Genomic DNA, 114,959 nt, shown 5'->3' on the forward strand with positions numbered 1-114,959 from the left:
ATGCGTCGCCCGGACTCGGAGCCGAGCAGCACATACAGCGATTCCGGAGTGGTGACCAGGATGTGCGGCGCGCTCTTGCGCATCTGCACACGCTCCCGGTCCGGGGTATCGCCGGTGCGCACCGCGGTATCGATCCGCAAGGGCGGCAGGCCCTGGCGCTCGAGTTCGGCGGTGATCCCGGCCAGCGGCTCCTGCAGGTTGATGCGGATGTCGTTGGACAGTGCCTTGAGCGGCGAGACGTAGACCACCCGGGTGTCTGCTGGCAGCTTGCCACCCTGGGCGAGGCCCTGGCGCACCAGCTCGTCGATCACCGCGAGAAAGGCCGTGAGGGTCTTGCCGGAGCCGGTGGGCGCGGCGATCAGGGTCGACCGGCGCTGACCGATGAGCGGCCAGGCACGGGCCTGGGCGGCGGTGACGTCCGGGAAGGTGTGGCGAAACCAGGCGCTGACGGCCGGGTGAAAACCCGCCAGGGCGCCGGGGACCGATTCGGGAAGGTTCATACTGTCCTTTATGCGGCCGCCGGCTGCAGGTTGCAAGCGGGACCGGCCGACCGTGCCTCCCGGCACTTTCTCCGTGACGATTGCCTCCAAAACCCGCAAAATGCAACGATTGTGGTTATCGCCAGTGGGAAACCCCCGGTTTTCCGTACACCTTCATCGTTCTGAACTGATTCTGGGCCAGCTGACTCTATGCGAATGCGCCTTATGTTATTGGGCGGCGGGAATGCCCTCGGGCAGGCGCTGATTCGCCTGGGGGCGGAGGAAGACATCAGTTTCCTCGCCCCCCGCCCGCCGCAGGACGGCTGGGACGCCGCGAGCCTGACGCAACTGCTGGACGACACCCGTCCGGATGCGTTGATCAACCTCGCCTACTATTTCGACTGGTTCCAGGCCGAAACGGTCAGCGAAACCCGCCTGGCCGGCCAGGAGAGTGCGGTCGAGCGTCTGGCCGAACTTTGCCAGCATCACAACATCATCCTCGTCCAACCCTCCAGCTATCGGGTCTTCGACGGCTCGCGGGCGACCGCCTACAGCGAAAAGGACGAGCCGGTCCCCCTCGGCCTGCGTGGCCAGGCCCTGTGGCGCATCGAGCAGAGCGTGCGGGCGACCTGTCCGCAGCACGTGCTGTTGCGTTTCGGCTGGCTGCTGGATGACAGCACCGACGGTTCCCTGGGGCGCTTCCTGGCCCGGGCCGAGCAGCCCGAGGAACTGCTGCTCGCCGACGACCGGCGTGGCAACCCGACGCCGGTGGACGATGCCGCGCGGGTGATCATCTCGGTGCTCAAGCAACTCGATTGCGCCGCGCCGCTGTGGGGCACCTATCACTACGCCGGCCATGAGGCGACCACGCCGCTGGCGCTGGGCCAGGCGATCCTCGGCGAGGCGCGCAGCTACCGTTCGCTGGCGATCGAGGCACCGACGGCCCAGGCCCACGCGGCTCGTCCGGACGCCGCCGAAGAGCCGCAGCACGCGGTGCTGGCCTGCAAGAAAATCCTTCACACCTTCGGTATCAAGCCCCGCGCCTGGCGCGCCGGGCTGCCGGCTTTACTGGACAGGTTCTATCGTCATGGCTGATGCCCCCATTCTGATCACCGGTGGCGCCGGTTTCATTGGTTCCAACCTGGCCGAGCGGCTGCTGGCCAAGGGTTATTCGATTCGCGTGCTGGACGACCTGTCGACCGGCAAGCGCAGCAACCTGGCCCTGGACGATCCGCGGGTCGAACTGATCGTGGGCGACGTGGCCGATGCCGCGCTCGTCGCCCGGACCATGGTCGGCTGCCAGGCGGTGGTGCACCTGGCGGCGGTGGCTTCGGTGCAGGCCTCGGTGGACGATCCGGTGCGCACTCATCAGAGCAACTTCATCGGCACGTTGAATGTCTGCGAGGCCATGCGCCAGGCGGGCGTCAAGCGGGTGCTGTTCGCGTCGAGCGCGGCGGTGTACGGCAACAACGGCGAAGGCGAGTCGATCGTCGAGGACACGGCCAAGGCGCCGCTGACGCCCTACGCGTCGGACAAGCTGGCCAGCGAATACTACTTCGATTTCTACCGTCGCCAGCATGGCCTGGAACCGGTGATCTTCCGCTTCTTCAACGTTTTCGGACCACGCCAGGACCCGTCCTCGCCGTACTCCGGGGTGATCAGCATTTTCAGCGAACGGGCGGAGAAGGGCCTGCCGATCACCGTGTTCGGCGATGGCGAGCAGACCCGCGATTTCATCTACGTCGGCGACCTGGTGGATGTGCTGGTGCAGGCGCTCGAAGCGCCACGGGTGGAAGAAGGCGCGATCAATGTCGGCCTGAACCGCTCCACCACCCTCAACCAGATGCTGCAGGCGCTGGCCGAAGTGGTCGGGCCGCTGCCACCGGTGAGCTACGCGCCGGCCCGTTCCGGCGATATCCGCCATTCGCGGGCGAACAACCAGCGTCTGCTGGAGCGTTTCGCGTTCCCCGAGCCGACACCGATGAGCGTCGGGCTGGCCCGCCTGCTGGGCCGCTGAGGTCAGTCGGCAGAAACGAAAAAGGCGCCTTTCGAGGCGCCTTTTTCGTTGGGCTGGATCAGAACTTGTAGCCCAGGCCGACCATGTAGACCATCGGGTCGACATCGACGTTGACCTTGGCACGGGTGCCGCCGGCCACGGCGTTGTTGTCGACGTAGGCGGTGGTATCGATATCGATGTAGCGGACCTGGGCGTTGATCATCAGCTTGTCGGTGAGCATGTAGTCGGCACCGACCTGCCAGGCCACGCCCCAGGAGTTCTTCGCACGGAAGTTGTCGAAGCCGGCGGCGTTCGCCTCGCTGCCGACGTGCTCGTCGTAGATCCAGGTGTAGTTGATACCCGCGCCCAGGTAAGGCTGGAAGGCCGACTTGGCGTCGAGTGGGTAGTACACCAGGCTCAGGGTCGGCGGCAGGTGCTTGAGGGTACCGAGCTTGCCGTTGGCAGCGCCCAGGGCGGTGTTCTTGATCTTCACGTCATGCTCGAACGGGGTCGCCGCCAGCAGTTCGATACCGAGGTGATCGGTGACCATGTAGGCGAAGTTCAGACCCAACTGGGTGTCGCTGCTCATGGTCGCCTTGCCGCCCAGGTCGGCGCCGGCCAGCGGGCCGCGATCGACCTTGACGCTGGAACTGTCGGCTTTCGGGTTGACCGTGATCGCACCGGCGCGAACGATGATGTCGCCGGCGTCGTGGGCATGGGCAAGTGGAGAGGCGAGGGCGAGCGCAACGAGAGAGGCGCTGAGCAGGGACTTGTGCATGGGGGCTCCAGAGGACGTTTCGAATTCACTGGGGCCAATGGTAAGGAGCGGACCGAACGGGTCCTTGACTCAGCTCAATGAAAGGCCAATCGAGCCTAGGCGGAAGTCGGATGTTGTCGATCCGGGCGCTTTCGCGGGCAAGCCCGGCTCCTACAGGTCTGTAGCCGAGCACTAAACTGTAGGAGCCGGGCTTGCCCGCGAATACGTCCCCCCGGCCCCAACCAACCGTCTGCCTCAATTCGGCAGCTCGTACACGTAGATCTTCTGCGCCTCCATGCTGTACCCGGCATCCGCCAGCTCACTGGTGCTCGGTTTCACCTGCAACACCCCCTCGATCCAATACGGCTGGTACAGCTCATCGAGCTTGACCCCCAGTTCGCTGGTCACGTGCACGATCTGGTTCGATGGCGGTGGTGGCACATGGATGCAGGCGCCGAAATACGGCACCAGCAGGAACTCGGTGGTGCGTCCTTCCTCGCTCACTTCCAACGGCACGATGTAACCCGGCAGGCGCACGTGCTGGCCATCGAGGGCCTTGACCACCGGCGCATTGGGCAGGGCCTGCCTGGCCGCCGGCGCGGCCTCGGGGTCCATGTTGCCCAGTTGCGACAGGTCGTGCAGCGGGCGCATGTCGGGTTTTTCCTCGGGCGCATCCGGCGGGATCATCTCCTGCCAGACCAGCTCGCGGATGGCGTCCTTGGCCCAGGTGGGCAGAGCCACCAGCAACAGCAGCGCCAGCAGGGCGCGGGGCAATACGGCTTTCTTCATTGCACAGGGGCTCACAAACGAATGGACAGGCCATCGGCCAGGGACTGTCGATAGGCGCGCCAGGCCGGCACGCTGCCCATCAACAGGGCGGCGACGAGGATACCGCCGAGCAGCGTCCATTCATATTCGCTTGGCCAGGACAGCGGCAGGTAAAGCCCATAGTTGGACTGCACGTAACCCTGGGCCAGGGCGATGCCCAGGTACAACAGACCAAGCCCGGCCGTCACCCCGGCCAGCGCCAGGGCGAAGGCTTCCAGTACCAGCAGGCTGGCGATATGCCAGGGCCGCGCGCCCACCGAGCGCAGGATCGCCATTTCCCGCCGGCGTTCGTTGAGGCTGGTGAGGATCGCCGTGAGCATGCCGATCAGGCCGGTCAGCACCACGAACAGCGAGACCACGAACAGGGCCTTTTCCGCCGTGCCCATCAGGCTCCAGAGCTCCTGCAGGGCCACGCCCGGCAGGATCGCCAGCATCGGCTCGCCACGGAACTCGTTGATCTCCCGTTGCAGGGCGAAGGTCGCGATTTTGCTCTTGAGGCCGAGCATGAAGGCGGTGATCGCCTGGGGCGTGAGGTCCATGTTGCGCGCCTGGTCGGCGCTGATCCGCCCGGCGCCGTGGGCCGGGACACCGTTGTGCCAGTCGATGTGGATCGCCTCCATGCCGCCGAGGCTGATGTGCAGCGTGCGGTCCACCGGCGTGCCGGTGCGCTTGAGGATGCCGACCACGGTGAACGGCTTGTCATCGTGCTTGACCAGGCTGATCGCGGCGACCCCATGGGCCAGCACCAGCTTGTCGCCGAGCTTGTAGTGCAGGGCCTCGGCGACTTCGGCACCGAGCACCACCTCGAACGGATCGGTGGCGAAGGCGCGGCCGCTGGCCAGTTCGAGGTTCTGCTGGTGGCCGTACTGGTAGTGCTCGAAGTACGCCTCGCTGGTGCCCAGCACCCGGTAGCCGCGGTGCGAGTCGCCGAGGGACATCGGGATCGCCCACTTCACCCGCGGGTCGTTGGCGAAGTGCTCGAAGCTGTCCCAGCGGATGTTGTTGGTGGCGTTGCCGATGCGGAACACCGAGTACAGCAGCAGGTTCACCGAGCCGGAGCGGGCACCGACGATCAGGTCGGTGCCGCTGATGGTGCTGGCGAAGCTGGCGCGGGCTTCGGTGCGCACCCGTTCCACCGCCAGCAGCAGGCAGACCGAGAGAGCGATGGCGAAGGCCGTGAGCAGGGCGGTGAAACGGCGGTTGGCCAGGCTGGCCAGGGCCAGTCGTAACAGGTACATCTCAAACCTCCGCGGGCGCGGCCGCGCGATTGAGTTCGGCCAGGGACAGGTGGCGGTCGAACAGCGCTGCCAGGCTCTGGTCATGGCTGACGAACAGCAGGCTGGAGCCGGCCTCGCGGCATTCGGCGAACAGCAGTTGGAGGAAGGCTTCGCGGGCATCGTAGTCGAGGGCCGAGGTCGGCTCGTCGGCGATCACCAGTTCCGGTTGGCCGATCAGTGCGCGGGCGGCGGCGACCCGTTGCTGCTGGCCGATCGACAGCGAGTCGGCACGGCGTTCCAGCAGCGCCGGATCCTTGAGGCCCAGGTGGGCGAGCAGGGCCGCGGCGGCCTGGTCGACACTGCCGTGGCGCTGCGCGGCGCGGCTGGCGCGCAACCTGGAGAAGTGACAGGGCAGCTCGACGTTCTCGCGCACCGAGAGAAACGGCAGCAGGTTGAACTGCTGGAAGATGTAGCCGGTGTGATCGACGCGAAAACGGTCGCGGGCACCGGCGCCCAGTTCGGTCAGTTCCTGGCCGAGCAGGCGGATGCTGCCGCGGCTGGGTTTCTGCACACCGCCGAGCAGGCCGAGCAGGGTGGTCTTGCCACTGCCGCTGGGGCCCTTGAGAAACAGGGTTTCGCCGCGTTCCAGGCGGAACGTCGGGATATCCAGCAACTGCGGATGCCCGGGCCAGTTGAAGCCCAGGTCGGACAGTTCGATAAGTGCTTGGGTCATGGAAACCGCTTCACAGGTGATAGGCCTTGTAGGAGCCGGCGTGCTGCCGGCGGCTTTCCGACGATCCACCCCAGGCGGCCATCCGAGAGTGAGTCGGTGGCGCCAGTGGCATCGCTATGGCCAGCAAGCCGGCTCCTACCGTGGGCATTGGATCAGAATTTCAGGGTAGCGGCCTTCGGCGTCGCATCGACACCCTGCTGGCCGCTTGGCGAGATCAGTTGTACCTGGATTTTCTGGGTGGCGGGGAAGGTCTTGAAGACCTGGCTCAGGTCGAGCTGCTTGAGCGCCGTCGGCGTGCTGCAGGTGAACTGGTAGTGCGCGTGGATTTCGCTGTGGTCGTGATGGTGCTCGTGCTCGCCGCCCGCCTGGGCGTGGTCGTCATCATCGTCGTCGTGGTCGGCATCTTCCGGCGCCGGGTCACCGAACAGCGGGCTCTCCAGCTCCTGGTTGGCGACCACGCAACCGGCGCCCTTGGGCAGGTTGAACAGTTCCAGCGGCTTGTCCAGCAGCGCACGCACGGCCGCGACCTTGGCCTTGTCGGCATCGCTGGTGGCGGCATGTTCGAAGCCCACCAGGTTCATCGCCGGGCTTTGCAGTTCCAGTTCCAGGGTCTGCGCATCCAGCACCGCATTCAGGCGGCCCACACCGTGTTCATGGGCACCGAGGCTGCCATGTTCTTTTTCATGGGCCTGGGCGGCGACCAGGGGCAACAGGGCGAAAGGCAGGGCGAGGAGCAGGCGGCGCATGGCGTTTCTCCGGAAACGGCGAAGGGGATTATGTTATGTGATCTTATAACGTTTCTGGCTGTTTCAGCCACCCGCTTGGCTATCCTGCTGACGCATGGGAGCATGCAGCCCTGCCTGTGGCACAAAGATGAACGAGGACTGATGCATGGTGAGGATTCGTGGGACCGTCGGCCAGTGGCCGGTGGACTTGACGCTGGAGCTGGACGACAACGAGTGGGCCCGTCTGGGCGCGCAGTTGCAGGGCGTGACGCCGCAGCAGGCGACCGCCGCCGCAGTGGTGAGCAAACCGGCGAGCCAGGACGACACCCAATGGCAACTGGCCCGGGAGCTGTTGCGCCAGGCCGGGCAACTGAGCGGGCCGGAACTGCTGGAGCAGTTGGAGGCGCTGACCGGCAGCACGGCAGCGGGCAAGCGCCTGCTGGTGCGGTTGCGCCATAGCAGCGAGGTCCGGGTCGAGAGTGGCGCGGATTCGCCGCTCTTCAGTTGGATCGGTGGTTGATTGCCAACGTCCGGCTGCCGGACACGCGACTTCGGCAAATCTTCCTCATTACCCCGCGTCAACTGTCGGCGTCTTGACCCATGTCATCGCACGTTCAGGAATCTTGGCTAGAGTTACCTATTGGCAGGCAGTATTTGCCTCCACCGTGATTGCCAAGAGGCGCCGGCCATGTCCCGTGCGCCCCCACCTGATCAGGAGTGCACGATGGACCTCAACCGTCGGCAGTTCTTCAAGGTCGCCGCTGTCGGCCTTGGAGGCTCGAGCCTTGCAGCGTTGGGCATGGCCCCGACGCCGGCGTTCGCCGAGCAGGTGCGCCATTTCAAGCTGGCGCATACCAAGGAAACCCGCAACACCTGTCCCTACTGCTCGGTCGGCTGCGGCCTGATCCTGTACAGCCAGGGCGACGCGGGCAAGAACGTCAAGCAGAACATCATCCATATCGAGGGCGATGCGGACCATCCGGTCAATCGCGGCACCCTCTGCCCGAAAGGCGCCGGCCTGCTGGACTTCATCCACAGCCCGAGCCGGCTGCTGTACCCCGAGGTACGCAAGCCCGGCAGCAAGGAGTGGACCCGCATCAGTTGGGACGAGGCGCTCGATCGCGTCGCCGAACTGATGAAGCAGGACCGCGACGCCAACTTCATCGAAAAGAATGCCCAGGGCCAGACGGTCAACCGCTGGCTCACCACGGGGTTCCTTGCCGCGTCCGCCGCTTCCAGCGAAGCCGGCTACCTGACGCACAAGGTGATCCGTTCGCTCGGCATGCTGGGGTTCGATAACCAGGCGCGTGTCTGACACGGTCCGACGGTGGCAAGTCTTGCCCCGACGTACGGCCGTGGCGCCATGACCAATCACTGGTCTGACATCGCCAACGCGAACCTGGTCCTGGTGATGGGCGGCAACGCCGCTGAAGCGCATCCGTGCGGCTTCAAGTGGGTGACCGAAGCCAAAGCGCACAACCAGGCGCGGCTGATCGTGGTCGACCCGCGGTTCACCCGTACCGCCTCGGTGGCGGACTACTATGCGCCGATCCGCACCGGTAGCGACATCGCCTTCATGGGCGGGCTGATCAACTATCTGCTGAGCAACGACAGGATCCAGCACGAATACGTGCGCAACTACACCGACGTGTCGTTCATCGTCAAGGCCGGCTATGGCTTCGAGGATGGCCTGTTCAGCGGCTATGACGCGGCCAAGCGCACCTATGTCGACAAGTCCGGCTGGGGCTACGAGCTCGGCGAGGACGGTTTCGCCAAGGTCGACCCGACCCTGCAGCACCCGCGTTGCGTCTACCAGTTGATGAAGCAGCACTACAGCCGCTACACGCCGGAAGTGGCGAGCATGACCTGTGGCATGCCCCAGGACCGGATGATGACGATCTGGGAAGAGATCGCCACCTGCTCGGCACCGGGCAAAACCATGACCATCCTCTATGCCCTGGGCTGGACCCAGCACTCGATCGGCGCGCAGATCATCCGCAGCGCGGCGATGGTGCAACTGCTGCTGGGCAACGTCGGCATGCCGGGTGGCGGGGTCAACGCCCTGCGCGGTCACTCCAACATCCAGGGCCTGACCGACCTGGGCCTTTTGTCCAACTCGCTGCCGGGCTACCTGACCCTGGCCGGCGATGCCGAGCAGGACTACGCCGCCTTCATCGACAAGCGTGCGCCCAAGCCGCTGCGGCCGGGGCAGTTGTCCTACTGGCAGAACTACGGCAAGTTCCACGTCAGCCTGATGAAGGCCTGGTATGGCGCCAACGCCACCGCAGCCAACAACTGGGGCTACGACTGGTTGCCCAAGCTCGATGTGCCGGCCTACGACGTGCTGCGCATGTTCGAGATGATGGGCCAGGGCAAGGTCAACGGCTACATGTGCCAGGGCTTCAACCCGATCGCCGCGCTGCCGGACAAGAACCGCGTCACCGCCGCGCTCGGCAAGCTCAAGTGGCTGGTGATCATGGACCCGCTGGCCACCGAGACCTCGGAGTTCTGGCGCAACGCCGGGCCGTTCAACGACGTCGACACGGCCAACATCCAGACCGAGGTGATCCGCCTGCCCACCACCTGCTTCGCCGAGGAGGATGGCTCGCTGGTCAACAGCAGCCGCTGGCTGCAGTGGCACTGGAAGGGCGCCGACGGCCCGGGCGAAACCCGTACCGACGTGCAGATCATGAGCGAGCTGTTCCTGCGCCTGCGCCATCGCTACCAGGCCGAGGGCGGTGCCTACCCGGCCCCGATGCTCAATATCAGTTGGCCGTACAAGATCCCCGAGGAGCCTTCGCCCGAAGAGCTGGCCAAGGAGATGAACGGCTGGGCGGTCAGCGACCTGAGCGACCCGAGCGGAGTCACGCTCAAGGCCGGCCAGCAGCTCTCGGCCTTCGCCCAGTTGAAGGACGACGGCAGCACCGCGTCCGGCTGCTGGATCTTCGCCGGTTGCTGGACCGAACAGGGCAACCAGATGGCCCGGCGCGACAACAGCGACCCGTACGGTATGCACCAGGTGCAGAACTGGGCCTGGGCCTGGCCGGCCAACCGCCGCATCCTCTACAACCGCGCCTCCAGCGACCCGCAGGGCAAGCCCTGGGATCCAGAGAAGAAACGCCTGGTGTGGTGGAACGGCAAGGCCTGGGGCGGTACCGACGTGCCGGACTTCAAGGCCGACTCGCCGCCGGAAGCGGGGATGAATCCGTTCATCATGAACCCCGAAGGCGTGGCGCGCTTCTTTGCCGTCGACAAGATGGCCGAGGGGCCGTTCCCCGAGCACTACGAGCCGTTCGAGACACCGATCGGCATCAACCCGCTGCACCCGCAGAACAAGAAGGCCATCAGTAACCCGGCCGGGCGGATCTTCGATTCGGTGTGGGACACCCTCGGCAAGCACGAGGAGTATCCCTACGCGGCGACCACCTACCGGCTGACCGAGCACTTCCACTTCTGGAGCAAGCATTGCCGCCTCAACGCGATTGCCCAGCCCGAGCAGTTCGTCGAGATCGGCGAGGTGCTGGCCAACGAGAAGGGCATCAAGGCCGGCGATCGGGTGCGGGTGTCGAGCAAGCGCGGACACATCGACGCGGTGGCGGTGGTGACCAAGCGGATCCGTCCGCTGCAGGTCAACAACCAGACCGTGCACCAGATCGGCATCCCGTTGCACTGGGGCTTCACCGGTACCACCCGGCATGGCTACCTGACCAACACCCTGGTGCCGTTCCTCGGTGATGGCAACACCCAGACGCCGGAGTCCAAGTCGTTCCTCGTCAAAGTGGAGAAACTCTGATGGCCAGCCAAGACATCATCGCCCGCTCGGCCACGACCACCGTGCCGCCTTCGGTACGCCAGCAGCAGGAAGTCGCCAAGCTGATCGACACCACCAAGTGCATCGGCTGCAAGGCCTGCCAGGTGGCGTGCTCGGAGTGGAACGAACTGCGTGACGAGGTCGGCCATAACCACGGCACCTACGACAACCCCCAGGACCTCTCCGCCGAGACCTGGACCCTGATGCGCTTCACCGAGCACGAGCGCGACGACGGCAACCTGGAGTGGCTGATCCGCAAGGACGGCTGCATGCACTGCGCCGAGCCCGGTTGCCTGAAGGCCTGCCCGAGCCCGGGAGCGATCATCAAGCACGCCAACGGCATTGTCGACTTCAACCAGGACCACTGCATCGGTTGCGGCTACTGCATCACCGGCTGCCCGTTCAATATCCCGCGGATCTCGCAGAAGGACCACAAGGCCTACAAGTGCACCCTGTGCTCCGACCGCGTGACCGTCGGCCTGGAGCCGGCCTGCGTGAAGACCTGCCCGACCGGGGCGATCGTCTTCGGCAGCAAGGACGAGATGAAGGAGCATGCCGCCGAGCGCATCGTCGACCTCAAGTCCCGCGGCTACGACAAGGCCGGGCTGTACGACCCGGATGGCGTTGGCGGCACCCACGTGATGTACGTGCTGCACCATGCCGACACGCCGAAGCTGTACGCCGGCTTGCCGGAGCAGCCGGTGATCAGCCCGCTGGTGGGGTTGTGGAAGGGCGTGACCAAGCCGCTGGCGCTGCTGGCGATGGGCGCGGCGGTGCTGGCCGGGTTCTTCCACTATGTGCGGGTCGGGCCGCAGCGGGTCGAGGAAGAGGAGCATCCGACGCCACCCGACGGCAGCGTTCATCAGGTGGACCCTTCGGTGCATGTCTATGATCCGAACCGTCCCGGTGGGCAAGGGGAGCAGCGGCCATGAAGGACAACAAGCCTATCCTGCGCTACAACGCCAACGAGCGCAGCAATCACTGGATCGTTGCGATCTTGTTCGTGCTGGCCGGGTTGTCGGGGCTGGCGCTGTTCCATCCGGCGCTGTTCTGGCTGAGCAACCTGTTCGGTGGCGGCCCGTGGACGCGGATCCTGCACCCGTTCATCGGCGTGGCGATGTTCGTGTTCTTCCTCAGCCTGGTGCTGCGTTTCTGGCGCGCCAACTTCATCACCGCCAACGACCGCCTGTGGTTGCGCCGGGTCGACCGGGTGATGCGCAACCAGGAAGAGGGCGTACCGCCGATCGGCAAGTACAACGCCGGGCAGAAGCTGTTGTTCTGGACCCTGCTGGCGTGCATGCTGGTGCTGCTGGTCAGCGGCGTGGTGATCTGGCGGGCGTACTTCAGTCACTACTTCGACATCGGCGCGATCCGCTTGAGCGCCTTGCTCCATGCCCTGGCGGCGTTCGTGCTGATCCTCAGCATCATCGTGCACATCTACGCCGGCATCTGGATCAAGGGCTCCATCGGCGCCATGCTGCATGGCTGGGTCAGCCGGGCCTGGGCACGCAAGCACCATGAACTGTGGTACCGCGAGGTGACCGGCGACAAGAACCCTCACGACCACGGCGGAAAACAAGGATGAACGTTTGAGCACCCTTCTCGAACCCGGGCAGATCGAAGCGTCGGCGGTGGCGCCGCCGTTCCTGCATCTGCCGCCGGCCAACCTATTTGAACTGCGTGCCGCGCGCCTGGAACAACTCGCCGAGGGGCATGCCCTGGGTGACTACCTGCACCTGGTCGCCCAGTTGTGCCGGGTCCAGCAGCAACTGATCGACAATCCACCTGGCGGTTTGCCAGTGGCCGAGGAACGCCAGCGGCTGTGCATCAGCCATGGTCTCCCCCCTCTGGCGGCGGACAGTCTGGTGCGTGAAGGCCCCTGGCTGGCCTGGTTGCAGGCGTTGCTCGATGGCCTCGATGCACCGGTGACAGGGGCCTTGGCCGAGGCATTGGACAGTTTGCGTGGCAGTGACGACAACCAGCGCAAGGGCTGGGGCATCGCCCTGCTCGGCGGTCAGTACGACGCGGTGCCGGCGGCCCTGGTGCCATTCCTCGGCGCCGCGTTGCAGGCGGCCTGGGCCAGTTGGTTGCTGGTCTTGCCCAGCCAGGAACTCAAGCCCGCCGGCAGCCTGGCCCAGTGCCCGGCCTGCGGTTCGCCGGCCATGGCCGGGGTGGTGCGCAACCGTGGCAAGCACAATGGCCTGCGTTACCTGGCCTGCTCGCTGTGCGCCTGCGAATGGCATGTGGTGCGGGTCAAGTGCGTGTACTGCGAGTCGAGCAAGGACCTGCGCTACACCAACCTCGAAGACGATCGGCATGCGCCTGGCAAGGCGCCGTTGCGGGCGGAATGTTGTCCGGGCTGTCAAAGCTATCTCAAGCAGAACTACCTGGAGAACGACGCCGCCGCCGAGCCGCTGGCGGATGACCTGGCAAGCCTGGCCCTGGACATTCGGCTGGACGAGGAGGGTTTCCACCGATTGGCCCCGAACCTGATGCTGGCGCCTGGAGGAGGGTGAGTGGCTACACTGGAAAATCGAGTCGTCTTCATTCGCGGGCAAGCCGCGCTCCTACAGAAGCCTGCACTGCGCCGAATATGTGAACGACTCAACCCTTGTAGGAGCGCGGCTTGCCCGCGAATGGTCCCGCCCCGACACCGAATGAACTGAAGGTTGCCCGAATGCCCGCGAGCCTCGCCAACGAAACCCCACGCCTGCCTTCTATCGACACCCTGTTGCGCCACCCCGCCTGCCAGCCGCTGCTCGACCGTCATGGTCGCGACGCGGTCCTGGCCACCCTGCGCCAATTGCTCGACGATCTGCGCGAGCCGACCCGCCAGGGCCAGTTGAGTGCAGCGGAACTGGCCGCCGAAGTCCTGCTCGGCCGCGCCGGCGAGCGCCTGGCGATCCAGCAGCGCAGCCAGGTCCGCCGGGTGTTCAACCTCACCGGCACGGTGCTGCACACCAACCTCGGCCGGGCGCTGCTGCCCGAAGAAGCCGTCGAGGCCATGCAGACCGCCGCCCGCTACCCGCTCAACCTCGAGTTCGACCTGAGTACCGGCAAGCGTGGCGACCGCGACGACCTGATCGAAGGGCTGATCCGCGAGCTGACCGGCGCCGAGGCGGTCACCGTGGTCAACAATAACGCCGCCGCAGTACTGCTGGCGCTCAACAGCCTGGGGGCGCGCAAGGAAGGGATCATTTCCCGCGGCGAACTGATCGAGATCGGTGGTGCGTTCCGCATCCCCGACATCATGGCCCGCGCCGGCGTACGCCTGCACGAGATCGGCACCACCAACCGTACCCACGCCCGCGACTACGAAGGCGCGATCAACCCGCGCACCGGCCTGTTGATGCGTGTGCATTGCAGCAACTACAGCATCCAGGGGTTCACCACCCAGGTGCCCACCGCCGAGCTGGCCCGCATCGCCCATCAGCATGAGTTGCCGTTGCTCGAGGACCTCGGCAGCGGCAGCCTGCTCGACCTGACCCGTTGGGGGCTGCCCGCCGAGCCGACCGTGCGCCAGGCGTTGGCCGACGGCGCCGATATTGTCACCTTCAGTGGCGACAAGCTGCTCGGCGGCCCCCAGGCCGGTATCATCGTCGGCCGCAAGGACTTGATCGCGAAGATCAAGAAGAACCCGCTCAAGCGCGCCCTGCGGGTGGACAAGATCACCCTGGCGGCGCTGGAGGCGGTGCTGGCGCTGTACCGTAATCCCGACCGTCTGGCCGAGCGCCTGCCCAGCCTGCGCCTGCTGACCCGGCCTCAGGCCGAGATCGCCGCCCAGGCCGGGCGGCTGGCGCCGGAACTGGCGGCCCGTCTTGGCGCGCAGTGGACGGTCAGCGTCGAAGCCGCCCTGGGCATGATCGGCAGTGGCAGCCAACCGGTGGCACGCCTGCCCAGTGCCGCACTGTGCCTGCGTCCGCAGGTGTCGAAGAAGTTGCGCGGGCGCAGCCTGCATGTGCTGGAGCGGGCCCTGCGCGACCTGCCGGTTCCGGTGCTCGGTCGTATCGATGACGACGCGCTGTGGCTCGACCTGCGCCAACTGGACGATGAAGCCCAGTGGCTGGCGCAACTGCCGGCGCTGCAACTGGGGCCGGTGCAGTGATCGTCGGCACCGCCGGGCATATCGATCACGGCAAGACCGCGTTGCTCCAGGCCCTGACCGGCCAGGCCGGCGACCAGCGCCAGGAAGAGCGTGCCCGTGGCATGACCATCGACCTCGGCTACCGCTACGCCACCCTCGCTGAGGGGGAAGGGCTGACCGGTTTTATCGACGTGCCGGGGCACGAACGGTTTATCCACAACATGCTCGCCGGCGCCCACGGTATCGACCTGGTGTTGCTGGTGGTGGCCGCCGACGATGGGGTCATGCCGCAGACCCGCGAGCACCTGGCGATCATCGAGTTGCTGGGCATTCCCCAGGCGCTGGTGGCGATCAGCAAGTGCGACCGGGTCGAGCCGGCGCGGTTGGCTGAAGTCGACACGCAAGTGGCCGAGCTGCTGGCGCCGGGGCCTTATGCCGGGGCGTTGCGCTTTGCGCTGTCGAGTGTCACCGGCGAAGGTATCGAGGCGTTGCGCCTGGCCTTGCGCGAAGCCCAGTCGCGTGTGCGCCGGCGCAGTGTCGCGGGCGGTTTTCGCCTGGCGGTCGACCGGGCGTTCTCGGTGTCTGGCGCCGGTATCGTCGTGACCGGCACGGCCTTGTCCGGGCAGGTCACTGTCGCAGACAACCTGCTGTTGGGCGCGGCCGGCAAGGCGGTGCGGGTGCGCGGCCTGCACGCGCAGAACCAGGCGGCGCCGCGGGCCGTGGCCGGGCAACGGGTGGCGCTGAACATCAGTGCCGAGCGCCTGGCGGTGGAGCAGGTGCATCGCGGCGACTGGCTGCTGCCGGCCTGGCTGCATGCGCCGAGTTCGCGAGTCGACATCGAGCTGCAGCTGTTGCCCGGTGAAACCCGTACTTTCGAACACTTCAGTGCCGTGCACGTGCACCTCGGGACCCAGGATGTCACCGCCCGGGTGGCCTTGCTCGAAGGCGAGAAGCTGCTGGGCGGCCAGCGCATGTTCGCCCAGTTGCTGCTCAACGCGCCGTTGCAGGCGGTGCATGGCGATCGTCTGGTCGTGCGCGACCAGCGTGCCCAGCGCACGCTGGGAGGTGGCCGGGTGCTCGATCCTTTTGCGCCGAGCCGGCAGCGTCGCAGCGAGGTGCGTCTGCGCCAGTTGCAGGTGCTGCGCGATGCCGGCGATCTGGAGCAGGCCCTGCCCGCGTTGCTCGAAACCGCTCCGGGCGGGCTCGACCCGCAGCGGCTGGAGCGGCAGTTCAATCGCCTGCGCGAGACCTGGCAACTGCCGGAGGGGGTACAGGTGATCGCCACTCGCCAGGGCCCGTTGCTGTTTGCCCGAACGCAGTGGCAGGCACTCCGGGAGCAGTTGCTGGAGCGGCTGACAGCCTTCCATCAACAGGAGCCCGACCAGTTGGGGCCGGACCGCGATCGACTGCGCCGTTTCAGCGCCTTGCCCCTGGAGCGGCCGGCGTTTGTCAGCCTGCTGGAGGAACTGCTGGGCGAGGGCGGCATCAGCAGCAGTGGTCCGTGGTTGCACAGGCCGGATCACACGGTGCAGTTGAGCGAGGCCGATGAGCTGCTGTGGCAGCGCCTGCAACCGCGCCTGCTGGCGGGCGAGTTCGATCCGCCCTGGGTCAGGACCCTGGCCGGCGAAGAGCAACGGGAGGAAGGCGAAGTGCGCCTGCTGCTGCGCAAGCTGGCGCGGCTGGGGATGTTGCACCAGGTGGTGCGGGACCTGTTCTATCCACAGGCGACGTTGCAACGCATGGCCGAGCTGCTGTTGCGGCAGGCTGCGGCATCGCCGATAGTGCAGGTGGCGGCGTTTCGCGATATGTTGGGCATCGGTCGCAAACGCAGTGTGCAGATACTGGAATACTTCGACCGTATCGGCCTGACCCGCAGGGTCGCCGACCAGCGTCATATCCGTGTTGACAGTGCCCTGGCCCGGCAGCAGGCCAGGGACTGAAGCTTCAGGGAAGGCAATCGCGCCCGGTGGCGCGGCCGGGCTTCAAACCCGGTTGGGGACGGCAACCGTTCCCGGGCAGGTTCGACTCCCGCTGCCTTCCGCCAATTTCACCAGAGCCTTGTGCAGGGCTTACCGGTTGGTTGCCCGCGAATAGGCCCGCAAGAGCGGCGCTTACGCGCGCTCCCCGCACAGGTCCAGAGCAAACCACTGCTGCGCCGCCTGCACATCCAGCCCCGCACCGAGCAATGCGAACAACTTGCCCAGCGCGGCTTCGCGGGTCATGCCGCCGCCGCTGACCAGGCCGGTATCGCGCAGGCGGCTGCCAGCGGCGTAGGTGTCGAACACCACCGAACCTTCCGGGCATTGGCTGATGGCAACGATCATCACGCCACGCTGGCGGGCCTCATGCAGCACGTCGAGCAGTGCCTGGTCATCGGACGGGCCGGTACCGCTGCCGTAGCATTCCAGCACCAGGCCCTGGATGCCGCTGTCGAACAGACCGCGCAGATGGGCGGCCTGCAGGCCGGGGTACACCGGCAGCACGGCCAGGTTGACCGGGACTCGTGGCTGGCGGTAGTCCAGCCGATCCGGGACTGCCGCCGCCCGCTCGCCTTCGCGATGACGGGATGGCGCGGTGAAAGCGTCGAACGCCTCGCTGCGCAGTTTCGAGGCACGGCAGCCGTGCAGCAACTGGCCGTGGAAGAACAGTTGCACACCGTTTGCCAGGCCGTGCTCGAAGTGCTTCAGGGCATTGAGCAGGTTGTCCCAGGCATCGCTGTCCGGCGCACCGGCCGGCAGCATGGAGCCGGTCAGCACTACCGGTGCCGGCAGGCCGAGCAGCAGGAACGACAGGGCCGCGGCGCTGTAGGCCAGGGTGTCGGTGCCGTGCAGCACCAGCACGCCGTCATGGCCACGCTGTTCGACGGCGTCGACGATGGCATCGCGCATCGCCAGCCAGTTGGCCTGTTGCATGTTGGCGCTGTCGATCAGCGGGTTGAGCTCATGCAGCGACCAGTGCACCTGCGGCGCGTCGGCGCAGCCGGCGAGGTATTCGCGCATGCGCGCCTCGAAGCCGCCAGCCGGAGCCAGGCCTTCGGCGGTCTGCAGCATGCCGATGGTGCCCCCGGTATAGAGGACGAGGAGATTCTTGACTGCACCCATGGGAGCATTCCGTAGAGATTTGGCGAGAGAAAGACACAGCCGCCCACGAACGGGGCGGCTGAGGCAAGGAGAATATCAGCGTTGCGGCTGCGCTTGGGCGGCTGCTTTGTCAGTGGCTGTTTCTACTTGCGGGTTGGCTGGCCAGGCGGCGCGGTCCAGGTCCAGGTCGTTGAACTTGCTGGAATCGAACACGGGCTGGTCGACGCCGGCACGACGTTGCTCGTCGTAGTCGCGCATCACCCGCAGACCGACCTTGAACAGCAGGGCCAGGGCGATCAGGTTGACGAAGGCCAGGCAGGTCATGGTGATGTCGGCGAAGGCGAACACGGTCGACAGGTTCTGCATCGAGCCCCAGACGATCAGGGCCAGTACCAGGGCGCGGTAGGTCATCAGCACGGCGCGGTTGCGGCTGAGGAACTGCAGGCTGTTCTCGCCCAGGTAGTAGTTGTAGAGGATGCAGGTGAAGACGAACAGCGACAGCGCGACGCTGACGAAGATCCGGCCCCAGTCACCGACCACGGCGGCCAGGGAGTTCTGGGTCAGGACGATGCCGTCCCCTTCGAAGCCCGGGGTGTAGAAGCCCGACAGCAGGATCAGCAGCGCGGTGCAGGTGCAGATCACGAAGGTGTCGAGGAACACGCTGAACGCCTGGACCACGCCCTGGGCGCCCGGGTGTTTCACGGCCGCCACCGCGGCCACGTTCGGGGCACTGCCCAGGCCGGCTTCGTTGGCGAACACGCCACGCTTCACGCCCATGACGATGGCGCTGCCGAGCAGGCCGGCGAAGGCCGGGTCGAGGCCGAAGGCGCTCTTGAAGATGGTTTCCAGCATGGCCGGCACGTGTTCGATCTGGGTGCCGATCACGTACAGGGTCACGCCGATGTAGGCCAGGGTCTTGACCGGCACCAGCAGGTCGGAAACCGCGGCGATACGCTTGATGCCACCGAGGAACACGATCGCCAGCAGGACGGCGAGGACGATACCGGTGTGGTTGGGCGAGAAGCCGAAGGCGTTCTGCAGCGAATGGGTCACGGTGTACGACTGCAGGCCGTTGAAGGCGAAGCCGTAGGTGACCAGCAGCAGTACGGAGAACACCACCGCCATGCCTTTCAGCTTCAGGCCGTGCTGGATGTAGTAGGCCGGACCGCCACGGTACAGGCCATCGCCATCGGCGCGCTTGTAGACCTGGGCCAGGGTACATTCGAAGAAGCTGCTGGACATGCCGACCAGTGCGGTGACCCACATCCAGAACACGGCGCCCGGACCACCGAGGGTCACGGCGATACCGACACCGGCGATGTTACCGGCACCGACGCGGCCGGCCAGGCTCAGCATCAGGGCCTGGAACGAGCTCAGTTGGCCTGCCTGGCCGCGGAGGGACTCCTTGAAAACACCGAACATGTGGCCGAAGTGGCGGAATTGGACGAACCGCGAGCGGATCGTGAAGTAGCTGCCGAGTCCGACGATCAGCACGATGAGCAGTTTCCCCGAGAGGAAATCATTGAGTGCTTCTAGCATTGGAGAATGACCTCGATTCTTATTCTTTGCGTGAAAAGAGCAACAGGCGGCAGGCGCGCTGCTATCCGTTGGGGCGCATGGTTGGTCATGACAGGGGTGGTGACAATTTCGCGGGTTGCTCTGCTTTGGTGCGAGTTGATGCTAGAATGGCGCCACTCGCACCATCCGGGTTCATCGTCATGAGCGACAATTTCGCCGTCAATCTCAAGCTGGCCTGCAGCCATTACCGCTCTATTTCAGAGGTTTGCCGCCAGCTGTCGATCAATCGTGCACAGTTCAACAAGTACTTGAGCGGGCAAAGCCATCCGACGAACTACAACCTCAAGCGCATCGGTGACTTCTTCGGGGTGGAGGATTACGAGCTGGGCCTGCCGCCGGAGCAATTCGCCCGTCTGATCGGTGCGCGCAATCCGGCGCAGCGCACCGAGCAGCGCAACGATCCGATCAGCGAGCTGTTCAAGCCGTTGCATCAGGAGGCGGGCAACCTGTCGCGTTATTGCGGTTACTACTTCGAGTATTCCAACTGCATGTCGGTTCCCGGCTCGATCCTGGTGTCGCTGGTGCACCTGCGCGAGGAACGAGGGCATTTCCTCTTCGAGCGCCAGGAGCGCCAGGAGCGCAGCACCGCCAACGACGGGCATGCCGAGGTGCGTTGCCGTTATCTCGGTGCGGCCTTCCAGTTGCAGGATCGGCTGTTTCTGATCGATTACGAATCGCTGACCCTCAACGAGATGAGCCAGACGATCCTCATCCCCAGTTTCAAGAGCCGCATTACCCGGCTCAATGGCCTGAAGACCGGGGTTTCCAGCGGCGACCGGCGTAACCCGGCGTGCACCCGCGTGGTCTGGGAGTTCCTGGGGGAAGAAATCAACCGCATCAACGCCTACCGCCAGGTCAAGCTGTACCGCCCGGATGACCCGCGGATCGATGATGACGTGCGCGAACGGCTGAGTGCCGGCTCGGTCGGCAACGGCCTGTTCGAGATCGAGTGATGCGTTGCAATGCCTGTGAGCCACTCAATCCTGTAGGAGCAGGGCTTGCCCGCGAAGAGGCCAGCAAACCCTGTCCAACGCCTCAGTAGAGCGCCGCGAACAGCTTGCGCCGGTAGGTGGTCACCAGCGGATGGTCGTTGCCCAGCAGGTCGAACACCTGCAGCAGGGTCTTGTGTGGCAACCCCTCGCTGTAGCCGCGATTGCGGGTGAACAGCTTGAGCAAGGCATCCAGTGCGGCTTCGTACTGCTGGCGGGCCAGTTGCTGGATCGCCAGTTGGAAGGTCGCCTCGTCATCCTGCGGGTTCTGGGCCAGGCGGGCCTTCAGGTCGGCAGCATCGGGCAGGTCGGCGGCCTGGCGCAGGAAGGTCAGTTGCGCCTTGGCGCCGGCCAGCGCCGCCTTGTGCTCGTCGCCCTTGACCGCATCGAGTACGGTCTGGGCCTCACCCAGCTCACCGCGTTCGGCGAGGCAGCGGGCGTACAGGATCAACGCCTTGGCATTGCTGTTGTCTTCATTCAGCAGGGCGACGAGGGTGGCCTCGGCTTCGGCGACGCGGCCTTCGTCGAACAGCGCCTGAGCCTGTTCGAGCGGGTCGGCGGCGGCCGGCGGCGGCATCTGCACATGGGGTTCGAGCATGGCCCGTACCGCCGATTCCGGCTGGGCACCGGCGAAACCGTCGACCGGCTGGCCGTCCTTGAACAGCACCACGGTCGGCAGGCTGCGGATACCGAAACGGGCGACGATGTCCTGCTCGGCATCGCAGTCGACCTTGGCCAGCAGCAGCTCGCCCTGATAGCTCTCGGCGATCTGTTGCAGCATCGGCATCAGCGCCTTGCAGGGCGCACACCACTCCGCCCAGAAGTCCACCAGCACCGGCTTGTGGAAAGAGTTCTGGATCACCGACTGGTCGAAGTTCAGGGCGGTGGCGTCGAAGATGTAGGGCGTGTCCTGGGTCATCGGGAGTCTCGAAGAACGGGGTATCGCGCAACTATAAGGCCTGGGCCGGTTGGCCGAAAGCGGGTGTTCACAGGAGTTTGCCAATCAGGCCACTGTGGGAGCGGGCTTGCCCGCGAATGGACCTGCATGTCCACGGCAAGAGCGTGTCAGGCCAGATGCCCTCGTGGCCGGCTGGCGTGATAGAGGCTGACCTGGCGAAATTCCTCCGGTTCCATCAGGTCCGGCAGGGTCAGGGCCTGGAGGATCTCCAGGCGCCGGTACAACGGATGACGGAAATCCCGCACCCGCGAGTCGGCCACCAGCGCCTCCCGGCCGCGGCTGAGGAACTGGTCCAGCAGCGGCAGGTTTTCCCGGTCGTACAGCACATCGGCGACCAGAATCAGGTCGAAGCGATCGCTCTCGGCGAAGAAATCTTCGCTGTAGTGGAGCGTCACCTTATTGAGTGCGGCATTCGCCCGGCAGGCGGCCAGTGCCAGTGGGTCGAGGTCGCAGGCCACCACTTCCCGCGCCCCGGCGCGGGCCGCGGCAATGGCCGCGATGCCGGAGCCGGCGCCGAAATCCAGCACGCGCTTGCCGGCCACCCACTCCGGCCGTTCGGCCAGGTAGCGGGCCATGGCCAGGCCGCTGGCCCAGCAGAAGCACCAGTAGGGTGGTTCGTGCAGGATGCGCCGGGTCTCTTGCGGGGTGAACTCGCGATCCATGTTCCCGGCGTCGATCAGCCACAGTTTGAGGTCGGTCCCAGGCAGCGCGCTGGCGGTCAGCCGCGCATCGCCGAGCAGCGCGGCCAGCGCCCGCTGCAGGTCGAGCGGGGCGTTCATGGGGCGCTGACGAATTGCAACGGGCCCATGGCCTGAGTGGTCGGCTGGGTCACGGCCACGGAGGGCAGGTGCAGGATCAACTGCCCGGATTGGCTGGCCCGCCCGCGCAGTTCGACGCGCGCACCGACCGGGAACACGTCCGGGTTGAAGCGCAGACGGAACGGCAGTACCTGGCCGGTGCCATTGATCCTGCTGCTGGCGAGCAGTTGCTGCGGCCGGCCGCGCTCGTCGATCACCAGCAGCGCCAGTTCGACCTCGGCATTGGCCGGCACCCCCAGCAGGGTGCCGCTCAACTCGCGCTGGTACGCGGGCAACGGGCCGAGTGCTTCATATTCATTCACCGGCTTCTTCACCTGCTGCTGGGGCGGTGGCGTCGGCACGGGCTTGGGTGCACTGCTGCAGGCGAGCAGCAGGCCGGTGAGGCTGAGCAAAACAAGCGGTCGTACTGACATCTACAGCTCCAACTGAGGCGAAAATCGACGGTTCTGATGGGATAACGTTAGCCCGCCGACTGTATACCGCAAACCCTATGGCTTGTCTTGCCACGGAGATGCGCTACCATGGCCCTCCCATTTTTTGTTGCCTGCCACCATGCACTGTCCCTTCTGCGGTGCCAACGACACCAAAGTCATCGACTCGCGTCTGGTCGCCGAGGGCGAACAGGTGCGCCGCCGGCGCGAATGCGTGGCCTGCGGTGAGCGTTTCACCACCTTCGAAACCGCCGAACTGGTTCTGCCACGCCTGATCAAGCAGGACGGCAGCCGCCAGCCCTTCGACGAAGAAAAACTGCGTGCCGGCATGCAGCGGGCCCTGGAAAAGCGCCCGGTGAGTGTCGAGCGCCTGGAAGCCGCACTGGCCCATATCAAGCACAAGCTGCGCGCCACCGGCGAGCGCGAGGTCAAGTCGCTGGTCGTCGGCGAAATGGTGATGACCGAGCTGCAGAAACTCGATGAGGTCGCCTACATCCGTTTCGCCTCGGTCTATCGCCGCTTCCAGGACCTCGACGAGTTCCGCGAGGAAATCGATCGTCTTGCCCGGGAGCCCGCCAAGGAATGAGCCTTGCAGCCGAACAGGCGGTTCTCGACGCCCACTACATGGCCCGTGCCCTGGAGTTGGCGCGCAAGGGGCGCTATTCCACCCATCCGAACCCTCGGGTCGGCTGCGTCATCGTGCGTGATGGCGTGGTGGTCGGCGAAGGTTGGCACGTGCGCGCCGGCGAGCCCCATGCCGAGGTCCATGCCTTGCGCGAGGCGGGCGAGTTGGCCCGTGGCGCGACCGCCTACGTGACCCTGGAGCCGTGCAGTCACTTCGGGCGTACGCCGCCCTGTGCCGAAGCGCTGGTCAAGGCCGGCGTGGGGCGGGTGGTCGCGGCCATGCAGGACCCCAATCCGCAGGTTGCCGGCAATGGCCTCAAGCGTCTGGCCGATGCCGGGATCGCCGTACACAGCGGCGTGCTCGAAGGCGAGGCGCGGGCGATCAACCGCGGCTTCCTCAAACGCATGGAGCACGGCCTGCCGTTCGTGCGAGTCAAGTTGGCGATGAGTCTCGACGGGCGCACCGCGATGGCCAGCGGCGAGAGCCAGTGGATCACCGGTCCTGCCGCGCGTTCCGCCGTGCAGCGTCTGCGCGCCGAGTCCAGCGTGGTGCTTACCGGCGCCGATACGGTGCTGGCCGACAGCGCCCGGCTGACCGTGCGCCCTGCCGAGCTGGGCCTGGACCCCGAGCTGACGGCCCTGGCCGAGAGCCGGCCGCCGCTGCGGGTGCTGATCGACGGGCGCCTGCGGGTGCCCCTGGAGGCGGCATTCTTCCAGGCCGGCCCGGCACTGGTGGTGACCTGCGCGACCGCGGTTGGCGCCGCCTACCAGGCCGCCGGCCACGAAGTCCTGAGCCTGCCCGGCCATGACGGCCAGGTCGACCTGGCGAAATTGCTCGGGCAACTGGCTGCCCGTGGCGTCAACGATCTGCTGGTCGAGGCCGGTCCGCGCCTGGCCGGCGCCTTTGCCCGCCAGGGACTGGTGGACGAGTACCAGATCTTCGTCGCCGGCAGGTTTCTCGGCTCCAGCGCACGGCCCCTGCTGGACTGGCCGCTGGAACGGATGAGCGAGGCGCCACGGCTGAAAATCACTGAAATGCGTGCGGTCGGCGATGACTGGCGAGTCACCGCAATACCTGACCCGGCACCCGGCGTATAATTCGCGGCCAGCGCCAGGCGCTGGCTCGTTTTCGAGGAGTACTTCATGTTTACCGGCATCATCGAATCCATCGGCAGCATCCGCGCGCTGAGCCCGAAAGGCGGCGACGTGCGTGTCTATGTAGAAACCGGCAAGCTCGACCTGGGTGACGTCAAGCTCGGCGACAGCATTGCGGTCAACGGCGTCTGCCTGACCGCCGTCGAGCTCCCGGGCGACGGGTTCTGGGCCGACGTCAGCCGCGAAACCCTGGACTGCACCGCCTTCAACGACCTCAAGGCCGGCAGCCGGGTCAACCTGGAAAAGGCCCTGACGCCGACCACCCGCCTGGGCGGTCACCTGGTCAGCGGCCACGTCGACGGCGTCGGCGAGATCGTCGCCCGCGAGGAAAACGCCCGGGCCATCCAGTTCCGCGTGCGTGCACCCAAGGAGCTGGCCAAGTACATCGCCCACAAGGGCTCGATCACCGTCGACGGCACCAGCCTGACGGTCAACGCGGTGCACGGCGCCGAGTTCGAACTGACCATCGTCCCGCATACCCTGGTCGAGACCATCATGGCCGACTACCGCCCCGGTCGTCGGGTCAACCTCGAGGTCGACCTGCTGGCCCGCTACCTGGAGCGCCTGCTGTTGGGCGAGAAGGCCGCGGAGCCGACCAGCGGCGGCATCACCGAAAGTTTCCTGGCCGCCAACGGCTACCTCAAATCCTGACGCAAGGGGGTGCCGCGTGGCGCTCAACACGATTGAAGAACTGGTCGAAGACATTCGCCAGGGCAAGATGGTCATCCTCATGGATGACGAAGACCGCGAGAACGAAGGCGACCTGATCATGGCCGCCGAGTGCTGCAAGGCCGAGCACATCAACTTCATGGCCAAGTACGCCCGTGGCCTGATCTGCATGCCGATGAGCCGCGAGCGCTGCGAACTGCTCAAGCTGCCGCTGATGGCGCCGCGCAACGGTTCCGGTTTCGGCACCAAGTTCACCGTGTCCATCGAGGCCACTGAAGGGGTGACCACCGGCATCTCCGCCGCCGACCGAGCGCGCACCGTGCAGGCGGCAGCGGCCAGGGACGCCAAGGCCGAAGACATCGTCAGCCCCGGTCACATCTTCCCGCTGATGGCCCAGCCCGGCGGTACCCTGGCCCGCGCCGGCCACACCGAGGCCGCCTGTGACCTGGCGCGCATGGCCGGTTTCGAGCCGAGCGGGGTGATCTGCGAGGTGATGAACGATGACGGCACCATGTCCCGGCGCGCCGAGCTGGAAGCCTTCGCCGCCGAGCACAACATCAAGATCGGCACCATCGCCGACCTGATCCACTACCGGATGATCCACGAGAGTACCGTTCAGCGGATTGCCGAGCAGCCGCTGGACAGCGAGCTGGGCCAGTTCACCCTGGTGACCTATCGTGATTCGGTGGAAGGCGACGTGCACATGGCCCTGACCCTGGGCAAGGTCTGCGCCGAAGAGCCGACCCTGGTGCGGGTGCACAACATGGACCCGCTGCGCGACCTGCTGATGGTCAAGCAACCCGGTCGCTGGAGCCTGCGCGCGGCGATGGCGGCGGTGGCCGAGGCCGGTAGCGGCGTGGTGCTGCTGCTCGGCCATCCGCTGGATGGCGACGTGCTGCTGGCGCATATCCGCGAGACGGTCGAACATACGCCAGTGAAAAAGCCGACCACCTACAGCATCGTCGGTGCCGGTTCGCAGATCCTGCGCGACCTGGGCGTACGCAAGATGCGCCTGATGAGTGCGCCGATGAAGTTCAACGCGATATCCGGTTTCGACCTGGAAGTAGTAGAATACGTGCCCTCCGAATAAAAGGCCGGCTGGTTTCGACCTTGATTCGCGGTACACATATCCCTGAGGGGCGCGTATCAGACGCGTCCCGGCTCTTTAAGAGAATTGTCGAATGACCCTGAAGACCATCGAAGGTACCTTCATCGCCCCCAAAGGCCGCTATGCCCTGGTGGTCGGCCGTTTCAACAGCTTCGTCGTCGAAAGCCTGGTCAGCGGCGCGGTTGACGCCCTGGTTCGTCACGGCGTGAGCGAAAGCGATATCACCATCATCCGTGCACCTGGCGCGTTCGAGATCCCGCTGGTGGTGCAGAAAGTCGCCCAGCGTAGCGAGTACGCGGCGATCATCGCCCTGGGCGCGGTCATTCGTGGCGGTACTCCGCACTTCGAATACGTGGCGGGTGAGTGCACCAAGGGCCTGGCCCAGGTGTCCATGGAGTTCGGCGTACCGGTCGCCTTTGGCGTGCTGACCGTCGATTCCATCGAACAGGCCATCGAGCGTTCCGGCACCAAGGCCGGCAACAAAGGTGCCGAAGCCGCCCTGTCCGCCCTGGAAATGGTCAGCCTGCTGGCGCAGTTGGAGGCCAAGTGATTAACGACGACAGCGATCGTTTCAACCCGCGCGAGCCTCGCCCCGAAGGCGCCGGCAAGCCGTCCAAGAGCGCCAAGCGTCGCGAAGCCCGTCAGCTCGCGACCCAGGCCCTCTATCAATGGCACATGGCCAAGCAATCGCTGAATGAAATCGAAGCGCAGTTCCGTGTCGACAACGATTTCAGCGATGTCGACGGTGCGTACTTCCGTGAAATCCTTCACGGGGTTCCGCAGTTCAAGAACGAGATCGACAACGCGCTCAAGCCCTGCCTGGATATCGAGATCGAAGAGCTCGACCCGGTCGAGCTGTCGGTGCTGCGCCTGTCCACCTGGGAACTGCTCAAGCGTGTCGACGTGCCGTACCGCGTGGTGATCAACGAAGGCATCGAACTGGCGAAGATCTACGGTTCCACCGACGGTCACAAGTTCGTCAACGGTGTGCTCGACAAGCTGGCACCGAATCTGCGCGAAGCCGAAGTGAAGGCGTTCAAGCGCTGACCGGCGCTTGCTTCTCCCATGGGTGAGTTCGAGCTGATCCGCAATTTCTTTGCCGCCGCGCCCTGTGCGCAGGCCGGCGAAGGTGTTGCGCTGGGCATCGGCGACGACTGCGCCCTGCTCGATGTCCCTGTCGGGGAGCAATGGGCGATTTCCACCGACACCCTGGTGGCCGGTGTGCACTTCGCCGATCCCTGCGATGCTTTCCTGCTCGGGCAGCGTGCCCTGGCCGTGGCCGCCAGCGACCTGGCCGCCATGGGCGCGACGCCGGTGGCCTTCACCCTGGCCCTGACCCTGCCGCACAACGATGTCGACTGGCTGCAGGCGTTCGCCCGCGGGCTGGACCGGATGGCCCGCCAGTGCGGGTTGCGCCTGGTCGGCGGCGATACCACCCGTGGTCCCCTGAGCCTGACGCTGACGGTGTTCGGCCGGGTGCCCGTCGGCCAGGCGCTGACCCGTAGCGGCGCGCAGGTCGGCGACCTGCTCTGCGTGGGGGGCGACCTGGGCAATGCTGCCGGCGCCTTGCCGCTGGTGCTAGGCCAGCGGAGTGCCGAGCCGGCGTTGGCCGAGCCATTGCTGGCCCACTACTGGTCGCCCCGGCCGCAGTTCGAACTGGGGCTGGCCTTGCGCGGCAAGGCCAGCGCGGCGTTGGATATTTCCGACGGCCTTTTGGCCGATTGCGGACATATCGCGGCGGCATCCGGCGTGCGTTTGCTGGTCGAACGTGAAAAGCTGCCGTTGTCCCCGTCACTGCTGGGCTTTCTCGGCCAGGCGGCGGCCTGGGAGGCGGCGCTCAGTGGCGGTGACGACTATGTCCTGGCATTCACCCTGCCTCCCGCCGAGCTGCCCGCGCTGTTGCTCGGCCATGACTCGGTCCGGGTGGTCGGGCGCGTGGTCGCCGGGCAGGGCGTTGCCCTGCTGGCGGCCGATGGCCAGGACATCACCCCGCGAGTCCGCGGTTATCAACATTTTCCGGAGACGCCGTGACAGATCATCCCAAACAGGTTCCCGCCGAGTTCGTGCCACCGTCGGTGTGGCGCAACCCCTGGCATTTCCTGGCGTTCGGCTTCGGCTCCGGAACCTTGCCCAAGGCCCCGGGTACCTGGGGTTCGCTGGTTGCGCTACCCTTTATACCGTTGTGGCAGATGCTGCCGGACTGGGGCTACTGGCTGATGCTCGGCATCACCATGCTGTTCGGCTTCTGGCTGTGCGGCAAGGTCGCCGACGACCTGCGGGTGCATGACCACGAAGGCATCGTCTGGGACGAGATGGTCGGCATGTGGATCACCCTGTGGCTGGTGCCGCAGGGCTGGTACTGGTTGCTGGCGGGCTTCCTGATGTTCCGCTTCTTCGACATCCTCAAGCCCTGGCCGATCCGCTGGATCGACCGGCATGTGCACGGTGGGGTCGGGATCATGCTCGATGACGTTCTGGCCGGGGTGTTCGCCTGGCTGGCCATGCAGGGACTGGTGCATCTCTTCACCTGAGGAATTGACTATGTCCGGCTTGCGTTTGTGGGGCCTGCTTGCGCTGGTGCTGCTCAGCCCGTTGCTCAGGGCGCAGGAGGTCGCTGGCTTGCCGGCGCAGGTCCGCCTGGTCAGCGAGGAGTGGGCCGACTACACCAATGCCGATGGCAGCGGGCTGGCCTGGGACGTGCTGCGCGAGGTGTTCGAGCCGCAAGGGATCAAGGTCGAGATTCGCAGTGAGCCGTACGTGCGTTCGGTGGGGCTGGTGGAGCGCGGCGAGGCGGATGCCTGGGTGGGCTCCTACAGCCAGGAAATCAGTGGAGCCCTGTACCCGCGCTGGAACTACGATACCGATCACATCTATGCCGTGGGCCTGGCCAGCAAGCCGGTGCCCACCCTGGAGAACCTCGGCAGCTATCGCCTGGCCTGGGTGCGTGGCTACAAGTACCAGAAGTACCTGCCCAACGTGCGCGACTTCAACGAGATCCAGCGGCGTGACGGGATCCTGTCGATGCTGCAGCACGATCGGGTCGATTTCTATATCGATGCGTTGACCGAGGTCGAAGATGTCCTCGAGCAGGCAGAGGACCCCAAACTGTTCCGTAATACCCACCTGGCGGAACTGCCGCTCTACCTCGGCTTCGCCGACAACGAGCGGGGGCGGGCGCTGCTGGCATTGTATGATCAGCGCATGACCGAGCTGGTCAAGGCGGGTGGCCTGCGCAGGATATTCGAGCACTGGAAGCAACCCTACCCGTTCGAAAGCGGAAAGTTTCCGGCTGTGACCGATCAAACTTATTGATAGTTATCATGGACAAATCGGCCTAAGCGTCTGTAGGAACCTCCTGTTACAATGTCGCAACCGCGAATTTCCAGCCTTCATACTGATCAGGAGCACAGGGTGCCTGTCGTTTTTGTCGCTGCCTCCAAACTGCCTACCCCCTTCGCGACTTTCACCATGAACGGTTTTCTCGAGGAAGCCACCGGTCGTGAACATGTCGTGCTGACGCTCGGGGATGTGGCCGATGGCGCACCGGTGCTTGGCCGCGTGCATTCCGAATGCCTGACCGGCGATGCCTTGTTCAGCCAGCGTTGCGACTGTGGTTCGCAACTGGAAGCCGCCCTGCAGGCGATTGCCCGTGAAGGCCGTGGCGTGTTGCTCTACCTGCGCCAGGAAGGTCGGGGTATCGGCCTGATGAACAAGATCCGCGCCTACGAGTTGCAGGACGGTGGCGCCGACACGGTCGAGGCCAACGAGCGCCTGGGTTTTGCCGCTGACCAGCGTGACTATGCGATCTGCCGGCCGATGCTCGAACACCTGGGCATCCAGTCTCTGCGGCTGATGACCAACAACCCGCGCAAGGTCAAGGCGTTGACCGACATGGGCATCACCGTGGCCGAGCGGGTGCCGCTGCACACCGGGCACAACCCGCACAACCGGCTCTACCTGGCCACCAAGGCCGGCAAGCTCGGCCACATGATGGGCAACGAGCACCAGAGCGAGGCCGACCCGGCGTGACTCGCGGGCAGGTGAAGCGGCGGCTCGCCTTCGGCTGGTACAAGCAACTGCTGCTGACGGTCCTGCCGCTGTTCGTCGCCAACTGGGCCTTTGGCCAGACGGAACCGGTACTGCCGGTGCTGGCGATGCCGTTGTTCATTGCCGGTATCGCTTCGATGTTCATCAGCCTGCGGTTTTTCGGCGGCTACAAGCATGCGTTGATCGCCACCGAGAAGGCGCTGGATACCCCTGAGGAACCGGCGGCCTGGATCACGCTGGCCAACGTCCGGCGCAAGGCACTGGTGATCGCGGCCCTGCCGACCTGGATCGGCACCCTGGCGGTGTTCGTCGGCCTGGAGGCGGTGCCGCTGATTCTGCTGGTGCTGTCCACCGTGCTGCTGTTCTACCTCTACCGCATTCCGCGCCAACTAGGCTGATGGGACGCTGGCTGGCGGTGTTGCTGGCCGTGGCGCTGCGCCGCAGGTCAGCGTTGAGGCGGTCTTGCAGCGTGATCCGCAGGTGATCCTGGCGGGCAACCGGGCTCAGCTCGATGCCTGGAAGGCTTGGCCGCAGTTGGCGGCGGTGCGGTAAGGGCGGTTGGTGCAGGTGCCGGACAAGGGGCTGGAGCGGCCCAGTGGGCGGATGGTCGAGGCGGTGGCTCGCTTGTGTGCGGTGATGGTACCGGGGCGGTAGCGCGCGGTGGCTGCATTCGCGGGCAAGCCCACTCCCGCAAGGGCGGGGCTTTCGATGGCGTGAGGGCTTTTCCGTGGGAGCGGGCTTGCCCGCGAAGGGGCCGCCCACCATTCCACTTGGCTTACAGGCCGAGCAGCTTCATCCGCTCGGTGACCGAAGCCTCGATCCCCGCCACATCCAGCCCGCACTCGGCCAGCATCTGCGCCGGCTTCGCATGCTCGACGTAGGCGTCCGGCAAGCCCAGGTGCAGGATCGGCTTGAGCAGGTTGTCCTGTGCCAGGAACTCGCTGACCGCCGCACCGGCGCCACCCATGATGGCGTTTTCCTCGATGGTCACCAGCAACTCGTGGCTGCTGGCGACCTCGCGGACCAGCGCCTCGTCCAGCGGTTTGACGAAACGCATGTCGACCACGGTCGCATCCAGCTTCTCGGCCACCACCAGCGCTTGCGCCAGTTGCACGCCGAACACCAGCAGGGCGACCTTGCTGCCGCGGCGGCGCACCACGCCCTTGCCGATCTCGATCGGTTCGAGGTTCTTCTCGATGGTCGCGTTCGGACCGCTGCCACGCGGGTAGCGCACGGCCGCCGGGCCGTTGTACAGGTGGCCGGTGCTGAGCATCTTGCGCAGTTCGTTCTCGTCGCTCGGCGTCATCACCAGCATGCCGGGGATGCAGCGCAGGTACGACAGGTCGAAACTGCCGGCGTGGGTCGGCCCGTCTTCGCCGACCAGGCCGGCGCGGTCGATGGCGAACAGCACGTCGAGGTTCTGCACCGCCACGTCATGCACCAGTTGGTCATAACCGCGCTGCAGGAAGGTCGAATAGATCGCCACCACCGGCTTGGCGCCTTCGCAGGCCATGCCGGCGGCGAAGGTCACCGCATGCTGTTCGGCGATCGCCACGTCGAAGTAGCGCAGCGGGAAACGTTCGCTGAAGGCCACCAGGTCGGAGCCTTCCTTCATCGCCGGCGTAATGCCGACCAGGCGGGGGTCGGCGGCGGCCATGTCGCACAGCCATTCGCCGAACACCGCGGAGTACTTCGGCCCGCTGGGCTTCTTCGGCGCGGCGGCGGGGGCGTCGAGCGGCTCGAGCTTGGTGATCGCGTGGTAGCCGATCGGGTCGATTTCGGCCGGGGCGAAGCCCTTGCCCTTCTTGGTCACCACGTGCAGGAACTGCGGGCCCTTGAGGTCGCGCATGTTGCGCAGGGTGGCGATCAGGGTCGGCAGGTCGTGGCCGTCGATCGGGCCGATGTAGTTCCAGCCCAGCTCTTCGAACAGGGTGCCGGGTACCAGCATGCCCTTGGCGTATTCTTCGGTGCGGCGGGCGATTTCCCAGGCGCCGGGCAGGCGCGACAGCACTTTCTTGCTGCCTTCGCGCATGCTGGCGTAGGTGCGGCTGGAGAGAATCTTGGCCAGGTAGTTCGACAGCCCGCCGACGTTGCGCGAGATCGACATGTCGTTGTCGTTGAGGATCACCAGCATGTTGGCGTCGACTTCCGGCGCGTGGTTCAACGCCTCGAAGGCCATGCCCGCGGTCAACGCACCGTCGCCGATCACCGCGATGGCCTTGCGCTCGCTGTTCTGCAGGCGGGCGGCGATGGCCATGCCCAGCGCGGCGCTGATGGAGGTGCTGGAGTGGCCGACGCCGAAGGTGTCGTACTCGCTCTCCGAGCGGCGCGGGAAGGCGGCCAGGCCGTCCTTCTGGCGCAGGGTGTGCATCTGCGCGCGGCGACCGGTGAGGATCTTGTGGGGATACGCCTGGTGACCCACGTCCCATACCAGCCGGTCGTCCGGGGTATCGAAGACGTAGTGCAACGCGATGGTCAGCTCGATGACGCCAAGCCCGGCACCGAAGTGCCCGCCGGTCTGGCCGACCGAATAGAGCAGCTCCTGGCGCAGTTCATCGGCCAGGGTTTCCAGCTCGGCTTCACCTAACCGGCGCAGGCCGGCCGGCGTGTCGGCACGGTCCAGCAGGGGCGTGGTCGGGCGCTGGCGGGGAATCTCATGGAACGTCGTGGGCATCAGGCGAATCGTTATAGGTATGAAGACGCGGCAGTTTACCTTATGGAGCGCACGCTGCCCACGCGATGTCGCATCAGCGGGTCGGATGCTGGCGTTTCGATTGTGCGAAAGGCCAGCATGACCGTCCGGTCAGCTGCGCCGTTCGACGATGTAGCGGGCCAGCTCGCGCAGTGGCTCGGCGGCCGCGTCAAACGGTCGCAGGGCGTGCAGCGCCTGGTCGCGCAGCTCCAGGGCGTAGGCCTTGGCCGCCTCCAGTCCGAGCAGGGCCGGATAGGTCGGCTTGTCGCGGGCGATGTCGGCACCCTGGCGTTTGCCGAGGGTGGCGGTATCGCTTTCGACGTCGAGGATGTCGTCCTGCACCTGGAAGGCCAGGCCGATGGCCTGGGCGTAGGTCTGCAGCGACTTGAGTTCGTCCTTCTGCACGTTGACGCTGGCCAGGGCGCCGAGGGTGACGCTGGCCTCGATCAGCGCACCGGTCTTGTGCCGGTGCATGGTTTCCAGGGCCTTCTGGTCGAGCTTGAGGCCCACCGAGCCGAGGTCGATGGCCTGGCCGCCGACCATCCCGGCCGGGCCTGCGGCGTGGGCCAGGGTGTTGACCATCGACAGACGGATCTCGGCGTTCAGGTCGCTCAGGCGCGGGTCGAGCAGGGCGCTGAAGGCCAGGCTCTGCAGGCCGTCGCCGGCGAGGATCGCACAGGCCTCGTCGAAGGCCTTGTGGGTGGTCGGCTGGCCGCGACGCAGATCGTCGTCGTCCATGGCCGGCAGGTCGTCGTGGACCAGCGAATAGGCGTGGATCAGTTCAACGGCGCAGGCGGCGCCGTTGGCCTGTTCCGGCTTGCCGCCGAGGGCTTCGCAGGCGGCATAGACCAGCAGCGGGCGTACCCGCTTGCCGCCGTTCATCACGCTGTAGCGCATGGCCTCGTAGAGACGGGCGAGCCCGGCGCCGGGCGGCACGAACAGGGTTTCCAGGGCGGCGTTGACCCGTTCCTGGCAGGCGGCCTGATAGCTTTTGATCATTCTGGCTGTTCCGCATCGAAGGGCTCTTCGGCCAGTTCGCCGTCGCGCTCCAGCAGGATCTGTACCTTCTGCTCGGCCTGGGCCAGGGCATTCTGGCAGTCACGGGTCAGGCGGATGCCCTGTTCGAAAGCGGTCAACGAATCTTCCAACGACAGCTCGCCGTTCTCCAGGCGCTCGACCAGTGTCTGCAGATCGGCGAGGGATTGTTCGAAATCCAGGGAAACTTTTTTGCGGGCCATGGCGGCGATCTCGGTAGGCGTTCAACGGGCGCGACACTAGCAGACAGCGGGTTGCGGGGCAAATGCGAGGGGTTGCCAATCATGAGGGCATCAGGCGTGTCCGCAGCCTTTTGGCGGGCACCATTATACATCCTGAATCATGGGGTGATTTTGGGCGCGCATGACAGTCTGCGATAGTGGCCTTTTGCCTTGTTCTGCGGGGCTTCCAGGCCACTGAGTGTGCACGATCTCTCATTTGCCGATTGCCCCTGTAAATACCGGTTTACCGCCATTGTGTAACAAGATCTGAATCGCTAACCTCTGCGACTTCCCGACCTGCCTCGCCAGGTTCTTTCTGATTTTTCGTGTTTCAGGGGTGCGCCGGTCTGGATCGGGCGCAGGGTTTCGTGATGCATGGCAAGGAGGCTGTTGATGCGCCGGTTATTTCCAATGCTGATAGCTCTCTGGGCCGCGACCGCCTGGGCCGAGCCCTCGGCCGAGCTGCAGGAGCCGACCGGCGGCTGGCGTTACTCGGGCCTGCTCGATCGCAGCGATGCGCCGCAGGTGGCCTATCCGACACCGCCCATCGACCGTGGCATCCAGCGCAGTCGCACGCCGATCGAAGGGCGGATCAACCCGCCCTCCGGCCCGCGTGAACCGCATACCCTGGCGGTCAACGGCAACCCCCTGAATCTCTACACCGATGAAAACGGCCGGTTCGTTCGCCCCTATGCCTTCGGTTCCGGCTCCAACAGCGTCGAGGTGCGCAGCGCCCAGGGCAAGTCCCTCAAGCGCGTGCAGTTCTACGAAGCCAACCAGCAGATCACCCCGGCGCGCATCCGCGTGGTGCTCGGCTGGGATGACCCCAAGGCCGAGCTGGACCTGCACATCATCACCCCCGACGGCCAGCACGCCTTCTACGCCAACCCGCGCCTGACCAACGGCGGCGGCCTCGACCCCGACGGCGTCGACGGCCCCGGCCCGGAGATGTTCACCATGACCGCGCCGATGCACGGCACCTACCTGGTCTACGTGAACTACTGGGGCAACTACAGCGCCAGCGACGGCTATAACTTTACCGAGCGAGCCAACCAGAACGAGGTCATCACCTCGCAGATCAACCTGGTGCTCAACGAGAACACCGTCGATGAAAAGCGCGAGAGCTTCACCGTACCGCTGCGCGCCATCGGCGACCTGCTGCTGGTCAAGACCTTCAACTATTGAACATCCCGCTCCACGGATGAATGGGCTTTGCGAACATGAGCGATAACACTGCTTCCCCGGCCGCCGCCGCGCCGGCCACTCCTCCAACTGCCGGTTCGCGCCGCTGGCTGGGCCTGGTGCTCGGGCTGTGCGTGACCGGTGCGGTGGTCGGCGGCCTGGGCTGGTTTTTCCAGCACAAGTCGGTTGCCCCGGTGCCGGAACTGGCCCTGGAAAAACTCGGCGTCAGCCGCCCGGACGCGCTGCTGGAAACCGCGTCGCTGAGCCAGTTGCCCAAGGACCTGCTCAGCGTGCCGTTCCTGCGCGACACCCTCACCGAGGACTTCGTCTTCTACTACGAGAGCCATGGCGATCGCCTGGGCCTGATCGGCAGCCTGCGGCGGATCATCTACGAGCACGACCTCAAGCTGCAGGACAACCTGATCGAGCAACTGTTCGACCAGCCGGCCGACATCGCCCTTTGGCGTGGCGCCGATGGCCGTCTCAAGGACTTCCTGCTGGTGATGGACCGTGGTGGCCTGGCCAAGCTGCTCGAACCGCTGGCCCATGTCGCCCTCGACGACACCCAGTTGAGCAAGGTCGGCGAGTTGAAGGTCGCCGGCGACAACGTGGCGCTCTACCGCCTGGCCTACAACGCCAGCAAGGCGCTGCTGTTCGCCTCCCGTGGCGACAAGCTGGTGGTGCTGTCCAACCCGGATCGCCTCTACGAGCAGACCAGCGATGACAGCGAAGTGGCGCCCGGCGAGGTGTCGAGCCAGGCCCTGGCCGCGCTGCTGGGGGGCGACAAGCTGTTCCCCGAGGCGTTCGGCCTCAAACCCCGTGAAGCGACCGTCAAGCAGCGTATCTCGGTGGCCTCCAGCGTCCTGGCCATGGGTTATCAGCGCTTTATCCCCAGCTTCGCCGGCCTGCGCCTGGACATGGACGACAAGGGCTGGCACAGCTTCCTCGCGCTCGACGAACAGGACAAGTCCGCCGACTTCGACTTCAAACCGATCTGGCAGGCCATGCCGGTCGGTGCCAGCGCCTGCGTCGCCCTGCCGCTGGCGGCCGAGCAGCAACAGCCGCTGCTGGTCAAGCTCGGCGCCGACGCGGCCACCGCGCAGAAACTCACCGAACACATGAGCGGTGCCGCCGGCCTGTGCTGGTATGCCGATTCACGCCTGTACACGCCGCTGCTGGTGGCGAACCTGAACAAGGACAACGACAGCCTCGATGCCGACCTCGGCAAGCTGTTCGGCTCCATGGTCGGCACCCGGGAAAGCAACGTCGAAGGGGGACTGTTCCCGGTCGACGAACAGAACAAGGACCGCCTGCACCAGTGGAAGCGCGTGGTCAGCTCGACCTTTGGCCAGTACGCCGCCCAGGAAGCCGAGAACCCCGACGCCATCACCGGCCGCGCCTTCTTCCGCGTGAGCCTGGCACGGCACGGCTCGACCCTGTTGTTCTCCCTGGACGACAAGCTGGTGGACAAGGCCCTCGGCACCCTCGACAAGCACTTCCCGCCATTGGCGGACGTGGTGCCCAAGGATGCGCTGACGCCGGTCTACCTGGGCCCGGACTCCCTGGCGCAACTGATGAAGCAGGAGACCCTCGACAGCCTGCCCCAGGACATGGAACCGGTATTTCGCAACGCCGCGCAGACTCACCTGCTGCCCAAGCTGCAGAAGCTCGCCGGCTTCGGCAAATACGCCCTGACCCTGCCCGAAGGCACCGAGCCTGACGGTCACTGGCAGTGGCTGCCGCTGCAATGGCGGGCGATGTGATTCGTCTGTCCAAGGCCCTGGGCGTGCTGGCGCTGCTGAACCTGGTGTTCGGCACGTCGGCGTTCGCCGTCGAAACGCCGGCCCTGGATGTCGAGCAGTCCCAGGTGTTCCGCGCCTGGTTCGTGCGCATCGCCCAGGAGCAACTGACCCAGGGGCCGAGCCCGCGCTGGTACCAGCAGGACTGCGCCGGCCTGGTGCGCTTCGCCGCCAACGAAGCGTTGAAGAAACACGATGACAAGTGGCTGCGGGCCAATGGCCTGTCCAACCGCTACCTGCCGCCCGAGCTGAGCCTCAGTGACAGCCAGCGCAAGCTGGCCCAGCAGTGGCAGCAGGGCGGCGGCAAGGTCGGTCCGTACGTCAATGCGATCAAGCTGATCCAGTTCAACAGCCAGCTGGTCAGCCGCGACCTCAACCAGGCGCGGCCCGGCGACCTGCTGTTCTTCGACCAGGGCGACGATCAGCATCTGATGATCTGGATGGGCCGCAACATCGCCTATCACACCGGCACCACCACCCCACCGACAACGGCATGCGCTCCGCCAGCGTGCAGCAACTCATGACATGGAAGGACACCCGATGGATACCCGATGCAACGAACCCCAACTTCATCGGCGTCTACCGGCTGAACTTCCTCTCTCGATGAACGGGTCTTCCATGATGCGTCTGTTATCCCGAATGGTTTTCGCCCTGGCCGTGCTGTTGCCGGTCACCGCTGGTGCCGCCGATGACTCGGTGCCGCCGAGCAACTACACGCCGATTGCCGGCGAAAGCTTCTTCCTGCTCGCCGACAGCAGCTTCGCCAGCGACGAGCAGGCGCTGGTCCGCCTGGAAGCACCGGGCCGCGACTACCGGCGTTTCCGCATGGAACCGTACGGTGGAGCGGACATCCGCGTGTACCGCATCGACCAGCCGCTGGAGTTTCTCAAGCGCCAGAAAAACCTGCACCGGGTGGTCAGCGATGGCCAGTTCAAGGGCGAGGGGTTGTCCAATACCCTGGCCTACCTGTGGGACAACTGGTACCGCAAGTCCCGTCGGGTGATGCAGCGGGCGTTCTCCTACGAGTCGCGCAAGCAGGTGACCGAGGAGGTGCCGGAGCTGAAGATGGGCGACGTCATCAACCGGCCGACCCAATATGACAACCCGCCGCAATACGCGCCGTTGCCGGGCCTGCCACTGGTCAGCCAGTTCCGCTACCCGCTGTGGGACGCCAAGCCGATCCAGCCACCCAAGGGCGTCGACCTGGCCGGGTCCTCCAGCCAGTTCATCAGCGTCGCACCGGGTAACGTCTATATCCCGCTGGGCAAGCTCAAGCCGGGCCTGTACCTGGTCGAGGCGCTGGTCGGCAAATACCGCGCGACCACCGTGGTGTTCGTCTCCAACACCGTGGCGGTGAGCAAGATCGCCGGCGACGAACTGCTGGTGTGGGCCGCACGCAAGCACGAAGGCAGCTCGGTGCCCAAGGTCAAGGTGCTGTGGACCGATGGCCTGGGCGTGATGAGCAGCGGCGAGACCGATGCCGAGGGCCTGTTGCGCCTCAAGCACGTCAGCCCCGAGCGCTCGTTCATGATCGGCGAGGATGACGAGGGCGGGGTGTTCGTCTCCGAGAACTTCTACTACGACAGCGAAATCTACGACACCAAGCTCTACGCCTTCACTGACCGGCCGCTGTACCGGCCGGGGGACTGGGTGTCGCTGAAGATCGTCGGTCGCGAATTCAAGAACGCCCGCGACTCGGTCAACCCGACCGGTGCGCCGGTGCGGGTCAGCGTGCTCGACGCCACCGGCACCACGCTGCAGACCCTGGACCTGACCCTGGACGGCAAGGCCGGCACCCAGGGCCGCTTCCAACTGCCCGACAACGCCGTGGCCGGCGGCTACGAGCTGCGTTTCACCTATCGTGACCAGACCTACAGCAGCGCCTTCCGCGTTGCCGAGTACATCAAGCCGCACTTCGAAATCTCCCTGGACCTGGCCAAGCAGGACTTCCGCACCGGCGAGCCGGTCAAGGGCAAGCTGCAACTGCTCTACCCGGACGGCAAGCCGGTGGCCGATGCCCGTGTGCAACTGACCCTGCGCGCCCAGCAACTGTCGATGGTCGACAACGAGCTGCAATACCTCGGGCAATTCCCGGTGGAACTGACCAGCGCCGAGCTGACCACTGACGACAAGGGCCAGGCCGTGCTCGACCTGCCGGCGGCGGAGAAGCCCAGCCGCTACATGCTCACCGTGTTCGCCAGCGATGGCGCGGCGTATCGGGTCAAGACCACCAAGGAAATCCTCATCGAGCGTGGCGCGTCGCGCTACAGCCTGTCGGCCCCGCAGCGCTTCAGTGCCAGCGGCGAGAAGGTCGCGTTCAGCTACGCCAACGAGTCCGCCGTGGAGCCGGCCAACGCCAGCAAGCCGAGCAGCTACAGCTGGGTACGCCTGGAAGACCAGTCCACCGGTGGCGGCAAGCTCGCGGCCGGCGACAAGGGTTTCAGCCTCACGTTCGACCGTCCCGGCACCTACAACCTGTCGCTCAAGGACGAACACGAACGCATCCTCGGTGCCACCGGCCACTCGGTGACCGGCGATGGCGTCAAGGCCGTGCCCGGCACCGTGGAGATCCTGCTCGACAAGCCCGAGTACCAGGCCGGTGACGAAGCCCTGGCGCTGATCACCTTCCCGGAGCCGGTCAACGACGCGCTGCTGTCTCTTGAGCGCGACAAGGTCGAGGCCACCGCGCTGCTGTCCAAGGGGGCCGACTGGCTGCGCCTGGAGAAGATCAGCGCCAACCAGTACCGCGCGCGGATTCCGGTGAAGGACAACTTCGCCCCCAACCTGACCTTCTCGGTGCTCTACACCAAGGGCGGCGAGTACAGCTTCCAGAACGCCGGCCTCAAGGTCGCCACGCCGCAGATCGACGTGGCCATCGCCACCGACAAGGACAGCTACCAGCCGGGCGACACCGTCTCGGTGGACCTGACCACCCAGTTCGCCGGCAAGCCGATCCCGGCGCACCTGACCGTCAGCGTGGTGGATGAAATGATCTATGCCCTGCAGCCGGAAGTGGCGCCGAGCATCGACCAGTTCTTCTACCACCCACGGCGTAACAACGTGCGCACCAGCGCCAGCCTGTCGTTCATCAGCTACGACGTGGCCCTGCCGGGCAGCCCCGGTGCGCCGGGCAAGGCCAACCGCAGCGAACGCGGCGTGAAGGTGCTGGAGCGGCCGCGTCGTGAAGACGTCGACACCGCCGCCTGGCAGCCGGAACTGGTCACCGACGCCAACGGCAAGGTGCGCTTCACCTTCCGCATGCCGGACTCCCTGACCCGCTGGCGCATCACCGCCCGGGCCATTTCCGATGCCGGGCAGGTAGGCCAGCGCAACCAGTTCATCCGTTCCGACAAGCCGCTGTACCTGAAATGGAGCGGTCCGACCCACTTCCGCAACGGCGACCAGCCCAAGCTCGGCCTGTTCGCCTTCAGCCAGGACGACAAGCCGGCCAAAGCCGAACTGCTGATCCGCTACGCCGGCCAGGAACAACGCCTGCCGCTGTCGCTGAACAAGGGCATCAACTACATCCCGCTGCCGGCGATTGCCCTGAGCAGTGGCGACTGGACCGCCGAACTGCAACAGAACGGCAAGGCCCAGGACACCCTGGCCGTACGTCTCACCGCGGTCGCCGACGGCTGGCAGGTGACCCAGAGCCAGAGCCTCAGCGTGGCCAGCGGCGACACCCCGCTGAGCCTGCCGGCCGATGCCAGCGACATTCGCCTGCGCCTCGACGACAGCCCGCAGGCGCTGTTCCGCGCCAGCCTCGACGACCTGCTCAGCTACCCCTACGGTGGTGTCGAGCAGACCGCCAGCCAGTTGCTGCCGCTGAGCATCGCCTACCCGGCGCTATCGGGTAACGCGCAGATCCGCGATCGCCTGCGCCTGATCCTGCAGAACAGCCGCCTGCGCCTGGTCTCGATGGCCGGTCCCGATGCCTGGTTCACCTGGTGGGGCGAGGACGTCACGCCGGATGCCTTCCTCACCGGCTACGCCTATTACGCCGACTGGTACGCCAGCAAGGCCCTGGGCGTGAGCCTGCCGCCGGAGCATTGGCAGCGGGTGCTGGACGTCTACGGCAAGCAGGCTTCCGCTACGCCGTTGCTGCAACGGGCGCTGGTGCTGTCGTTTGCCAGGGACATGCAACTGCCGGTCAACACCCTGCTCAGCGGCCTGATGGACGAACTGGCGAAAGCCGGCGAGGGCGCCGACGCCAACCTGTTGGATGATGGTGAAGACAGCGTGGTGATGGGCGCACCGGACTCGGCCCTGGGCCTGGCCAGCGCGCGGGTACTGACCGCGGCACTGGCGCGCCAGAGCAAGGTCGCCTTGCCGGACGCGTTCAGCCGGCAACTGCCGGCCGCCGAACAGCGCCTGGGCGCCAGCGCACAGCCGTTCGCCACCGCGCTGAACCTGTCGCTCAAGCCGTTCAATGCCGAGCAGGCCCAGGATCTGCTGCAGCGTCTGCTGCCGCAGCAATCCACCCTGGAGCGTGCGCTGGCCCTGACCTGGCTGCAACGCAGCGTCGAGCAGACCCCGAAAATGGTCAGCCTGACTCCGGGCGAAGGCTGGCAGGTCCGCCAGGGCAGCACCGGCGAGGCCTACTGGCAGTGGCAAGGCCAGGGCGTGCCGAGCGTGCTGACCCTGAGCGGTGCCCAGGAGCGTCCGTTGCGCGCCAGCCTGAGCTACCTCAGCCAGGGCAAGGCCGCTGCCGACCTGCCGGTGCAGATCAGGCGCCGCCTGCTGGAACTGGTGCCGGACGATGAGCCCAATACCTTCAGCCTCAAGGCCGTGGGCGACAAGCCGCTGTCCAGCGACAGCCTGTACCTGGACGAAGTGATCCTCACCAGCAAGGCGGCCAAGCCGTTGCGTTACGGCATGCTCGAACTGCCGCTGCCACCGGGGGCGGATGTCGAGCGCACCACCTGGGGCGTCAATCTGGCCGGGCTGGCCGGCGAGGAAGCCACGCCGCTGGAGAAGGCGCATTTCGAACCGGGGCAGATGGCCTACGGGGTGCCGGTCAACAGCCTCAACGGCGAGGTGCGCGTGCGTCATCTGCTGCGCTTCTCGCAGAAGGGCCAGTTCAAGCTGCCACCGGCGCGCTTCAGTCAGATCTATGCACCGGAGCACCAGGCCCAGGAGCAGAAGGCGGCCCTCGGACAAGTCACGGTTCAATGACATGAGCCGTCCGCTGACCTGGCTGGTGCTGTGCTTTCTTCCTCTGCTGGCGACGGCAGAGGAGGCGCCGTTGCGCCTGGCCTGGCAAACCGCTGGCGGTTATGAGCTGGTGCAGTTGAACACCACGCAGGTGCTCAGCCGCGAACCGTTGCCGGCGGACCTGCAAACCCCGCTGGGCAGCCTGTGGAAGCTGTTCGTATACGCCTGGCTGGTCGACACCGACCAGCAGGAGCCGGCCTACGATTGCCACGGCCAGGATCACGAGGAAGTCTATTGCTGCACGCCGGGCGGCAACATCGCCCGCGATGCGGCGCTGCTCCGTTCCTGTGGGCTGTACTTCGACCCCAGGCGGCTGAACCTCGATGCCGGCCGGTGGCGCGACTACTGGCAGGCCCGCCAGGCTCCCGCCTGGCTGCAGAGCCTCGACCACCTGCAGCCGCAGACCCGCGTCCCCGTGGCACAACTGCTGGAGGCGCTGCGTACGCTGCCGGCCCAGGACGCGGCGCGTCGGCTGCTGCTCGACGTGGTGCTCAACGCCGCCGACGGCCAGGCCGTGGCGGTGTTGGGTGGACGGCTGCGGGTCAAGACCTGGAGCTGGCTCGGCGACCAGGACCCGCAGTCGCGTCAGGGCGGTTTCGCCGGCTGGCTGGCGGACGGCACGCCGCTCTGGGCCGGTGGCCGCGGCACCAGCCAGATGGTGTTGCGACACTACTCGGACGTGCTCGGCGGTTTCCTGCCGGCACCGCAGGCGGAAGACGCCGGGCGTTGCGTGCAGGTCGAGCTGTTCTCGCGCTACCCGCTCAAGGGCGTCAGCCGTGTGGATGGGCAGGCGGCCGCGGAGGGGGCCTGCAAGGCCGCTACCGGGTCGACTTCGCCAACGGCAACCAGCTGGACATCGAAAGCACGGGCGAACTGTTCCTGTTGAAGAACGCCGGCCAGCCACAACTGGTGGCCCGGCTCGATCGTGAGGAGTACGTCGCCCGGGTGTTGCAGCGCGAGGCCAGGAGCGAACCGGCCGAGGCGGCCAAGGCCCTGGCCGTGGCGATCCGCAGTTACCTGTTGCAGAACGCCGGGCGCAGCGGCGACTGCCTGAGCATCGACGACAGCAGCAGCCGCCAGCGCGTGGCGCCGCGACCGGCCACGGCCGAAACACGTGCCATCGCCGCCTGGACCAGCGACCTGGTGCTGGCCGGCAGCCCGGTGACCTACCACTCCGACCAACCCGGCCCGGACAAGCTGTCCTGGCAGCAGGCGGTGGAGCAGGCCAACAACGGCGCGCGCTACGACCAGATCCTCCAGCACGCCTATCCACGGGCGAGCCTGAGCCGCTGGGACAACCCGGTGGCGTCCTGCGACCCCTTGCCGGCGGCCCAGGAGTGGCTGCTCAAGCAGCGTCGCGTCTGGCGCCAGCGGCTGGACCGGGAGGTCGGCTATAACGAACTGAGCCGCTTCGCCGTCTGCCGCGTGGCGTTCGGCCGGCCCTATGTCGATCGCGAGCGCCAGCGCATCTACGTGCGCGGCGTGCTGACCCAACAGGACCGCCTCGACCTGACCCATGAATACCTGCACCTGGCGTTCGAGGCCCACCCGAACGGCCAGGACGAAGACTACATCGAAGGGCTTGCCCGCCACCTGTTACTGGAATAGGCCATGACATTGCGTATCCCCACCCTAGCCCTGTTCCTCGCCACTTTGGCGGTGCTGGGCACGGCCCATGCCGATATCAAGCTCGACACCCCGCGGGGTGGCTGGCGCCAGGGTTCGTCGGACGGCGAAAACTACAGCCAGACCGTCAACTACCCGGCCTCGTCGGTCAACACGCCACTGGGCCAGGCCGACACGGCGCGAATCATGGGCCAGATCAAGGGCACGCCGAAGAATGCCCGCGAGCCGGGCAACCTGATCGTCAATGGCGTGAGCATGCCGCTCAAGCTCGATGCCTCGGGCAACTTCGACCGGCCGTTCGCGTTCCCCAACGGCACCAACAGCGTTGAAGTGCGCAGCCCTGACGGCCAGCAGCGCAAGCGCGTGCAGTTTCTCAACGCCGGTGGCGCGACCAAGGCCAAGCTGCGCATCCTGCTGTCCTGGGACAGCGACCACACCGACCTCGACCTGCACGTGGTCACGCCAGACGGCGCGCACATCTGGTACGGCGACCGCACGGCGCCCAACGGCGGCTCGCTGGACGTCGACGTCACCACCGGCTACGGCCCGGAAATCTTCTCCATGCCGGCGCCGATCAAGGGCCAGTACCTGATCTACGTGAACTACTACGGCGGCGGCTATCGCAGCGATGACGACGGGGACGGTGGCCAGGAAAACGCCGTACAGGCCCTGACCACGGCGAAGATCACGCTGATCACGGAAGAGGGTACGGTGAACGAGAAGATGGAGTCGTTCATCGTCCCGATGCGTGCGCCGGGCGAGCTGACGCTGGTGCGCAAGTTCAGCTATCCCTGAGAGCGTGGCGTTTCCAGGCTGGCGAACAAGTCTTGAGGGCCCATTCGCGGGCAAGTCGGATCGCCGCACCGCCGGCTCCTACAGAGACCGCGCCAGACACCTGTCCGATGTGCGCTCCGGGGGCGCAGCATTTATCCGCGAAAGAGCCCGAGAGGGCAGACCAGAACTGATCCGTTATCAGCTAACTCGCGTCATTCCCTGCCAGCTCACGCTCGATCTGTTCGATACTGGGTAGGCTGGTTTGCAGCTCGGCGGGCAAGGACTCCACCAACTGATACTCGGCCACTCCGATGGGAGGGCACTATCTCGCAGAGCGTATTCAGCCACGACCTTATTCTTGCTTTTGCATAACAGTAGGCCGATGGTTGGTGCGTCCTGGGGATGTTTGAGTTGGGCATCTACTGCTGTCAGGTAAAAGCTCAATTGACCCAAATGCTCAGGTTTGAATTTGCCAGCCTTGAGCTCGATCACCACGTAGCAACGCAGCTTCAGGTGATAGAACAGCAGATCAATGAAGAACTCGTCTCCGCCGACATCCAGCAACACTTGTTTGCCGACGAAGGCGAATCCCGCACCCAGTTCCAGCAGGAATTCGGTGACGTGTTTGATGAGGGCACTTTCAATCTCGCGCTCTTGGGCATCGGCGGTCAGGCCGAGGAAGTCGAAGCGGTAAGGATCTTTCAGCGATTCGCGGGCCAGATCGGAGTGGGGCTTGGGTCGATGGTTTTCGAAATTGCTGGCAGCGTTGCCGCTACGCTCCAGCAGGCGGGATTCGATCTGCATCACCAGAATGTTGCGCGACCAGTTGTGCTCGATGGCTTTGGCTGCGTACCAGCGACGAGTCTCTGGGCCGGGCAACTTGTCCAGCAGCGCTAACTGGTGATACCAGGGTAATTGTGCAAGCACCTCTTGCACAAATTCCGTGTCCGGCCACGCTTCGGCAAATGCGCGCATGTATTTGAGGTTGCGGGGTGAAAAACCCTTCATGTCGGGAAAGGCAGTGCGCAGATCCTGCGCCAGGCGCTCTATGACCTTGGCCCCCCAACCCTCCTGGACCTGCCGGGTCAGGATCTCGTGGCCGATCTGCCAGTAGAGCAGCACCAGCTCTTGATTGACCGCCAGCGTGGCGCGCTGTTGAGCGGTATGGATGCGACCTTTGAGATCAGCCAGCCAGTCGCCATATCCTTCGGGAGGTGAGCTCAGACCAGCAGGTTGGTTGCTCATGCCTTTTCCTCGTGACGTTCCTTGTGCTGCATTTGCGGGTATCCGGGAGCGCAGGTCAAACGGTTTCCTGAACGATCAGATTTCGAAATCTTACGCAGGCCGTTGGCCTTGGGGTTCAGGAGGATGTGTTTGAAGAGGGGAGCACCTTGCTCACCCGAAGTCGAAATCGAAGATAGTTACCCGAATGGTCAGGCACAAGCGCACTGGAATTTCTAGAAAACTTCAGGCGAAGGAAAGGGAGTCGTCCTGCCAGCGTCGGCAAATCATGCTCAAAAACGCTCAATCCGGTCACTGAACCGATCAGTCTGCGGCGCTGCTCATGGCGACTTCCACGCGGTTACGCCCCTTGCCCTTGGCGCCATACAGCGCCTCGTCCGCCAGCGACAGCAACCGTGACAGTTCGTAGCCGTTTTCCCGTGTCGTCACCACCCCGATGCTCACGCTGAGCAGGCCCGGCTCCAGCAAGGTCAACGCGGCAAACTCGCGACGGATGCGTTCCGCCACGTCGACGGCCGCCGCCTCGTCGCTTTCCAGCAGACAGGCGAATTCTTCCCCGCCAATGCGTCCGAACACGTCCTTCTCATGCAACGCGCGGCCCATGACCCGGCTGAAGGCGATCAGCGCCTGGTCTCCCACGGCATGGCCGAAGGTGTCGTTCAGTCGCTTGAAATGGTCGAGGTCGCAAAGCAGCAGCGCCATTACCGTACCGCGCCGCTGGCAGGCCTCCAGCCGGCGTGCTCCACGGTCCATGAACGCCCGGCGGTTGCCGACACCGGTCAGGGCATCACTGTAGGCGGCCGCCTTGAAGCGCAGTTCGGCGCGTTCCTTGACCATCGCCAGGGTCATGTAGGCGATGCCGATCACGTAGACCATGGCCTCGAACAGCAGGAACGAGAAAAACGAGGTGCCCTTGCCGACACCGGTCAGCGCCTGTTCGAGCCCCATGCCGGTGTCGTAGAAGGCCCGGATGTAATAGAACACCGTGTGCAGCAGGGTCAGGAAAAAGGCTGGCAGGTAGGAGACTTCGAGACTTTTCTGGCTGCGCCAGAACTCCAGCACCGTAACCGATCCGTAGACGGCGGTCAGCAGCGAGTAGGCGGTGACCCGCATGCTCAGCGACTCCATGAAGGCGGGCACCAGGCACAGGGCCAGCCAGGCCCCCGCACCGGCCAGCATGCCTGGCAGCGACGGCGCCCGTCCGGCCAGTATCCGCATCGCCGTCCAGTTCATCGCGGCGCTCAGCAACAGCACGACATTGCCCAGCACCAGGGGCACGAAGTCGATGCCCATGCCCCGCAGGCTCACCAGCACCATGCCCAGCGACGCCAGCAGCATCGTGCCGGCCAGGTAGGCGAGCGGTCGTTCGCGGGTTTCACGGCTCCAGGCGTGCAGGGTCAACAGGCCCATCACGCAGAAAATGAGCACCGACACGATGAGCAGGGTCGGGATGTGAAGCGTCATGCGCTGAAGCTCCTTTACCTGGCGCGCAGAGGGTCTCACGGCAGGCGCAAGGGTATGGCTGAAGGACGGCAACTGTACCTCAGTTGCTGCGTGGTTGACCGCACTCCCTTGCGGCACCTGCTGGAGACTGGCGCAGCTTCAGATGCCAGGTCCGATGACGCGTGCCGGCAACCTGGCCAGACGATCCCAGCCGTCGGCATCGATCCCGGAGCAGTTCTGCAACGACAATTCTTGCAGCGGCAATTGCTCCAGCGCAGGTATCACGGCCGAGGTGATCCGCGATTCCCCCGGGCTCGCCGTGAGCGTCAGGCTGAGTAACGGCAGGTGGGCAAGATGGGCGACACCGGCATCCGTGAGCCAGGGGCTGTCATACAGGCCGAGGTGCTTCAGGGGCAGGTCGCGCAGGCAGGCGAGGTCGGCGTCGCGCAGGTCCAGACCGCCGATCTCCAGTGCTTCCAGCGGCAGGCCCAGTTCGGCCAGCGTCCGCAGCGCCTTGCCGTCCACGCCATTGCAGAAGTTGAGCTTCAGCCTTTTCAGCGGCAGGCCCGCCAGTTGTTTCAGTTCCTTGTGGGTGACTTCGTTCAGGGAAAGGTCCAGCGACTCCAACGCCAGGCCACGCAAGTCGCCCAGGGCGTCCGCACCGATGCCCTGCACATCGCAGAGCCCCAGCCGCTTGAGCGGGAAGGCGTGCAGTGTGTCCAGCCGCTCGATCATCACTTGGGACGCCTTCAGATCCAGATCGGCGAGCGGCATGCCTTCCAGTTCGGCCAGGTCCTCATCGCTGATATAAGCGCACTGCAGTGACAGCCGCTCGATCGGCAGATCGCGAATCGCCTGCAGGGTGGCCTCGTTCGCATAGCAGTAGTCGAGGCTCAACGAGCGCAAGGCCGTCAGGCTGCGCAGCCAACTGGCGTCCTCGAGTATGGCGAGACGGCCCCAGCCGAGGGACAGATGTTCGAGTGGGTGTCTGGACAGATGGGCCATGCCGCGGGAAGTGAGTTGTTCGATGCGCTCCAGTTCCAGGGAGCGCAACGGCAAGCGCGATAGCGCGAGCAGACCGTCGTCGGTGATCTCATCGCAACGGTTCAGCGACAGTTCCTGCAGCGCACTGTCGCCGAGTTGCCGCAGGAACGCGTCGTCGAAGTCATCACCGTAGGTTTGCAGTTTCAGCCGGCGCAACCGCTCGACTGACGGTAGGCAGGTCTCGTTGTCCGAACGGGAAAAGCCGCTGATCTCCAGCGTCTCCAGGGCCAGGGCGGGCAGGCGGCGCCAGAGCTCCTGGTCGCAGTTGAAGTTCGGGCCGTCGAGCACCAGCGTGCGCAGTGGCAGTCCGGCCAGTGCATCCAGCCAGTCCGGTTCGGCATCGCTCAGTTCCAGGCGGTCGACCGGCAGCCCGCGCAGCTGCGACAGCCAGGCCCTGGGCCGGTTGGCATGTGGTTTGGCGTGCAACCCGGCAATCACCGTCAGGGCGGCCGGATCGCCCAGGCCGGCGGCGAGCCGCAAGCCATCCAGGGCCACATCGGCGGTGTCGAGCAGGTCGCGATAGAGCGCGGCGCGTACCGCAACATCGTCGGGGGCGGCGGCAAGCCGGTCGATCAGGGCCCTGCGGTCGGGATTCAGCACTGTGCACGTTCCGTCGTATTTTCCTGGTCGAGCCAGGCCTCGACCGATGCCGGCGACATCGGTCTGGAATAGTAGTAACCCTGTACCAGCGAGCAGCCCAGGCTGGCCAGGGCATCCAGTTCAGGCTGGGTTTCCACGCCTTCGACAATGCAATCGAGCTGCATGTCCAGGCTCAGCGCCACCAGCGATTTGACGATCTTGTAGCTGGCCGGCTTTTCATGCAAGCCGGTGACGAAGCTGCGATCGATCTTGATCTTGGTAAAGGCCAGCGAGTGCAACTGGCTGAGGCTGGAGTAGCCGGTGCCGAAGTCGTCGAGGGAAATGCCGCAACCCAGCCGGCGGAAGCCGTCGATGGTGCGCTGCACCTGGACGATGTCCTGCATGGTCGCCGTCTCGGTGATTTCCAGGTCCAGTCGCCGGGGATCGAAACCGCTCGCCACGATCACTTCGACGATCTGCTGCGCCACTTCGTCCGACGCGCAGTCGTGGGTCGAGAGGTTGAACGACAGGCGGATGTCGGCCGGCCAGCCGTTGGCGGTTGCCAGCGCCTTGCGCAGCAGGGGCGGGGTCAGGCGGTTGATCAGGCCGATCCGCTCGGCCACCGGGATGAACCGGTAGGGCGAGACATCGCCCAGCTTGGGGTTCTGCCAGCGCGCCAGGGCCTCGAAGGACACGGTGCGTTGAGTGCGCAGGTCGATCACCGGCTGGAACACCAGGTGGAATTCCTGCTCGATGTCCGCCCGGCGCAGGGCCTGCTCCGTCACGCCTTCGTGCAGCAGTTGCTGGTGGTGGCAGGCGGTAAACATCGACAGCGCACCGCGGTTGGTGCGTTTGCTGTGATAGAGCGCATAGTCGGCGTACTCGAACGCCTCGATGGCATTGGTCGCCATGTCCGGGAAAGTCGCCATGCCCAGGGAGCCGCCGATCTGCACCGGCAGGTCGGTGAGCAGGAACGGCGTGGCCAGGGCCTCGCAGACCCGCTGGCCGAAGGCGGCCAGGGCCTGGTCATTGGCGTCGTTGGCCAGGATCAGCGCGAACTCGTCACCGCCCAGGCGCGCCAGGTGCATGCCGTCTTCCAGCAGGCCGTTCAGGCGCTGGCCGACCTGGGCCAGCAGGCGGTCGCCGACGCTGTGGCCGAACTGGTCGTTGACCGGCTTGAAGCCGTCGAGGTCGATGATACCCACCGCCAGCCGTGAACCATTGGCCTCGGCGTTGGCCATCTCACGGTCCAGGGTGCTGAAGAACTGCCGGCGGTTGGGCAGCCCGGTCAGGCTGTCCTCGTTCGCCAGCTTGAGGTTTTCGTCACTCAACTGCTCGGCCTTGGCCTGGGCGTCGACCAGCCGGGTGAAGGCGCGGTAGTGGTTGTTGAGGATCACCAGCATGGTCATGGACACCAGCAGCACGTTCAGCGCGGTGGCCGTGAAGGCGGTGTTGCCCATGCTGGAGAAGAACACCACGAACACCACGTTGACGATCAGCGCCGTGCTCTGTGCGGCCGGGCGCAGGTGCATCATGCTGAAGATCACGCCGATGACGGTGATCGCCATGTAGAAGGCGACGTGGGATTGCGCATAGATATCGCCATAGGGGAACAGGGCCAGTGACCAGAAGGTAAAGGCCGTGGCAATCGGTGGCGCCAGCAGGTTGGTCCGTACCAGCGCGCGGGCGATCAGCTCCGGTGCCGGCGGATGATGGCGCATGCGCCACCAGCTGGCGCCGCGGATGCCGCAGATCAGGGTCATGGCCACCGGGATGTAGAAGGCCAGCCAGTCTGGCGCATTGTCCAGGTGGGTCATGACCAGCGCCCAGGTGTTCACGATCAGGATGAAATACATCAGCGGCAACTGACGAGCCAGCGCGATGTACTGGGCCTTGAGCAGCCTTGGGTTATCCAGGGGTGGTGTGACGAGTTTTCGAAGCTTCTTGAATAGGCCAGTCATTATCACGAGAGCCTCTGTGGCCGTGGTCGATACAGCTCCCTCTGCTTGAAGGCGGCCTCGCGCATGCATTATCGCGAGGTTCAGGCGCCCGCAGGCCGATCTTTGCCGGCTGTAGCCTTTATTTCGGCTGGGTGGGCGAGTTCTGGAGGGGGCGGCGGGGCTTTTGGCTGGTTTAGCGAATGAGAGGCGATCAACGGCGCAGCCGGGCCTCGCACGTCGAGTATGGCGGATAAATGCCGGGCATTAAAAAGCCGGCTTGTGGTTATTTTTTAATCAATCTATGTTTTTGAAAAACAACAAGTTAGGGTTTTTAAAGATAGTCGGATCCCCATTTGTTCCCCCACTTTTTGGTGGTTTTTGCACGGCATTTGACCGGCTTTTTTTGGTTCAGCCTACGGTTTTTTCGTGAGGCTGAACTCCGAATAATGACCTACGGTCTGCTGGGCCGTCAGTCGTTACTGTACTCGGCAAGCCTGCTAGGGAATCTCCGAACAAGTCTCCAAGTGTGTCTAGTCCTGAAATAGGTTTACACCTGTTCAGGTAGGCCCACAGGCCTCAAAACGCCCTATGCACCGCATCGGGCGTTTTGTTTTTCAGGGCCATGTGAGGCCGTTCTGTGTTGTAGATCTGCACTGCCTCATCGACCATCTTCCTCGCCTGCTCCAGATTTTCTGGGTTGCTCAACAGCAACTCTGTTTTGAGGATTCCGTTGATGCGCTCAGCAAGTGCGTTTTGGTAGCAGTCATATCCGTCAGTCATCGAGCACTGAACTCCGTGCCGTTGATGAAGTGACTGGTACAGCGCCGAGCAGTACTGGATGCCTCGGTCAGAGTGATGAACTAAGGGCTGACGACGACGCCGCTTGCGTAGGGCCTGTCTAAAGGCCTGGGCAACAGACTCCGCATGCAAACCTTCATGCACATGGTGCCCGACAATCTTTCTGGAATACGCATCCGTCACCAGACTTAGGTACAGTGGACCGCTACTGGCGGGCAGGTAAGTAATGTCCGCCACCCAGACGTGCTCCGGCCCTCCAGGGACCACCTGATTCGGGCCTGGCTTGAGTAGATTGGGATGCCGGTAGAAGCGGTGAAAGCTTTGCGTTGTCTTGTGGTACGCCCGCTTGGGCAACACCAGCAAGCGGTGCTCTCCCAAGACCTGAAATAGTCGGTCTCGGCCAATTCGGACCCGCCTATCCGGCTGGCAATGCAGCAGATAGTGCAGCTTCCTTGTACCCAGTCGTGGCTGACGCATCCGGACCTTTTGAACAAACTCAACGATCCGATCTGCCTGGTGTGCTTTGCTGTCAGCCGCTCGATTTCGCTTGTAGTAAGCCTGCCGGCTAATCCCCAGAAACCGACAAGTCCTGGCAATGCTCAGTCCTGCGACCTGACCTTGCGAGAGGACTTGCCGGATCGCTTTTTTACGACCGACACACCGTAGTCATTCTTCAGGACATCAACGACTTTCTCAAAGAACTGAGCCTTCTGGCTCATCAGCTCAAGCTGCTGCTCAAGCTCTTTGATCCGCTGCTCTGGAGTAAGCGTCTTGGGATCGGACATCACGCAGCTCCTCTCGGCTCGGATTGAGGCCCCCTGGCTCCAATCCTGCCGACCATGCTTACGCAACCATACCAGAACCGTCGACCGCCCCTGGATGCCATACCGCGCTTGGGCCTGCTTGTAGGTCAGCTCGCCTTTTTCGATCTGATCGACAACCGCCAATTTAAAAGACAGCGAGTAATCTCGCTGTGTGCGCTTTACACCTTGCTCCATCTGATTCTCCGGGATTTCGGGATGGAAGGTGTAAACCTTATTCAGGACGGGACAGTGTGATGAAATACGCCTGACCACCTGACCCGAGCCCACCAGGAGCCAGGCGAGCTTTTCCGATTTCGAATATGCCGGCAAGCGCAAGCAGACACGCCGCGAACGCTTCCTTGCCGAGATGGATCAGGTCGTGCCCTGGATAGGTCTGCTGGGCCTGATCGAGCCGTTCTACCCCAAGGCCGGCGGTGGCAGAAAACCTTATCCTCTGGAAACCATGCTGCAAAACTGGTTCTCCCTGAGCGATCCGGCCATTGAAGAAGCGCTTTAGGAAATCACGCCCATGCGCCAGTTCGCACGCCTGACCTTGAGTGCCCCATACCTGTTGGGGGAAGATGGCTCTGCAGCTTGATAATTTCCTGTGGTATAGGTTTTCTGGGTTTTTTATATGTGCCAGGATCTATAAAAGTGTTTTCTGGCGTGGAGAGCATCCATAGATCTCGGAAACTTGTGCAATAAATATGTTCTGCCCGCCATAGCTTGGGTGTCTTACGCACAATACTGGTATGGTGTTTGTAATTCGGCTTGCAGAAGAGGCGGCATCGTTTCCTATAGCTACAATGCGTGACGGGTTCAGGAGGCGAATTAGCTCTTTTAGTAACTCCTCACCGATTTTTCTTTCTAGAGTATTGTGCTGCCGATTTGTAAACTGTTTGCCCGCTGCGTGCGGATGAAGAGGAAAAACATTCCAGAGGAATATTTGTGCATCTAATTGGTCTAACATGTTCCAAATAACTGCAGCTGTCCGTTCCGTGACAGCGTTCCCAATGGTAGGTCTTTCGGCGAATAGATTGAACCGTTTGGCATGGTTTTCAATATGCGCGTCATCAGTCAATGCTAGACCTGTACGGCGGCCGCCGCGATAACCAAGATCCCGTCCGATCCATATGGCGTCGATAGGGCGGCTTGTTGCGCTGTATATTATGTTGGATAGCATTTGGGCACGAAGGCTGGGTGCTTCTATACTGTCATGTATCTCGCAGCGATCTGAATACGGGTTGAAGCAATTTTCTAGGTGCAATTTAACAATTGTTTCAACAAAAGGGTGTAGCTTCATATGTTCTGCTCTAGTGGTTCATATCGTATGGTACGCAGTGAGCGATCACCAATGATCCAGCCTCCTTGAGCCGCTTTAACTTGGCGGAAGACACTGTATCCTTCTAATATCGCCTTTTCCCAAAGTTTTAAAGGGCAGCGTTCTACTTCGTAACCGCTTACAAATTCCCCAATGATTTTCAATGTTCCAAGTGAGATTTTATCTTGGTTTTCAAAAAAGTTTAGTTCTTTGGCTCTTGAAAATATCCAGGCAGTCAAACCTTCTTCAACAACGATTGCTCGTCCGCTATCTTGCTCTTCGTCGTACTCAGGGTTGCTTTTTCGCTTGTGTTTTATCAATGAACGGACTACTGGCGACCAATGGAGAATGGCTGCGTATGCAAGATGAAATACATCATGAAAGCGGTATCCATCGTGGTCGGATATATTGTCTGTCAAAGGATCTCCGATGAAAACTCCATTCCATTGGAGATAGCTTCTGCTGTTTTTACGTTGATTAATACGGATTTTAAAGTCGCGCGGAAGTTGCTCGTCAAACGAAAAGTTTGAATCGAAGTCGATTAAATCTGCAGGATTTGGATCTAGAAATGCTCCGCGAGCTTTGCGTAGGTTTGCCCTAGCAACCTCTGAAAATACTAACTTGGCAGCGTGAAGGGCATTAAGATAGTCTTTTGCGAAATTTACAACATTCTCTCGCGAGGGCACACTTCCCAATAGTAATGCCGCAGAGCGACCCAGGCGGACCAGTGAAGCATCTGCAGAATCTCTTGAAGCAATTGGCATTGCTACATACGCGAAAGCACCATCAATAACATCACTTGCTATGCCCACGGTTTGAAAGTTTTCAGACTTGACTGCGTCGGAAAATATATCACTAAGTGGAAGCTCCAAGCGTTTGCAAAGCGCTGCTAAATACCAAAGCGTATCTCCAAATTCTTCTTCTGCTACTTTTTTAAAGCCGGGGTAGGCGGACTGCTCTCGAATGTGTTTTTTTGCAGTGGACATGATTCCACCGACTTCACCATATAGGCCTTGTAGTATTGGGTTGACATCTTTTGGGTCGAGCACGTCAGTAAGGGCGATTTCCGTAGCATATTCGGAAAGTAAGAGAGAACCTTCTTTTTGCATGAGGCGTCACTTCCTAAGTGAGATCCATTCAAAAGGTGCCCCTTGATACCCTGTTAAATCAAGGCTGCGCACCCATGTTTCCAAGCTTTCGAAAAGTTGTGGGTCATTGAACGTAGTCGATCCAATCCCACTTTTGCACAAATGGCGTCCTCGTCGATCCACAAGGTGTTCGGGGAACTCCGGTCCCTCTCCTCCAAAATAAATAAAATCGCTGCTAATTAGTACGCGATTTGTACCAGTGTCCCGTTTAACATGTTCAGGTTTAAGTGCGCCATCTTCTTTTGAGTGGAAAGAGTCTCGTTGATTCCAGTCCGATTCAGGGGTATCTCGAAAGTAAATATTATCGCCGCAACTCTGCTTTCTGCTTCCATTACGGAATGGCTTTTTATTTTCAAAGCGGAGGTCTGTCGCGTATTCATCGAAAGAAAGCGCTTCAGTGATTTTCATGGCGTAAACCAGATGTCCACCTCTTCTGACTTTTCTGTCGTTACTCCCACTACCAATAATCCAGTCGCCAATGTGTGCACTTTTACGAATGGTTGGCTTGCAGGTAGCTAAAGTGCAAAATCCATAGTAGGGATTGGGCGCAAATCCGCTATCATAACGAACAACATATGAGTGGATACGTGCCATTAGCAGGGGTGCCTATTAAGCTCAACTGGCTCGCAGTCACCACCGTCTGGTTTTTCCCACGTATCCTTTCCGTTAATGGCATCTATTATTGAGTCGCCGTTCCAACCTACTAACGCATCGGCGTATTCTTTGAGAGCTGAGGGAAGATCGCACTCTTTTTCTCCGTGTTTCCACACGCCAATAACTCTTTTCCCTTGTTTGGCAGCATATTCAATTTCCCAGTTTACCCAGTCACTATCTTTTGTTTGTGGGGAAACATAACAAATAAATATACCTGCCCAATTTATTGCAGGGGCAAGTATTTGGGTTTTGATGTAATGCGGATCGGTCGCATTGTTGAATTTTCCGGTATGAATAGATGAGTCCCGGATGTCTAGACCTTTTGGAGCCAAAAGATCCTTCAGTTTCTGCAATCCATGATCATCTTTGTGTACGTGACTGATGAATACGTTTTTTTGTTTGGCCATGCCTCTACTCCCTGATGCAGTGCGGTCATTTTGCCAGCATAGACCGTTTTCAGATCAGTGAGTAGGTCCGACGTAGCACCAGGTAGCTATGTCGCTATTGTTCAATTCCCCGTCTCTTCGGGATCAAGCCGACCCTGTGTGCTCGATAGGATCCGTTTTCATGCTCATGTAGGCTCCAGCAGTAGCTGTGGTCACGTACTGATGCCCATTCCTCACGTCGTCCCGCCAAAAATGTTGAGTATTATCAAGGATCAAGGCCCCTGCGACCTGTGAGGGTTGTCCATTAACGCGGGACTTACGACCGGGAGCTTGGGTATCTCATGATCTGACCTCCTGAACACTTCCGAAGACGTGGGCGGGTGGAGGCTGCGCTGGTTGACGAGACCAGCGCCGCGAGATCCGAGTTAGGTGAAGGCAGTGAAGCGATGACCGGGGCATGCCTGACTGTCAGTCAGGTGCAGTACATTCCGTGGGCTGCGGCACCATCATCGGCATCGCTGTTGCTGGTGACTTCGGTGTTTGTCACGCCAATTGTCACGAGGGGAAATGCTGCAAAGCCTTGTACGAGTTGGGCTGCAGCATCGGTAGGAGCGCCCGTCTCTTTCCGGAAGAAAGAGACGGGCGCAGGTTGGCGCAAGGAAATGGCCAAGCGGATAGGTTGCTGCAGGGCAGTTATGAAAGGGGATAAGTTGCCGCAGTGGGCGCACTGGTAAAAGTAGGCATCCATCACATCGCTGTGACCGTGCGAGCTACCGGACGCTAATAGCACTTTAGGAGAACCACCACGGTGTTGCGTAGCCTTAAAGGTTCTGGCTACTTGGGAGCTGCTAACGGCAGCGCTTTGAGGCTTCTTTCTATCGCCCGCGTATGGCTGGGTCAACCGAATTGCGCGCAGTCCATTGCACCAATCAGCGGTGCTGGAAGGCGTTGGTCGTTAGTGATCCTGGGTGGACATTTAGCCGTTTGTCGTCTTTTTAATGTGAACCCCTGCGCGTGGGAATGTAAAGTCATCCCATGCGCAGGGGCTCGGTCGGAAAACCTAGTGTGGTGTTTCAGAAATACCACTAAAAATTTGAGCTAGACTCTATAGATTCTCACTCATCACGAGTTGTGTATCGACATGGGCCGACCAGCAACTGTTATTACCCTTTCTGAGGCTGAAAAAGCGGAGCTGTTACGCCGGGTCAAGCTCCGGAAGGGTGCCCAAGATGCCCGCTTGCGCGCCGAGATAATTCTTGCCTGTGCGGCTGGCGAGTCAGGCAACGACATTGCGCAGCGCTTGGGCACCAGCAAGGATGTCGTGTCACGCTGGCGCCAACGCTTCTCAAAGTTGGGATTGCTGGGTTTGAACGATGAGCCGCGCTCTGGCCGGCCTCGTACCATTTCGGATGAGTTAGTCCAGCAAGTGGTGAATCAGGTATTGCAGGGTAAGCCTGACGATTCCAGCCACTGGAGTACGCGGCGCATGAGCCGTGAGACAGGCCTATCGCCTGCCAGCATCATGCGTATCTGGCATGCCTTTGGGATCAAGCCGCATCTAGAAAAAACCTTCAAGCTCTCCACTGATCCACTGTTTGTCGACAAGGTTCACGACATCGTTGGCTTGTACCTGAACCCACCCGAGAGAGCGCTTGTGCTATGTGTTGACGAGAAAAGTCAGATCCAGGCTTTGAACCGCACACAGCCTGGATTACCCCTGTCACCAGGCAATCCCGCAACCCGCACGCATGATTACAAGCGGCATGGAACGACCTCGCTATTCGCTGCCCTGGATGTGGCAACCGGTGAAGTCATCGGTCGGCTGAAACGCCAGCATCGAAGCACTGAATTCCTTGCGTTCCTGAGGGAAATCGACGCTTCAGTCCCCGCTGAGATGCCGATTCATCTGATCATGGATAACTACGCAACACACAAAACCGACAAGGTCAGGGCATGGCTTGCGGCGCGGCCGCGCTACAACATCCACTTCACGCCGACTTCGGCGTCATGGCTGAATCTGGTTGAGCGTTTTTTTTCAACGTTGAGCGAGAAGTGGATCAAGCGTCAGGCACATGTCAGCGTCAAGGATCTGGAAGCGTCGATCGAGCACTACCTGGAAACCTACAACCAAAACCCGAAGCCATTTCGCTGGCATAAAAAGGCCGAGGACATCCTTGCCTCGGTCGCCCGCGCGGCACGAGCACTGGGCAGTTAATTTTCAGTGGTACTTCTGAAACACAACACTAGAGCGAGGCTGATAATGGTCCGAAGAAGCGTGAGTGTCATGCTACAGCGTGGGGGGCCAAGCATGTCGAGACAAGGGGGGAGAGGGTTATCAATAGCTGTTCCACGTGGGTACGCCACGGGCAAAGCTACCGAGATGGCTCCACTTATTGCCGCGGTCTTCGACGTAGTGGTTCGTGACTTGGTTCTTTAAGTACTTGGTGACCACCGGATAAAGCCCCAGATATTCTTGTCCCTGGAAACTCTGGTTTTCAGAGTCCAACAGCGGAAGTATGGCGACCCGGCCAGGCTTGTGGCCATCGAAGAACCCTAGCTCCCAGGGCATCCATTTCGAGTTGGAAGAGTTTTCAGTGGCGATATAAATCATGGAGCTTGAGTACTTCATGCGGTCTCGGAGGATGGCAGCTGTCTCCTTGTCCACCGAGCTGCGGTCAAGTTGCCGGTCGACAACCCAGTCCACATAGACGCGCATTCCCTGCTTTTGCAGGAGGATCATCACCCCCAGAACAAGGTCCGAATCGTCGGTGGAGTGTGACAGGAAGACGTCGAACTTCTCGTATGATTTGTAGTTTTCCATTGTTGCGGTCAGAACAGCTTTTGCAGTGCGATATCCACGAGCGCCGGCCGCAGCGGCACGCGCCTCGCTTTTGGTAAAAAAAGCCATATTAAGTACTTCTGGTATGGGTTACTGATTGATGGCGTTTTCGATCCAGGTCGCCAAGTTGTCCTTAATATCGCCATAGGCATCGCTATAGTTGGGCTCATACACAAGGGGCTTAACGATCTGGCCGCTTTTGTTCTTGAAGCTGAACTGATTAAAAGGGTTGGTCCCCATTGTCCCGAAGCCATTGCGGGGGCAATTCAGGCGGTGGATATGAACGCCCACCACTGCCTTGCCCAGCTCCCAGGCTCGCTTGATTTCGTACTGGACCCATGGACGGTTGGCGGTCTGGCTGCCGATCAGCACCACTAAGCAAGATTTTCCGTCCAGGTTCTGGTCGATCCAGTTTTTCACGCCTTGCTCAGTGCGTTTGATCTGTTCCCACGTGTTAGGGCTGACGGGCTCATCGCCTTCCAGCGCACCCATTCGGCGGATCTGCTGCACTCGCATCACATCGTTGTCGAAGTGAAAGCTATAGAAAACCTTGCGTTTCATCCCTAACCCCCAAGTCTCTTAATGATGGACAGAATTTGCCATTCGATTTTGGCCAGGTTAGCTGCGGGGTCCGCGAGTTGCGCCACCTCCGCTTCAAGCCAGGGATAATCGGAGAAGTGGTTAGCTGGATCCGCAAGCATTTCGTCTGCCAGAGACTTCGCCATGTAACCGGTAGTTCCAATGGGCAGTGCTACGACGCCTTTCTCCTGAGCAATTTCGAATTCCTTATGTACGCCGTCGGCGTTAACGACGCTGCCGTCCTTAACCTTGTTGCCAAAAATGAAGAGGGCTATGCCGGAAAGCCCAATCATGCGGTGCCTGTATTCATGCCACAGATCGGGCAGGTCTTTGCCATTCGAGGCCACCTGCGGGAACGGTCGCATGATGAGTTGATCCTCCGAGTACTTTTCCGGTTTGGAATAAATGGCATCGAGAGCGCCGTTGATGACCGCGCTCCCGATTCCCCAGCCAAATCCATTGACGACTCTGTAACCCCCTTTCACCAAGGATGCAGAAAGGGAGTGCACGAAATTCAGGGCATCCTGCTTGTCCCAGGCACCGTACTCTTCGGCGCTACCGGAAATGAAGATGGTCTTCTTGAGGAAGCGGCTCTCGATCTCCTTCAAAATCACCGGTATTTCATTGTAATCGTCGATCAGAAGTGCCTGAATGCCAAACCGCAGCAGGTCGCGAACATGGTGCTCCTGTCGGCGCCGCCGATACTTCGCGGACTCTTCGTCTTCCTTCCCTTGCAGCTCAGCAGGCTCCTTGCGAAGGAAGCAGTAGTGGGTTCGCCGATAATCGTCCGGCACGTGCAGTCTACTGAGCACGTAATCCAGGTTGGGGTCCGTGAAACTGAAGCCTATGAACAGGAATGTCTTAGAAATCAGATCCCCACTCAGGGTTGTTACAAAGGCTTCGTGACTCTTGTGGTATTTCTCGTATTGAGACTTATAGAGAATGGCTGCACCAGGCGACGACACGTCACCGTGCATTTTGTAAACGACGGCGTCACGCTTGGGGCGAGTGGTAACTAGGTCGTCTGTTTTGCGTTTGATATCCGCGACGCGGTAGTTCTGCTTGAGGCTATCTTCTATTAGAGTGTCGTAGTTGGTCGTCCAATACGTTCTGATCGGAAGTCGGGAGATAATGTCGTGAGCTTCGGAGGGTTCTGCCTGCTCCGAGAATTCTTCAAGGATTTTTCGGGCCAGGCCATTCGAGCTGTTTTTCTGGTTGACATGGTATTGCGCAACCGAAATCAGGTCGTGCTCCAGCTCAACCTTAAGACCCAGTTCTTCGGCGATTTCACTGAGCAGCTCGCTCCAGTTGACGAAACCGCAGCTTTTAGAAAGGCCTGCGCCGGCAAACACAGCGGCCCCCCCATTCTCAATGTCCTTCACATACGTTCTGATGAACGCTTCAATTTCGGCTGAAAACTTACCGGTCATACCCGGATACTTCCCTGTAATTGGCCAGTAGCCATCATACGGGGAGAGGGGGGAGTGTCAATGCAGCCAGGGGGTTATTAGGCTCTGTCTGAAAAAAGCCGTCGCATACACCGCAAGACACAAGCCAGCGAGACCATCGCTGCATAACTTTTTGCGAGCTTGTCGAAGCGCGTGACGATTCGGCGGTTCTCTTTCAGCCAGCCAAACATGCGTTCGATGATGTTGCGCTGTCGGTATTTGGGCCGGTCGAACAGTCTGGGTAAGCCAGGCTTGGGCTTGCGCTTCATCGAACGCAGTGGGATGACGGGTTGCATTCGATATTGGTCGCAGTAGCGGCGTAGCGCTTCGGCGTCGTAGCCCTTATCGGCAAGCAGCCATTTACAGCGCTTGCGCGGGCGCCCACGTTGGCTCGATGGAATGCTGACTCCGTCCAACAGTGGTTGTGCGTAGCTGGTGTCACTGGCTTGACCGCCAGAGAGGAGAAAGCGCAACGGTATCCCGTTGGCGTCGCAGAGCATGTGGATTTTGGTTGTCAGGCCGCCACGACTGCGGCCTAGAGCGTGATCGGTAGGCTCGTCAGCCCCCCTTTTTTCCGCGCTCCAGATGAAGCACGGGTTGCTCTAACAGCGGTCGAATCGATCATCCAGGTGCGGGGGTCGATCAAGCCTTTGTCATTAAGTCTGAGGTGCAATCGTCTGAGCATCTGATCGAATGTTCCGCGGTTTCGCCAGACTCGGAAGCGGTGATAGACCGTCGCCCAAGACCCGAAACGCTCGGGCATATCTCGCCAGGCTGCTCCTGAACAAAGTACCCAGAGCACACCATCGAGCATCAAGCGATCACTGCTGCGGGGCCGGCCCCTGACGTGAGCTGCCGTAAAGAGATCGGCGACCACCGCCCACGCTTCATCCGAGAGCTCATAACGCTTTGCCATCACAGAATTCCTTTCCGTAGATGGTCGGCGACTGTACAGAGCCCAGGCTGTTCTGAGGCCACATTTCAGTTTCTTGGGATTTCAGACAGAGCCTAAGCGTCCACCGATCTGGCAAGTAGCTATGCGAGTTTCCGGGCGCTAATCTCACTTGGGTGAATCACACACGGTGTGGCGTAGCCTTAAAGGTTCTGGTTACCTGGGTTGCTGTCAACGACAGCGCTTTGCCCGATCTTTTTTACGTCGGTGAATAACTTGGGTCAAGGCCCGAATTTTCGGTAGTTCTGCGGTTGTGGATGTAATTATCCACCGGTGGAAATCAGTGGCTTTTTCACAGACAGATGCATGGGGTTTAGATTTTTTAAGTGAGGTCCCTTTAAGCAGGGAGGCATAGCCTCCCTGCTTAAAGGGACCCGGCTTTAAAATCGGTAACCAGAGGTCTCGTGGTCCTACATCGATCTTGGTTGCGCCGCGCTTGCGGGATTGTAGCGTTGATGCATCCGCTTCAAGGTCCGAGGCATTCAGCGGTCGCCGTCTCATCATTCTCCTGATGTTTCGCGTTGGACCTCATCCGCGTGTTCAGGTGTGGATGTGGCATAGATGGCCCATGCGTGCATGAGCTCCCGTCGCTTACCAAAAAAGTCTGATCGAGAGTATGCGCTTTCCGTTTCCCCGCGTTCGTCATGGGCCAGCGCGAGCTCGCAGATATCTCCTGGGAAAGGAGTCTTTTCACCTGCCCAATCCCGGAAGGTTGAGCGAAAACCATGACGAGTAATGTGCTCATAACCCAATGCATGAAGCAAATTGCGAATGCCATTAGCGTGCATCACGCCGCTTCGGCCGTGGTCGGGGAAAACGTAGGGACTTTTGGGGTTGACTTTCGGAAGGCCCCTTCAGAAGTGAAACCACCTCTGGGACGAGGGGGATCGCGAACGCTTGCCGGGTTTTCATGCGCTCATCAGGCAGAGACCATCGACCCGATTTCAAGTCAAACTCATCCTAGCGTGCGAATCGGACCATGTGCTAGCGAGCGCCGGTTAGAATCAGTAACTGAGCCGCAACAGAAGCGTGGCAGGGATACTTGCGTAAGGCTTCCATGAGCTTCGGCAGATCCTGCCATTTCAGCGCAGGATGATGCTGGCGTTTACGAGCTTTCTTCTTCTCATGCCGGCTCAGCAGGTTTTCCAGATGGCCGCGCCAGCGTGCCGGATTCTCTCCAGTCCTGAGACCTCGGGCTCTGGCGGCATCCAGGATTTGTTCGATTTGCCCACGTACTTCGTCAGCCGTCCGCGTTTTGGTCACCCGAAGTGGTTGCAGTGCCTTGATCAGGTGTTTGGTCTCGACCTTGTCGGCTGATAACTTCCCTATCGTAGGGAAAGCATAGAGTTCTAGTTTCCTCAGCCAGCCCTTGCGCCATTTCTCCGAGCAGCTCGAACCGTGGGTATCTCGATAGTCGGTGGCCAATTTCTCAAAGGTAATCAGCTGTGCCAGTTCACGGCGTTCAGCTTCCCGTTGAGCGGCTTGTTCAGCCTGTCGTTTTGCGAGTGGATCAGTGCCTTTCAAAATCTGGACTTTGTTTTCATAGGCGGTCGCGCGGACCTTTTTTAGATCGAGTTGGGGGTAGCCACCCAATCCTATCTCTCGTCGTTTGCCGTGTAGCTGAAACCGCAACACCCAGTTTTTTCGCCCCGTAGCTTTGACGATAAGGCGTAGCCCTTCACCGTCTTCGTAGGTGCCTGTCAACGCCAACCCAAAACTGACCCCTCTACCTCATTTTTCGCCAACTGAAATTTGACCCCCTTGGCCTGTTTCTAAACGGTTTTCTCTGCCCTGGTCGGGCTGGTACCCGCCTTGCGTTTGTCCTTGAGGCGATAGCTGTCGCCCGAGATCTGCACGATGTGTGCGTGGTGTAGCAACCGATCCAGCATCGCGGCCGTCAGCGTCTGGTCATCCGCAAAGGTGCCAGCCCACTGGGTAAACGGCAGGTTGCTGGTCAGAATCATGCTGCCGCGCTCGTAGCGCCTGGCGACCACGTTGAAGAACAGGTTGGCTTCGTCGCGACCGAAAGGCAGGTAGCCAATTTCGTCGATGACCAACAACCGAGGCCCCATCACCGCACGGTTGAAATACTCTTTCAGGCGATCCTGTCGATGGGCCGCTGCCAGTTGCAGCATCAGGTCAGCGGCGGTGATGAAACGGGTTTTGATACCCGCCTGGGTCGCGCGATAGGCCAGGGCGCAAGCCAGGTGCGTTTTGCCTACGCCACTGGGGCCGAGCAGGACGATGTTCTCGGCACGTTCGACGAAGCTCAGCCCGGCCAACTCCTGCAGTTGCGCTCGCGGCGCACCGCTGGCAAACGCGAAATCGTACTGCTCCAACGTCTTGAGCGCAGGCAGTGTCGCCATCTTCAGCAATGTCTGGCGCGAGCGCTCAAGGCGTGCCTCAGCTTCAGCGCGCAGCAACTGCTCCAGGAAATCGGCGAAGCTCTGTTCCTGAGTCGCGGCTTGTTGTGCCAGGCCCGCCCAGTCCACCGCCATCCGTTCAAGCTTGAGCTGTTGGCACAGTTCGATGATGCGGGCATGCTGCAGGTTCATCGGCTCAACTCCAGTAACTCATCATAGACCGAAAGCGGGTGCTGCAAGCTCTCATGCGGTAGAACCCGTCCCAGGCGCAACGAGGTGATCGTCGGTGCGCTCGTCACCCGGCAGGCTGGTAGGGGCAGCAAGACATCACGTTCTTCAGCCAGGCGAGTTGCCGGTTTTACACCGGTGGTGCCATGTATCCGCTGGTGCGCGATTTCGTCGAGCCAACGACCAATATGCGCATTGGCGGTGGCCACATCCAACGGTAATCCCGCGCTCTTGAGCGTGGCCGCCAATGGTGTAATGAAACTGCCCTTGAGGTAGCCGTTGAAGCGCTCGACCTTGCCTTTGGTCTTGGCCCGATAGGGCCTACAAACACGAGGACGAAAGCCATATTCGTCGGCCAGCGCCAATAACCGGGGATGCCAGCGATGCAGACCTTTGCCATAGGCATCGCGCTCCAGGATGGTCGCTCCGGCGTTGTCGAACAGCGCCTCCTCGGGTACCCCGCCGAAATAAACAAAAGCCTCACGCAAGCCGTCCAGCCATGCATCACTGTCTTCGCGGGCACCGAAGCGGACGAAAGTGACGCGGCTGTAGCCCAGCGTGGCGACGAATGCCTTGAGCGGGTTACTGCCCCTGCGGATGGTGGTGAAATCGACTTGCACCTGCTGACCGGGCGCCGTCTCGAAGCGCACCACAGGGTCATGACGCGGACATTTGAACGGTGCCAGGTAGGATTTGAGCCGGCTGATGCCGCCTGTGTAGCCTTGTGCCTGGACTTCACGCAATAGCACCGTCGCAGGAATCCAATGTGGCCGGGCCGCTTCCACGCGTTCTTGCAGATAAGCCTTGAACGGGTCGAGCTTCTCTGGACGCGCTGCTCGGCCTGTATAGCGCGGCGACTCGGCTTCGCCACGTAGGTACTTGCGCACGGTGTTGCGCGACAAGCCCAGCGTGCGCGCGATGGTTTTGATGCCCATGCCCTGACGGGCCAATACCCTGATTTCCACTGACTGCTCCTGGGTCAACATCTCGGCAGCTCAAAGCCGCCATGATGGCCCAGGGGGTCAAATTTGCGTTGGCGTTAGGGGGTCAGTTTTACATTGGCGGTGACAGGTGCCTGGCTCGGTCACATTTTCGACATACTTTGCGGTCAGCTTGCCCATCTTTTCGGCCCTCTGGTCCCCCACTTGGCTGTGGAAGAGGATGGATGAAAACGGAAGTCACAGGAACAAAAGTAGGCTGAAAGCCTTGATCTAGTAAGGCTCTCGCGGTTTTCAGGAGATGAGAGTGGCTTTCAAAAAGGCATTAAAAAGCCGGCTTGTGGCCGGCTTCTCGGGGACGGGTTTGGCTTATTTTTGGTAAGCCTCGCCCGCCTTCAAAAGGTACATGCGCAAAGGCAATGTCTGGTCGGGAGACCCTGCGCGGTAGTCTCGCACAGGGTAGGTGGCAGGCTGACCCGCTTTCGGGGGACGCTGCCAGAATGTGCGGCGCAGGATACCCACATTTGCGACATATGCCCAGCGAAAACCGCCATGCAGAGCGATCGTTTTCAGATAAATCCACAGTTCGACGCTATTTGCTGGGTACTGGCGGGCGGCGCTTGTTCAAGGTCGACCACCAGAACACCCAACCGAGGATCCGAATGCCCTGGCGCTCGATCTCTTCGGCGCTGAAGATCTCGTCGGGATATTCGTCGCTGTTGTGGCTGCGCAGCCGCAACGCGCCTGCCGGCAGGCGGTAGACGTATTTCACCCGGAGCATGCCGTCGTGTTCCAGGGCATAGATTTCGCCGTCCACCACCTGGGTCAGGCTGCGGTCGATGGCGATGGTGGAGCCGTCCTCGATCTTCTCGGCCATGGCATTACCGATCATCGGTGCGCAGATGGCCTTGTCCGGGTCGACGCCCATGGCCTGCAGGATCCGGTACGGCAGGCGTACCTTGCGCCCGGGGATGGCGCTGACCTGAGTCTGCTTGGAGCCGGGGGCCGTAGGCGTTTCCTTGTAGAGCGGAACCTGTACGTCGTTGCGCTCGCTGGCGGCCAGGTCGTCACGGGCCGAGTAGGGCTCCTGTTCGCCGGCCCGTGGCCGCAGGGCGTCGGCCTCTGCCTCGGCGGCAGAAGCACCCGGATGCTTCGGACCCTCGCCCGTTCGTAGCCAACGGCTGTTGACGCACAACAACTCCGCTATCTCATCCATGCGGGCCATGGGGATGCCACGCTTGAACCAGTTATTGACGTGCTGCGGCGTCACCTGCCGGTTGGCAGCGAAGTCCGAAGCGGAAAGATGGCACTCCCGCAGGAGCGCTCTTAAGCGATCGCCTGATGTATTCATGAACACAGAGTTTACTGGCGTGCTACACCCGTTTAAATAAACGAGATGTTCAAAAATAGCCGGCAAAAGCACACAACGTGATTGATTTCGTTGACTATTCCTACTCTTGCGTGTGGACGCCCGTTTCGCGCTGTTTATTCATTAAACGCCTTGTTTGTCCCGGGGTAAACGGGCATAAAAAAACCCCGGCGGGCCGGGGTTCTTCATCAGCGTGCGCTGTCGGTGCGAATCAGCCCTTGTAGGCGGCAACCGACTTGCTGATTTCGGCGCGGGCGGCGTCAGCGTTGCCCCAGCCTTCGATCTTGACCCACTTGCCTTTCTCGAGATCCTTGTAGTTCTCGAAGAAGTGCTTGATCTGCTCCAGCAGCAGGGCTGGCAGGTCGGTGTATTCCTTCACGTCGACGTACAGCTGGGACAGCTTGTCGTGAGGAACCGCGATCACCTTGGCATCGCCACCGCCGTCGTCGGTCATGTGCAGGATGCCGACCGGACGGGCACGGATCACCGAGCCTGGAGCGACCGGGTAAGGGGTCACGACCAGCACGTCGAGCGGATCACCGTCGTCGGCCAGGGTGTTGGGGATGAAACCGTAGTTGGCCGGGTAGAACATCGGGGTGGCCATGAAACGGTCAACGAACAGGCAGTCGCTGTCTTTGTCGATTTCGTATTTGATCGGCGCGTGGTTGGCCGGGATTTCGATCGCGACGTAGATGTCGTTCGGCAGGTCTTTGCCAGCCGGGATCTTGCTGTAGCTCATTGGGCGATGCCCCCGTTAGTTGACCAGAAACCTGGTTGGATTGACCAAAAAGTGGCGGCGATTATAGGCACATTCCGGGGTGGATGCCACGTGTTGCAGGACGTGTGGACGCAGCCGGTGCATGAGTTGTCCGGGACTTCTGGGGCTGTTGGCGAACCCCATCGCCCCCGGATCAGGGGGCAGGCTGGTAGCGCGGGTCGTGCGCCTGCAGGTGCCGCAGCCGCGCCAGCGGGTCCTGGCGGTAGAACGCGCGCAGTTGCTCGTAGACCCGTGGGTAGGCCGCGTCCAGCAGATCCGGAGCGCTGAAGAAGTATTCGCTGGTCACCGCGAAGAATTCCGCCGGGTTCTCGGCGGCATAGGGGTCGATGGCGGTCTCGGCGTCGGGGTCGCGGTCCAGCTGGCGGTTGAGGTCGTCGTAGGCGTGTTGCATGGCCTGGGCCCAGTCGCCGACCCGCATGTCGCTGTGCAACGGCGGCAGGCCGTTGGCATCGCCGTTGAGCATGTCGAGCTTGTGCGCCAGTTCGTGGATCACCAGGTTGTAGCCTTCCCAGGCGCCACTGGCGAGCACGCCGGGCCAGGCCAGGATGACCGGGCCACGGTGCCAGGCCTCGCCGCTGTGTTCGGCATCCCATTCATGTTCGACCCCGCTCGCATCGCGATGACGTTGCGGGCTCAGGAAATCGTCCGGGTACAACACGATTTCATGGAAACCCGAATACCACGCCAGATCGCCCAGATGCAGCAGCGGCAACTGGGCCTGGGCCGCCAGCAGCAGCCGACTGTACTGATCCAGCTCGACCCCCGGCAGGGCGCTCAGGTGCTTGTCGGCGAGGAACAGCACGCTGTGCTCCAGCAGCCAGCGGTCCTCGGCTTCGCTCAGACCGTCGAGAAAACTCAGGTGCTCACGGACCCGCTGCCAGGTTTCACTGGCAACGGGATGACGGGCGAGGGTTCGGCGGCGGCGCCAGGCACTCAGCGACCACACGGTTTCAGTGGGTCTCGGCCTTGGAAGCACCGCCAAAACGGCTGCGCAGCACGCCGATGATCATCGGCACCAGCGACAGCAGGATGATGAAGACCACCAGCAGCGACAGGTTCTTCTTGATGAACGGCACGTTGCCGAAGAAGTAGCCGAGGGTCACCAGGCCGCCGACCCAGAGCACGGTGCCCAGCACGCTGAAGGCGAAGAACCGCGCATAGGGCATCTTGCCAACGCCGGCGACGAAGGGGGCGAAGGTCCGCAGGATCGGCAGGAAGCGCGCCAGGGTCACGGTCTTGCCGCCATGGCGATCGTAGAAGTCGTGGGTCTTGTGCAGGTAGTCGCGGCGGAAGATCTTCGAGTTCGGGTTGCTGAAAAGCTTTTCGCCCGCCGTGCGGCCGATGATGTAGTTGGTACTGTCACCGAGGATCGCCGCCAGCATCAGCAGCCCGGCCAGCAACACCGGGTCCATGCCGCCGCCGGCCGCGACGGCGCCGGCGATGAACAGCAGCGAGTCGCCCGGCAGGAAGGGCATCACCACCAGGCCGGTTTCGCAGAAGATCACCAGAAACAGGATGGCGTAGATCCATGGCCCGTAATTGTTCACCAGCATGTCGAGATACACATCGAGATGCAGGATTAGGTCCAGCGGGTTGAAATCCATGGGTGGCACCTGTGTTGACGGTCTGAATCGGCAGACCTGCGCAAAAAATGGACACGTAGTTAACTACATCGAATGTAGTTTTTTCGTACATTGATTTGAAATCGGGATTATAAGAGTTGGAGAGGATTCTGCTTGCAGAGTTTGTAGCGAGGGATGTCTTGCGCCGGCCCTGCGAATGAGCCGGTGCTGGGCTTGGTGCCCTCTTCGCGGATAAACCGGGACGCCGGCGTTCCGGTTTATCCGCGAAGAGGGCGCCGCAGGATTTTGAGAGGACGGCCGGTCAGTCGTCGCTGATCGGCAGCACGTAGTTCTTGAACTCGGTGTCTTCGCGAAAACCGATGGACTCGTAGGTCTTCTGCGCCACCTTGTTGTCGCTGCTGGTGGACACCCGCAACCGCACGGCATGGGTCTCGCGGGCCATCTTCTTCGCCGTGCGCATCAGGTTGTCGGCCACCAGCTGGCGCCGGGCGTCCTCGGCCACGTAAATGTCGTTGAGAATCCACACGCGCTTGAGCGACAGCGAGGAAAAGCTCGGGTAGAGCTGGCAGAAACCCAGCAGCTTCTTGTCGTCATCATCCGCCAACGCCAGGTAGATCACCGACTCCTTGCGGCGCAGGCGCTTTTCCAGAAAGCTGCGCGATGAATCGGGAAGGGGCAGTGAACCGTAGAATTCACGGTATTTGACGAACAGGGGCGTCAACAGGTCCAGATGTTCCAGGGTCGCTTGAGTAATCCGCATAGATCAGGCCTCAACTTCGTGGATATGACGGCAAACGGTTCACTCTCTCGGGCAGCCGCTAAGCCGATGCTGCCCAAAGCCTGGGAAAAGAGCAATCCGGATGACCTTCAATCCCGGGGGGAGCCCAGTAGGAAGTTGCCGCTTGAGTGGACATCCGATTCGCTTTCCAGTGTTTGCACTTGGGCCTCGTCCTTGAGATTGACCCCCGACAGCTGTCGGCGGCAGGCTTCTTTCATCAGGTACAGCAGTTTATGGGCGGCCAGGCCGTAACTCATGCCCTCCAGCCGGACATTGGAGATGCAGTTGCGGTAGGCGTCAGTCAGGCCGACCTTTGGATTATAGGTGAAATACAGCCCCAGGCTGTCCGGAGAGCTCAAGCCCGGGCGTTCGCCGATCAGGATCACCACCATTTTCGCGCCCAGCAGCTCGCCGATCTCGTCGGCGACGGCGACGCGGCCCTGTTCCACCAGGATCACCGGTGACTGCGACCAGCCTTCGGCTGCCAGCTGTTCTTCCAGGCGGGTGAGGAACGGCACGGTATGCCGATGCACGGCCAGCGCCGACAGCCCGTCGGCGACGACGATCGCCAGGTCGACCCCGCCCGGATGGGCCTGGGCATAGTCGCGCAACTGCCGGGCCGAGGCGTCGTTGAGCCTGCGGCCCAGGTCCGGGCGTTGCAGGTAGCTGTGGCGGTCATCGGCGGCGCTGTGCAGCAGCAGGGTTTCCCGCCCGCGCTCGGCCAGTTGGCTGGCGAGCCCGGCGTGGTCGAAGGGCAGGTGCACGGCATCGCGGGCCTGCGCGTGGGCGAACTGAAAGTCCAGTTGCGCGCGGGTCGGCAGGCTGGTGCCGGTGCGGCCCAGGGCGATCCGCGCCGGGGTCAGGCGGCGCAGTTGCAGCCAGGGGTTGTCGCTGTCGATCTCGTTGCCCATGTCGTTCATCCTAGCTGCTCCAGGGCCTGGCGGAAGGCCGGGGGCAGGTTGCTGCCGAAGCGTACCTTGCCGTCGGCCTGGGTGAAGATACCCATCTTCGCCAGCCACTGCTCGAACTCTGGCGCCGGCTTGAGGCCCAGGGTCTGCCGGGCGTAGAGGGCGTCGTGGAACGAGGTGGTCTGGTAGTTGAGCATGATGTCGTCGGAGCCGGGAATGCCCATGATGAAGTTGATCCCGGCCACGCCGAGCAGGGTCAGCAGGGTGTCCATGTCGTCCTGGTCGGCTTCGGCATGGTTGGTGTAGCAGATATCGCAGCCCATCGGTACGCCCAGCAGCTTGCCGCAGAAGTGGTCCTCGAGGCCGGCGCGGATGATCTGCTTGCCGTTGTACAGGTATTCCGGGCCGATGAAGCCGACCACGGTGTTGACCAGAAACGGCTTGAAGTGCCGGGCCACGGCGTAGGCGCGGGTCTCGCAGGTCTGCTGGTCGACGCCGAAGTGGGCGTTGGCCGACAGCGCGCTGCCCTGGCCGGTCTCGAAATACATCAGGTTCTGCCCGAGGGTGCCGCGATTGAGGCTCAGCCCGGCGTCGTAGCCTTCCTGGAGGATTTTCAGGCTGATGCCGAAGCTGGCGTTGGCCGCCTCGGTGCCGGCGATGGACTGGAACACCAGGTCCAGCGGCACACCACGGTTGATCGCCTCGATGGAGGTGGTGACGTGGGTCAGCACGCAGGCCTGGGTGGGGATTTCGTAGCGTTTGATCACCGCGTCGAGCATGTTCAGCAGGTCGCAGATCGAACTCAGGCTGTCGGTGGCCGGGTTGATGCCGATCATGGCGTCGCCGTTGCCGTAGAGCAGGCCGTCGAGCACGCTGGCGGCGATGCCGGCCGGGTCGTCGGTGGGGTGGTTGGGCTGCAGGCGGGTCGACAGTCGGCCGCGCAGGCCCAGGGTGCCGCGGAATTTCGTCACCACGCGGATCTTCTGGGCCACCAGCACCAGATCCTGCACGCGCATGATCTTCGAGACCGCGGCGGCCATTTCCGGGGTCAGCCCCGGAGCCAGGGCGCGCAGGCTCTGTTCGTCGGCGGCATCGCTGAGCAGCCAGTCGCGCAGGCCGCCGACGGTCAGGTGGCTGACGGCGGCGAAGGCCTGCTTGTCATGGGTGTCGACGATCAGCCGGGTGACTTCGTCGGACTCATAGGGGATCAGCATTTCCTCAAGGAAATGCTTGAGGGGAATGTTGGCCAGAGCCATCTGGGCCGCGACGCGTTCGCCGTCGTTCTGCGCGGCGACACCGGCGAGAAAGTCCCCGGAACGGGCGGGACTGGCCTTGGCCATGACCTCCCTGAGGCTGTCGAAGCGATAGGTCTGGGCGCCGACGGAATGGGCGAATGTGGCCATGGGGCGGTGTCCTCCTGAACCCTGGTTATCGATGACTCTACCCTGTCTTGCACAAAACTGGCGTACGACAGAGGCTCCTGCGGGGCGTGGTGTTTTTTGTTCCGTGGCGGGGCTTGTCATGCCCCGCCCTGGTGCAACTCAGTTACCGGTGAGCATAGCGTCCGTTGGCGCTTGCGAGCGCTGGCTGGCGGTCAACTGGAAGTAGATGAACCCCGCCACCATGAAGCCCAGGAAAATCAGGCCGATCAGGGTGTTGAACCAGGCCATCGCCACCAGGCAGACCAGGGCCAATGCAAGGGCGATGCCGGGGACCAGCGGGTAGCCCGGCGCGCGGAAGGTCCGTTCCAGGTTCGGTTCGCTGCGGCGCAGCTTGAACAGGCTGAGCATACTGATGATGTACATGACGATGGCGCCGAATACCGACATGGTGATCATCGCCGCCGTCAGGCTCAGGCCCTGCAGGTTGACCAGCCCGTCGCTGTAGATCGCCGCGATGCCGACCACCCCGCCGGCGAGGATCGCCCGGTGGGGCGTCTGGAAGCGCGACAGCTTGGCCAGCGACTGCGGCAGGTAGCCGGCCCGGGCCAGGGCGAAGAACTGGCGCGAGTAGCCGAGGATGATCCCGTGGAAGCTCGCCACCAGGCCGAACAGGCCGATCCACACCAGCATGTGCATCCAGGTCGAGTTGTTGCCGACCACCGCTTTCATTGCCTGGGGCAGCGGGTCGTTGATGTTCGACAGCTGGCGCCAGTCGCCGACGCCGCCGGCCATCACCATCACGCCGATGGCCAGGAACACCAGGGTCAGGATGCCGCTGACATAGGCTTTGGGAATGGTCCGTTTCGGGTCCTTGGCTTCCTCGGCGGCCATGGCCGCGCCCTCGATGGCGAGGAAGAACCAGATGGCGAAGGGGATCGCCGCGAAGATACCGGGAACCGCGTCAAGGCTGAAGGTGCTCGACCCCGACCAGCCATTGAGGACGAAGTTGCTGAAGCTGAAGCCCGGCGCGACCACGCCCATGAACACCAGCAGTTCGGCCACGGCCAGCACGGTGACCACCAGTTCGAAGGTGGCGGCGATGCTGACGCCGAGGATGTTCAGGGTCATGAAGACGAGATAGGCGCCCACGGCGGCGATCTTCGGATCGAGGCCGGGATACTGCACGTTGAGGTAGGCTCCGATGGCCATGGCGATCGCCGGTGGAGCGAAGACGAATTCGATCAGGGTGGCGATGCCGGCGATCAGCCCGCCTTTTTCGCCGAAAGCCCGGCGGCTGTAGGCAAAGGGGCCGCCGGCGTGGGGAATGGCGGTGGTGAGTTCGGTGAAACTGAAGATGAAGCAGGTGTACATGGTCGCCACCAGCAGGGCGGTGACGAGGAAACCCAGGGTCCCGGCGGTACCCCAGCCATAACTCCAGCCGAAGTATTCACCGGAAATCACCAGGCCGACCGCGATACCCCACAGGTGCAGGGTGCCGAGGGTCGGTTTGAGTTCGGTTTGGGTTGTCATAAGTCCTCGCTTGTCTTTCTTATTGTTTGGTTGTTGGACTTTCGGGTGTCGATTTGCTGTACAGCGCGCACGCAGGGCCCGTAGCGGGGCAGCCAGAGGTTATGGGGTGTCAGGGGGCCTGTTCGCGGGCAAGCCCGGCTCCTACAGTGGGGTGTCGTCCCCGGGATGGTGTTTCACATGAACCTGTAGGAGCGTGGCTTGCCCGCGAAGGCGGTTTCAGGGTTTAGAAGAACCCGAGCGGATTGATGTCATAGCTCACCAGCAGGTTCTTGGTCTGCTGGTAGTGGTCGAGCATCATCTTGTGGGTTTCACGGCCGACGCCGGACTTCTTGTAGCCACCGAAGGCGGCGTGCGCCGGGTACAGGTGGTAGCAGTTGGTCCACACGCGACCGGCCTTGATCCCGCGGCCGACGCGGTAGGCGCGGTTGATGTCGCGGGTCCACAGGCCGGCACCGAGGCCGAACTCGGTGTCGTTGGCGATCGCCAGGGCTTCGGCCTCGTCCTTGAAGGTGGTGATGCTCACCACCGGGCCGAAGATTTCCTCCTGGAACACACGCATCTTGTTGTTGCCCTTGAGCAGCGTCGGCTGGATGTAGTAGCCGCTGGCCAGGTCGCCGTCGAGTTTCTGCACCTGGCCGCCGGTCAGCAACTGGGCGCCTTCCTTCTTGGCGATTTCCAGGTACGAGAGGATCTTGTCGAACTGCTGCTCGGAGGCCTGGGCGCCGACCATGGTGTCGGTGTCCAGCGGGTCGCCGCGCTTGATCTGCTCGACCTTCTTCATCACCGCCTGCATGAATTCGTCGTAGATCGACTCCTGCACCAGCGCCCGGGATGGGCAGGTGCACACTTCACCCTGGTTGAAGAATGCCAGTACCAGGCCTTCGGCGGCTTTCTCGATGAAGCTCGGTTCGGCCTGCATGATGTCTTCGAAGAAGATGTTCGGCGACTTGCCGCCCAGCTCCACGGTGGACGGAATGATGTTCTCGGCGGCGCACTTCATGATGTGCGAGCCGACCGGGGTCGAGCCGGTGAAGGCGATCTTGGCGATGCGCTTGCTGGTGGCCAGGGCTTCGCCGGCCTCCTTGCCGAAACCGTGCACCACGTTCAGTACGCCGGGAGGCAGCAGGTCGCCGATCAGTTCCAGCAGCACGCAGATGCCCAGCGGGGTCTGCTCGGCGGGCTTGAGCACCACGCAGTTGCCGGCGGCCAGGGCCGGGGCGAGTTTCCAGGCGGCCATCAGCAGCGGGAAGTTCCACGGGATGATCTGGCCGACCACGCCCAGTGGCTCATGGATGTGATAGGCCACGGTGTTGCCGTCGATCTCGGCGGCGCTGCCTTCCTGGGCACGCAGGCAGCCGGCGAAGTAGCGGAAGTGGTCGGCGGCCAGCGGGATGTCGGCGTTGAGGGTTTCGCGCACGGCCTTGCCGTTGTCCCAAGTTTCGGTGATCGCCAGGGTTTCCAGGTTCTGTTCGATGCGGTCGGCGATCTTCAGCAGGATCAGCGAACGGGCCTGCACCGAGGTGCTGCCCCAGGCATCGGCGGCGGCATGGGCGGCGTCGAGGGCCTTGTCGATATCCTTGGCGTTGGAGCGGGGGAACTCGGCGATGGGCTTGCCGTTCACCGGCGAGGTGTTGGTGAAGTACTGGCCGTCGACGGGCGCGACGAATTCGCCATTGATGTAGTTGCCATACTTGGCCTTGAACGAAACGATGGCGCCGGCAGTACCAGGGTGGGCATAACGCATGGTGAGTGTCTCCTTGGCTTTTGTGCTTATTAGGGAGTACGCGGTTTAGCGTCTGACAAGCGTAGAGCAAAGGTCGGGCCAGTGCGTTGAAAGCGCTCTGTGTCGGGGCCTGGTCTGGTTGGACTGACACGTGGGCCGCCGGGTTGTGACACGGCTGGTACAGTCGGGGGTGACACTTTGTAACGCCTGTGGCACAGCCCATGACTCATCGGTCGCGGGGCGATTGCAATGCTCGCCGTGCAGGAGGATGCTGGGCGTTGAGGTGAAGTCGAACGTGCTGCAGGGCCTGGCGCCCTGGGCCACGCTTGATGGCCTATTCGCGGGCAAGCCCGCTCCCGCACAATCCGGCTCCCGGAGTGGTTGTGGGGGAGAGGCCATCCCTGGACGGGGGGAGAACAATAAGAAATGCAGAACAACCATCTGAGTCGTCACGCCCGGCAGGTGCTCACCGTGACCCAGGGCAAGGCCCTGAGCGGCGGCCCGGGCAGTGATCCGTCGATCGCCCGTTCCTGGCTGCGTTGCCTGGAGGATTACCACCTCGACCCCTCGTTGAGCATCGCCCCCACCGTGCTCGAACACGGTCGCCTGCTGGAAAGCCGCGAGCGCCTGCGCCAGGTACTGCAGATTGCCGGCAACGAGATGACCAGCCTGCACCAGCAGTTGTCCGGTGCCGGTCACGCGGTGCTGCTGACCGATGCCCGCGGGGTGATCCTCAACTGTGTCACAGCGCCGTCCGAGCGCAAGATCTTCGAGCGCGCCGGGCTCTGGCTCGGCGCCGACTGGAGCGAAGCCTGCGAAGGCACCAACGGCATCGGCACCTGCGTGGTGGAGCGCCAGGCGCTGACCATTCACCAGGACGAACACTTTCGCGGCCGTCATACCGGGCTGACCTGCTCGGCCAGCCCGGTGTTCGATCCCCAGGGCGAGCTGCTGGCGGTGCTGGATGTTTCCTCGGCCCGCCCGGATGTGTCCCGGCAGAGCCAGTTCCATACCATGGCGCTGGTGAACCTGTCGGCAAAGATGATCGAGAGCTGCTATTTCCTGCGGCATTACGACCAGCACTGGTTGCTGCGTTTTCATCTGCAGGCCGAATCCGTCGGCCTGTTCAGCGAGGGGCTGCTGGCGTTCGACGGTGAAGGGCGGATCTGCGCGGTCAACCAGAGTGCGCTGAACCTGCTCGGGTTTGGCCGCGGCGGTTTGCTCGGGCAGCCGGTTGAGGCGTTTTTCGATTGTTCGCTGGATGAGCTGCTCGGCCGCGCCAGTACCCAGGCCAGCGCCAGTTGGCCCTTGCGGACCCGCGATGGCCGCAGCCTGTTCGCGGTGCTGCGTGGCCAGCCGCGCAGTGTGCCCAGGCCGTTGGTGCCGGCGGCGGTGGCGGTCGGGCGGGTCGCTGCGGCGGACATCTGCCTGGACGACGAGACCCTGCAGAGCGATTTTCGCAAGGCCTTGCGGGTATTCGAGCGTGATGTGCCGCTGTTGATCAACGGCGAAACCGGCTCGGGCAAGGAGGCGTTCGCCAAGGCGGTGCACCAGTCCAGCCAGCGCGCGGACAAGCCGTTTGTCGCGCTCAACTGCGCGGCGATTCCGGAAAGCCTGATCGAGAGCGAACTGTTCGGCTATCGCGGCGGCAGCTTTACCGGCGCGCGCAAGGAAGGCATGCGTGGCAAGTTGCAACAGGCCGATGGCGGTACGCTGTTCCTCGACGAGATCGGCGACATGCCGCTGGCATTGCAGACCCGCCTGCTGAGGGTGCTGGAGGACCGGCAGGTGGTGCCGATCGGCGGTGAGCCGGAGGCGGTCAACGTGCGGATCATCAGCGCGACCCATCGCCATCTGCTGGAGCGGGTACAGGACGGTGGTTTCCGCGAGGACCTGTATTACCGGCTCAACGGCCTGGAGATCGCTCTGCCGGCCTTGCGCGAGCGCAGCGACAAGTCCCGGTTGCTGGACTTCCTGCTGGCGCAGGAGGCGGCGGGGCAGGGGGTGTCGATCGATGCGGCGGCGCGTCAGGCCCTGCTGGGCTTTGCCTGGCCGGGGAACGTTCGGCAGTTGCGCACGGTACTGCGTACCCTGGTGGCGCTGTGCGAGGACGGTCGGATCGGCGTGGCGGATCTGCCGGCGATGATTCGCCAGGCCCGGCCGCTGGTCGAGGATGTGCCGGCTGAACCGGCTGGCGCGTATCCGCTGGAAGACGCCGAGCGGTTGGCGCTGCTCCATGCGCTGGAGCAGCAGCGTTGGCATATGACCAACACGGCCGGGCAGCTCGGAGTCAGTCGCAACACCCTGTACAGAAAGCTGCGCAAGCATGGGATCGCCCGCTAGGAGCGGAGCCTGTGAGCAACCCCTCTCACCGTCTTGAGAGGGATTTCAGGGGTGGGCAAGGCTGACAGGCCTTTTCGCGGGCCTGGCCCAGAACCCGGGTGTCACCCACAGGCCTGGTCCAGGTACCGTTCCGATCCGCTCAGACCCGGAAGTGGCTGACCATCGTCTGCAACTGGCTGCCCAGGCGTGCCAGCTCGACGCTGGAGGCGGCCGTCTCGTCGCTTGCGGCCGCCGTCTGCTCGCAGACATCGCGAACGTTGATGATGCTGCGGCTGATCTCTTCGGCCACCGCGCTCTGCTCTTCGGCCGCCGCGGCGATCTGCTGGTTCATCGACTGGATGTTCGACACCGTGCGGGTGATGTTTTCCAGCGAAACCCCGGCCTTGCGGGTCAGCTCGACGCTGCTGTCGGTCAGCGAGCGGCTGTTGTTCATCACGGTTGCCACCTGCTGCGTGCCGCTCTGCAGGGCCGCCACCAGGCCTTCGATTTCCTCGGTGGACTTCTGGGTGCGCTGGGCCAGGCCGCGAACCTCGTCGGCGACCACGGCAAAACCACGACCGGCTTCACCGGCACGGGCGGCTTCGATGGCAGCGTTGAGCGCCAGCAGGTTGGTCTGTTCGGCCACGGCCTTGATCACGTCCATCACGCTGCCGATCTTGTCGCTTTCCTGCTGCAGCACGGTCATGGCTTCGGTCGAGCGCACCACTTCAGTCGCCAGGCGTTCGATCTGGGCGATGGCTTCGCCGACCACCCGGTCACCGGCACGGGCTTCGCCGTCAGCGGCGGAGGCTGCCGTCGAAGCCTGTTCGGCGTTACGCGCCACTTCCTGCACGGTGGCGGTCATTTCGTGCATGGCGGTGGCCACCTGGTCGGTCTCGACCTTCTGGCTATTGGCCCCGGCGCTGGTCTGGCTGGTGACTGCCGACAATTGTTCGGCGGCGCTGGCGATCTGGGTCACGCCATCGCGAATGCCGCTGATCAGGTCACGCAGGGTCGCCCCCATGCGCTGGATGCCCTGTTGCAGCACGCCCAGTTCGTCCCGGCGGGTGACCACCAGGTTGTGGGTCAGGTCGCCGGAGGCGATGCGTTCCACCACGCCCAGGGTTTGCTGGATCGGGCGGGTGATCTGGCGAGTGATGACCACGGCGGCGAGGATGCCGAACAGCAGCGCGAGCAGGGTGCTGCCCAATTGCAGGCTGCGGGCCTGGGCGCTTTCGCTGTCACGGCGGTCCAGTTGGATCTGGTACAACTGCTCGCTGAGGGCGACGATGCTGTTGCCCTGGTCGGTCATTTCCTTGCGGGCCTGCACGACATCGTTGTTGGCCTGCTTGTACGCCAGCACGGCCGTACGGTAGTTGGCCAGGCCGGTTTCCAGCTGTTGCAGTTCGTTCTGCTGGCTGCTGCTGAAATGCTCGGCCAGTTGTTTGAGGCCGGCAATCGTTTCGTTCAGCTGATTGGCAGCCTTCTGTTCGGTTTCCGGGTTACTGTTGCCGGTGTAGCCACGCACTTCGTAGCGGGTCAGCAGGAATTGTTCCTTGGCGCGGATGATGGCCTGGAAGCGCTCGAAGCGGTTGTCCTCGCCTGGAGCCATCTGCAGCACGTTGTCGTGGATCGTGGCGATCAGTTTCTGCACGACTTCGGCCGTCTCGCTCATGCTCTGGCGGGCGCCGTTACCGGTGCGGTAGGCCTCGCGCATCTTGTTCAGCGACTGTTGGTAGGCGGTGATGGTCGCCGCCTGCTCCTTGAGCAGCTTGACGTTTTCCGGGCTCTTGAAGCTGTTGAGCAGTTTCTGCTGCTGGACGATGAACGCGTCGAGGTTGACCTGCACGTTCTGCGCGGCGGTTTCGTCGCCGTTGGTCAGCATGTATTGCAGGCGGGCCACACGCAGTTTGGTCAGCGAGGCGTTGAGCTGGGTGATGTCGCTCATCCAGTTGCTGCGGTCGATCAGACCGCCCAGGCTGGTCCAGCCGGTCAGCGCCAGGATCGTGGTCAGTGCCAGGACCAGGCCGAAGCCCAGGCCCAGTTTCAGATTGACGCTGATATTGCCAAACCAGCTATTCATTGAATTCCTCCAGTAACTTGGTGTTGCTTGCTCATTGGGTGGCTGGAAGGTGTTGTTATTGGTGCCAGCTGAATTTGTTCGTAAGGGCTGTATCGGCGGGAAAGCCGATAGCTGAAAGGTTTTTCTCGGGGAAGGTGTTTCACGAATTGTAACTTCTTGCAGGAGATTCGGGTGTTTCGAGGGTGTTTACGTTTCGTCAGGGGCGTTCAGCCAGGCCGGATCGAGGTCGGCGATTGAGGAATTTTTCACATTCCTTTCACCGCGACGCGACCTTCACGAACCTAGGCTCTGTGTTCGAATGAGTTTGCAGCAGGCAGGGAAGCGGTTTCTCCAGCGGCAGTCAAGCCCGAGGCTCAGTTGTCATTTTTGTGCTGTAGCGTCGCCGACATTGCCTACTCAACCGGCCTTTTTCGCAGAGGCAGCCGAACGTGGAATCAAGACTGCCGTATAGCTGGTTGAAGCGCTCGTTCGAACTGAACCGCCTCGTCCGGTACCGGAACGCCCTGCTGGTATCGCTGGCAGCGCTGCTCGTCATTCCGCTGACGCTGGTGATGTTGCGGCCCGCTGCCGTGGCCGATCTGGCCCAGGCTGGCAATGATAGCGCGATGGCGCTGACTGCGGGGTGGGCCAGGGGCGAAATGGTGGTGCTGGTGCGCCATGTCGAGCGTTGCGACCGCTCCAGGGCGCCCTGCCTGGCGGAGCCGGACGGCATCACCGATCGCGCCCGCGACGTGGCGGTGGCGTTGGGCGCGCGCTTCGAAAGGCTCGGCCTGTCCCGAACGGATATCTACAACAGCCCGTTGACCCGTGCCGTGCAGACCTCCGCCTACATGTTCAACCACGCCAGCAGCACCCAGGACTGGCTGTTCAATTGCCGCAAGACCCTGCTGCGCGACATTCGCCGCTACAAGGTGCCGGGGCGCAACCTGGTGCTGGTCACCCACAGCGAATGCATGGGGGCACTGGAAGACGCCATGAATTTCTCCATGCCGTCGCCAGGCTACGGGCTGGCGCTGTTTCTCACCGAGCATTCGGCCAGCCAGGCGCCGAAGGTGATGGGTTATATCGAAGCCCCGGACTGGCCACAGGTGTTCAAGCCGTAGGGTCAGGCCGGGAATCGCCAGGCCCAGGCCACATGGCACTCGATGAAGCATTTGAGTTTGCCGCTATCCCCTTTACAGTACGCGTCCCCGGGAAATGACTCCCGGGGTTTTTCCCATGGAGTTATCCCTTGAAATACGCGAGCAAAATCGCCGCTTCCCTGCTGGTTACCCTGGCGCTGGGCGGTTGCACCGGCACGGCGATGAAAACCCGGCAGTTGGACAGCAACCAGTACACCGTGGTCGGTCACAGCGAAGCGACCGCTACCGGCATGCTGCTGTTCGGATTCATCCCGATCCGCCAGAACGACCGTTTCGTCCGTGCCCAGACTGCTGCCATCCAGGCCAAGGGCGGTGACGCACTGATCAACACCCAGGTCCAGGAAAACTGGTTCTGGGCCTGGGTCCTGACCGGCTACACCACCAAGGTTTCCGGCGACGTGGTCAAGCTGAAGAACGTTCAGTAAGTACCCGACCCATGAAAAACGGCGCTCCAGGAGCGCCGTTTTTTTATGCCCACGAGTGTTCAGCGGGTGTAGAAGTAGTAAGTGCGCTTGCCGCCGATGGTGACGGTGGCCAGTACCTTGTGCGAGGCATCGGGTTGCTGGTTCTGGGCCACGGCGACATTGTCCGGCGAGGCCTGCAGGAACGCGTCCAACTGCTCCTGGGTTTGTACCACCGCTTGTTGGCGCTGGGTGTAGAACACGGTCGAGGCCAGGCGTTCGTCCGGCTGGTACAGCGCGACCTGCTTGCCGCTGGCCTGCAGGGCGATGACCTGGTCGGTCACCGGCTTGAACGAGGTGTTGCGGTCGGCCAGCGGCGCCCGCCAGGCGGCCACCAGATAACCGCAGACGACCACGGCCAGCAGCGCCGCAGCCAGCGGGCGGCGCTTGTCGACCAGTTGGCGGCTGAGCGTGGAGGTGGCGGAGCGCCGACGCAGCCAGGCGAGAACCACCGCGCTGTATTCGGCGGCGATGATAGCGGCGGCGGGCGCCATGGACACCATGTACACCATGCGCTTGCTCGAGGCCAGGGTCAGCAGGGTGAACTGGGCCAGGAACCAGACGCTGGCGAACAGCAGGTGGCGTTTGCGCATCAGCTCCTTGCGCAGGTGCCAGAGCCCCAGGTACACCAGCAGATTCCAGGGCAGGAACGCCTCCGGCAACTTGGTGAAGTAATAGTAAAAGGGCTCGTAGTGGCCGGCCGCGGTGAACGAGCCGCTGAAGCGGCCGACACTGTTGGCCCAGAGCACTTCACGGACAGCATCCGCGCCGCCCTGCCCGTACAGCAGCTTCAGCCAGATCAGCAGCGGGATCAGCCCCACCAGGGTGAACAGTGCCGGGCGAAGCCAGTTGCCGAGGGTCAAGCGCCGCTCGAGCAGGCTCTCGCTGACCAGGTAGAAAAAAATCACCACACCCGGCAGGGCCAGCCCCAGTACGCCCTTGGTCAGGGTCGCGATGGCGATGCCGAGCATGAACACCAGCCAGCTCCCCAGGGTGGCGGCCTGGCGCTTGCGCTGCTCATTGGCCTGGAAGAAAGCGAACAGCGCCAGCGACACGCCGAGGCTGAGAATGGCGTCCTCACCGACCTGGCGGGCATTGCCCAGGTAGCTGGCCATGGTCATCAGCATTGCGGCGGCGGCCCAGGCCAACAGGGTGGGGCGGCCGATCCTGCGCATGAAACCGTAGAGCGCCAGCACCGTGAACAGCCCGGCGAACGCCGAGGCCAGGCGTACCGCCAGGGGCGTGCCGCCCAGCAGCTTGATCGCTGTGGCATCGAGCCAGAGGCTCAGCGGGGGTTTTTCCAGGAACGGCTCGCCCAGCAGGCGCGGGGTGATCCAGTCGTTGTTCAGGTGCATTTCCATGGCGATCCCGGCTACCCGGGATTCGGTGGAACCCTGCAACTCATGGTTGCCCAGGGCAAAGAAGAACAGCAGGCAGCCAAGCAGGAACAGCAGGATAACGGGACGTGTCGTGCGCATGGGGATACCGGGGAAAGGAAAGTCGGCCCTGAGGCCTCCAGATGACCGGCACTATACGGAGGAATATCTTAATAAATTGTGAATGACTGTGTAGCAGGCCCGGCAACGGTGGCGAGCGAGCCCGCCACCGTCCTTGCACGTCAGTCGCCCAGCGCCTCGCCTTCGCGCCGCGGGTCGGCGCCACCGGCCCAGGACGTGCGGCCCTGGGCATCACGCACGCGCATGATCGCCTGGGTGCCGCTGGTCATTTCCAGTTCGTTGACCTCATGCCCCTGCTGCTTCAGCGTGTCGATCAGTTGTGGCGAGAACAGGCCGGGCTCCAGCTCGGTCGGGCCGTTGCGGCTGCCGAAGTTGGGCAGGTTGATCGCGGCCTGCGGGTCGAGCTGCCAGTCCAGCAGGCCGACCAGGGTCTTGGCCACGTACTCGATGATCTGCGAGCCGCCCGGCGAGCCGACGGTACCGAGGAATTCGCCATTCTGGCGATCAAACACCAGGGTCGGTGCCATCGACGAGCGCGGGCGCTTGCCCGGCTCGACACGGTTGGCCACCGGCTTGCCGTTTTCACGGGGGATGAAGGAGAAGTCGGTCAACTGGTTGTTGAGGATGAAGCCCTCGACCATCAGGTGCGAACCGAACGAGCTTTCCACCGTGGTGGTCATGGACACCGCGCTGCCCTGGTCATCCACGGCGACGATCTGCGAGGTGGAGATGCGCAGGGGCGAGCGGTCGGGGGCCAGGGCCACCTGCACGCCGGTCGGTACGCCGGGTTCGGCCTTGCCCAGGCTGCGTTCGCTGATCAGCCGGGCGCGCTGGGCCTGGTACGCCGGGTCGATCAGGCCGGCCACCGGTACCGGGACGAAATCGCTGTCGGCCACGTACAGGCCGCGGTCGGCATAGGCCAGCCGTTCGGCCTCGGCGATCAGGTGCACGGCCTCCGGGCGGGGTTCCAGGCCGGCGGCGGTCGACGTTTTCAGGGGCGGCAGTGCCGGCAGCGCCCAGCGCTTGTCGCGGGCCTCCAACGCCTGCAGCGTGCCGAAGATCTGCGCCATGGCGATCGCCCCGGAGGAGGGCGGTGGCATGCCGCAGAGTTTCCATTGCTTGTAGTCGGAGCAGATCGGCGTGCGTTCCTTGGCCTGGTAGCCCTGCAGGTCGGCCAGCGACAGGCTGCCGGGGTTGGCGCTGCCATTGACCGCGGCGACGATCTCCTCGGCGATGCGGCCTTTGTACAGCGCGTCGCTGCCTTCGTTGGCGATACGCTTGAGCACCGCGGCCAACGCCGGGTTCTTCAGTACCGTGCCGACCGCTTTCGGGCGGCCATCCGCGTCCAGGAAGTAGGCGGCCATGATCGGCGATTTCGGCAGGAACGGGCTGGCGGCGATCTGCTTGTGCAGGCGTGGCGAAATCGGGAAACCCTGCTCGGCCAGGCGGATCGCCGGTTCGAACAGCTTGGCCCAGGGCAGCCGACCGTTGCTGCGGTGGGCCAGTTCCAGGGCACGCATCACGCCGGGTGTGCCGACCGATCGGCCGCCGATCTGTGCCTGGGTGAAGGCCATCGGGGTGCCGTCGGCGTTGAGGAACAGTTTTTCGTTGGCCCCGGCCGGAGCGGTTTCGCGGCCGTCGTAGGCGTGCACCTGCCGGCCGTCCCAGACCATGATGAAGGCGCCGCCACCGATCCCGGTAGCCTGCGGTTCGACCAGAGTCAGCACGGCCTGCATCGCGATCGCCGCGTCCACGGCGGAGCCGCCCTGGCGCAGGATCTCGCGCCCGGCTTCGGCGGCCAGCGGGTTGGCGGCGGCGGCCATGTGCCTGCTCGCCTGCCGGGTGAGCAGGCCGCTGCGATAGCCGGTGCCAATCTCCGGGGCGTCGGGCAGGGCCTTGGCCTGGCTCGGGGCGCTGAACAGGGCCAGCGAAAGGGCGAAAGTCAGGGTACGAAGGGACTGATGGCGGAGAGTGATTCTGGAGTGCACTGCGTAGGCTCCTACCTTGGACTGACTGGGGACTATAGAGGGTGCCAGGGGCCGGGGGTAGCACCACCTGCCGAGAAGGATTCCCAGTCACGCGGGTTCTGGCCTTCGTTCAGGCAGCATTCAGTGCCCCGCACGGCACCATTAGGGTTTGCCCGTCCACCCTGTCGTTGCGGATGAGTCGTATGCCGATGGCCCACGAAAAACGCCTTAGCCTCGAATCGTTGTCGATCTTCCTGGTCGCCCTGCTGCTCTTCACCCTTGGCATCTGGGACCAGGCGGCCCAGGGTTTCGACGGCCGCTGGTGGCTGTTCCTCGAGGAAATGTTCCGTCATGGTCCGGGCTTTTTCGCCACGACCTATGGCGAGCCCTATCCCGATTACCCGGGCACCGCGACTTTCCTGAGCTACCTGTTCGCCCGGCTGTTCGGCGCGCCGAACCACCTTGCCAACGTCATGCCGACGGCGCTGGCCTCGGCGGGCGTGCTGGCGATGATCTACCGGCTGCTGGCGCCATCGGGGCGCACATGGGCGCTGCTGACGGTGCTGCTGACCGCGCTGACGACGCAACTGCTGGAGAAGTCCCGCTCGGTGTGCCTGGACCAGATGACCTCGCTGTTGTGCCTGGCCTGCTTCTACCTGCTGCACACCGGCGAACGCCTCGGTTCGCGGCTGCGACAATACGCGGTGTTCCCGCTGTTCGTGCTGGGCTTTGTCATTCGCGGGCCGCTGGGGCTGATCGAGGTCTGTGGCGTGGCCTGTGTCTACTGGGCCATGGGCGTTTGCCGGTCGCGGGTCGAGACGCTGCTGGTCGTGCGCAGGGTGTTGGGCTACGGCGTGGTCGGCCTGCTGTTGCTGGCGGCCTGCTGGTGGGCGCTGATGAGCCTGGCCCGGCTGAGCGGTGGCGAGGACTTCGCCAGGCAGGTCTACACCATGCAGATCGGCGGGCGCCTGGGGGACAGTGGCGAGCCGTTCTTCTTCTACTTCCAGCTCAGCCTCTACCGCTACTTCCCGGTGGTACCGCTGGCGCTGGCAACGCTGATCGCGCTGCGCCACACATGGACGCAGCGTGACCGCGACGATGAGGTGCAACTGGCCCTGCGGCTGGGAGCCTGTGGCCTGATGATCCTGCTGGGCTTGTCGGTGCCGCACTTCAAGCGGGCCTATTACATCCTGCCGATGGTGCCGATGTTCGCGGCGCTGGCGGCCTATGGGTTGCTGAACGCGCACGGTTGGCTGGCGGGTGTGCGGCGTTTTTATACCGGGTTGGTGGCGTTGCTGCCGGGGCTGGGGATTGTCGTGGTGTTCGTCCTGCGCCATTCCTGGCTCAAGCATGGGTTCTGGCCGCAGGTGTCGGTGCCATTGCTGGTGGGCGTGCTGGTGGTGCTGCAGGTGCTCGCCGCCAGGCTCTGGCTGAAGCCATCCGCCGAACCGGGGCGGCGCCTGGTGCTGCTCAGCCTGATCGCCCTGGCGGCCCAGTGGCTGCTGCTGGTGAAGGTGGTCGAGCCGGCCAAGGACCTGGAATTCGACACCCGGGGCTTCGTTGGCCCGGTGGAGCACCTGCGTGCGGCGAATCCGGGGCCGCTGGTGTTCCTCAATCTGGGCCAGGACACCTGGGCGGTGCGCTACATGATGAACCTGGACCACGACGAGAAGCCGCTGTTCATCGCGGCCAGGAATGCGCCCAGCCTGGATTCGCTGCCGCGCCCGGCCTGGGTGATCCTGTCGCGCAAGGAGCAGAACCTGCTGGCGGGCACCTCGCTGGAGAAGGCGGAGCCGGCGTTCGAAGGGCGCTTCAACGGCAATCCCTGCCTGGTGTTCGAGCTGAAGTAAGGGACAGCCTTCGTTCAAATAGTGCTCGCCAAGGCCGGGACATGGGGCTTTAATCGGGTCCGATTCCATTCAACCCGATTCGAGGTGACGAGCCATGTCCCAAGCAAACAACCCGGTCAGCTTCAAACGCCCGGACGGCCGCGAAGTCAGTGGCTACCTGGCCCGCCCGGCCAAGCTGGAAGGTGCCCCGGCCATCGTGGTCATCCAGGAGTGGTGGGGCCTGAACGACCAGATCCGCGGTGTCGCCGATCGCCTGGCGGCCAGCGGTTACCTGGCGCTGGTGCCGGACCTGTACCGTGGCGAGTCCACGGTGGAAGAGGAAGAAGCTCACCACCTGATGAGCAAGCTCGACTTCGCCGAAGCGGTGAGCCAGGACATCCGTGGCGCGGTGCAGTACCTGGGCGGCTACACGAAGAACATCGGCGTGACCGGCTTCTGCATGGGGGGCGCGCTGACCCTGCTGTCGCTGAATGCGATCCCCGAGCTGACCGCTGGCGTGGTCTGGTACGGCTTCCCGCCGTTGGAATACCTCGACGCCTCGGCAATCAAGGCACCGCTGCTTGGCCACTGGGCGACCCAGGACCTGTTCTTCGCGATCGAGACCGTCGATGCCCTGGAAGCCAAGCTGCATGAGGCCGGCGTCGATGCCACCTTCCACCGCTACCTGGCCCACCATGCCTTCGCCAACGAAACCGCCGTGGGCCCTGGTCGTATCGCCGGCACCCAGTTCGACCCGGTGTGGTCGCAACTGGCCTGGGACCGCACCCTGACGTTCTTCGGCAAGACCCTTTGGCAGAATTGATCCCTTGGCACTGATCGTTCCCACGCTCCGCGTGGGAACGATCGGAGCTCCGTGTGGGGAGGCGCTCGGGGTTTGTCAGTACGCCCGCACCCACCGCACCCGAGTCGTTGCCTGGGTCGAGCTGCCGCCGCTGCCCGTGCTCGGCGTCGACGGGTTGGTGATGGTCTGGTCGCTGGTCACCGAGGAGACGTCGATGGCGATACCGCCCTGGGAAATGGTGGTCGGGCTGGGGCTGTTGTTGCCGGTGGTGAGCGAGCCCTTGATGTTGGTGGTGGCGCCCGAGGTGCTGACCAGGCCACCGAGAATCACGTTGCCGTAGAGCGTCCAGCCACTGGTGGACAGCCCGCCGTTGGCCTCGATCGCGATGTTGCCGATGGGCAGGCCGCTGTGGGTGACGTTGGCGGAGTCGGTCCAGGTGGCCAGGCCCGGTGGCGAGGCACTCTTGTTGCACAGGTTGGTCGGGTAGAACGAGCCGGTGCACAGGTTCGAATAGCCGGAGAAGTTCGGCGAGTACAGCGGCACCATGCCGCTGCTGGTCAGGGTCACGTCACCGGTGGTCAGCACGGTGTTGGTCAGGCGGCTCATGTTCTGCACGCCGTTGAAGGTGACGTTGCCGTCGAACCACAGCACACCCGGCGGGAACGCGGTGATGCCGGTCAGGTTCCAGCCGTTGCCCGGGGTGGCACCGTTGCCGCAGGTGCTGTTGCCGTAGTTGCAGATCATGAAGTTGTTGCCCAGCAGGGTGCGCAGGTCGGTGGTCGCCAGGTTATAGGGCCCGGCGGAAACCGTGGTGCCGGCTGCGGTCTTGACGTTCTGGATGGTCAGCATCGGCGTGTTCCCGGAGAACGAGAACACGTAGTTGGCCTGGCTTTTCAGCGGCGTGACATCCACCGGCGTGGCGGTGATGTTGCAGTAAGGCACGCCGGGCAGGCCGGGCGAGGCGCCGGCGACGTTCGCGGTCAGGTTGGCGATGGTGTTGCCGGTGTAGGGCGTGCCGTTCTGGTTGAGGATCTGCCCGGCGATCTGGCTGGCGGTGCTGAAGGTCGGCGTGTTCCATTGCGTCACGCTGAGGTTGCCGCCGCCCTGGAACTTGCCGACGTTGGCGGTGAGGATCGACACGTCGCTGTTGGCCTTGAGCGTGTTGTAGGTGGCGCTGTAGCCGGTCAGCGCCAGGGTGTTGCCCCAGAACGTGCCGACGGTGCCGGTGAGGAAGTTGACGTCGCCGCCATAGACCGCGTTGTAGGTCAGCGAGATGCTGGCGGGCAGGGTACCGGTGCCGGAGATCAGTTGCGCGTTGCTGGTGCTGATGGCCCCGGCCGATTGCGTGGCCTTGCTCAGGTCCAGGGTGTAGACCGCCCCGGAACTCAGGGTGATCAGCGCGGTGCCGCTGCTGGCGGCAGTGATTGAGTTGTCGCTGTTGCGGGTACCGCCGACCAGCGCGGTACCGACGGTCGAGCCGCCCGACAGCACGTTGGCGCGGAACGCGCCGGCCTGGATCGCCACGTAGCTGCCGCCGGACTGGGTGATATTGATCGACTTGGCACCCACCGTCAGGTTGACCGGCGCGCTGCTGGAACTCATGGAGAAGGTGCCCTCGGTGTTGAGCGTCGCGTTGTCCGCGATGCCGCCGCCACTGAGGTTGATGCCGCCCTTGGCGCAACCGGAGACATAGGCCTTGGCGCCGTTGGAGATGCTCAGTACGCCGTTGACGACGATGTTCGCCAAAGTCGTGCCGTTGGTGATCGACAGGCTGCCGCCGGTGTAGTTGAAGTTGCCGTTGAACTGCAGAGCCGGCGGCAGGCTGGCACCGGCCGGCGTTGCAGGCGTGCTGCTGGCCGGGGTCAGCACATACACCACCTGGAGTGTATTGGTGGCCAGGTTGTTGGTGGCGGTGATGGTGGCCGTGACCAGGGTGCTGCTGCCGCTGGCGACCTTGGAGACGATCTGCGCACTGAGCCCGGTGGCGCTGATCGGCAGGTTGCCGACGGTAACGTTGGCCAGGGTACTGTCCTGGGTCAGTTGGCCCTGCAGGTACAGGCGCACCCATTCCACGCCGCTCCACACCCGCGACTCCGCCGGCGACGTGGCATGGGCCGCCATCTGCTGCTGTTGGGCACCGCCGATGCCGTACATCATGCTCAGCGCGGTGACGCTCAGGGCCATGCCGACGAACAGGATCATCAGGGTGGCGGCCATGCCGCGCTGGGAAGCGCGCGTCGATCGGAAAAACGCGGGTGCAGGCATCGGGCGCTCGGTCAGGAAGTGGGTTTTTCGAAATTGATCAGACAGGCCGTCGCCTTGCTTTTGACGTAGGCGGGCTGGGGATCGGTGCTATTGGGATCGAGCGTGCTGTTGTTGGCACTCAGGCTGACCTGCAGCCGATAGGCGCTATTGGTGGTGTCGGTGGTTCGGCCATAGGGCCAGCAGGTGGCGAAACCGACCGACAGCGAGGCGGTGCCCTGACCGCTTTCGATCAGCGGGGTACTGGTCCAGGTGGTGCTGCTCCACTGCGTCGACGCCTGGGTGCAACTCGCCGCGGCCTTCAGGCTGAGCAGCGCGCCGTTGCTGATCAGCAACCCGGCGCAACTGGCGGTGGCGGTGGCACTGGTCTGGTAGGACCAGACGATCGCATTGCCGCTGATGCCGTTCGGCGCCGTGCTGGTCAGGGTCGGGAAGCTGGTCTGGGCGGTGGCGGTCCCGCTCAGGGTGCCGTTGCTCAGCAGGGCGCCGGACAGCAGGATGAAGTTGTTGTCGATGTCGGAGGTGGCCCGCGCCGTGGCACTGCCGCTCCAGAAGCCGGCATTCATCAGTTCGCGCTGGGCGGTGATCAGCGCCGAGGCCACCTGGCCGTCCTGGCGCGAACTCTGTGATGAAGCCAGGGCGTTGTAGACCACGTTCTTGTACAGCGCGAGCATGGCCAGGATGCTGATCAGGGAAATGGTCGTGCCGATCAGCAGGCTGATCAGCGTGAAGCCACGCTGCGCGCGGTTCAAGACTCGTCTCCGACCCGGATGATGCCACCGAACAGGCTGCTGTCCTGGGCGCGGGTGGTGAGCACCACCGAGCTTTGCGGCGTGCCGCCGGTGATCGTGCTGGTGCCGACGGTGACGCTCGGTGCGTTGGTGCAGGTCGCGGTGATCGGCACGGTGTCGGTCTGGCTGGGAATGGACACCACCAGCAGCGAGGCCTTGCTCGAGCACAGCAGCGCGCCGTTCTGTTCCAGCAGGCTGCGCATCTGGTTGACCACGATGTTCTGCAGCTTCATGTCGCGCTGGCTGATGGCCGCCCGTGATGAGGCATAGGTGATGCCCAGGCCGATGGTCGCCATCAACAGGATGCCGATCAGCGATTCGAGCAGGACATCGCCGCGCTGGTGCCGGCGCAGCTTAAATGAGCGGGACATCGACCGAACTCTCGCTGCCTGCCGTAACCTGCAGTGTGGCGGTGGTGCAGGTGTTGCCGCTGACCGCCAGGCCACGGTTGCTGAAGGCGACGCAGGCCATGTCGACTCCGGCGACCTTGATTCCCGCCGCGGCCGGGATCGTGCTGCTCCAGACCGGTTGGCTGGTGGCGTTGCAATCGATCGACTGCCCGGCGTTGAGCCGGAACAGCTTGAGATTCTGCCCGGAGCGGCACAGCACGGCGGCGGGTGCGCTGTCCTGCACGGCGCCCTGGTTGCGCAGTGCGGTCGCCTTGGCGCGGCTGATGCCCTGCTTGAGCAGGCCGGCGGCATCGCGCTGGTAGCTGCTGTTGGTCCAGGACTGGGTGAGTGGTACGCCCACCATCAGGATAAGGCCGAGCAGGGCGACGGTGATCATCAGTTCGACCAGGGTGAAGCCGCGGCAGCGCATTACAGCCAGCTACCGTTGTACGAACTGCACGAGCTGATGCTGCGGCTGTTGCTCTGGTCCAGGGTGATGGTGCACCCGTTGAGCGCACCGCCGTTGCCGGTCGCGGTCACGGTGTAGGTGGTCGAGGTGGAATTGATCGAATAGTTGAACTTGCCCGACTGGCTCGGCTGCCAGCCCGACGACGGGCTGGTGCAGGGCGACGGGTTACCGATCAGCGCGCACTGGATCTGGGTGACACCGCTGGCGGTGGAGGTCGGATACACCAGCTGTTTCTGGTAGCTGTTTTCCAGGTTCAGGCTCAGGGCAACCAGGTCGGCCTGGGCGGCCTTGATCGTGCTCTTGTTGACGTAGCTGCTGTAGGCCGGAACGGCGATGGCGGCCAGGATGGCGACCACGACGACGCTGACCATCAGTTCCACCAGGGTGAAACCCGACTGTGCTGGATTGTGCTTCATGGATGTTTGACCGATGTGTTCCGGAGAGCCCGTGGGCGGGTCGCATTATGCCACTATTGCGTAACGTTTCGGTGACTGTCCCCACTACCGTTGGGTAATCTTTCTTGCTCCGGCTGTCCGCTGGATTTCGCTGTTGGATTTCGCGTCCTCCGCGGTTTTGTACTTCACTGCTTGGCATCCTCAGGCAAGGCCTGCCCCCGCCAGGACGGCACACAAGTACAAGATCGAGGGGACACCATGACTTCACCCAGCTACACCCGCGGCCGGCAGGACAAGCCGCTACTGGCCATGACCATCGGCGCCGCATTCGACCAGACCGTGGCGCGCTTTGCCGAGCGCGAGGCATTGGTGGTGCGCCACCAGCAGGTGCGCTACAGCTGGGCGCAACTGGCCGAACAGGTCGACTGCTGCGCCCGCGCGCTGCTGGCGATCGGCATGCAACCGGGCGAGCGCCTCGGCATCTGGGCGCCGAACTGCGCCGAGTGGTGCATCGCCCAGTTCGCCAGCGCCAAGGTCGGCGTGATCCTGGTCAACATCAACCCGGCCTACCGCGTCAGCGAACTGGAATACGCGCTCAGGCACTCCGGTTGCCGCTGGCTGATCTGCGCCGACGCCTTCAAGACCAGCGACTACCACGCCATGCTCGGCGAACTGCTGCCGGAACTGGCCGGCAGCGCCCTGGGCGCCGTGCACAGCCGCCTGCTCCCGGAACTGCGCGGCGTGATCAGCCTGGGCCGCCGCCCGGCCGCCGGCATGCTCGGCTGGGCGGCGCTGCAGGAGCGCGCCGAGTGTGTCGCCACCGAAGACCTGCGCGCCTGCAGCGCGCAATTGCAGTTCGATGAACCGATCAACATCCAGTACACCTCCGGCACCACCGGCTTCCCCAAGGGCGCGACCCTCAGCCACTACAACATCCTCAACAACGGCTACCTGGTCGGCGAAAGCCTGGGCCTGACCGAGCACGATCGCCTGGTCATCCCGGTGCCGCTGTACCACTGCTTCGGCATGGTCATGGGCAACCTCGGCTGCCTGACCCACGGCAGCACCCTGATCTACCCGGGCGACGCCTTCGACCCGCTGACCGCCCTGCAGGCGGTGGCCGAGGAGCGCGCTACGGTGCTGTACGGCGTACCGACCATGTTCATCGCCGAACTGGACCACCCGCGCCGGGCCGAATTCGACCTGTCCAGCCTGCGCAGCGGCATCATGGCCGGCGCCACCTGCCCGATCGAAGTGATGAAACGGGTGATCGGCGAAATGCACATGGTCGAAGTGCAGATTGCCTACGGCATGACCGAAACCGGCCCGGTGTCGACCCAGACCGCAGCCGATGACGACCTGGAGCGCCGCGTCGCCAGCGTCGGCCGCACCCAGCCGCACCTGGAGAGCAAGATCATCGACGAAGCCGGGCGCATCGTGCCGCGCGGGCAGATCGGCGAACTGTGCACCCGCGGCTACAGCGTGATGCTCGGCTACTGGAACGACGCCGAGGCCACCGCCCAGGCCATCGACGGCGCGCGCTGGATGCACACCGGCGATTTGGCGGTGATGGACGAGGCGGGGTACGTGAGCATCGTCGGGCGCAACAAGGACATGATTATTCGCGGGGGCGAGAACGTGTACCCGCGGGAGATCGAGGAGTTTCTGTTCAAGCATCCGGCGGTGGCGGATGTGCAGGTGATCGGGATACCGGATGAGCGGTATGGGGAGGAGATTGTGGCTTGGGTGAAGTGTCATCCGGGACATAGTGCGGGTGATGAAGAGTTGAAGGCCTTCTGCAAGGGGAAGATTGCGCATTTCAAGGTGCCGAGGTATTTCCTATTCGTGGAGGCGTTTCCGATGACGGTGACGGGGAAGGTGCAGAAGTTTCGGATGCGGGAGATGAGTTTGGAGAGGTTGGTGGGGGAGAGGGTGGGGTGAGGGCTGTCTCCGATTTTTACCCCGGCTGATGTCGGCGTTTTCGAGCGGGTAGGTGAGAGGTTTTCCCTTCTCACCTACCCGCTCGATGGCGTCTCGCAATGAGTAGAAATAGCTTTCAAAATGAACTTACTTTTCCTACGTGATTTAGGCGTGGGAGAATATTGTGTGCGCCAATGACCGTGCCTACATTTCCGGTGTCGCTGCAAATTCAGCGATATGGGTTTCGCAGCCCGTTTAGTTAGGCGCACAGCGCCGCGCAAGCGGCTTTTTCATGTCTGCGTTATGGCGGGCTGTGCGCAGGAGGCTTATGCCTGCCGGGATCCTAACTAACCGGTCTGCGAACCTGCGTACAGTTCGCCACCCTTGTGTCGCAGCAAGCGTGGCGGTCTCTCCCTCGGTATGAGTGTTAGGAGATTTGCCATGGTTAAGAAGATCACCCCTGATCCACCGCCCGTTTCCGATGATCCTGTGAAGTCCGCGCGGCCAGATGTTGCCCGATTGCTTGATACTCTCGCTTTGACCCTCTCCAAAACCGTCAATCACGCTGATCCGCTTTGTCCCTCGATTTTTGCTATTCAGCCGGGTGTCACGGCTCACGATGCGTTGAGCTATGTGTCGAAATTGCTGGAGGTTGCCGAGCTGAACGGTGATGAAATCAGCCTGCATGAGAATCCGGTGGAGCGGACGTTGTTTTGGGGGATGTTGCATTCGGTGGAGGTGGCGAAGGCTGTGGTGGATGCTTTGCTTGAAGGATCGCCGCCGTCGCTGGATGTTTGATTGATCAACACAAGCATGAAGCCGCCTCAGTAGGGCGGCGGCTTCGTTGCAACTGTCATAGAGAGGATGTCAGTGACCTCTAACTTTCGCTGTGATATTTGTGAGCATAAACTGTTGCAGTGCCGGATCGACCGCGTACAGCACAACTCCTCGACGAGCCCTAGTTAGAAGTACGTAATAGATGTTTCGAATGACTTGTTTGCGTACGGCAGGATCTGTTCGCATATTACTCAGTCTCTTGTCCGCGTTGCAACTGGGCTCAATTTCGATTCGACCATTTCTCAGAACGATATCTGGTCCAAGAATGACCCCTACATAGTCATACTCAAATCCTTGTACCGTATAAATGGCACCGACTTCCTCATGGTATCCGACGAGTTGATTCCACTCCTTGAATGCCATTTTCTGGTTCCAGCGAGCCTGCCATGGCCCAATATGAATGTCTGTGCCTACTCCGGGCGTGCGCTCCGTCTGCCAGTGCCAGCAGTAACCCGCCACGATTCGGCCTGATGCATTGCCTTGAGCCTGCTCTCTCAGTTGGTCCTCCATGGCTTGGGGGGATTCAGCTACTTGCACTGAGAATTTCGGGGCCGATGAGTACGCCTGGGTTGCTGCTCCGAACACCAGGTCGTAGACCCAATCCACATAGCTGTTGGCTCCACGACATCTCAACTGCTCGTCCAGTACATGGGTTATCACGTGGTAACCACGTGCATGGGCCATTTGCTGGATGTCATCGCTGCGGCAGTTCTCCTCTGGACTGATCCATTGAGAATCATCGATGAAAAAGACAATGAGGTGCTTGTTGTCCATCAAACCTGCTGCCGTTGCTTTTGTCAGGCGATGGGCTTCATCGACTACCAGATAAGGAGTGACCGCCCTGCCATTCACCGCGAAGTCCAGGCCTTTTATGCATTGGCCAATAGCAGCTGACTTGACGTAGTACTTGGGATTCTTGCCCAGCTTCATGAGGTGCTGCACAAGCTTCATGGCAAGAACGGTTTTTCCGGTGCCGACCAATCCGTGGATGATTACGCAAGTGTTCGTCTGAGCCTGTTGCACCAGTGGCGCAATTCTTTTGAAAGCATGCGTTTGCTGAGCAGTTGCCTTGAAGAGGTCACTGCAATTGAGTTTTTCGCTGAAGTTCAGGATAAAGGCGTCCGAGTACTTTCTCTGTGGCGAGGTCAGGTGCGCAAGCGCCTTTGTAGGGCGCTTAAGCCGGGATAGCAGCATTGCGGCATCCTGTTCTCCATGGTTTAGAGAGCGAAGCAAGGAACTGCTGACATGTGAGCTGAACTCATTGGCACGCAACACTTCATCTTTCGGTTTTTCCTGGTAGTTATGAAGAAAAACCAGTGTGTTGATGATGGGCTTGAAGTCTCCGAAGTTGAGCGCATGCTCCAGCGCCGATCGGTAGATATTCACTTGTTCACAGGGGTGTTTGCTTGTGTAAGGATCGGTGGCGGCAACCTCCAGCCAGGTGATGCCGTGTTTGCCGTGCAATGTGACGGAACCTTGTGTCCATTGCTTCAACTCGATGACGATGATTTCCGGACCCGCTTCGCTCTCGCCTACCAGGATGCAATCGGCACGTTCAGAGCCAATCGGCATCGGGTACTCGATCAGGATATGCCCCTGGAGTGGCGGTTGCTGTTGCTGGAGCAACTTGGCGAGCTCAGGGAGGGAGTTCCTCCAGGAGCGGATTTCGGATTTTGATAGTTCCGAATCGGGAAACGTCAGGGCGAAGTCCTTGCACAGTTTTTTGATGAACTCCGGATTGGCTGCGTTCGAGCAGAAGTCTTCGATCTTGAGGGTCGCAAGAGCCGCCATTGTCACCACCCAATGCCGAATTCATGACTCAGCGCCAATGCGTCAGGTGCACGAAATTGAAGCCAGCCCAGGCTGCTGGTTAATTGCTCAAGGGCTAGGCGGATGGTTTCTGGGAGCTGGGAGCTGGCAGCAATGGTCACGAAGATTCCTGTGGTGTTGAGCAGGCGAAGCTGTGATGGCCACTATTTCGCCTTTGTTTCGGATGCTCGACACCTTACTTCCTACAGACATGATGAGGAAGTGCGTACGACATTTCTATGTTAATTGAAAGGGGATTCATTGGGCCCCCGATGGGCCCAAATGAGAGCCATTGCACTAGGCCAAGAGTGCTTTGGAACGACCGGAAGTATCCGGCTTGCGTACGAGCAACCGTTCGCGAAAGTACTGGGCCGTTTCTTCATCTGTGCAGTACAGGTAACAACCCTTCATCCCGCGGGTCATCAGGGTCCTGTAGGTGTTCTTGATGATCAGGTCGAGTAGCTGCCGCATCTTTTCTGGCTCGGCTTTCATGAGCTTTTTGTAGCCGAAGACCGAGCGATCGTTCTTGTCTCGCTGCTCCGGCACCGTCACCACATTGCCTCCCCGGACGATCAGGTCTGGGCCGATGATCACGCCGATGTAGTCCACCTCCAGGCCCTGACAGGTGTGGATGCAACCCACCTGTTCGACAGAGTTCTGCGCAATGATCCAGCGCTTCTCGTCTTCCTCCAGATTCCACTGGCGGCGGTAGTGCTCACCAATGACGATATCGTCGTCGCTTGCCCGCTTCTTGCTGTTCCAAGGCCAGCAGTAGCCGGCGACAACGCGGGCCTTGTTGTTGCCGTTCTTGCTCTGGATCGCGGCATGCATGGCTTGCGGTGTATCGAATACCTTGAACTCGTATTCCTCGGTGTCGAGATGCCGGTTTGCTGTTTCCCGCACTTGGAGTGCATTGTCGAGCCAAGCCAGATAGCCATCCGAGCCGCTGCAACGGAATTGCGAGGTGAGAACGTATTCCTCGACCTCGGCACCGCGTGCCTTGGCAAAAGCGCGGATCGCTTCGCGATTGCCGATATCTTTCAGCGTGACGCGTTGGTCTTCGTCGATGAAGAAGATCGTGCAGTTCGCGGCATTGATCAGTTCCTTGATCTGGTTATCGCCTTTCTGGCCGTAGAGATCGCTTTTCTCGGTCAGGCGATGGGCTTCGTCCACTACCAGGAAATCGAATGCGCTGGTGGGTGACTCCATGAACGAGCCGGAGCCGGTAAACAACTGCGAAAAATGGCTACGGGGCAGGGCGCCGGTCAGCTTGCTTTCGTACACCTGCCGAGGGGCGGAGTTTTTCGACACGTACTTTCCCACCAGCCCGCGACTGGTGAGGTTGACCAGCAGGTTGAGTGCCACCACGGATTTACCGGTACCCGGCCCGCCCTCGATGATCACGACTTTTGGGCGCTCCGTCGAAGCGCCTGTCGCAGCGGACATGCAGTTCTCATGGATTTCTTTCTGGTCGTCGATAAGAACGAACTCGGCCTGCTTTTTCAGCAGTTTCACCAGCGAGTCGGCTAGAGCCTTCGACGGGCGAATGGGGCTCGCCATCAGTTCATGCAGCACGCGCTTTTCATCGCCCTTGGCGATGTACTGCTTGATGAACGCCCGCATACGGGCCAGTTCATCCTTGCCTTTCATGAACAGCGGGGCCTTGTTGATGTAGGCCTGGTAGTGAGGCCCGTCAATGACGTTATCTGGCATGTAGTTGTGCAGATAGGCGCAGGCATGCACTTGGATACCGCCGGAATACACAGCCTCGTTGAACCCTTCCAGCAGCGAGGCATACGACCAGGCCTGATAGGACGGGTGCACGGTTTCCCGGATCTTGCGGCCTAGGAGGGTTTTGACAATGGCGTCCTTGGATGTTGCGCTGGCTTCAGCCCATTGTTTCAGCTCAACCAGCACCACGTTTTGCTTGCCGCTGGCATCCATGCCGGTCAGGGTGATGTCGATACGCTTGGAGGTCTGTGGGATATGCAGCTCAATGGCCACGCCGATGTCATTGGGGATTTCTCCGTCGCGCAACACCCGTGACATGGCTCCGAGAGAGTTCTTCCAGGCGTTCATTTCTGCGGCTGCGACGATCCGGCCGGTGGCTGACTCGAAACTACGGAGGATCACGTCCTCGATATCGTCGTTATCGTTGTCTGCCAGGAACTGCTGTTTGGTCGCTTCGTAAACGATCAAGATCCTTCTTCCTTACTGGAGCCGGGCAATCAGAGTTGGTCGTATTTCTTTGCGCTGTTTCGGGCCTTCTCGACCGGGTACTTCTCGCCGTTGAGTTGCAGCTTGCGTTGGGCCGCAGCGTTCAGATCGACGCCAAGCACCGAGGCCAGGCGTACCAGGTACATGAGCACGTCAGCCAGCTCTTCTTCGACTGCCTGGGCGGTTTCGGGCGTGCGGGCGGCGGCCTTGGACGCGTCTTCGGTGAGCCACTGGAAAATTTCGGTCAATTCCCCGACCTCGCCGCTCAGGGCCATGACCAAGTTCTTGGGGGAGTGGAACTGGGCCCAGTTACGGTCGCTGGCGAATTTTTCTAGGGCTTTAGCGAGTCGGGTGGTGTCGACGAGCTGGGTAGAGGTGTGGCTGGGTGTGGTCACGGAGGTGTCCTGTGGTGTCGAGCAGGCAAGGCGGGAGGGCCAGTGTTTTGCCTTTAGTGCGGATGCTCGACACCATACTTCCTACAGTCAATATGAGGAAGTACGTACGACATTTCTGTGTGGTATGAGGGAAATTGTTGGGTTTGTTTCAGCATGAACTGCCTGAGCAAGGCTGGAAATGGAGAAATAAATTCGTCCCCATTTCCCCCCATTTCCCCCTCCCCATTTCCCCCGCATTTCCCCCAAGACCGATATCGACGGCTGTGAAGTGCAGGCGCAAAAACACTATGAGGAGTCCCTGGCGAGCAGCAAGAAACTGGCGCAGCTCTGTGGTCAGAGCATCAAGCCAGAGGTGTTGCTGGAGATGAAGCGTAGGGGAAACGGGGACGGGAAACGGGGACGGATCTATTTAGACGATTGCGGTAGATGCAGCAGAAGATAGCGGTTGCAGCAGTCGGCCTCTTCGCGGGCAAGCCCTGCTCCTACAGGCGTAGCCGTGACGTGGTGTGAAGAGGGGCGACGTTAGTACCCCTCAATGCCCATGCGCCGCTTTCCAAGCGGCGAACTCAGACGGCCGCAAGCCATAACGCGCCAACATCCCCTCATGCAGCCGCCGCAGTTCCTCAATCAGCAAAGCCCTGACGTCGGCTTGTTCGGGTTCTGGAACGCTATCGCTCACAACTTGCTGGATCACGCTGAGCGGATCAAGTTCGGGCTGTTGAATGACATCCCGGATAGCCTGCTTGATGAGATCACGCCAAGCCAATCGCAAAGGATCCGGCTCGACCAAATCCTGCTTGATAGCCAGGTACTCCTGCGTCGAGCGCTCATAGGCCCAGACATACAGGTCTCGCAGTAACTCCACTCGGGCCATCTCATACACGCCAAGTGTGGCCCGGCTGTAGGCCTGCTCCGGTACATCCAGAAAGGTCAGCGGGCACAGGTTGGCGCGGAACAGCGGCAGGTTCGCGGCCAGGCGGGAAGTGCGTTTGTTGATGTCGGCGAAGGGCTGCAGGTAGGGCAGGTGCACCATGATGAAAAAGGATTGTTCGAACGGGTCGCGAATCTGGTTGGCCTTGCCCAGCAGTATGTCCAGGGTGTCTTCGAGTTGCTGGGGGGTAGACAGCGGGCGGTAGACGCTTTGGCCGATGTCGACGGCATGTTGTCGAACCCGTCCCTCGTCCGAAGGGTTGGGCAGCAGGTTTTCCGCCAGGGCGCTGTGCAGGTTCATCACGATGTAGCGGTTGAACTCGGCACTGTCGATATTGGCGACCAGCAGTTCGATGGCCGTCTTGTGGTTGAGGATCATCTGGGTTTCGATGGCCGCTTTGCCCTGCGCGGTTTTGCCATGCTCGATGAGTTCACGGGTATCGAGGCGTGAGTAGGTGTTGCCCTCCAGGTGGCTCGAGGCCCATGACAAGTCGATCAGCAGCCGATTCAGAATGGCGCGGCTGTAGGTGCCGGCCGGCTCGTTGAGTTCGGTGGTTTTGCCCATCTTGTGCAATTGGCGGCGCAGCGGCTCGGACAAGTACCAGGTCGCGTTGGGTTGGTAGTCGTCGAGAAATTCACGCTGGTAGCCCACGGGCTTGCGCGCTTGTGGGGGCAGGTTGATGTAGGCGAGCACTTCCTGGCTGTCGGCCGAGAGAGGGATCGCGCTAGGGAAAACATCGCCTGGGGTATGCAGCGGCTCCGTCGTGGCGGCTGGGGCCCCCGCGCTGAAATAGCGGCGCGCTCGGCCTTCACCTTGTGCAGTGATTTGGCCGCTCTCGATCAGCTTCGCGATCAGGCGCTGTGCCGTGCGCCGGGCAATGCCGTCGTGCTGCGCCAGTAGTTCGGCCAAGGTCAAGCCGTGGCTAGAGGCCTTGATGCTGCTCAGTAATTCGGTGCTGGATGACATGGCAGTGTTGGCGCAGTTCGAGAGGGGGATGGCGCGATTTTGGCGCAGTTTTTAGAACTGCGCCAGTTAGGTTGGCGCAGTTGGCGCGGTTTCCAGAATGACAGCAACTTGCTTCGGGTTGGATTGGCTGGGTTGTTACAGCGGGAAGGGGACGTTGTTGCTGCGGGCGTATTCGCGGGCAAGCCCGGCTCCTACAGGGGCCTGAGGTAGGCTGAGAAAGTGCGTGGAGCAGATGGAGTGGGCATGGCAGACCAATCGGCCGAGATATGGATGTGTGACGCAGTTTGAAAAATGTGAGGCGCGTTTTTGGCGCAGTTGGCGCGGTTTTCGAAAACACGGACTGAGGCCAGGAAGGGCAAGCAAGCGCAATCGAGATGAAGTGACCGAACAGGCCATTCAGCGGGATGCTTCCTGATACGTATCAAGGCCCAGCTCAAGAAAGCCTCTTCACAGCCGACCTGTTGATTCGGTTATCACCGTTCTGTGCCAATGGAAAATTTTCAAAGGAGAAATCATGCCACGCTATTTTTCGCTGAGCTGTCTGGCCGTTGTTTTGACCACAAGCCTGGCCGGCTGCGCCACCTCGAGCACCACCGGCTCTGCGAACATCGATTATTCGCAGCAGCGTTATGAGAGTACCCGTTTCGAGAAGCCGGGAATTGCTCCTGCCGTGCAGCTCCGCAGCTTCAAGGCCGATATCGACGGCTGTGAAGTGCAGGCGCAAAAACACTATGAGGAGTCCCTGGCGAGCAGCAAGAAACTGGCGCAGCTCTATGGTCAGAGCATCAAGCCAGAGGTGTTGCTGGAGATGAAGCGTAAGCAGGTGGTGAGCTGCATGACCGGGGCTGGTCAGGACGGCAAGGGCTGGACGCTAGTCAAGTAATTGCCCGGTTCGGCCCTCTTTTTTGAAAGATGAAGGTCGGCGCAGCAGGAAGATCAGGTTGCGGCGGCTGGCGTATTCGCGGGCAAGCCCGGCTCCTACAGGGGAGCGGGGTATGGGCGAAAGGCCGAGGGGGGGGCGAGAGGCAAACGCCAGAAACGACAAAGCCCGCACAAGGCGGGCTTTGTTTGCTTTGTTTGGTGGAGCCGGGGGGATTTGAACCCCCGTCCGCCAGTACTCCGCTGTCGGTCCTACATGCTTAGCCGTGTCTATTGAGTTAACCCTCAGCGACCCGACGGGCAGGGTGCTTTGGGCGAGTTGTGTAAGTTTTAGCCACTTCGTCCACAACGTACTACGCGGCGATTCTGTTCTGTATGACAATCATTTCGGGTTTACAGACATCCCCTGATGATTGCTGGGCCCGAAGGCACCAGAAGTGCATGTCAGCTGCAATTAAGCAGCGAGAGCAGCACCGTATTGGTCGTCGTTGGCAACTATAGAAGTTGCAACAGTGGATTAACGAGTTCTGTTACCAACTCGGCATGCACCTAGAGTTTCGCAACCAGCGTCGAATCCAAAACGGCCCCGAACCGGCTTACTTCTCAGTAGGCAGGATCAGTGTACGCCACTGTGGCTCGAAAGGCCATCCCAAAGCGTGGCGTGCGGTTTCGACTAGCCGCCTTTCTGGCTGTTCTGGATCTGCTGGATCGCGCGCTGGGTGATGGCGATGCAGTCCTTGGTGCCTTCGGCGGTGTTTTTCGCCTGGGCGGCCTGGGCCTGCTGCACGCTGTTGGCGATTTCGCCCTGCAGGTCGGCGGCGATGATGGTGGTCTTGGCGTTGTTGATGGTTTGCAGGTTGGTGGTGCACAGGTCTTTCTCGCCATCGGCGAAGGCCGGGGCGGCAAGGAGTGCGGTGACAACGAACAGGCCGGGCAGTACGGAACGTTTCATGTAAATCTCCTTGAACCTGGGGTTCAGGCTGCGAGGTTGCCGAAGTGGCAGGGGGCCCCGATTGGTGGCGGCTTGCTCGGTAGACTGCGCGGGGTGTTCAAGGTTCTGTTTTTGTTGAGCGCGGGGGGCCTGCAGGAGCGTGGCTTGTCGGGGCCCGACCCGCTGCGCAGCTTTTTAGCGGTTTCGAGGGCGCATTCGCGGGCAAGCCACGCTCCTACAGTTGTATGGTCGCGTTTAGTCGATGGTGGTGGTCAGTGGGGGGAGGGTTTTCAGGGGCTGGGTGACGCGGTCGACCAGGTAGACCAGGCCGTGGTAGTCGATGCCGCCGTGCTGGCTCAGGCCAATTTCGCAGGTGCGGCTGGTGGAAATGCCTTCTTCGCAGTACTGCACCGCATCCTTGAGGGTGCGCAGCGAGTGGGCGTTGAGTTCCGGGGTGGTGAAGCCCTTGTCGCCGGCGAATCCGCAGCAGTGGATGCCTTCGGGGATCACCACGTTGTGGCTGCAGCGCCGCGCCAGGTCGATCAGCGCCTGGCTTTCCCCCAGGTGCTGGGTGCTGCAGGTCACGTGGACGGCAATCGGCGCGTCCTGCGGGGTGAAGGTCAACTTATCCACAAGGTGCGTGCGAATGAAGCGCACCGGGTCGTAGAGGTCGAGGCGGCTGTCGCCCAGGTCCTGGACCAGGCGCAGGGTGCACGGGCTGGTGTCGCAGTAGATCGGGTCGAGGCCGCCGCGGCTGGCGTGCAGCAGGGCGCCGATCAGTTCCTGGCGCTTGTGTTCGGCCTGTTCGACGTAGCCCTTGGAGGCGAACGGCTGGCCGCAGCACAACTGGTCGGTGTTGTCCGGGAACACCACCTGGTAGCCGGCCTTTTCCAGTAGCGAGCGGGTTTTGTCGAGCAGCGAGACCTGTTCCTTGTCGCCCGCCGCCGGGCCCATCACCCGTGAGACGCAGGCGGCCAGGTAGACCACCCGTGGGCGTTCATCGTTGACCGCCGGGCTGAAGCGCACCGCGCGCTCGGGTTGCGGCATGGCGTTGCTCCACAGAGGCACGCGCCCCTTGGACAGGCGGGTCAGCCCGGCCGACAGCCTCGCCAGGCGCGGGGCGCCGAGCAGCATGCGGGCGCCGTTGGCGACGTGCAGGGTGAAGCGCGCGCCTTGCAGCGTGGTGGCGAAGTTCGTCGCCAGCCAGTCGGCGCGCTTCACGTGGGTAGCTTCGCGGCCACGCAGCTTCTTCACCAGCTCGCCGGTGTTGATGCCCACCGGGCAGCGCTGGGCGCACAGGCCGGTGGCGGCGCAGGTGTCGATGCCCTGGTAGTGGTAGGCGGCTTCCAGTTCGGTGGTGTCGACGCCGGCACGCTTCTTCGCCTGGATGTCGCGCCAGATGACGATGCGCTGGCGCGGGCTGAGGGTCAGGCCCTTGGAGGGGCAGACCGGTTCGCAGAAGCCGCACTCGATGCACTTATCCACAATCTCGTCGGCGGCCGGCAGCGGCTTGAGATTTTTCAGGTGGATCTGCGGGTCGTCGCTGAGCACCACGTCCGGGTTGAGGATGCCCTGGGGGTCGAGTAGGCGCTTGATCGCCCACATCAGTTGGTAGGCGTCGCTGCCCCATTCCTGTTCGACGAAGGGCGCCATGTTGCGCCCGGTGCCGTGCTCGGCCTTGAGCGAACCGCCGAACTCCACGGCCACCAGTTGCGCCACGTCGTCCATGAACGCCTGGTAGCGGGCGACTTCCGCGGCGCTGTTGAAGCCCTGGGTGAAGACGAAGTGCAGGTTGCCTTCCAGTGCGTGGCCGAACAGGATCGCCTCGTCGTAGTGGTGCTTGTCGAACAGCTCGATCAGGCGGTTGACGCCGATGGCCAGTTGTTCGACCGGGAAGGTCACGTCTTCGATGATCACCGTGGTGCCGGTCTGGCGTACGGCGCCGACGGCCGGGAAGGTGTCCTTGCGGATCGCCCAGAGCCTGGCGTTTTCCGCCGGGTCTTCGCTGAAGTCGACCTGTTTCTCGACCGGGAAGCTCGCCAGCGAGGCCATGATCTGCGCCAGTTGTTCGTGCAGCAGCGATGAGCTGGCGGCGCGGGATTCGATCAGCAGGGCGCAGGCGTTGTTCGACAGCTCGCGCACGAACGCCGGCATGCCGGGCTTGTCCTGCACCGAGCGCAGGCTGCGGCGGTCGAGCAGTTCGACGGCGGACACCGGCTGGCGCTTGAGCACGGTGACGGCGGTGCAGCAGGTTTCCACGTCGGGGAAGGCGATCAGCGCCGAGGCCTTGTGCGGGTGGTCGATCACGGTGTCGTAGGTCACCGCGCTGATGAAGCCGAGGGTGCCTTCGGAGCCGACCAGCAGGTGGCTGAGGATGTCCAGCGGCTCGTCGAAATCCACCAGGGCGTTGAGGGACAGGCCGGTGGTGTTCTTCAGGCGGTACTTGTGGCGGATCTTCGTGGCCAGTTCGGTGTTGGCACGGGTTTCGCGGGCCAGGGTCGCCAATTGGTCGAGCAAGGCACCGTGGCTCTGGCGGAAGGCCGCGACGCTGGCCGGGTCCTCGGTGTCCAGGCGGCTGCCGTCGGCCAGTACCAGGCGCAGGCCGGCCAGGGTGTGGTAGGTGTTCTGCGCGGTGCCGCAGCACATGCCGCTGGCGTTGTTGGCGACGATGCCGCCGATCTTGCAGGCATTGATCGAGGCCGGGTCCGGGCCGATCTTGCGCCCGAACGGTGCCAGCCAGGCGTTGGCCTGGGCGCCGATCACCCCGGGTTGCAGGCGGATCTGCTGGCCCTCTTGGCGAATCTCGCGGCCGTTCCAGTTATCACCGAGGACGATCAGCACCGAGTCGCTGATGGCCTGGCCGGACAGGCTGGTGCCAGCGGCGCGGAAGGTCACCGGTACCTGGTCGCGGGCGGCCAGCTTGAGCAGGGCGACCACTTCGTCTTCGGATTCGACGCGGATCACCAGTTGCGGAATCAGCCGGTAGAAGCTGGCATCGGTGCCGAAGGCCAGGGTCGAGAGCGCGTCGTCGAAGCGGCGCTCGCGGGGAATCAGCTGTTCTACCGAGCGGAGGAACGGGGTGGGCAGGCTCATGCAAACTCCTAACGAGGCCGTTGGCATCGGCGTGCCCTGGCCGGCCCCGTTCAATCAGGCGGTAATTCGTGCGGGCGAGACGGTTCAGGCGCCCAGTTCACGGACCAGCGAATCACGGGTGATCTCGCTGATCGACTTGGCACCGGTAAGCACCATGGCAACGCGCATTTCCTTCTCGAACAGCTCCAGCAGGTTTTTCACGCCCGCTTCGCCGGCGGTGGCGAGGGCGTAGAGGAAGGCGCGGCCGATCAGCACGGTGTCGGCGCCGAGGGCGATCATGCGCACCACGTCCAGGCCGCTGCGGATGCCGGAGTCGGCGAGGATCTTCAACTCGCCTTTCACCGCATCGGCGATGGCCGGCAGCGCGCGGGCACTGGACAGCACGCCGTCGAGCTGGCGCCCGCCATGGTTGGAGACGACGATGCCGTCGGCGCCGAATTTCACCGCGTCCCTGGCATCCTGCGGGTCGAGGATGCCCTTGATGACCATCGGGCCGTCCCAGAATTCGCGGATCCACTCCAGGTCCTTCCAGGAGATCGACGGGTCGAAGTTGGCGCCGAGCCAGCCGATGTAGTCGGCCAGGCCGGTCGGATTGCCGCGATAGCGCGAGATGTTGCCCAGGTCATGGGGCTTGCCCAGCAGGCCGACATCGAGGGCCCAGCGCGGGTGGGTCATGGCCTGCCAGACGCGGCGCAGCGGCGCGTTCGGGCCGCTCATGCCGGAGTGGGCGTCGCGGTAGCGGGCGCCGGGGACCGGCATGTCGACGGTGAACACCAGGGTGGTCACGCCGGCGGCCTTGGCCCGTTCCAGGGCGTTGCGCATGAAGCCGCGGTCTTTCAGCACGTAGAGCTGGAACCACATCGGCCGGTCGATAGCCGGGGCGACTTCCTCGATGGGGCACACCGAGACCGTCGACATCGTGAAAGGGATGCCGTGGGCGGCGGCCGCGCGGGCGGCCTGCACTTCGCCACGGCGGGCGTACATGCCGGTCAGGCCGACCGGGGCCAGGGCCACCGGCATGCTCAGGGTTTCGTTGAACAGCCGGGTTTCCAGGCTCAGTTCGGACATGTTCTTCAGCACGCGCTGGCGCAGGGCGATGCCGGCCAGGTCCTCGACGTTGTGGCGCAGGGTGTGCTCGGCGTAGGCGCCGCCGTCGGCATAGTGGAACAGGAACGGTGGCAGCTTGCGTTGGGCGGCTGCGCGATAGTCGGTAGAGGCGGAAATGATCATGGGAACTCGCAGCGTGGGTTGACGGGTAACGGCTGCCGGGACCGTCGACGGGCCCCGGCACCTATCACGTTAGTGCACCAGCATGCCGGTGAACACGTAGGCCTGGGCCAGGGTGATCAGGCCGACGAGGGTGGCGAAGAACAGACTGTGCTTGAGCGTGAAGCGGAACAGGTCGGATTCCTTGCCCACCAGGCCGGTGGCGGCGCAGGCCACGGCGATCGACTGCGGCGAGATCATCTTGCCGGTGACGCCACCGCTGGTGTTGGCCGCGACCAGCAGGGTGTCGTTGACGCCGATCTGGTGTGCGGTGGTGGCCTGCAGCGAGCTGAACAGCGCGTTCGACGAGGTGTCCGACCCGGTCAGGAACACGCCCAGCCAGCCGAGGAACGGCGAGAAGAACGGGAACGCCGCGCCGGTCGCCGCCAGTACCAGGGCCAGGGTCGAGGACATGCCCGAGTAGTTGGTGACGAAGGCGAAGGCCAGCACCATGCCGATGGACAGGATCGGCCAGCGCAGCTCGTAGAAGGTTTCCTTGAAAGTGGTCAGACCAGTTTTGAAATCGATCTTGAGCACCAGCATCGACACCAGGGCGGAGAAGAAAATCGCCGTGCCGGTGGCGGAGATCGGGTCGAGCTTGAACACCGCCGGAATCGGCGTCGGGTTGGCGACGATCGGTGCGGTCTTGATCACCAGCTGGTCCAGGTGCGGTACGGCGAAGCTGAAGACGCTGCTGTACATCGCGCCGCCGGTGGCGAACATCGCCTTGAACGACTTCAGGGTCCAGATCGTCACCAGCACGGTGAGGATCAGGAACGGCGACCAGGCCTTGAAGATCTGGCCCAGGCTGTAGGGCGAGGCCAGGGTGCTGCGTGGCTGGCCGAAGCCGCCGGCGCTGGCCGTGACGGCGGCGCCCGCGGTGGCGCCGGCGATCTGTGCGCCGGCGGTGCGGCGTGGCTGCCAGACTTTCAGGAACAGGGTCAGGCTGATCAGGCTGGCCAGGGCCGAGGTGATGTCCGGCAGTTCCGGGCCGATGAAGTTCGAGGTGAAGTACTGGGTGATGGCGAAGCTCAGGCCGGCGACCAGCGCGGCCGGCCAGGTTTCCCGCACGCCGCGCAGGCCGTCCATCATGAACACCAGCCAGAACGGCACGAACAGCGACAGCAGCGGCAGTTGGCGGCCGGTCATGGCGCCGATCTTGAACGCATCGATGCCGGTGACCTGGCCGGCGACGATGATCGGGATGCCCAGGGCGCCGAAGGCCACTGGCGCGGTGTTGGCGATCAGGCACAGGCCGGCGGCGTACAGCGGGTTGAAACCGAGGCCCACCAGCAGGGCGGCGGTGATGGCTACCGGGGCGCCGAAACCGGCCGCACCTTCGAGGAAGGCGCCGAAGCAGAAGCCGATCAGCAGCACCTGCAGGCGTTGGTCGTCGGTGATCGACAGTACCGAGCTGCGGATGATTTCGAACTGACCGCTCTTGACCGTCAGTTTGTAGAGGAACACCGCGGCGACGATGATCCAGGCAATTGGCCAGAGGCCGTAGGCGAATCCATAGCCGGCAGCGGCCAGGGCCATGTCCACCGGCATCTTGAAGGCGAAGATCGCCACCAGGATCGCCAGCGCCAGGGTGATGCTGCCCGCCACGTGCCCCTTGAGGCGGAACACCGCCAGGGCGAGGAAGAAGAACACGATGGGAATGACGGCCGCGAGAGCGGACAGGCCGAGGCTGCCGAGCGGGCTGTAGAGCTGTTGCCAGGTTTGCATATGGGGTGGCCCCTAATTGTTGTTGGTAGGCGCAGATAAGTCGATTTGGATAATTGGTAATACCAATTTACAATCGCTGAGCGCTAGGTTAAAAGCCTTGCAGGGCATGTGTCAATTTGCCGCCCTGAAACTTTCGTCGCACAGCGGTCGGGAAAAGCAACTGATCGGGTGATTCAGGCGCTCTCTGGTGGGTGCTGGCGCGGCGCCAATAGGCCAGAATAGGCGGCCCCGGCAAGGGCTCGGGAGCGTGAGGAGTGAGTGATGGGGTTTGATCAGATTCGTCAGCGCCGTTTGTCTGACGATATTGTCGAGCGGCTCGAGGGGATGATTCTCGAGGGGACGCTCAAGCCCGGTGAGCGCCTGCCGGCCGAACGGGCGTTGGCCGAGCAGTTCGGCGTGTCGCGGCCGTCGTTGCGCGAGGCGATCCAGAAGCTGGTGGCCAAGGGGTTGCTGGCCAGTCGACAGGGCGGCGGCAATTACGTGGTGGAGACGCTCGGCTCGACGTTCAGCGATCCGCTGCTGCACCTGCTGGAAAACAATCCCGAGGCCCAGCGTGACCTGCTCGAGTTTCGTCATACGCTGGAGGCGTCCTGCGCCTATTACGCCGCACTGCGTGCCACCGAGGTGGACCGGGAGCGGCTGAGGGTGGCGTTCGAGCGATTGCAGAGCTGTTATTCGCGGGCGGACGAGGTGAGCCGCGCGGAAGAGGGCGAGGCCGATGCGAGCTTTCACCTGGCGATTGCCGAGGCCAGTCATAACGCGGTGTTGCTGCACACCATTCGTGGGTTGTTCGATCTGCTCAAGCGTAATGTGGTGACCAACATCGGTGGGATGTACAAGCAGCGCACAGAGACGCGCGACATGCTGATCGCGCAGCATCGGGAGTTGTACCTGGCGATCATCGAGGGGCGGGCGGAGCAGGCGCGGGAGGTGTCGAGCCGGCATATCCTGTATGTGCAGGAGGTGCTGGAGGAGGTCAGGCAGGAGGCACAGCGGGTGGCGCGGGCGGAGCGGCGCAAGGGGATTTGAGCGGGCGGTTGCGTTTGTTCGGGCGGGGGCGGTTGCCTTTGGATCGCAATCGCCAGCAGGCCGGCTTCCGCAGTGGACGGGTCGCACTCGGAATTGGTGTGCGGTACGGACCTGTAGGAGCAGGGCTTGCCCGCGAAGAAGGCCTCGAGGCCGCCAAAAACTTCGCGGGCAAGCCCGGCTCCTACATACAGGGCGGTTGCCCGGGGCGTCAGTCTTCCTTGCCCTTGTTGCGCACCGCACGCTGCAGCTCGCGACCGGCGTCGCGTTCGCGTTCGGTATCGCGCTTGTCGTATTCCTTCTTGCCCTTGCCCAGGGCAATCTCGCACTTGACCAGGTGCTTGCTCCAGTACAGCGAGAGGCAGACGCAGGTGTAGCCCTTCTGCTGCACGCCGGCGAAGATCTTCTCCAGCTCGCGCTGGTTGAGCAGCAGCTTGCGCGTGCGCGTCGGGTCGGCGATGACGTGGGTGCTGGCGGTGGTCAACGGCGTGAAGTGGCTGCCGAACAGCCAGGCTTCGCCATCCTTGAGCAGCACGTAACTGTCGACCAGTTGTGCCTTGCCCGCCCGCAAGCTCTTTACTTCCCAACCGGCCAGGACCAGGCCAGCCTCGAACCGTTGTTCGACGAAGTAATCGTGGCGCGCCTTTTTGTTTTGCGCGATGGTCCCTGTAGGGTGTTTCTTCTGTTTAGCCATAGGGGCGGCATTATAGGGGGTTGCGCGTCCGTCGGCTACGGTGAAGCTGCGTGCTTGAGCGCGTAGGATGAATCCCGGACAATGCGCCCTCTTTTGTATGCTGCCCAGCCGTGGAATTGACGCTGACATGACGACCCATATTCAACGTTCGGCCTTGCTGCCCTATCCGGCGCAGGCGCTTTATGACCTGGTGAACGACGTCGCACGTTATCCGGAATTCCTGCCGTGGTGCTCGGCCTCCCAGGTGCTGGAAAGCTCGGACGTGCACATGCGCGCCACGCTGTCGGTAGCCAAGGGTGGCCTGAGCCAGCAGTTCGTGACGCGCAATACCCTGGTGCCGGGGCAGTCGATCGAGATGAATCTCGAAGAGGGGCCGTTCACTCAACTGCATGGTGTGTGGGTGTTCAAGGCACTGGGCGAGAAGGCCTGCAAGATCAGCCTCGACCTGACCTTCGATTACGCCGGGCCCATCGTGCGTGCGACGCTGGGGCCGTTGTTCAACCAGGCGGCGAATACCTTGGTGGATGCGTTCTGCCAGCGGGCGAAGCAACTTAATGGCTGAGTCGTTGGTGGCCATCGAGGTGGTGTACGCCGAGGTCGGGCGCCAGTGCCTGCTGGAGGTGTCGGTGCCGGCGGGGACGACGGTGCGGGCGGCGGTTGGCTTGTCGGGGATGGTTCAGCAGTTTCCCGGGGTCGATCTGTCGGGTTGCCCGTTGGGAATCTTCGGCAAGGTGGTGAGTGACCCCGAGGCCAGGGTAGTGGCTGAAGGGGATCGCATCGAGATTTATCGGCCATTGCTGGCGGACCCGAAAGAGGTTCGGCGGTTGCGGGCGGAAAAGGCGGCCAGGGCGCGGGCGCAGAATTTGTAGAAGGATTGATTGTTCCCGCGCTCCTGCGTGGGAACGATCAACAAGGAGTCTTGCGCCGATTGGCAGGCAATAAAAAGCCCGGACATGCCGGGCTTTTTTGCGTCGCATGTCCCGTCCTGAATAAGGTTTACACCTTCCATCCCGAAATCCCGGAGAATCAGATGGAGCAAGGTGTAAAGCGCACACAGCGAGATTACTCGCTGTCTTTTAAATTGGCGGTTGTCGATCAGATCGAAAAAGGCGAGCTGACCTACAAGCAGGCCCAAGCGCGGTATGGCATCCAGGGGCGGTCGACGGTTCTGGTATGGTTGCGTAAGCATGGTCGGCAGGATTGGAGCCAGGGGGCCTCAATCCGAGCCGAGAGGAGCTGCGTGATGTCCGATCCCAAGACGCTTACTCCAGAGCAGCGGATCAAAGAGCTTGAGCAGCAGCTTGAGCTGATGAGCCAGAAGGCTCAGTTCTTTGAGAAAGTCGTTGATGTCCTGAAGAATGACTACGGTGTGTCGGTCGTAAAAAAGCGATCCGGCAAGTCCTCTCGCAAGGTCAGGTCGCAGGACTGAGCATTGCCAGGACTTGTCGGTTTCTGGGGATTAGCCGGCAGGCTTACTACAAGCGAAATCGAGCGGCTGACAGCAAAGCACACCAGGCAGATCGGATCGTTGAGTTTGTTCAAAAGGTCCGGATGCGTCAGCCACGACTGGGTACAAGGAAGCTGCACTATCTGCTGCATTGCCAGCCGGATAGGCGGGTCCGAATTGGCCGAGACCGACTATTTCAGGTCTTGGGAGAGCACCGCTTGCTGGTGTTGCCCAAGCGGGCGTACCACAAGACAACGCAAAGCTTTCACCGCTTCTACCGGCATCCCAATCTACTCAAGCCAGGCCCGAATCAGGTGGTCCCTGGAGGGCCGGAGCACGTCTGGGTGGCGGACATTACTTACCTGCCCGCCAGTAGCGGTCCACTGTACCTAAGTCTGGTGACGGATGCGTATTCCAGAAAGATTGTCGGGCACCATGTGCATGAAGGTTTGCATGCGGAGTCTGTTGCCCAGGCCTTTAGACAGGCCCTACGCAAGCGGCGTCGTCGTCAGCCCTTAGTTCATCACTCTGACCGAGGCATCCAGTACTGCTCGGCGCTGTACCAGTCACTTCATCAACGGCACGGAGTTCAGTGCTCGATGACTGACGGATATGACTGCTACCAAAACGCACTTGCTGAGCGCATCAACGGAATCCTCAAAACAGAGTTGCTGTTGAGCAACCCAGAAAATCTGGAGCAGGCGAGGAAGATGGTCGATGAGGCAGTGCAGATCTACAACACAGAACGGCCTCACATGGCCCTGAAAAACAAAACGCCCGATGCGGTGCATAGGGCGTTTTGAGGCCTGTGGGCCTACCTGAACAGGTGTAAACCTATTTCAGGACTAGACAGCAATATTACTGCGGCGAGGTATCCAGCGGTTCCGGGGTCGGAACCGGCACGGTCTTCACGCCATCGACGTCTTTCTGGATCTGGTCGAGCAGCGAGCCTGGCTTGGCCGGCTTTTCCTTCTTCTTCGGCGTTTCGGTGTTCTGCGCCGGGGCTTCGACCGTGGTGCCGCTGTCCTTGCCGAGAATGGCTTCGTCACGGCTCACGCCGGGCATGAAGTCACCCGCGAGGTTCACCAGCTTGTCGTCGTCACTGAAGATCAGGCTGACGCGCTCCTGCTGGCGCTCACCGCCACCTGGTTGCAGGCTGTACAGATAATCCCAGCGATTGGCGTGGAATGTGTCGGTCAGCAAGGGGTTGCCCATGATAAACCGTACTTGCCGCCGGGTCATTCCGGGGCGCAACTGGTCTATCATGTCCTGCGTGACGACATTGCCCTGTTGGATGTCGATTTTGTAAACCCCGGGGAATGAACAACCGGCGAGTGCGAGCAGTCCCACTAAGGTGAAACTGGTTAGCAAGAGCTTGGTGTTTTGCATCGGTGGGCGACTTCCACTATCTTGGCTGGGACAACGTAAACCCCGATCATACCCGTATTAAGAGAAGCTGCGAAGCAGCATCGGCGAGAAAGCTGACCATGGTTGAAAATAGCGAACTACGCAAAGCTGGCTTAAAAGTGACTCTGCCACGGGTCAAGATTCTACAGATGCTCGATTCCACCGAGCAGCGTCACATGAGTGCCGAGGATGTCTACAAGGCGCTGATGGAAGCTGGCGAGGACGTCGGCCTGGCGACGGTCTACCGTGTACTGACCCAATTCGAAGCGGCCGGGCTGGTGGTCCGCCACAACTTCGATGGCGGCCATGCGGTGTTCGAGCTGGCGGACGGCGGCCACCACGACCACATGGTCAACGTGGATTCCGGCGAGGTCATCGAGTTCATCAACCCGGAAATCGAGAAGCTCCAGCACGCCATTGCCGAGCAGCATGGCTACGAGCTGGTGGATCACAACCTGGTGCTGTACGTACGCAAGAAGAAGTAATCCTGCCGTGCGGATTCAGCTCCGGTGAAACGAACGAAGGCGACCCCAGGGTCGCCTTCGTATTTTTTGTTACCTGAAGTGTTGTGGCTCAGCTCTTGGCGGTGACCACCATCTTTTTCGCGTGGGCGATGGACTCCTTGGTGAGGTCGATGCCGCCGAGCATGCGCGCGACTTCCTCGACCCGTTCGGTCTTGCCCAGCTTGGACACGGCCGTGTGGGTCGCATCGTTGCCGCGCACCTTGTGCACGAATAGATGATGGTGACCCTGGGCGGCCACCTGCGGCAGGTGGGTGACGGTCAGGACCTGGCCGCGGTCGCCGAGGCGGCGCAGCAATTGGCCGACGATTTCCGCAGTCGGCCCGCCGATGCCCACGTCCACTTCGTCGAAGACCAGGGTCGGGATGCGTGAGGTCTGCGCGGTAATCACCTGGATCGCCAGGCTGATACGCGACAGCTCGCCACCCGAGGCGACCTTGGCCAGGGCCTTGAGGGGCTGGCCGGGGTTGGCGCTGACCAGCAGCTCGACCTGTTCCAGGCCATAGGGCAGCGGTTCGTCGCTGGTATTGGCGTGCAGCTCGATGCTGAAGCGCCCGCCGGGCATGCCCAGGCGCTGGATTTCCTGCTCGACCGCGCTGGCCAGGCCGGTGGCAGCCTCGCGACGCAGTTCGCTGAGTTCGCGGGCGCGCTCCTGGTAGTGCCGGGCGTAGGCGGCCAGTTCTTCGCCGAGGCGTTCGATGGCCTCGTCGTTGGCGTTCATGGTTTCGATTTCGTCCAGCAGCTTCTGCTGCAGGGTCGCCACCTCGGTGGGCTGGATGCGGTGCTTGCGTGCCAGGGTGTAGATGGCGTCCAGGCGCTCTTCGAGATACTGCAGGCGGCCCGGGTCGGCGTCGAAGTGGTCGACGAAGCGGTTCAGCTCGCCGACGGCTTCCTCCACCTGGATCTGTGCGCTGGCCAGCAGGTTGGCGGCTTCGCCCAGGGCGCCGGAGCCGTTGCTGACGCTGGTCAGGCGGTTCAGGCAGGTGGTGAGGGCGTGGAGCACGTTGCCCGAGTCGCTTTCGCTGCACTGCTCGACCACCTGCCGGCAGACGCCGAGCAGGGTCTCGGCGTTGGTCAGGTTCTTGTGTTCCTGCTCCAGTTCATCCAGCTCGTTTTCGCCGAGTGCGAGGTTTTCCA

At 62.9% G+C, this 114,959-nt stretch carries 95 protein-coding genes, 1 tRNA gene, 1 other RNA gene and 7 pseudogenes (2 of these 104 running past the window's edge); 44 read left to right on the forward strand and 60 right to left on the reverse strand.

Annotation, left to right across the window (positions count from 1 at the left end; all coding sequences use genetic code 11):
- Nucleotides 1–500: the start of an Lhr family helicase gene (locus tag ACM62G_RS15545; protein ID WP_419737442.1), read on the reverse strand. It extends 3,799 nt beyond the left edge of the window; the window shows 500 of its 4,299 coding nt (coding positions 1–500); it begins with the start codon at nucleotides 498–500; its stop codon lies off the left edge, out of view.
- 189 nt (nucleotides 501–689) lie between these two features.
- Between ACM62G_RS15545 and ACM62G_RS15550 the strand changes: the two genes are divergently transcribed.
- Together ACM62G_RS15550 and ACM62G_RS15555 are read left to right on the forward strand one after the other, a co-directional pair.
- Nucleotides 690–1,574, forward strand: a complete 885-nt coding sequence (locus ACM62G_RS15550) for a sugar nucleotide-binding protein (protein WP_273824168.1) — start codon at nucleotides 690–692, stop codon at nucleotides 1,572–1,574.
- Entirely contained in the window at nucleotides 1,567–2,496 is a 930-nt protein-coding gene (locus ACM62G_RS15555; RefSeq protein WP_419737443.1) for an NAD-dependent epimerase/dehydratase family protein, read from the forward strand. Before ACM62G_RS15550 ends, ACM62G_RS15555 begins: the two co-directional genes overlap by 8 nt.
- 58 nt (nucleotides 2,497–2,554) lie before the next feature.
- Here ACM62G_RS15555 and ACM62G_RS15560 read toward each other — a convergent pair whose 3' ends face one another.
- The 5 genes from ACM62G_RS15560 to ACM62G_RS15580 form a co-directional block, all read right to left on the reverse strand.
- A complete protein-coding gene (locus ACM62G_RS15560; protein ID WP_054061299.1) occupies nucleotides 2,555–3,253 on the reverse strand; it encodes an OmpW/AlkL family protein in 699 nt (232 codons plus the stop codon).
- Nucleotides 3,254–3,487: 234 nt separating this feature from the next.
- Nucleotides 3,488–4,021, reverse strand: coding sequence for a DUF3299 domain-containing protein (locus ACM62G_RS15565; protein ID WP_054061298.1), 534 nt, complete (start codon nucleotides 4,019–4,021; stop codon nucleotides 3,488–3,490).
- Nucleotides 4,022–4,032: 11 nt separating this feature from the next.
- On the reverse strand, nucleotides 4,033–5,298 hold the full coding sequence (locus tag ACM62G_RS15570) for an ABC transporter permease (RefSeq protein ID WP_054061297.1): 1,266 nt from the start codon (nucleotides 5,296–5,298) through the stop codon (nucleotides 4,033–4,035).
- Nucleotide 5,299: 1 nt separating this feature from the next.
- Nucleotides 5,300–6,010, reverse strand: coding sequence for an ABC transporter ATP-binding protein (locus ACM62G_RS15575; RefSeq protein WP_273824165.1), 711 nt, complete (start codon nucleotides 6,008–6,010; stop codon nucleotides 5,300–5,302).
- Between the two features lie 152 nt (nucleotides 6,011–6,162).
- Entirely contained in the window at nucleotides 6,163–6,756 is a 594-nt protein-coding gene (locus ACM62G_RS15580) for a DUF2796 domain-containing protein (protein ID WP_273824164.1), read from the reverse strand.
- Between the two features lie 145 nt (nucleotides 6,757–6,901).
- Here ACM62G_RS15580 and ACM62G_RS15585 point away from each other — a divergent pair, with 145 nt between their 5' ends.
- The 8 genes from ACM62G_RS15585 (at nucleotide 6,902) to ACM62G_RS15620 (ending at nucleotide 16,674) form a co-directional block, all read left to right on the forward strand.
- A complete protein-coding gene (locus tag ACM62G_RS15585; protein WP_273824163.1) occupies nucleotides 6,902–7,255 on the forward strand; it encodes a hypothetical protein in 354 nt (117 codons plus the stop codon).
- A gap of 204 nt (nucleotides 7,256–7,459) precedes the next feature.
- Nucleotides 7,460–10,528 (forward strand): formate dehydrogenase-N subunit alpha, encoded by a 3,069-nt coding sequence (fdnG, locus tag ACM62G_RS15590; RefSeq protein WP_152972995.1) that lies wholly within the window; start codon nucleotides 7,460–7,462, stop codon nucleotides 10,526–10,528.
- A complete protein-coding gene (gene fdxH / locus ACM62G_RS15595) occupies nucleotides 10,528–11,478 on the forward strand; it encodes a formate dehydrogenase subunit beta (RefSeq protein WP_054061077.1) in 951 nt (316 codons plus the stop codon). Before fdnG ends, fdxH begins: the two co-directional genes overlap by 1 nt.
- On the forward strand, nucleotides 11,475–12,131 hold the full coding sequence (locus ACM62G_RS15600; RefSeq protein WP_419737444.1) for a formate dehydrogenase subunit gamma: 657 nt from the start codon (nucleotides 11,475–11,477) through the stop codon (nucleotides 12,129–12,131). Before fdxH ends, ACM62G_RS15600 begins: the two co-directional genes overlap by 4 nt.
- A 4-nt stretch (nucleotides 12,132–12,135) precedes the next feature.
- Nucleotides 12,136–13,062 (forward strand): formate dehydrogenase accessory protein FdhE, encoded by a 927-nt coding sequence (gene fdhE / locus ACM62G_RS15605; protein WP_419737445.1) that lies wholly within the window; start codon nucleotides 12,136–12,138, stop codon nucleotides 13,060–13,062.
- Nucleotides 13,063–13,223: 161 nt separating this feature from the next.
- Nucleotides 13,224–14,651 (forward strand): L-seryl-tRNA(Sec) selenium transferase, encoded by a 1,428-nt coding sequence (gene selA, locus ACM62G_RS15610; RefSeq protein ID WP_419737446.1) that lies wholly within the window; start codon nucleotides 13,224–13,226, stop codon nucleotides 14,649–14,651.
- Nucleotides 14,648–16,570 (forward strand): selenocysteine-specific translation elongation factor, encoded by a 1,923-nt coding sequence (gene selB, locus ACM62G_RS15615; protein ID WP_419737530.1) that lies wholly within the window; start codon nucleotides 14,648–14,650, stop codon nucleotides 16,568–16,570. The genes selA and selB overlap by 4 nt, the downstream gene beginning before the upstream one ends.
- A gap of 8 nt (nucleotides 16,571–16,578) precedes the next feature.
- A tRNA-Sec gene (locus tag ACM62G_RS15620) sits at nucleotides 16,579–16,674 on the forward strand.
- 67 nt (nucleotides 16,675–16,741) lie between these two features.
- On the opposite strand, the gene ACM62G_RS15625 is transcribed toward ACM62G_RS15620, so the two are convergent.
- Together ACM62G_RS15625 and ACM62G_RS15630 are read right to left on the reverse strand one after the other, a co-directional pair.
- A complete protein-coding gene (locus tag ACM62G_RS15625; protein ID WP_419737447.1) occupies nucleotides 16,742–17,731 on the reverse strand; it encodes an asparaginase in 990 nt (329 codons plus the stop codon).
- A gap of 75 nt (nucleotides 17,732–17,806) precedes the next feature.
- A complete protein-coding gene (locus ACM62G_RS15630; RefSeq protein ID WP_054062535.1) occupies nucleotides 17,807–19,249 on the reverse strand; it encodes an alanine/glycine:cation symporter family protein in 1,443 nt (480 codons plus the stop codon).
- Nucleotides 19,250–19,428: 179 nt separating this feature from the next.
- On the opposite strand from ACM62G_RS15630, the gene ACM62G_RS15635 reads away from it, so the two are divergent.
- Entirely contained in the window at nucleotides 19,429–20,241 is an 813-nt protein-coding gene (locus ACM62G_RS15635) for a Cro/Cl family transcriptional regulator (protein WP_054061194.1), read from the forward strand.
- A gap of 82 nt (nucleotides 20,242–20,323) precedes the next feature.
- On the opposite strand, the gene trxA is transcribed toward ACM62G_RS15635, so the two are convergent.
- The 3 genes from trxA to ACM62G_RS15650 form a co-directional block, all read right to left on the reverse strand.
- A complete protein-coding gene (trxA, locus tag ACM62G_RS15640; protein WP_419737448.1) occupies nucleotides 20,324–21,196 on the reverse strand; it encodes a thioredoxin in 873 nt (290 codons plus the stop codon).
- 146 nt (nucleotides 21,197–21,342) lie between these two features.
- Nucleotides 21,343–22,014, reverse strand: coding sequence for a 50S ribosomal protein L11 methyltransferase (locus ACM62G_RS15645; protein WP_419737449.1), 672 nt, complete (start codon nucleotides 22,012–22,014; stop codon nucleotides 21,343–21,345).
- The gene (locus tag ACM62G_RS15650) at nucleotides 22,011–22,466 is read right to left on the reverse strand and encodes a YbaY family lipoprotein (protein WP_054060971.1); all 456 of its coding nucleotides are present in this window, start codon (nucleotides 22,464–22,466) and stop codon (nucleotides 22,011–22,013) included. The genes ACM62G_RS15645 and ACM62G_RS15650 overlap by 4 nt, the downstream gene beginning before the upstream one ends.
- Before the next feature lie 139 nt (nucleotides 22,467–22,605).
- On the opposite strand from ACM62G_RS15650, the gene nrdR reads away from it, so the two are divergent.
- The 12 genes and pseudogenes from nrdR to ACM62G_RS15710 all read left to right on the forward strand — a co-directional run.
- A complete protein-coding gene (nrdR, locus tag ACM62G_RS15655; protein WP_026144921.1) occupies nucleotides 22,606–23,070 on the forward strand; it encodes a transcriptional regulator NrdR in 465 nt (154 codons plus the stop codon).
- Nucleotides 23,067–24,206, forward strand: coding sequence for a bifunctional diaminohydroxyphosphoribosylaminopyrimidine deaminase/5-amino-6-(5-phosphoribosylamino)uracil reductase RibD (ribD, locus tag ACM62G_RS15660; protein WP_419737450.1), 1,140 nt, complete (start codon nucleotides 23,067–23,069; stop codon nucleotides 24,204–24,206). The genes nrdR and ribD overlap by 4 nt, the downstream gene beginning before the upstream one ends.
- 45 nt (nucleotides 24,207–24,251) lie before the next feature.
- A complete protein-coding gene (locus ACM62G_RS15665) occupies nucleotides 24,252–24,914 on the forward strand; it encodes a riboflavin synthase (protein ID WP_054061163.1) in 663 nt (220 codons plus the stop codon).
- 16 nt (nucleotides 24,915–24,930) lie between these two features.
- Nucleotides 24,931–26,022, forward strand: a complete 1,092-nt coding sequence (ribBA, locus tag ACM62G_RS15670; protein ID WP_054061162.1) for a bifunctional 3,4-dihydroxy-2-butanone-4-phosphate synthase/GTP cyclohydrolase II — start codon at nucleotides 24,931–24,933, stop codon at nucleotides 26,020–26,022.
- Between the two features lie 91 nt (nucleotides 26,023–26,113).
- Entirely contained in the window at nucleotides 26,114–26,590 is a 477-nt protein-coding gene (gene ribE, locus ACM62G_RS15675; protein ID WP_017902308.1) for a 6,7-dimethyl-8-ribityllumazine synthase, read from the forward strand.
- A complete protein-coding gene (gene nusB, locus ACM62G_RS15680) occupies nucleotides 26,587–27,087 on the forward strand; it encodes a transcription antitermination factor NusB (protein WP_054062531.1) in 501 nt (166 codons plus the stop codon). Before ribE ends, nusB begins: the two co-directional genes overlap by 4 nt.
- 18 nt (nucleotides 27,088–27,105) lie before the next feature.
- A complete protein-coding gene (gene thiL / locus ACM62G_RS15685) occupies nucleotides 27,106–28,071 on the forward strand; it encodes a thiamine-phosphate kinase (RefSeq protein ID WP_054062530.1) in 966 nt (321 codons plus the stop codon).
- Entirely contained in the window at nucleotides 28,068–28,571 is a 504-nt protein-coding gene (locus tag ACM62G_RS15690; protein ID WP_017902311.1) for a phosphatidylglycerophosphatase A, read from the forward strand. The genes thiL and ACM62G_RS15690 overlap by 4 nt, the downstream gene beginning before the upstream one ends.
- A gap of 10 nt (nucleotides 28,572–28,581) precedes the next feature.
- Nucleotides 28,582–29,352, forward strand: coding sequence for a substrate-binding periplasmic protein (locus tag ACM62G_RS15695; protein ID WP_419737451.1), 771 nt, complete (start codon nucleotides 28,582–28,584; stop codon nucleotides 29,350–29,352).
- Nucleotides 29,353–29,451: 99 nt separating this feature from the next.
- Nucleotides 29,452–30,069 carry a GTP cyclohydrolase II gene (ribA, locus tag ACM62G_RS15700; RefSeq protein ID WP_054057971.1) on the forward strand — a complete coding sequence of 206 codons (618 nt, stop codon included), beginning with the start codon at nucleotides 29,452–29,454 and terminating at the stop codon, nucleotides 30,067–30,069.
- On the forward strand, nucleotides 30,066–30,485 hold the full coding sequence (locus ACM62G_RS15705) for an MFS transporter (protein WP_273824152.1): 420 nt from the start codon (nucleotides 30,066–30,068) through the stop codon (nucleotides 30,483–30,485). Before ribA ends, ACM62G_RS15705 begins: the two co-directional genes overlap by 4 nt.
- A 37-nt stretch (nucleotides 30,486–30,522) precedes the next feature.
- A pseudogene (locus ACM62G_RS15710) lies at nucleotides 30,523–30,741 on the forward strand (cobalamin-binding protein); the annotation flags it as partial.
- Between the two features lie 121 nt (nucleotides 30,742–30,862).
- Here the strand turns inward: ACM62G_RS15710 and dxs are convergent.
- The 3 genes from dxs to ACM62G_RS15725 all read right to left on the reverse strand — a co-directional run bounded on the left by dxs (nucleotide 30,863) and on the right by ACM62G_RS15725 (nucleotide 34,017).
- Nucleotides 30,863–32,761: a 1-deoxy-D-xylulose-5-phosphate synthase gene (gene dxs, locus ACM62G_RS15715; RefSeq protein WP_054062529.1), complete on the reverse strand. Its 1,899-nt coding sequence runs from the start codon at nucleotides 32,759–32,761 to the stop codon at nucleotides 30,863–30,865.
- Nucleotides 32,762–32,890: 129 nt separating this feature from the next.
- Nucleotides 32,891–33,778: a (2E,6E)-farnesyl diphosphate synthase gene (gene ispA, locus ACM62G_RS15720; protein ID WP_419737452.1), complete on the reverse strand. Its 888-nt coding sequence runs from the start codon at nucleotides 33,776–33,778 to the stop codon at nucleotides 32,891–32,893.
- Nucleotides 33,775–34,017, reverse strand: a complete 243-nt coding sequence (locus tag ACM62G_RS15725; RefSeq protein WP_054062527.1) for an exodeoxyribonuclease VII small subunit — start codon at nucleotides 34,015–34,017, stop codon at nucleotides 33,775–33,777. Before ACM62G_RS15725 ends, ispA begins: the two co-directional genes overlap by 4 nt.
- Nucleotides 34,018–34,428: 411 nt before the next feature.
- On the opposite strand from ACM62G_RS15725, the gene ACM62G_RS15730 reads away from it, so the two are divergent.
- From ACM62G_RS15730 to ACM62G_RS15755, 6 genes and pseudogenes are all read left to right on the forward strand, one after another.
- Nucleotides 34,429–35,220 carry a YfaP family protein gene (locus ACM62G_RS15730; protein WP_419737453.1) on the forward strand — a complete coding sequence of 264 codons (792 nt, stop codon included), beginning with the start codon at nucleotides 34,429–34,431 and terminating at the stop codon, nucleotides 35,218–35,220.
- Nucleotides 35,221–35,255: 35 nt separating this feature from the next.
- Nucleotides 35,256–36,980, forward strand: a complete 1,725-nt coding sequence (locus tag ACM62G_RS15735; RefSeq protein WP_419737454.1) for a DUF2138 domain-containing protein — start codon at nucleotides 35,256–35,258, stop codon at nucleotides 36,978–36,980.
- Nucleotides 36,965–37,623, forward strand: a pseudogene (locus tag ACM62G_RS15740) (DUF1175 domain-containing protein). The gene ACM62G_RS15735 and the pseudogene ACM62G_RS15740 overlap by 16 nt, the downstream one beginning before the upstream one ends.
- Nucleotides 37,620–42,191, forward strand: a complete 4,572-nt coding sequence (locus ACM62G_RS15745; protein ID WP_419737455.1) for an alpha-2-macroglobulin family protein — start codon at nucleotides 37,620–37,622, stop codon at nucleotides 42,189–42,191. Before ACM62G_RS15740 ends, ACM62G_RS15745 begins: the two are co-directional and overlap by 4 nt.
- A gap of 1 nt (nucleotide 42,192) precedes the next feature.
- Nucleotides 42,193–43,838: pseudogene (locus ACM62G_RS15750) on the forward strand (DUF2300 domain-containing protein).
- A gap of 3 nt (nucleotides 43,839–43,841) precedes the next feature.
- The gene (locus ACM62G_RS15755; RefSeq protein ID WP_273824147.1) at nucleotides 43,842–44,651 is read left to right on the forward strand and encodes a YfaP family protein; all 810 of its coding nucleotides are present in this window, start codon (nucleotides 43,842–43,844) and stop codon (nucleotides 44,649–44,651) included.
- A 181-nt stretch (nucleotides 44,652–44,832) separates the two neighbouring features.
- Here ACM62G_RS15755 and ACM62G_RS15760 read toward each other — a convergent pair.
- The 5 genes and pseudogenes from ACM62G_RS15760 to ACM62G_RS15780 form a co-directional block, all read right to left on the reverse strand.
- Nucleotides 44,833–45,875: pseudogene (locus ACM62G_RS15760) on the reverse strand (PDDEXK nuclease domain-containing protein).
- 300 nt (nucleotides 45,876–46,175) lie between these two features.
- Nucleotides 46,176–47,336 (reverse strand): sensor domain-containing diguanylate cyclase, encoded by a 1,161-nt coding sequence (locus tag ACM62G_RS15765; protein WP_054058419.1) that lies wholly within the window; start codon nucleotides 47,334–47,336, stop codon nucleotides 46,176–46,178.
- 138 nt (nucleotides 47,337–47,474) lie between these two features.
- Nucleotides 47,475–48,959, reverse strand: a complete 1,485-nt coding sequence (locus ACM62G_RS15770) for a leucine-rich repeat domain-containing protein (protein WP_419737456.1) — start codon at nucleotides 48,957–48,959, stop codon at nucleotides 47,475–47,477.
- The gene (locus ACM62G_RS15775) at nucleotides 48,953–50,899 is read right to left on the reverse strand and encodes a putative bifunctional diguanylate cyclase/phosphodiesterase (RefSeq protein WP_419737457.1); all 1,947 of its coding nucleotides are present in this window, start codon (nucleotides 50,897–50,899) and stop codon (nucleotides 48,953–48,955) included. Before ACM62G_RS15775 ends, ACM62G_RS15770 begins: the two co-directional genes overlap by 7 nt.
- Before the next feature lie 555 nt (nucleotides 50,900–51,454).
- Nucleotides 51,455–52,674, reverse strand: a protein-coding gene (locus ACM62G_RS15780) for an IS3 family transposase (protein WP_419736572.1) whose coding sequence is annotated in 2 segments (ribosomal slippage) — nucleotides 51,455–52,326 and nucleotides 52,326–52,674 — 1,221 coding nt in all. Because the reading frame shifts where the segments join, the coding sequence is not laid out codon by codon here.
- A 100-nt stretch (nucleotides 52,675–52,774) separates the two neighbouring features.
- On the opposite strand from ACM62G_RS15780, the pseudogene ACM62G_RS15785 reads away from it, so the two are divergent.
- Nucleotides 52,775–52,993, forward strand: a pseudogene (locus ACM62G_RS15785) (IS5/IS1182 family transposase); the annotation flags it as partial.
- Nucleotides 52,994–53,125: 132 nt separating this feature from the next.
- Here the strand turns inward: ACM62G_RS15785 and ACM62G_RS15790 are convergent.
- The 4 genes from ACM62G_RS15790 to ACM62G_RS15805 are packed head-to-tail and all read right to left on the reverse strand — an operon-like array spanning nucleotide 53,126 to nucleotide 56,009.
- On the reverse strand, nucleotides 53,126–53,782 hold the full coding sequence (locus ACM62G_RS15790; RefSeq protein WP_419737458.1) for a uracil-DNA glycosylase: 657 nt from the start codon (nucleotides 53,780–53,782) through the stop codon (nucleotides 53,126–53,128).
- Nucleotides 53,779–54,909, reverse strand: a complete 1,131-nt coding sequence (locus ACM62G_RS15795; protein WP_419737459.1) for a nucleoside triphosphate pyrophosphohydrolase family protein — start codon at nucleotides 54,907–54,909, stop codon at nucleotides 53,779–53,781. The genes ACM62G_RS15790 and ACM62G_RS15795 overlap by 4 nt, the downstream gene beginning before the upstream one ends.
- Nucleotides 54,910–54,915: 6 nt before the next feature.
- On the reverse strand, nucleotides 54,916–55,542 hold the full coding sequence (locus tag ACM62G_RS15800; RefSeq protein WP_419737460.1) for a hypothetical protein: 627 nt from the start codon (nucleotides 55,540–55,542) through the stop codon (nucleotides 54,916–54,918).
- Nucleotides 55,542–56,009, reverse strand: a complete 468-nt coding sequence (locus ACM62G_RS15805) for a TIR domain-containing protein (RefSeq protein ID WP_419737461.1) — start codon at nucleotides 56,007–56,009, stop codon at nucleotides 55,542–55,544. Before ACM62G_RS15805 ends, ACM62G_RS15800 begins: the two co-directional genes overlap by 1 nt.
- A 1,120-nt stretch (nucleotides 56,010–57,129) precedes the next feature.
- Between ACM62G_RS15805 and ACM62G_RS15810 the strand changes: the two genes are divergently transcribed.
- On the forward strand, nucleotides 57,130–58,203 hold the full coding sequence (locus tag ACM62G_RS15810; protein ID WP_419737462.1) for an IS630 family transposase: 1,074 nt from the start codon (nucleotides 57,130–57,132) through the stop codon (nucleotides 58,201–58,203).
- A 120-nt stretch (nucleotides 58,204–58,323) separates the two neighbouring features.
- Here ACM62G_RS15810 and ACM62G_RS15815 read toward each other — a convergent pair whose 3' ends face one another.
- The 16 genes and pseudogenes from ACM62G_RS15815 to ACM62G_RS15890 form a co-directional block, all read right to left on the reverse strand.
- Nucleotides 58,324–58,896, reverse strand: a complete 573-nt coding sequence (locus ACM62G_RS15815; protein WP_419737463.1) for a TIR domain-containing protein — start codon at nucleotides 58,894–58,896, stop codon at nucleotides 58,324–58,326.
- A gap of 21 nt (nucleotides 58,897–58,917) precedes the next feature.
- A complete protein-coding gene (locus ACM62G_RS15820; protein WP_419737464.1) occupies nucleotides 58,918–59,388 on the reverse strand; it encodes a TIR domain-containing protein in 471 nt (156 codons plus the stop codon).
- Nucleotides 59,389–59,390: 2 nt separating this feature from the next.
- Nucleotides 59,391–60,836: an SIR2 family protein gene (locus tag ACM62G_RS15825; protein ID WP_419737465.1), complete on the reverse strand. Its 1,446-nt coding sequence runs from the start codon at nucleotides 60,834–60,836 to the stop codon at nucleotides 59,391–59,393.
- Between the two features lie 77 nt (nucleotides 60,837–60,913).
- A protein-coding gene (locus ACM62G_RS15830; RefSeq protein WP_419735755.1) for an IS5 family transposase occupies nucleotides 60,914–61,770 on the reverse strand; the annotation gives its coding sequence in 2 pieces (ribosomal slippage) (nucleotides 60,914–61,416 and nucleotides 61,416–61,770; 858 coding nt in all).
- Between the two features lie 536 nt (nucleotides 61,771–62,306).
- Nucleotides 62,307–63,516 (reverse strand): annotated as a pseudogene (locus ACM62G_RS15835) (tyrosine-type recombinase/integrase).
- A 62-nt stretch (nucleotides 63,517–63,578) separates the two neighbouring features.
- Nucleotides 63,579–64,361 carry an IS21-like element helper ATPase IstB gene (gene istB, locus ACM62G_RS15840; protein ID WP_416768943.1) on the reverse strand — a complete coding sequence of 261 codons (783 nt, stop codon included), beginning with the start codon at nucleotides 64,359–64,361 and terminating at the stop codon, nucleotides 63,579–63,581.
- On the reverse strand, nucleotides 64,358–65,383 hold the full coding sequence (gene istA, locus ACM62G_RS15845; protein ID WP_419737466.1) for an IS21 family transposase: 1,026 nt from the start codon (nucleotides 65,381–65,383) through the stop codon (nucleotides 64,358–64,360). The genes istB and istA overlap by 4 nt, the downstream gene beginning before the upstream one ends.
- Before the next feature lie 544 nt (nucleotides 65,384–65,927).
- Nucleotides 65,928–66,686: a LexA family transcriptional regulator gene (locus ACM62G_RS15850; RefSeq protein ID WP_419737467.1), complete on the reverse strand. Its 759-nt coding sequence runs from the start codon at nucleotides 66,684–66,686 to the stop codon at nucleotides 65,928–65,930.
- 229 nt (nucleotides 66,687–66,915) lie between these two features.
- Nucleotides 66,916–67,443, reverse strand: coding sequence for an inorganic diphosphatase (ppa, locus tag ACM62G_RS15855; protein WP_054062521.1), 528 nt, complete (start codon nucleotides 67,441–67,443; stop codon nucleotides 66,916–66,918).
- Between the two features lie 172 nt (nucleotides 67,444–67,615).
- Nucleotides 67,616–68,428, reverse strand: coding sequence for a zinc-dependent peptidase (locus tag ACM62G_RS15860; protein ID WP_273824143.1), 813 nt, complete (start codon nucleotides 68,426–68,428; stop codon nucleotides 67,616–67,618).
- Nucleotides 68,429–68,432: 4 nt separating this feature from the next.
- Entirely contained in the window at nucleotides 68,433–69,086 is a 654-nt protein-coding gene (locus ACM62G_RS15865) for a DedA family protein (protein ID WP_419737468.1), read from the reverse strand.
- Between the two features lie 280 nt (nucleotides 69,087–69,366).
- Nucleotides 69,367–69,825, reverse strand: coding sequence for a GNAT family N-acetyltransferase (locus ACM62G_RS15870; protein WP_054058412.1), 459 nt, complete (start codon nucleotides 69,823–69,825; stop codon nucleotides 69,367–69,369).
- 107 nt (nucleotides 69,826–69,932) lie between these two features.
- Nucleotides 69,933–70,763, reverse strand: coding sequence for an ethanolamine ammonia-lyase subunit EutC (eutC, locus tag ACM62G_RS15875; RefSeq protein ID WP_273821615.1), 831 nt, complete (start codon nucleotides 70,761–70,763; stop codon nucleotides 69,933–69,935).
- Entirely contained in the window at nucleotides 70,760–72,154 is a 1,395-nt protein-coding gene (locus ACM62G_RS15880; protein ID WP_054059794.1) for an ethanolamine ammonia-lyase subunit EutB, read from the reverse strand. The genes eutC and ACM62G_RS15880 overlap by 4 nt, the downstream gene beginning before the upstream one ends.
- A gap of 138 nt (nucleotides 72,155–72,292) precedes the next feature.
- Entirely contained in the window at nucleotides 72,293–73,663 is a 1,371-nt protein-coding gene (eat, locus tag ACM62G_RS15885; RefSeq protein WP_054059793.1) for an ethanolamine permease, read from the reverse strand.
- A gap of 223 nt (nucleotides 73,664–73,886) precedes the next feature.
- A complete protein-coding gene (locus ACM62G_RS15890) occupies nucleotides 73,887–75,407 on the reverse strand; it encodes an aldehyde dehydrogenase family protein (protein WP_054059792.1) in 1,521 nt (506 codons plus the stop codon).
- 405 nt (nucleotides 75,408–75,812) lie between these two features.
- On the opposite strand from ACM62G_RS15890, the gene ACM62G_RS15895 reads away from it, so the two are divergent.
- Nucleotides 75,813–77,729: a sigma-54-dependent Fis family transcriptional regulator gene (locus tag ACM62G_RS15895; RefSeq protein ID WP_419737469.1), complete on the forward strand. Its 1,917-nt coding sequence runs from the start codon at nucleotides 75,813–75,815 to the stop codon at nucleotides 77,727–77,729.
- Nucleotides 77,730–77,868: 139 nt separating this feature from the next.
- On the opposite strand, the gene ACM62G_RS15900 is transcribed toward ACM62G_RS15895, so the two are convergent.
- Together ACM62G_RS15900 and ACM62G_RS15905 are read right to left on the reverse strand one after the other, a co-directional pair.
- Nucleotides 77,869–78,732, reverse strand: coding sequence for a methyl-accepting chemotaxis protein (locus ACM62G_RS15900; protein WP_419737531.1), 864 nt, complete (start codon nucleotides 78,730–78,732; stop codon nucleotides 77,869–77,871).
- A 39-nt stretch (nucleotides 78,733–78,771) separates the two neighbouring features.
- Nucleotides 78,772–79,656, reverse strand: a pseudogene (locus ACM62G_RS15905) (methyl-accepting chemotaxis protein); the annotation flags it as partial.
- 563 nt (nucleotides 79,657–80,219) lie between these two features.
- Here ACM62G_RS15905 and ACM62G_RS15910 point away from each other — a divergent pair.
- Nucleotides 80,220–80,894 (forward strand): hypothetical protein, encoded by a 675-nt coding sequence (locus ACM62G_RS15910; RefSeq protein ID WP_301601342.1) that lies wholly within the window; start codon nucleotides 80,220–80,222, stop codon nucleotides 80,892–80,894.
- 128 nt (nucleotides 80,895–81,022) lie between these two features.
- Complete coding sequence (locus ACM62G_RS15915; protein ID WP_054062516.1) at nucleotides 81,023–81,358, forward strand: hypothetical protein; 336 nt, start codon at nucleotides 81,023–81,025, stop codon at nucleotides 81,356–81,358.
- A 59-nt stretch (nucleotides 81,359–81,417) separates the two neighbouring features.
- On the opposite strand, the gene ACM62G_RS15920 is transcribed toward ACM62G_RS15915, so the two are convergent.
- Complete coding sequence (locus tag ACM62G_RS15920) at nucleotides 81,418–82,872, reverse strand: ArnT family glycosyltransferase (RefSeq protein WP_419737470.1); 1,455 nt, start codon at nucleotides 82,870–82,872, stop codon at nucleotides 81,418–81,420.
- Between the two features lie 140 nt (nucleotides 82,873–83,012).
- Nucleotides 83,013–84,839, reverse strand: a complete 1,827-nt coding sequence (ggt, locus tag ACM62G_RS15925) for a gamma-glutamyltransferase (RefSeq protein WP_419737471.1) — start codon at nucleotides 84,837–84,839, stop codon at nucleotides 83,013–83,015.
- 188 nt (nucleotides 84,840–85,027) lie between these two features.
- Between ggt and ACM62G_RS15930 the strand changes: the two genes are divergently transcribed.
- Both ACM62G_RS15930 and ACM62G_RS15935 read left to right on the forward strand, forming a co-directional pair.
- Nucleotides 85,028–86,668 carry a hypothetical protein gene (locus ACM62G_RS15930; protein WP_419737532.1) on the forward strand — a complete coding sequence of 547 codons (1,641 nt, stop codon included), beginning with the start codon at nucleotides 85,028–85,030 and terminating at the stop codon, nucleotides 86,666–86,668.
- Nucleotides 86,669–86,762: 94 nt separating this feature from the next.
- Entirely contained in the window at nucleotides 86,763–87,470 is a 708-nt protein-coding gene (locus ACM62G_RS15935; protein WP_273821518.1) for a dienelactone hydrolase family protein, read from the forward strand.
- 75 nt (nucleotides 87,471–87,545) lie between these two features.
- Here ACM62G_RS15935 and ACM62G_RS15940 read toward each other — a convergent pair whose 3' ends face one another.
- From ACM62G_RS15940 to ACM62G_RS15960, 5 genes are read right to left on the reverse strand one after another with little or no spacing between them, the layout of a single operon-like run.
- Nucleotides 87,546–89,714 (reverse strand): beta strand repeat-containing protein, encoded by a 2,169-nt coding sequence (locus ACM62G_RS15940; RefSeq protein ID WP_419737472.1) that lies wholly within the window; start codon nucleotides 89,712–89,714, stop codon nucleotides 87,546–87,548.
- 11 nt (nucleotides 89,715–89,725) lie between these two features.
- Nucleotides 89,726–90,463, reverse strand: coding sequence for a PilW family protein (locus ACM62G_RS15945; RefSeq protein ID WP_054059337.1), 738 nt, complete (start codon nucleotides 90,461–90,463; stop codon nucleotides 89,726–89,728).
- Complete coding sequence (locus tag ACM62G_RS15950) at nucleotides 90,460–90,873, reverse strand: hypothetical protein (RefSeq protein ID WP_054059338.1); 414 nt, start codon at nucleotides 90,871–90,873, stop codon at nucleotides 90,460–90,462. Before ACM62G_RS15950 ends, ACM62G_RS15945 begins: the two co-directional genes overlap by 4 nt.
- Nucleotides 90,857–91,321 carry a pilus assembly FimT family protein gene (locus ACM62G_RS15955; protein ID WP_419737473.1) on the reverse strand — a complete coding sequence of 155 codons (465 nt, stop codon included), beginning with the start codon at nucleotides 91,319–91,321 and terminating at the stop codon, nucleotides 90,857–90,859. Before ACM62G_RS15955 ends, ACM62G_RS15950 begins: the two co-directional genes overlap by 17 nt.
- Nucleotides 91,321–91,776: a type IV pilin protein gene (locus tag ACM62G_RS15960; protein WP_054059340.1), complete on the reverse strand. Its 456-nt coding sequence runs from the start codon at nucleotides 91,774–91,776 to the stop codon at nucleotides 91,321–91,323. The genes ACM62G_RS15955 and ACM62G_RS15960 overlap by 1 nt, the downstream gene beginning before the upstream one ends.
- A gap of 237 nt (nucleotides 91,777–92,013) precedes the next feature.
- Between ACM62G_RS15960 and ACM62G_RS15965 the strand changes: the two genes are divergently transcribed.
- Nucleotides 92,014–93,696, forward strand: a complete 1,683-nt coding sequence (locus ACM62G_RS15965) for an AMP-binding protein (protein WP_419737474.1) — start codon at nucleotides 92,014–92,016, stop codon at nucleotides 93,694–93,696.
- A 420-nt stretch (nucleotides 93,697–94,116) separates the two neighbouring features.
- Nucleotides 94,117–94,473, forward strand: coding sequence for a hypothetical protein (locus tag ACM62G_RS15970; RefSeq protein ID WP_419737475.1), 357 nt, complete (start codon nucleotides 94,117–94,119; stop codon nucleotides 94,471–94,473).
- A 69-nt stretch (nucleotides 94,474–94,542) separates the two neighbouring features.
- On the opposite strand, the gene ACM62G_RS15975 is transcribed toward ACM62G_RS15970, so the two are convergent.
- From ACM62G_RS15975 to ACM62G_RS15990, 4 genes are all read right to left on the reverse strand, one after another.
- Nucleotides 94,543–96,303 carry a DNA/RNA helicase domain-containing protein gene (locus ACM62G_RS15975; protein WP_419737476.1) on the reverse strand — a complete coding sequence of 587 codons (1,761 nt, stop codon included), beginning with the start codon at nucleotides 96,301–96,303 and terminating at the stop codon, nucleotides 94,543–94,545.
- A gap of 315 nt (nucleotides 96,304–96,618) precedes the next feature.
- Nucleotides 96,619–98,520: a DNA/RNA helicase domain-containing protein gene (locus ACM62G_RS15980; protein WP_419737477.1), complete on the reverse strand. Its 1,902-nt coding sequence runs from the start codon at nucleotides 98,518–98,520 to the stop codon at nucleotides 96,619–96,621.
- A gap of 29 nt (nucleotides 98,521–98,549) precedes the next feature.
- Nucleotides 98,550–98,933: a nucleotide pyrophosphohydrolase gene (locus ACM62G_RS15985; RefSeq protein WP_419737478.1), complete on the reverse strand. Its 384-nt coding sequence runs from the start codon at nucleotides 98,931–98,933 to the stop codon at nucleotides 98,550–98,552.
- A gap of 532 nt (nucleotides 98,934–99,465) precedes the next feature.
- Nucleotides 99,466–100,773, reverse strand: a complete 1,308-nt coding sequence (locus ACM62G_RS15990; protein ID WP_419737479.1) for a Fic family protein — start codon at nucleotides 100,771–100,773, stop codon at nucleotides 99,466–99,468.
- Nucleotides 100,774–101,344: 571 nt separating this feature from the next.
- On the opposite strand from ACM62G_RS15990, the gene ACM62G_RS15995 reads away from it, so the two are divergent.
- Nucleotides 101,345–101,713 (forward strand): hypothetical protein, encoded by a 369-nt coding sequence (locus ACM62G_RS15995; protein WP_419737480.1) that lies wholly within the window; start codon nucleotides 101,345–101,347, stop codon nucleotides 101,711–101,713.
- Nucleotides 101,714–101,908: 195 nt separating this feature from the next.
- On the opposite strand, the gene ssrA is transcribed toward ACM62G_RS15995, so the two are convergent.
- From ssrA to ACM62G_RS16020, 5 genes are all read right to left on the reverse strand, one after another.
- Nucleotides 101,909–102,297, reverse strand: a transfer-messenger RNA (tmRNA) gene (gene ssrA, locus ACM62G_RS16000).
- An 85-nt stretch (nucleotides 102,298–102,382) separates the two neighbouring features.
- Entirely contained in the window at nucleotides 102,383–102,661 is a 279-nt protein-coding gene (locus tag ACM62G_RS16005; RefSeq protein WP_273821489.1) for a hypothetical protein, read from the reverse strand.
- Between the two features lie 234 nt (nucleotides 102,662–102,895).
- A complete protein-coding gene (locus ACM62G_RS16010; RefSeq protein ID WP_419737481.1) occupies nucleotides 102,896–105,733 on the reverse strand; it encodes an FAD-binding and (Fe-S)-binding domain-containing protein in 2,838 nt (945 codons plus the stop codon).
- Between the two features lie 84 nt (nucleotides 105,734–105,817).
- Entirely contained in the window at nucleotides 105,818–106,963 is a 1,146-nt protein-coding gene (gene lldD / locus ACM62G_RS16015) for an FMN-dependent L-lactate dehydrogenase LldD (protein ID WP_416770622.1), read from the reverse strand.
- Nucleotides 106,964–107,032: 69 nt separating this feature from the next.
- A complete protein-coding gene (locus tag ACM62G_RS16020; protein ID WP_419735154.1) occupies nucleotides 107,033–108,727 on the reverse strand; it encodes a lactate permease LctP family transporter in 1,695 nt (564 codons plus the stop codon).
- A gap of 261 nt (nucleotides 108,728–108,988) precedes the next feature.
- Between ACM62G_RS16020 and ACM62G_RS16025 the strand changes: the two genes are divergently transcribed.
- On the forward strand, nucleotides 108,989–109,756 hold the full coding sequence (locus tag ACM62G_RS16025) for a GntR family transcriptional regulator (protein ID WP_273821483.1): 768 nt from the start codon (nucleotides 108,989–108,991) through the stop codon (nucleotides 109,754–109,756).
- 208 nt (nucleotides 109,757–109,964) lie between these two features.
- On the opposite strand, the gene smpB is transcribed toward ACM62G_RS16025, so the two are convergent.
- On the reverse strand, nucleotides 109,965–110,447 hold the full coding sequence (gene smpB, locus ACM62G_RS16030) for an SsrA-binding protein SmpB (RefSeq protein ID WP_010447282.1): 483 nt from the start codon (nucleotides 110,445–110,447) through the stop codon (nucleotides 109,965–109,967).
- Nucleotides 110,448–110,574: 127 nt separating this feature from the next.
- On the opposite strand from smpB, the gene ACM62G_RS16035 reads away from it, so the two are divergent.
- From ACM62G_RS16035 to ACM62G_RS16045, 3 genes are all read left to right on the forward strand, one after another.
- Nucleotides 110,575–111,009: a type II toxin-antitoxin system RatA family toxin gene (locus ACM62G_RS16035; RefSeq protein WP_054058265.1), complete on the forward strand. Its 435-nt coding sequence runs from the start codon at nucleotides 110,575–110,577 to the stop codon at nucleotides 111,007–111,009.
- Nucleotides 111,002–111,316, forward strand: coding sequence for an RnfH family protein (locus ACM62G_RS16040; RefSeq protein ID WP_419735155.1), 315 nt, complete (start codon nucleotides 111,002–111,004; stop codon nucleotides 111,314–111,316). The genes ACM62G_RS16035 and ACM62G_RS16040 overlap by 8 nt, the downstream gene beginning before the upstream one ends.
- A gap of 161 nt (nucleotides 111,317–111,477) precedes the next feature.
- A protein-coding gene (locus tag ACM62G_RS16045; RefSeq protein WP_419736572.1) for an IS3 family transposase occupies nucleotides 111,478–112,697 on the forward strand; the annotation gives its coding sequence in 2 pieces (ribosomal slippage) (nucleotides 111,478–111,826 and nucleotides 111,826–112,697; 1,221 coding nt in all).
- Between the two features lie 55 nt (nucleotides 112,698–112,752).
- On the opposite strand, the gene ACM62G_RS16050 is transcribed toward ACM62G_RS16045, so the two are convergent.
- Nucleotides 112,753–113,283 carry an outer membrane protein assembly factor BamE gene (locus ACM62G_RS16050; RefSeq protein ID WP_054058263.1) on the reverse strand — a complete coding sequence of 177 codons (531 nt, stop codon included), beginning with the start codon at nucleotides 113,281–113,283 and terminating at the stop codon, nucleotides 112,753–112,755.
- A gap of 98 nt (nucleotides 113,284–113,381) precedes the next feature.
- Here ACM62G_RS16050 and fur point away from each other — a divergent pair, with 98 nt between their 5' ends.
- The gene (fur, locus tag ACM62G_RS16055) at nucleotides 113,382–113,786 is read left to right on the forward strand and encodes a ferric iron uptake transcriptional regulator (RefSeq protein WP_026145177.1); all 405 of its coding nucleotides are present in this window, start codon (nucleotides 113,382–113,384) and stop codon (nucleotides 113,784–113,786) included.
- 88 nt (nucleotides 113,787–113,874) lie between these two features.
- On the opposite strand, the gene recN is transcribed toward fur, so the two are convergent.
- Nucleotides 113,875–114,959: the 3' portion of a DNA repair protein RecN gene (gene recN, locus ACM62G_RS16060; protein ID WP_419735156.1), read on the reverse strand. The gene runs 589 nt beyond the window's last position; only the last 1,085 of its 1,674 coding nucleotides appear in the window; its start codon lies off the right edge, out of view — the gene reads right to left on this strand; it ends in the stop codon at nucleotides 113,875–113,877.

The organism is Pseudomonas sp. COR18, assembly GCF_048568395.1.
GTDB classification, from domain to species: Bacteria; Pseudomonadota; Gammaproteobacteria; order Pseudomonadales; family Pseudomonadaceae; genus Aquipseudomonas; species Aquipseudomonas fuscovaginae_B.

Bases quoted from the DNA above. Each gene is read 5' to 3' on its own strand.
- ACM62G_RS15550 (WP_273824168.1), top strand. From the start codon at position 690: ATGCGAATGCGCCTTATGTTATTGGGCGGCGGGAATGCCCTCGGGCAG.
- ACM62G_RS15555 (WP_419737443.1), top strand. From the start codon at position 1,567: ATGGCTGATGCCCCCATTCTGATCACCGGTGGCGCCGGTTTCATTGGT.
- ACM62G_RS15560 (WP_054061299.1), bottom strand. From the start codon at position 3,253: ATGCACAAGTCCCTGCTCAGCGCCTCTCTCGTTGCGCTCGCCCTCGCC.
- ACM62G_RS15565 (WP_054061298.1), bottom strand. From the start codon at position 4,021: ATGAAGAAAGCCGTATTGCCCCGCGCCCTGCTGGCGCTGCTGTTGCTG.
- ACM62G_RS15570 (WP_054061297.1), bottom strand. From the start codon at position 5,298: ATGTACCTGTTACGACTGGCCCTGGCCAGCCTGGCCAACCGCCGTTTC.
- ACM62G_RS15575 (WP_273824165.1), bottom strand. From the start codon at position 6,010: ATGACCCAAGCACTTATCGAACTGTCCGACCTGGGCTTCAACTGGCCC.
- ACM62G_RS15580 (WP_273824164.1), bottom strand. From the start codon at position 6,756: ATGCGCCGCCTGCTCCTCGCCCTGCCTTTCGCCCTGTTGCCCCTGGTC.
- ACM62G_RS15585 (WP_273824163.1), top strand. From the start codon at position 6,902: ATGGTGAGGATTCGTGGGACCGTCGGCCAGTGGCCGGTGGACTTGACG.
- fdxH (WP_054061077.1), top strand. From the start codon at position 10,528: ATGGCCAGCCAAGACATCATCGCCCGCTCGGCCACGACCACCGTGCCG.
- ACM62G_RS15600 (WP_419737444.1), top strand. From the start codon at position 11,475: ATGAAGGACAACAAGCCTATCCTGCGCTACAACGCCAACGAGCGCAGC.
- selA (WP_419737446.1), top strand. From the start codon at position 13,224: ATGCCCGCGAGCCTCGCCAACGAAACCCCACGCCTGCCTTCTATCGAC.
- ACM62G_RS15625 (WP_419737447.1), bottom strand. From the start codon at position 17,731: ATGGGTGCAGTCAAGAATCTCCTCGTCCTCTATACCGGGGGCACCATC.
- ACM62G_RS15630 (WP_054062535.1), bottom strand. From the start codon at position 19,249: ATGCTAGAAGCACTCAATGATTTCCTCTCGGGGAAACTGCTCATCGTG.
- ACM62G_RS15635 (WP_054061194.1), top strand. From the start codon at position 19,429: ATGAGCGACAATTTCGCCGTCAATCTCAAGCTGGCCTGCAGCCATTAC.
- trxA (WP_419737448.1), bottom strand. From the start codon at position 21,196: ATGACCCAGGACACGCCCTACATCTTCGACGCCACCGCCCTGAACTTC.
- ACM62G_RS15645 (WP_419737449.1), bottom strand. From the start codon at position 22,014: ATGAACGCCCCGCTCGACCTGCAGCGGGCGCTGGCCGCGCTGCTCGGC.
- ACM62G_RS15650 (WP_054060971.1), bottom strand. From the start codon at position 22,466: ATGTCAGTACGACCGCTTGTTTTGCTCAGCCTCACCGGCCTGCTGCTC.
- nrdR (WP_026144921.1), top strand. From the start codon at position 22,606: ATGCACTGTCCCTTCTGCGGTGCCAACGACACCAAAGTCATCGACTCG.
- ribD (WP_419737450.1), top strand. From the start codon at position 23,067: ATGAGCCTTGCAGCCGAACAGGCGGTTCTCGACGCCCACTACATGGCC.
- ACM62G_RS15665 (WP_054061163.1), top strand. From the start codon at position 24,252: ATGTTTACCGGCATCATCGAATCCATCGGCAGCATCCGCGCGCTGAGC.
- ribE (WP_017902308.1), top strand. From the start codon at position 26,114: ATGACCCTGAAGACCATCGAAGGTACCTTCATCGCCCCCAAAGGCCGC.
- thiL (WP_054062530.1), top strand. From the start codon at position 27,106: ATGGGTGAGTTCGAGCTGATCCGCAATTTCTTTGCCGCCGCGCCCTGT.
- ACM62G_RS15695 (WP_419737451.1), top strand. From the start codon at position 28,582: ATGTCCGGCTTGCGTTTGTGGGGCCTGCTTGCGCTGGTGCTGCTCAGC.
- dxs (WP_054062529.1), bottom strand. From the start codon at position 32,761: ATGCCCACGACGTTCCATGAGATTCCCCGCCAGCGCCCGACCACGCCC.
- ispA (WP_419737452.1), bottom strand. From the start codon at position 33,778: ATGATCAAAAGCTATCAGGCCGCCTGCCAGGAACGGGTCAACGCCGCC.
- ACM62G_RS15725 (WP_054062527.1), bottom strand. From the start codon at position 34,017: ATGGCCCGCAAAAAAGTTTCCCTGGATTTCGAACAATCCCTCGCCGAT.
- ACM62G_RS15730 (WP_419737453.1), top strand. From the start codon at position 34,429: ATGCGCCGGTTATTTCCAATGCTGATAGCTCTCTGGGCCGCGACCGCC.
- ACM62G_RS15735 (WP_419737454.1), top strand. From the start codon at position 35,256: ATGAGCGATAACACTGCTTCCCCGGCCGCCGCCGCGCCGGCCACTCCT.
- ACM62G_RS15745 (WP_419737455.1), top strand. From the start codon at position 37,620: ATGAACGGGTCTTCCATGATGCGTCTGTTATCCCGAATGGTTTTCGCC.
- ACM62G_RS15755 (WP_273824147.1), top strand. From the start codon at position 43,842: ATGACATTGCGTATCCCCACCCTAGCCCTGTTCCTCGCCACTTTGGCG.
- ACM62G_RS15765 (WP_054058419.1), bottom strand. From the start codon at position 47,336: ATGACGCTTCACATCCCGACCCTGCTCATCGTGTCGGTGCTCATTTTC.
- ACM62G_RS15775 (WP_419737457.1), bottom strand. From the start codon at position 50,899: ATGACTGGCCTATTCAAGAAGCTTCGAAAACTCGTCACACCACCCCTG.
- ACM62G_RS15790 (WP_419737458.1), bottom strand. From the start codon at position 53,782: ATGAAGCTACACCCTTTTGTTGAAACAATTGTTAAATTGCACCTAGAA.
- ACM62G_RS15795 (WP_419737459.1), bottom strand. From the start codon at position 54,909: ATGCAAAAAGAAGGTTCTCTCTTACTTTCCGAATATGCTACGGAAATC.
- ACM62G_RS15800 (WP_419737460.1), bottom strand. From the start codon at position 55,542: ATGGCACGTATCCACTCATATGTTGTTCGTTATGATAGCGGATTTGCG.
- ACM62G_RS15805 (WP_419737461.1), bottom strand. From the start codon at position 56,009: ATGGCCAAACAAAAAAACGTATTCATCAGTCACGTACACAAAGATGAT.
- ACM62G_RS15810 (WP_419737462.1), top strand. From the start codon at position 57,130: ATGGGCCGACCAGCAACTGTTATTACCCTTTCTGAGGCTGAAAAAGCG.
- ACM62G_RS15815 (WP_419737463.1), bottom strand. From the start codon at position 58,896: ATGGCTTTTTTTACCAAAAGCGAGGCGCGTGCCGCTGCGGCCGGCGCT.
- ACM62G_RS15820 (WP_419737464.1), bottom strand. From the start codon at position 59,388: ATGAAACGCAAGGTTTTCTATAGCTTTCACTTCGACAACGATGTGATG.
- ACM62G_RS15825 (WP_419737465.1), bottom strand. From the start codon at position 60,836: ATGACCGGTAAGTTTTCAGCCGAAATTGAAGCGTTCATCAGAACGTAT.
- istB (WP_416768943.1), bottom strand. From the start codon at position 64,361: ATGAACCTGCAGCATGCCCGCATCATCGAACTGTGCCAACAGCTCAAG.
- istA (WP_419737466.1), bottom strand. From the start codon at position 65,383: ATGTTGACCCAGGAGCAGTCAGTGGAAATCAGGGTATTGGCCCGTCAG.
- ACM62G_RS15850 (WP_419737467.1), bottom strand. From the start codon at position 66,686: ATGAATACATCAGGCGATCGCTTAAGAGCGCTCCTGCGGGAGTGCCAT.
- ppa (WP_054062521.1), bottom strand. From the start codon at position 67,443: ATGAGCTACAGCAAGATCCCGGCTGGCAAAGACCTGCCGAACGACATC.
- ACM62G_RS15865 (WP_419737468.1), bottom strand. From the start codon at position 69,086: ATGGATTTCAACCCGCTGGACCTAATCCTGCATCTCGATGTGTATCTC.
- ACM62G_RS15870 (WP_054058412.1), bottom strand. From the start codon at position 69,825: ATGCGGATTACTCAAGCGACCCTGGAACATCTGGACCTGTTGACGCCC.
- eutC (WP_273821615.1), bottom strand. From the start codon at position 70,763: ATGAACGACATGGGCAACGAGATCGACAGCGACAACCCCTGGCTGCAA.
- ACM62G_RS15880 (WP_054059794.1), bottom strand. From the start codon at position 72,154: ATGGCCACATTCGCCCATTCCGTCGGCGCCCAGACCTATCGCTTCGAC.
- eat (WP_054059793.1), bottom strand. From the start codon at position 73,663: ATGACAACCCAAACCGAACTCAAACCGACCCTCGGCACCCTGCACCTG.
- ACM62G_RS15890 (WP_054059792.1), bottom strand. From the start codon at position 75,407: ATGCGTTATGCCCACCCTGGTACTGCCGGCGCCATCGTTTCGTTCAAG.
- ACM62G_RS15895 (WP_419737469.1), top strand. From the start codon at position 75,813: ATGCAGAACAACCATCTGAGTCGTCACGCCCGGCAGGTGCTCACCGTG.
- ACM62G_RS15900 (WP_419737531.1), bottom strand. From the start codon at position 78,732: ATGGGGGCGACCCTGCGTGACCTGATCAGCGGCATTCGCGATGGCGTG.
- ACM62G_RS15920 (WP_419737470.1), bottom strand. From the start codon at position 82,872: ATGCGCACGACACGTCCCGTTATCCTGCTGTTCCTGCTTGGCTGCCTG.
- ACM62G_RS15930 (WP_419737532.1), top strand. From the start codon at position 85,028: ATGGCCCACGAAAAACGCCTTAGCCTCGAATCGTTGTCGATCTTCCTG.
- ACM62G_RS15935 (WP_273821518.1), top strand. From the start codon at position 86,763: ATGTCCCAAGCAAACAACCCGGTCAGCTTCAAACGCCCGGACGGCCGC.
- ACM62G_RS15940 (WP_419737472.1), bottom strand. From the start codon at position 89,714: ATGCCTGCACCCGCGTTTTTCCGATCGACGCGCGCTTCCCAGCGCGGC.
- ACM62G_RS15950 (WP_054059338.1), bottom strand. From the start codon at position 90,873: ATGTCCCGCTCATTTAAGCTGCGCCGGCACCAGCGCGGCGATGTCCTG.
- ACM62G_RS15955 (WP_419737473.1), bottom strand. From the start codon at position 91,321: ATGCGCTGCCGCGGCTTCACCCTGGTCGAACTGATGATCACCGTCGCC.
- ACM62G_RS15960 (WP_054059340.1), bottom strand. From the start codon at position 91,776: ATGAAGCACAATCCAGCACAGTCGGGTTTCACCCTGGTGGAACTGATG.
- ACM62G_RS15965 (WP_419737474.1), top strand. From the start codon at position 92,014: ATGACTTCACCCAGCTACACCCGCGGCCGGCAGGACAAGCCGCTACTG.
- ACM62G_RS15970 (WP_419737475.1), top strand. From the start codon at position 94,117: ATGGTTAAGAAGATCACCCCTGATCCACCGCCCGTTTCCGATGATCCT.
- ACM62G_RS15975 (WP_419737476.1), bottom strand. From the start codon at position 96,303: ATGGCGGCTCTTGCGACCCTCAAGATCGAAGACTTCTGCTCGAACGCA.
- ACM62G_RS15995 (WP_419737480.1), top strand. From the start codon at position 101,345: ATGCCACGCTATTTTTCGCTGAGCTGTCTGGCCGTTGTTTTGACCACA.
- ACM62G_RS16005 (WP_273821489.1), bottom strand. From the start codon at position 102,661: ATGAAACGTTCCGTACTGCCCGGCCTGTTCGTTGTCACCGCACTCCTT.
- ACM62G_RS16010 (WP_419737481.1), bottom strand. From the start codon at position 105,733: ATGAGCCTGCCCACCCCGTTCCTCCGCTCGGTAGAACAGCTGATTCCC.
- lldD (WP_416770622.1), bottom strand. From the start codon at position 106,963: ATGATCATTTCCGCCTCTACCGACTATCGCGCAGCCGCCCAACGCAAG.
- ACM62G_RS16020 (WP_419735154.1), bottom strand. From the start codon at position 108,727: ATGCAAACCTGGCAACAGCTCTACAGCCCGCTCGGCAGCCTCGGCCTG.
- ACM62G_RS16025 (WP_273821483.1), top strand. From the start codon at position 108,989: ATGGGGTTTGATCAGATTCGTCAGCGCCGTTTGTCTGACGATATTGTC.
- smpB (WP_010447282.1), bottom strand. From the start codon at position 110,447: ATGGCTAAACAGAAGAAACACCCTACAGGGACCATCGCGCAAAACAAA.
- ACM62G_RS16035 (WP_054058265.1), top strand. From the start codon at position 110,575: ATGACGACCCATATTCAACGTTCGGCCTTGCTGCCCTATCCGGCGCAG.
- ACM62G_RS16040 (WP_419735155.1), top strand. From the start codon at position 111,002: ATGGCTGAGTCGTTGGTGGCCATCGAGGTGGTGTACGCCGAGGTCGGG.
- ACM62G_RS16050 (WP_054058263.1), bottom strand. From the start codon at position 113,283: ATGCAAAACACCAAGCTCTTGCTAACCAGTTTCACCTTAGTGGGACTG.
- fur (WP_026145177.1), top strand. From the start codon at position 113,382: ATGGTTGAAAATAGCGAACTACGCAAAGCTGGCTTAAAAGTGACTCTG.